We start from the raw sequence: 94273 nt of genomic DNA on the forward strand, positions 1-94273 counted from the left end.
TGTTGATCTGCACCGTACCGCCAACGGCGTAGATGCCGGTGGCATTGCCGTACGCGGTCGCGCTGACGGGGCCGCCGTTGTTCACGGTGACGCTGCTGCCAGAGAGGTCGAGTCCAATCGCACCCGCATACGCCGACTGCGCGCCGATCGAGCCCGTATTCGTCAGGGTGACCGCGCCGTTGGACACCGCGAGGATCGCTTCGGCGGGGCCGTCGGTGCTTTGCGCGTGGACGTCGCCACTGCTCGTGATGTCGATCGGACCGCCAGCCTGCGCCAGCAGCCCAACCGCGCTGCCGTAGGTGCTGGTAGCGGCAATGCTGCCGCCGTTGTCGACGGTGATGCCGCCCGTCGACGCGCGGGTGCGCACGCCGAAGACGTTGTAATCGCCCGTTCCGTCGATGGCGCCTGTGTTGTCGACCTGGATATCGCCATGCGTCGAGGTCAGGAACACAGCTTCGGCGCTGACACCGGTGCCGTTGCCGACCGAAGCGATGTCCCCGCTGTTGGTCAGCGCGATATCGCCGTACGTCGACGTGCCGAAGACGCCGACCGACGGAAGGCCATAAGCCTTCGTGTAGATCGTGCCCGCGTTGTCGACGGCGATGTCGCCCTGCACCGTCGCGCCCTTGACGCCCACCGCGAGCACACCGTAGACGACGTCCGCACCGTAGGCGGTGTTTGTCACACTGACATCGCCCACGGCGGAGCTGCCGACGATGCCGTACGCGATGTAAGCCTGGGCGACCGCCAGCCCGTCATTCGAGACCGTCGCGCCGTACTGGCCACTGGCATCGATTGCGTGAGCCGAGTAACCCGCCACCGCGATGACGCGACCCGCGTTGTCGATGTTCGCGGTGCCGCCCGACGACGACGCCACCAGGCCGGATGCCTGGTAACTGCCACCCGCGGAGTACGAAATGGCGTACACGTCGCCAACGTTCTGCACATCCGCAAGGCCAACGGCGGAGGTCGCGACGACGCCGTCGATATCGCCGTTGCCATAGGCGCCGACGAGGCCCGCATTGACGACCCGTGTCGTCAGGTCGCCCGATGCGACGATGCCCGTCGTCGTGAAACCGGCCATCTGCGTGTTGACGATCACCGACGCGCCGTTGATCACGTCAACCGTGCTGCCAGCACCGGTGGCGATCGCTTCGATGCCCGTGCCGATGTAGGCCGCGCCGACCGCGATGTCGCCCACGTTGGTGACGTCGATGTTGCCGGCGTCATACGTCGTCGACACATGGATGCCGGTCGCGACCGCGGCGCCGTAGGGATCGCCGATCGTGAGCGCGCCGTAGTTGATGACGCTCGCCGCATCTGCGGTGCGAACGTCGATGCCGTTCGCATAGTAGCCCGTGGCCGTGATGTCGCCGCGGTTGTCGACCAGCGCGCTGCCGGTCGAGGCCGCTACGCTGATGCCGGCGGACGAACCATACGGGCCGCCCGCTGCGACGTTCAGATCGCCGGTGTTCGTGACGATCGCCCTGCCGTCACCCGCCGTCGCATAGATGCCGAACGCGAGACCGTACGCCTGCGAGAACACGTCGCCGCTGTTCTCGACCTCCACGCCGTGCAGCGCTTGGGCCTCGATGCCGGCCGCCCACGTGCCGCCGGACGCATAGATCGTGCCGGTATTCGCGACGCCGACGTCGCCGCCGTTCGCGAAAATGCCATCGGCAGTGGCGCTGAAGCCGTCCGCCTGCAGCCGGCCATCATTGTTGACCGTGACCGATCCGTCGGTCGACACGTAGATCGCCGTCGCGTCACCCAAGGCGGAGGTCGCATCGATGTCGCGCGAGTTGCTGACGTCGATCGAGCCTGTATTCGAACGCGCGGTGATGCCGAGCGCGCTATACGCGCTGTCGGCACCGATCGATGCGCCGTTCGCGATGTGGATGTCGCCCGTGGCGGTGTACGCGGTGATGCCATGCGCGAATGTCGCGCCGTAGGCCGTCAGAGCGCCGGTGTTCGTGATGTCGACCGGCCCGCCCGCACTGGAAACGACAATCGCGTCGGCGGGGCCATAGACGGCGCCGAGATAGCCGGATACATCGATCGCGCCGCTGTTGGTGACGATCGCGGCGCCGGACGTCGTGGCCTGGATCCCGACTGCACGACCCGTCGAACGTCCCGTGATCGCGCCGCTGTTGTAGACGCCCGCGGCATCGCCCGCGGCGTAGATGCCGATGGCGTTGTAGCCGGCTTGCGTGGTGCCGAGGCTGATCGCGCTGTCGTTGGTGATCGCGACACCGCCATCGATCGCCGTTCCGGCGATGCCCACCGTCGACGCGCCGCCGACCGACGCGGCGTCGAGCGTGATGCTCGCCGTGTTGTTGATGTGCAGGTTGACGCCATTGGCGTAGCCGGTAACGCCGACGTCGGACCCGGTCCCCGATGCATCCACGATCGGCGTGCTGTTGTCGACGATGACGTCGCCGGGCTGCGGCGGCGGCACCGCGCCGCTCGTTGCGGGCGTCTGCGACGGAGCGACGCGGGTCAGGTCATGGACGGGGTAGCGAGGGGCGCTGGCCACCGAGGTCCGGTACGCGGCTGGCACGTGCGCCGGGGCTGCCATCACCATGCCCGGGCCTGCGAGCGCGACCGCAGCAACCGATGCAGCGAGCGCATGGCGGATCGCCGAGGCAACGGGCGCGACCTTCAGAACGCGGGCAGCACGGGACCCGGCCGAACCGGCCAGCTTGGTGGATTGCATCGAATTTCCCCTGTCGACGAACGACCGCGCCGCCCAACGCTACGCGGTTACCTTTTTGTGACGTCGATCATAAGGGGGTCGAAACGTAAAAACAAAGTGACTCCGGACATCTGCGGTCACTTTTCGGCAACATGACTGTCTCAGCTAGCCGTGATCCGCGACGTGCGGGGTGCTGGCCTCGAGCGCTTCGAGCTCCTGGCCCACCGCCTCCGGCGACTTCGTGTACTTCGCCAGCAGCACGTAGAAGGCCGGGACCACGAACAGCGAGAGAAGCGTCGAGAACGACACGCCGAAGATCACCACGACGCCGATCGCGGCGCGGCTGGCCGAACCCGGGCCGCCCGCGAGCACCAGCGGCACGGCGCCGACGACGGTCGCGATCGAGGTCATCAGGATCGGCCGCAGACGAACGCCCGCGCTCTCGACGATCGCCTGATGGATCGTCCGGCCCTCGTCACGCAGCTGGTTCGCGAACTCGACGATCAGGATGCCGTTCTTCGCGGCGAGGCCGACCAGCATGACGATGCCGATCTGGCTGAAGAGGTTGAGCGTGCCGTGCGTGATCCAGATGCCGAGCAGCGCGCCGAGCACGCCCAGCGGCACGGTGAGCATGATCACCAGCGGATGGATGAAGCTCTCGAACTGCGCGGCGAGCACGAGGAACACGACGAGCAGCGCGAGCGCGAACGTCAGCACGACGGCGCCGCCGGCCTGCTGGTATTCGCGCGACTCGCCCTTCCAGTCGATCTGCGCTTCCGGCGGCAGTTCGTCCTTGACGGCCTGCTCGAGGAACTTGATCGCATCGCCCATGCGATAGCCGGGCGCGAGGCCTGCGCTCAACGTGATCGCACGCAGGCGGTTGAAGCGATTGAGGCTGCCGGGCTCCGCGACTTCGCGCAGCGTCACCAGGTTCGACAGCGGCACCAGCGAGCCATCGCGCGCGCGCACCTGGATCTGCTCAAGATCGGTCGGCGATGCGCGCGTGACGCGATCGGCCTGGACGATGACGTCGTACTCCTCGCCGTTCTGCACGAACGTGGTGACGCGGCTGCTGCCCATCATCGTTTCGAGCGCGTGACCGATATCGGTGACGCTGACGCCGAGGTCGGCGGCGCGGCTGCGATCGATCTCGACATGCATCTGCGGGCGCGTTTCCTTGTAGTCGGAATCGACGCCGGTCAGTCCCGGGTTCTGCTCCATGCGCGCCTGCACGGCATCGCGCCACTTCACCAACTGCGCGTAGTCCGGCCCGCCCAGCACGATGTTCACCGGCTGGCCGCGCGTACGCACCAAGCCACCGCTCACCTGCGTCGACACGCGCACGCCCGGCAACTTCGCGAAATCCTTCTTCAACCCATCCGCAATGTCCGCGGTGCTCGCCTTGCGCTTGTCCCAGTCCTGCAGGAATACCGCGATGCGGCCGGTGTGCATTTCCTCGCTGCCGCCGAAACCGCCCGGCACGCGCGGGTTGTAGCGCGCGATGTCCTTCCCGTCGCCGGTACGCGCCGCGATGATCTTCTCGACCTGCTGCACCTGTCCAACCGTGTAGTCGTAGCCGGCGCCTTCCGGTCCGGTGATCATCACCTGGAAGAAGCCGCGATCTTCTGCGGGCGCGAGTTCGGACGGCACGACCTTGAACAGCACGAAGCTCGCCGCCAGCGCCGCGATCATCACCACGCCGAACATCCATGGACGCTCGACGCTGCGATCCAGGAAACGCCGGTAGCGCGCACTGACCGACTCGAGACGCGTATTGACCCAGCGCGTCGCCGGATTCGACTTCTCCTCGCTATGCGGACGCACGAGCTTCGACGACATCATCGGCGTGAGCGTCAGCGCGACGAACGCCGACAGCGCGACCGCGCCGGCGAGTGCCACCGACAGCTCGCGGAACAGGCGGCCCGTGTTGCCCTGCATGAAGCCAATCGGCAGGAACACGGACACGAGTACCGCCGTCGTGGCGATAACGGCGAACGCGACCTGCTTGGTGCCGCGTGCAGCCGCAACGAGCCTCGGCTCGCCGAGATCCGCGCGACGCTGGATGTTCTCGAGCACCACGATCGCGTCGTCGACCACCAGGCCGATACACAACACCAGCGCGAGCAGCGTCAGCAGGTTGATCGAGTAGCCGAACGCATACAGCGGAATGAACGCGGCGATGAGGCAGACCGGCACGGTCACCGCCGGAATCAGCGCGGCGCGGAAGCTGCCGAGGAACAGCCAGATCACCACGAGCACGAGGATGATCGCCTCGGCCAGCGTGTGGTAGACCCGATCAACCGCCGCGTCGATGAACGTCGTCGTGTCGAACGCGACGAAGATGTCCGTGCCCGGCGGCAGCGACGGCCGGATTTCGTCAGCGGCGGCGCGTGCGGCACGCGCGACGTCGAGACTGTTCGCGGTGGACGTCTTGATGATGCCGAGGCCGATGTTGTTCTCGCCGTTGCTGCGGTAGTACGCACGGCGTTCGGCGGAGGTGAGTTCGACGCGTGCAACGTCGGCGAGCCGCACGACGTAGCCGTCGTCGCCCTTCTTCAGCGGGATCTGCGCGAAATCCTCGGGCTTCTGGTAGTTGCGTGCGACGCGCAGGGTGAAGTCACGCGTCTGCGATTCGATGCGCCCCGCCGGCAACTCGACGTTCTCGGCGCGCAGCGCGCTCTCGATGTCGGTGACGGTGATGCTGCGCGCCGCCATGGCGTCGCGATTGAGCCAGATGCGCATGGCATAGCGCTGCTCGCCGCCGATGCGCACCTGCGCCACGCCTTCCAGCGCGGCGAGACGATCGACGATGTAGCGGTCGGCATAGTCCGACAGCTGCAGCGTGTTCATCGTCTTGCTGCTCATGTTGAGCCAGATGATCGGGTCGGCGTCGCTTTCGACCTTCGCGATCTGCGGCGCGTCGGCCTCGTCGGGTAGACGGTCGATCACGCGGCTGACGGCGTCGCGCACGTCGTTCGCCGCCGCTTCCATGTCGCGCGAGAGCTTGAACTCGATCGAGATCGACGAGCGTCCGTTGATGCTTCGCGAGTCGATCGACTCGACGCCTTCGATGCCGGAGAGCGCGTCTTCCAGCACCTGCGTGATGCGCGTTTCGACGACGCTCGCCGATGCGCCCTCGTAGCTCACGTCGACCGAGACCACCGGCGGGTCGATCGCCGGCAGCTCGCGCAACGTGAGGCGACTGAACGCCATCACGCCCAGCGTGATGAGCAGCAGGCTCATCACGGTCGCGAAGACGGGGCGGCGGATCGAAAGATCGGACAGGTTCATCGCGAAAGCTCAGGTTCGGCGCGCGAACGCGCAGGCGAACAAAACGGAAAGCGCGCGATCCGTGCGCGAACGAAGGCGGCCGTGACGCGCGCGATGCGCGGCGTCATGCGGCCTTGCGCGGCGCCTTCGAGACGTCGTTGATCTTTGCGCCCGGCTTCAGCTTGCCGGTGCCGTCCACCACGATCGTGTCGCCGGCCGCGAGGCCCGACAGCACTTCGACGAGACCGTTGCTGCGTGTGCCGAGCTTCACGTCGGCGCGCTCCGCGGTGCCTGCCTTGACGCGAAAGACGTACGACGCGTCGCCGACCTGCACGACCGCGATCTCCGGAATCATCAGCGCCGGGCGCTCGGCGCGCGCGACGTCGACCTGCAGCAGCATGCCGGGCTTGAGCGCGCGATCGGCATTCGGGAACTGGCCGCGCACGGTGACGGCGCGCGTCGCGGGATCGATGCGCGCATCGATCGTCGCCACCGTGCCGTCGAACGTACGGCCCGTGTATGCGGCGGCATGACCGCTGATCGATTCGCCCGGCGCGATCTGCGCGAGCTGCGTTTCCGGTACCGGGAAATCGACGTAGACGGTCGACAGATCGTCGAGCGTGGTGATCACGGTACCGGGGATCACGAGCGACCCCGGGCTGACCTGACGCAGGCCGAGCACGCCGCTGAAGGGCGCGCGGATCACGCGGTCGGCGATCTGTGCGCGCATCTGGCCGACGCGTGCGACTGCGGCATCACGCGTCGCCCGCTGCGTGTCGAGCTGCGAACGCGCGACGAGTTGCTGGGCGGCGAGCGACGCCTGGCGGTTGTAGAGGTCGGACGCTTCCTTCGCCGCGGCCTCCGCAGCACGCAGCTGGGCCTGCTCGGCCTGTGCGACCAGCGTCACCAGCGGAGCACCGGCGCGCACCACGTCGCCGCTGTCGAAATGCACGGCCTGCACCTTCTGCGACACGCTGGCGGTCACCGTCACCGACTCGCGCGCACGCACGGTGCCCAGCGCCTGCAAGGTGTCCGCGAACGGCCGGGTGCGGACGACTTCCGTCGTCACTGTCACCGGGCGGTCGCCGCCCTTCTTGCTGCCGTCCTTGGCGGCGTTCGCCCGGTCGCCGCAGCCCGTCAGGACCAGGGCCGCCACGAGGGCCGGGAACACCAGAATCGATCGCATGCGCATCCGGACTACGGGGGGACCCGGAATTCTAGCCAGCGCCTGTGTTACGGCCCGTGTCATCGGTACTGGGTCGCGTGACGCGGTTGGAACGACGGTGTTGCACCGGCGAGGTCAACGCGACCGACACGGCCGCCCGAAACGAAGACGCCGGCACGGGGCCGGCGTCTGCGAATCGCTTGGCGCGATGGATCAGGCCGCGGCCTGCCACTGGCCGAGCGCGGCGAGGCCGTTGTCGCGGGCCCGCTCGAACACGGTCTGCTGGGCCTTCGCGTAGTTGCCCTGCATATCCTGCGACCACAGCTTCAGCGCGGCCTGCTGCATGGCGCGGCCGTACGAGAACGACAGCGGCCACGGGTGCGGGCCGGCCGCGTTCATCGCGTTCAGGTGCGCGGTCGCGTCGGCATCGGACTGGCCGCCCGACAGGAAGACAATGCCCGGCAGCGTGGCCGGCACGGTCGACTTGAGGCAGCGCAGCGTGGCCGCGGCGACTTCCTCGATCGACGCCTTTTCCGCCGAATCGGTGCCGTGGATGACCATCGACGCCTTCAGGATCGTGCCCTCGAGCATCACGTTCTGCTCGTACAGCGCGCCGAACAGCGAGCGCAGGACGACCTCGGTGACCTCGTAGCAGGTCTCGATGTCGTGGCCGCCGTCCATGATCACTTCGGGTTCCACCATCGGAACCAGGCCCTGCTCTTGGCACAGCGCGGCGTAGCGCGCCAGCGCGTGGCTGTTCGCCTCGATGCAGGTGCCGGTCGGGATGTCGTCGCCGATGTTGATGACCGCGCGCCACTTCGCGAAGCGCGCGCCGAGCTTGTAGTACTCCTCGAGGCGGCCGCGCAGGCCGTCGAGGCCTTCCGTGACGACCTCGCCCGGGAAGCCCGCGAGCGGCACCGGGCCCTTGTCGACCTTGATGCCCGGGATGATCCCGTTCTGCATCATGATCTGGGTGAACGGCACGCCGTCCTTAGTGGACTGGCGGATCGTCTCGTCGAACAGGATCGCGCCCGACAGGTACTGGCTGATGTTCGGGGCCGTGAGCAGCAGCTCGCGATACGCGCGACGGTTTTCCTCGGTGTTCTCGATGCCCACGCCCGCGAAGCGCTTGGCGCAGGTGGCGTTGGATTCGTCGATCGCGATGATGCCCTTGCCCGGGGCAACCATCGCCTGGGCGGTCTCGGCAAGCTGTTCGATGCTCATGGGTCCGTGCGCGCTGAAATCAGGGGCCGGCATTATACCGACCGGACTGACTACGATTTCAGTGCCGGTCTCGCGTTGGCCGCCGACGGCGGCTCGCGGCGCGCCGGGCCTCAGCGGATGAACTGGCTGGGCTGCTGGTCACGCTGCCCTTGCGTCCAGAAGCGGGCCTTGGCCTCGTATAGATTGCGCAGGACGTCCTCGAACCGCTTGCCGTCACGCAGCGCCTTCGCCAGATTCCCATTGGTGCACGCGGCTGGCGAACTGGCGGCGTTCCCGTCGAACTGGATGGTGGTCGCGGTGAGGGTCGGCTTCGGCTCAGCCGCCGGCTTGAATTGCCACTGCGCGACCGCGCCCGCGGCGGCCTGCGCGAAGCGTTCGATGACCTGGCGGCGCGCGATCGGCGAACGCGCGCTCGCATCAGCGTCGAGGGTATGGAAGTCCGAGGTCCGGCCGTCGACACCGATCGTATAGGCGAGCGTGACGCACCCGGTGGTGCCGCGCGCTGCCAGATCGGAGGGATACGTCGCCGGCATCAGTGGTGCCGCTGGCAGCCAGTACGCGGTGAGCTGGTCCGGCGCCACAACCGACGGCGTCCCCGCGCCTGCGGGCAATTGAGCGTGCGCGCCCGAAAAAGCAGCAAGCGCTGCGACGGCTGCCAGCAGGTACTTCCGCATCGTCTCTCCCTCTTTCAACAAGCCTTGATCGACACCGCAGCGAGCATCCCCATCCGCCCATTCCACCGCTACCCGACCGCCCCCAAATGAGGAACGGTAGGCGCGATTTGCAGTGTCGGACGCGTTCCCCGGACCGCGGCTCGCAACGCGCAGTGGATCAATGGCCTGATGTAGCGACCTGCGGCGCGCTCAGGATGATCTGCGTGGTGCCGTCCCACGGTGAATCCATGGCGCGTACGACGTTGCCACCATTCTCGCTGGGCGTATAAGCAAACGAACGCCGTGTCGCCAGGCTTCCCAGCAACCCTTCCCAGTCCCTCTTCTCTTCAAGCCGACGGGCCATGAGGGTGCCTTCGCAACCGGCCGATGTCGCCGGCTCACCGAAATGCAGGGTCGTGGCGGTGAGGGTCGAACGCGCTTCGCCCGTCGGGGTAAAGCGCATCGCAGACACTGCCGCCGAAGCGGCGCCGGCGAACTGCTCGATGGCCAATTGCTCGGCGATCGGCGATCGGGGGCTGGCGCGGCCGTCCAGCATCTGCACCTGAGACACGCGACCGTCGGCTTCGATGACATAAGACAGCGTCACGCAGCCGCTGACACCGCGTTGCGCGAGGCGCGTCGGATATACGGGCGTCACCGTTTCCACTGGCGTCCACGACGAGGCGATGGAATCGGGACCGAGCACCTGCAGGCCGACATCGCCGTCGGCCGCATGGGCCGAAGTCGCAACCACTAATACGCCGAGCAGAACGAGCATCCGATTCACGGTCTTCTCCGGTGGGTGGGCTCCGCCGAATCTACCGCGACGTGCGCGGCGACCGTGTGACCTTTCGTCGGCCCCTTACAGCTCCCCCAGCCCCTCGGCCTTGCCATTCGGGCCCACCTGCAGGAGGCGCAGGGTATTGGTCGCGCCGTGCTGGTGCATGATCTCGCCGCTCGTGAACACTAGGCGGTCGCCGTCTTCGAGCAGGCCGCGGTCGAACAGCATCTTCGCGGCGGCGCGGGCGGCGATGCCGGCGGTCATGCCGGTGCTGTCGAAGCCCAGCGCGGTGACGTCGCGCATCAGGCACATCTTCCGACGCGCGGCGTCCTGCGTGGACAGCGCGATGATCGGCGCCGGCGAGCGGAAGCGCGACAGGAAGCGCGCGGTGCCGCCCGACTCGGTCATCGCGACGATCGCGCGCACGCCGATGTGTTCGGACAGGAACATCGCGGCCATCGCGATGGCCTGGTCGGAGCGGTCGAGGCCGCGGCGTGCGCTTTCGAAGTTGGTGTCGTGATCGAACTGGCGCTCCGCGCCCATGCAGATGCGATCCATCGCCTGCACCGCCTTGATCGGGTACTTACCGGCGGCCGACTCCTGCGACAGCATCACCGCATCCGTGCCATCGATCACCGAGTTCGCCACGTCGAGGACTTCCGCACGCGTCGGGATCGGGCTGTCGACCATCGACTGCAGCATCTGCGTCGCGGTGATGACGATGCGATCGGCCGACAGCGCCTCGCGGATGATCTTCTTCTGCAGGCCCGGAAGTTCCGCGTCGCCGATTTCGACGCCGAGGTCGCCACGCGCCACCATCACGACGTCGCTGGCCTCGACGATTTCGCGCAGGTTCTCGATCGCCTCGGCACGTTCGATCTTGGATACGAGCGCCGCGTCGCTGCCGGCCTCGCGTGCGATGCGCCGCGCGTCGTGCATGTCCTGCGCGTTGCGGCAGAACGACACCGCGATGAAGTCGACGCCGATGCCTGCCGCGACCTTGATGAGCTCTTCGTCCTTCGGCGTCAACGCGCCAAGGGATAAGCCACCACCCTGCTTGTTGAGGCCTTTCCGATTCGACAGCACGCCGTCGTTGAGCACCGTATTGATGATGCGCTCGCCTTCGACGCGTTCGACCTGCAGCTGCATCATGCCGTCGTCGAGCAGCAGCACGTCGCCCGGCACGACGTCACCCGGCAGTCCCAGATAGCTGACGCCGACTTCGCGTTCGTTGCCGAGCGGCGCGTCGTCGCGCGCCACGAGGTCGAAGCGATCACCGGCCTTCAGCTCGACGCGATCGTTCTCGAACTTCTCGATGCGGATCTTGGGGCCTGGGAGGTCGGCGAGGATGCCGATCTCGCGGCCGGCCCGCGCCGCCGCTTCGCGCACCGCCTGCGCACGCACCACCTGCCCGGACGGATCGCCGTGCGAGAAGTTCAAGCGGACGCAGTCGACGCCCGCTTCGAGCAGACGGTCGAGAACGCCCGGTGCATCGGTTGCAGGGCCGAGGGTGGCGAGGATCTTGGTGCGGCGCGTCGTATGGCTCATGCGGCGGCAGGTAACGGATGGATCGCCGAAACCTAGCACGCCCTCGCGGCCGCTCGCGCGGCAATCGATTTCAGGCCAGCAGCCGTACGAGCCCGGATGGATCGTCGACGATCTCCGTCGCGCCCGCGTGGCGCAGCTCGGGCTCGTCGCCGAAGCCCCACAACACGCCGACGCCGCGCATCTCGTGATGCACCGCGCCTTCCATGTCCATGCGACGGTCGCCGATCATCGTGCAGTCGTCGGGCGATGCATCGAGGCGTTCGAGCGCTTCGGCGATCAGTTCGGGCTTGTGGCTCAGTCGGCCATCGAGCGTGGCGCCGATGACGTCGACGAAACGATGGCCGAACGGCAGGCTGGCGATGATCTTGCGCGCATGCGGCTCGTTCTTCGCGGTCACGACCGCCAGGCGATGACCCGCCGAGTGCAGGGCGTCGATCGCGTCGGGGATGCCGTCGTAGATCGTGTGCTCGGCCCAGCCGTGCGTCTCGTAGCGTTCGCGGTAATGCTCGACGGCCTGCTCGACGCGCGCATCGTCATTCAATAGCGGCGCGAAGCTCACGCGCAGCGGCGGGCCGATCCAGCTGCGCAGCGTCGCGTCGTCGGGCACGGGCGCGCCGATCGACTCGAATGCGTACGCCGCGCAACGCGTGATGCCGACGGCCGAATCGATCAGCGTGCCGTCGAGGTCGAACAGCAGCGTCGCCATCAGCCGCGCGCTTCGAGCGCGGCGACCGCCGGCAGCGTCTTGCCTTCGAGGAACTCGAGGAAGGCGCCACCGCCGGTCGAGATGTAGCTGACGTTGTCGGCGATGCCGTACTTGTCGACGGCCGCGAGCGTGTCGCCACCGCCCGCGATCGAGAACGCCTTGCTCGACGCGATCGCGCGCGCCAACGCTTCGGTGCCCTTGCCGAACGCGTCGAACTCGAACACGCCGACCGGGCCGTTCCACACCACGGTGCCCGCATTGCGGATGAGTTCCGCGTAATGCGCCGCCGTCTTCGGGCCGATGTCGAGGATCATGTCGTCATCGCCGACCGCGTCGACCGCCTTCACCGTCGCTAGCGCGTTCGCGTTGAACTCGGGCGCGACGACGACGTCGACCGGCATCGGAATCTCCGCGCCGCGCGCCTTCGCCTGCGCCATGATCGACTTTGCGGTGTCGACGAGATCGCGCTCGACCAGCGACTTGCCGACGCCGTGTCCCATCGCGGCGATGAACGTATTCGCGATGCCACCGCCGACGATGAGCTGGTCGACGCGCGAGACGAGATTGCCGAGCAGTTCGAGCTTCGTCGACACCTTCGAGCCCGCGACGATCGCGAGCAGCGGACGCGCCGGTTCCTGCAGCGCCTTCGCCAGTGCGTCGAGTTCGGCCATCAGCAGCGGGCCGCCGCACGCCACCTTCGCCTGCCGGATCACGCCGTGCGTCGACGCCTGCGCGCGATGCGCGGTGCCGAACGCGTCCATGACGAAGACGTCGCACAGGTCGGCGTACGCCTTCGACAGCGCCTCGTCGTCCTTGCCCTCGCCGACGTTCATGCGGCAGTTCTCGAGCATCACGATCTGGCCCGGCTTCACGTCGACGCCGCCGACCCAGTCGCGCACCAGCGGCACGTCGACACCGAGCAGTTCGGATACGCGCTTGGCGACCGGCGCGAGCGAATCCTCCTCGCTGAACACACCTTCCTTCGGCCGACCGAGATGGGACATCACCATCACCGCAGCACCCTTCTCCAGCGCCAGGCGCAGCGTCGGGAGCGCGGCGGAAATGCGTTGCTCGGACGTGATGCGGCCGTCGGCGATCGGCACGTTCAGATCCTCGCGGATCAGCACGCGCTTGCCGGCGAGGTCGAGGTCGGACATGCGGAGGATGGACATGGGCGGGCTCTTCGAAGAAGGGGACGATGCGACGGCGACGCGGCATCGCCGTCGTCGCAGCCGCGTATTGTCGTCGCTCCGAGCCCGATACGTCAGTCCGCGGTGCGCGGCGGCTCCCGCAGCACGTGGAGCGCGAAGCCGCCCACGGCCAGCACGCCCAGGCCCAGCACGGCCCACAGGCCCCACGTCTTCCAGTCACGGGCCGGGGCGAGTGCGGCGTTGCTCGAGCGGGCGGTCGCGGCGGCGAGGCGGGCCGTCGCGACGCCATTGGACATCCCGCCGATCGCCGCCTGCACGGGTCGCTGCTCGCGCACCGCGCGCAGGCTGCCCGCGACGAGGGTGTACGGCGGGCGCCCACCAGCGATGAACACCGCGCGCTCGGGCAGGTAGCCGACCTTCAGCGACGGCGCGTCGCCCCCGCTTTGCGGCACGAGGCGCCAGTAGCGATCGCGCACCGGCACGTCGAACACGAGCGCCGAAGAGCGCCCGGACCCGACGCGATACGCGACCCAGTACGACGATCGATCGTTCCAGTGCGCCTGCAGCGTGTCGCGGCTCTGCAAACGCCAGGCGCGCGCGTCGTTGCCCGCGGTGTCGAGATCGATCCACCGCACCGGATAGCGGCCGCCGACGTCGAATTCGAACGCGCCGTCGGCGTCCGTCTTCGGCGTGAGGCGGCGCCAGACCGGCGCGCGTTGAGTCGTCGAGGTCCACACGGCATCGACCCCGGTGATGTCGGGCAATGCGCCCGACGCATCGTCCGGCACGAGTCGAAGGAATCGCGGCCCCGCCGTGCTCGTCGCGATCTCCAGCCGATGCATCTGCAGGCGACGCGCGTCCTCGTGCACATCGACCAGGCGACCGCGGCCGACGTCGTACCAGCGGTCGAGATCGTTGCTGCCTTCGATGCGATAGCCGGCGTCGAACGATGCACCCGGTCGCCATGCGAGTTCGAGCGCGCTCGGCGATGTCCGCAAGGACGTCGCGTCGATGAGCAGCGTGGTCGCGGACGGCGATGCCGCGGCATCCGTCGACCGCGTCACCCGCAGGCGGCCATCCGTGTCGACATCGACCATGACGCGCCAATCCCGGTCGGTCGTCGTGCCGCCGGGCGCCGGCATGCGGTACCACGGCAACGCGACGCGACGCGTCGTCTGCATGTTCTGCGCAGCTTGCGCAACGAGATCGACCGGCACCGGACGGCCCGATGCATCGAGCACGTCGAGGTCGCGGAGATCGGCGCGCTGGACGGTTGCGTAGACCTCGGGCGTCAGTTCGACGGCATACGCATCGGCGGGCGTCGCGTGCAGCACGACGGGCCATTGACGCGCGTAGTCGGTGCCCGCGGCGATCGCGAGCGACGCGGTGCAGGTGAGCAGCAGTGCGATGACGCGCTTCATGCCGTGGCCTCAGTGTCGCGCGGCGGTACGGGCGCGAGATAGCCGACCGCCGTGCAGAGCAGGCCGAAGGCGATGAACGAGCCGATGCCGAGCAGGTTGCCGAGGTACTGGCGGTCGACCAGCACGAGCTTGACGAGCACGACGCCCATCAGCACCGCGCCGACCTGCCAGAGCGAACGTCGCTGCCTGCGCGATCCCATCACCCAGGCGGCCATGCCGATCACGCTCCACAGCACGGTCAGCGCGGTCTGCACGAGTCCGGCCGAGAACATCGACGGGGACCATGGCATGCCACCCCAGTGATGCGTGGCGCGGAGCACGATGGAGGTCGCGAGCACGAACGCCGCGCCGGCGAGCAGCGGTCGCGCGATCGCGACATCGCCCGCCGCGCGAAGCGCGAGCAGTAGACCGGCGATCTGCACGAGCTCGACGGGGTCGAGCAGGGGCACGTACGGCAGTGGCGACATCGCGCCTTCCCACACGAGGCCGACCACGAAGAAGCCTGCGAGTACGGTGGCGAGCGCGGCCTGCAGGTTGCCGCTCCAGGCGTCGAAATCGTCGCCGAAGGGCGCCGCGATGCGGTGCGGGCGGAGCAGTGCGACCGCGGCAAGCACGACCCACGGCAACGCTGCCGCAGCGAAGCGCCAGGCGTCGCCCACGTTCGCATGCCGCATGACGTGCAGCGCGGCGAACGACGACACCAACGCGAGCGACATCAACCAGCCGATATGCGTGAGGCCGCGGATACGCGACGTGTTGTCGCGCAGGCACGTCAGCACGCGCCACGCGACGATGAGGTCCACCGCCCATGCGACGCTGCCGAGCCCGGCGAACGGCTGGCCGCGGTTCTGGAACTGCCATGCGGCGAACACGATCGGCATCAGCAGGGAGCCCGCCATCGTCATGTGCAGAGCGCCCGCCGCACGGCGTCGCGCCACTTCGGCCGCGAGCAGACCGGTGCCCAGGACGAACAGCATCACGACATCGACCGCGTGGCGCGGTTCGACGCTGCGATCGATCTCCCACAGACCGGCGCCGAGCCACCATGCGAGGCCCCAGAGATACGCGCCCGTCGCGAGTGCATCGCTGCGATACAGGCGTGCCGCGAACGCCGTCGCGAAGCCGCCGATCGCCACGAGCACCGCCGTCATCACCACGCCATTCAACACCGGCGGTCCGCCGATGTCGGGGCGGAACGCGTACGCAAAGGCGAGCGCCGCCGCGGCCTGCAGACCGACGCCCGCGAGTTGCGGCAGCGCACGCGACTGGCGCAGGCCGAGCCAGACCAGGCCCGCGCCTTCGAGCGCGAACACTGCCGCGGTCGCACGCGCGGACAGTGCGAGCGGCACGGCGAGTGTCGAGAAGCCCACGGCGAGCACCGCGTACGGCGCGACGAGTTCGGCGAAGGTGTCGCGACGTCGCAGCAGTCCGGCGAGCGCCGCGTACAACAGGCCAAGGCCCAACGCGCAGAACGCGAGCAGCATGCGGTCGTCGTGCAGCATCGCGGCCTGCAGCGTGAACGCGACCAGCGGCGTGCCGAAGATCAGGCTGCCATCGAATACCCGGCGCTGCGGCGGCGTCTTCGCGGCGGCGTACAGGATCGGGATCGCGATGTACATCGCGCAGAACAGCAGCAGGAACGGCTCGGTCGACGCGAAGTCTTCGGGTCGGTACTTGAGCGCGCCCCACAGGCTGCCGACGCCGAACGTGAACGCGAAGCCGAGCAGATTCAGCAGTCGCCACGGACGACGCCATGCCATCGCGACGATGCCGCCGTTGAGCACGGCGTAATAGCCGAACAGCGCGACATGGTTGCCCTGCCCCGTCGACAGCCAGATCGGCGCGAGGAATCCCGCAAGCACGCCGAGCACGGCGAGCGCGAGCGATTCCTGTCGCACCGCGAGCACGCAGAGCCCCGCCACCAGCGCGACGCTGATGCCGAATGCCGCACCCGGCGAAATGAAGTGATAGAGCTTGAACGCGGCGAACGTCACCAGCAGCAGCACGCCGATCGCGCCGCCCTGCAGCGCGAGGCCGAACGGACGGCGCGCATCGCGCTGGCGCCAGCCGAACAGGAGCCCGCCGATCGCCGCGAGCGCCACGCCGGCGAGACGAAGTTCGATAGGCACCTGCAACCTGCCCTGGTCGACCGCGTACTTGAGCAGTGCGGCCACGCCCGCGAACAGGACGAGCACGCCGACCTTGACCGGCACGTTCCCTTCGGTGAACCAGCGGCGCACGGTGTCGAACAGGCCGTCGCCGCGCGTGGGTCGCGCATACGCCGAGCGCGGACGCGGGGCCGCGGCGGGTGCAGGCCCGGACGTCGATGTCGATGAGGGCGCCGCCGCGCGGGCGGGCGCGGGTGTCGGTGCCGGGGACGCGGGCGGCAGCGGTGGCGGAACCGCGGCGGCCGATGGGGTCGCGGGCCGTGCCTGCACGGGCGACGATGCGACGGGCTCCGACGCTTCCGGCTGCGGCGACGACGGTGCCGCGGAGGTCGACGGCCGCGCGGCAGACGACTGCCGCAGCAACTCCGACAGCGTCGGCTCGGACGCATCGGTCGCATCGGTGCGTGGTGCTCGCGGCGCGGACGCCGCTTCCGCTGCATGGTGCCGAAGCCAGCTCACCTGCGTTTCGAGGTCCGCGACGCGCCGGCGCAACGCACCGACCGAAACCAGCAGCACGATCAGGAGCACCGGCACGGCGAGGATCGCCAGCGCGGCCACGACCAACAGACTCTCCATCGTCCCTCCGTGCGGCCCCCTGCCGCGCCGGAACGGTACCACGCGGATTTGACGCCCCAGAACGAAGAAGCCCCGCACGGGGCGGGGCTTCGAAACACGCTTGTTCAGGCTTACTCGCGGTAACCGTCTTCGGTCGCGTCGTATTCGATCTTGATCAGCAGTGCCTTGGCATCGAAGTCGGACTGGTTGGTGAACACCAGCCGGCCCAGCCCCTTATAGGCGCACTCGGTGCGCACCTTGTCGCCACCGAAGTGGAACGGGATGAACGACTTCCCGGTGAAGTACTGACCGCACTCCGCGTCGTCCTGGACCTTCGCGCCGATCACGTCCTGGACCTGCTTCTGCGACATGCCGATCTCGAGCTTGTTGAACGGGCTGCCCGGAATCTCGTTCCCGACGATCTCACCCTCGACGTCGTGACGACCCGTCACTTCGCGGCTCGGCGGTTCGTCGGTGTCCTTCTTCTTGGCCTGGGCCGTGGCGACGGCGGAAAGCGCCATCAGCGCCACCATCGCGGCGGCGAACGTCTTGCGTGACATGCAATCTCCTTGTTGATCCCCATGGCGCGAATGCGCCCGCGAAGTATCGCAAGCGCGCCGACGTCGCACCACGGGATTTCGGTGCGTCCGCATGTCGGAAAAGTCCGAGCCCGAAACGACGAACCCCGCTTTCGCGGGGTCCGTTCAATGCGATGGCGTGACGGCTCAGCCGCGTGCGACGACGCGCACCATCTCGAGGCACTTGTTCGAGTAGCCCCACTCGTTGTCGTACCACGCGACGAGCTTGACGAAGGTCGGATCGAGCGCGATGCCGGCTTCGGCGTCGAAGATCGAGGTGCGCGCGTCGCCGCGGAAGTCGGTCGCGACGACCTTGTCCTCGGTGTAACCCAGCACGCCCTTGAGCGCGCCTTCCGACTGCGCCTTCATCTCCGCGCAGATCTCCGCGTAGGTCGCGTTCTTCTCGAGTTCGACCGTGAGGTCGACGACCGACACGTCGGACGTCGGCACACGGAAGCTCATACCGGTGAGCTTCTTGTTGAGCTCGGGAATCACGACGCCCACGGCCTTGGCCGCGCCCGTGCTCGACGGAATGATGTTCTCGAGGATGCCGCGGCCGCCGCGCCAGTCCTTGTTCGACGGGCCATCGACCGTCTTCTGCGTCGCCGTCGCGGCGTGCACGGTGGTCATCAGGCCGCGCTTGATGCCCCACTTGTCGTTCAGCACCTTGGCGAGCGGCGCCAGACAATTCGTCGTGCACGACGCGTTCGAGATGATCGCCTCGCCTGCGTAACGGCGCTCGTTGACGCCGTAGACGAACATGGGCGTGTCGTCCTTCGACGGCGCCGACAGGATGACCTTCTTCGCGCCCGCGTCGAGATGCTTCTGCGCGGTGGCCTTGTCGAGAAAGAGACCCGTGGATTCGATGACGACGTCGGCGCCGATCTCGTTCCACTTGAGGTTGGCCGGATCGCGCTCCTGCGTCAGGCGGATCTTCTTACCGTTGACGACCAGCGCGCCGTCCTCGACCGAGACGTCGCCCTTGAAGCGGCCGTGCACGGAGTCGTAGCGCAGCATGTAGGCGAGGTAGTCCGGCTCGAGCAGGTCGTTGATGCCGACGATCTGGATGTCGTCGCCGAAGTTCTGCACGGCTGCACGCAGCACGTTGCGACCGATGCGGCCGAAGCCGTTGATGCCTACCTTGATCGTCATGGAGAGCTCCTGCGGGGCCCGAAACGGCCGGGAAACAGTCGCGCATTCTAGCAGGGCGGCTGAACGGGCCCGCTGACGACGCCTGCCCGCGCCGGTGTTGTCACGTACCATTTGGCCGATGATTCGACGCCTCCTCGCCTCTGCCCTGCTCCTCGCCGTCGCGTCCCCCGCGTTCGCCTGGGGCGCGATGGGCCACCGCCTCGTCGCCGACCTCGCTGCGGACGAACTCACCCCCGCCGCGCGCGCGGAAGTCGACGTGCTGCTCAAGGGCGAAACGGAGCCGACGCTCGCCGGCATCGCCAGCTGGGCCGACGCGCTCCGCGCCAACGATCCGGACCTCGGCAAGCGCAGTTCGAAGTGGCACTACGCCGACATCGCCGAGAACGGCTGCGGCGACTATGAGCCCCCGCGCGACTGCCCGAACGGCGACTGCGTGATCGAGGCGATCCGCGCGCAGACCAAGATCCTCGCCGACCATTCGCAATCGCTCGACGCACGCCGACAGGCGCTGAAGTTCGTCGTGCATTTCATCGGCGACGCCCACCAGCCGCTGCACGCGGGTTTCGCCCGGGACAAGGGCGGCAACACCGTGCAGGTGCGCGTGCCGACCAAGGACGGCGGCGACAAGGGCAGTAACCTGCATTCGCTCTGGGACAGCGGGATGATCGAGGCCACCGGTCTCGACGAGTCCGCCTACCTCGCCAAGCTGCGTGCGTTGCCGCTCGTGGTCGACATCCCGACGCACATCCTGCCGCCGGATTCGCCGGCATGGTCGCAGCAGGCCTGCCGAATCGCCACGCGTCCCGGCGTGTATCCGTCGAGTCCGCAGATCGATGCGACCTACCTCGCGACGTTCACCCCGCTGATCGACGAACAGCTCCGCCGCGCCGGCACGCACCTCGCACAGGTGCTCAACGCCGCCCTGGCACCCTGAGCCTGACGCGCCGCGGCCGGAGCTGACGCTACCGGTCGCGACCGCACCGCCTTCGGCCATTCAGGCCGAACCCCGACCTTCGAACACTTGTAAGCCGCTCGCGGCGGTTTACTCTTGGGAATGCGGCGTCCCGAGGGGAGCGTCGGCCCGGGGGCGCATGCAGATCGAAGAGCGCGAGATCGAAGCGGACCAGGTACGGCTCGGCATGTTCGTATGCCGGCTCGATCGCCCGTGGACCGACACGCCGTTTCCGTTGCAGGGCTTCTACGTCAGCGATCTGTCGCAGATCCAGACCCTGCGCAATTTCTGTCGCCGCGTCTGGATCGACGTCGAACTGAGCCAGAGCGGTTATTCGCGCGCGCTCAACGGACTCGGTGCGCTGTCGAGCGCGGCCACGCAGACGATGACGACGCGCGACTCCACGCCCGCCGCGCGCCCGGCCGCCGCGCTGCCGCGCGATCCGCGCATCGGCACCGTGCGCTATCACGACACCGTCGACTTCGACCACGAGATTCCGAGCGCGCGGGAAGCGCTCGAAGTCACCGCATCCACCGTCAGCGGCCTCGTCGACCAGGCACAGGCGGGGCAGTCGATCGAACCGGAGGTCGCGCACGCCGCAGCCCGCCCCGTCGTCGCCAGTGTGCTGCGCAATGCCGACGCCATGTTCTGGCTCAACGCGCTGCGCCGCCGCGATGGATACGCGTATTCGCACGCACTCAACGGCGCGATGTTCGCCGCGGCGTTCGGCCGCCATCTCGGACTTCCCGAGGACTACCTGATCGAACTCGCGACCGGCGCGATGCTCATGGACATCGGCAAGACGCAGGTGCCCGCCCCGCTGCTCGATCGCGACGGCCCGTTGGATGCGATGTCGATGGCGCGCGTCCGCCGCCACGTCGAGCTCGGCGCGCAGATGCTGCAGGCCGATCGTTTCAGCCGCACGGTAATAGAGATGGTGAACGGCCATCACGAACGTGCCGACGGCAGCGGCTATCCGGCGCGTCGCTCGGGTGCCGAGATTCCGTTGCATGCGCGCATCGCCGCCATCGTCGACAGCTTCGACGCGATGACCAGCGATCGACCGCACGCCGCCGCTATGCCGCGACACGTCGCGCTGCAGGAGCTCTATCGCGATCGCGTGACGCGCTACTACCCGGAGCTCGTCGAGCAGTTCATCAGCTGCCTCGGCGTGTATCCCACCGGTTCCCTGGCGGAACTCAACACGGGCGAGATCGTCGCGATCATGTCGCAGAACTCCGCGCGTCGCCTGCGTCCGCGGGTGCTCGTGCTGACCGATCCCGACGGCACGATGCTGCGCGGATTCCGCACGCTCGACCTGCTGTCGACCGACACCTCCATCGAGATCCGTCGTCCGTTGCCGGATCGACACGCGGGCATCGACGTCACGGAGCTCTATCTTTGAACCGCGCGGAGCTGTCGCGACGCCTCAATGCACGTATCGAAGCGGGCGCCTCGTCGCTCGGCGTGATGCTGGTGCGCGTCCAGCGCCTGCAGGAGTTCCGGCTCGTGCACGGCTACGAGGCCAGCGACGCGGTCGGTCGCGCTGCCCACGAACGAATCCGGGAACTGCTGCGTCCGCAGGACGAACTCGAACAGGTCGCGGAGAACGAGTTCATCGTGCTGCTGCCGGGCCTGATGAATCCGGGCCACGCCATGCTGGCAGCGACGCGCGCCGTCCGTGCGTTCGAGACGCCACTGCTGTTCGCGGAACATGCGGTGATGACGCCGGTGGCCGTCGGCGTGAGCCTGTTTCCGGAACACGGCGACGACGCGACCACGCTGCTGCGTCGCGCCGAGATCGCGCTGCGCGACGCCAAGCGCCTGAGCGAACGCTGCGCGCTGTACAGCCCCGGCACCGAACGCATGATGGTGCCGTACGAGTGGCTGCACGATGCGCTGCGGACCAACCGTCTCGAAGCCCACTTCGAACCGATCCTCGATCTCCGTCGCAACGCGGTCTGCGGGTACGAGTCGCTGGCGCGATGGCACGATCCCGATGGTGGCCCCATCCGGCCCGACGTGTTCATCCGCCTCGCGGAAGACACTGGCCTGATCGCCGAGCTGACGCGCTGGAGCCTCAACGCGACGTTCCGGCATGCGGCGGCGATCCGCGCGCAGGACCCGCGCCTGCGTTTCTCGGTGAACGTGTCGCCGCGTGTGTTCGGCCAACGCGATCTCGTGCAGCAGATCACCGGTGCGCTGTCGGTGTGGGACATGCCGTCGGACGCGGTGACGCTCGAAGTCACCGAAAGCGCGCTGATGGAAGATCCGCTGACCAGCATCTCGATGCTGCACACGCTGCGCGAAGCCGGGCTCGGAATCGCGATCGACGACTTCGGTGCGGGCTATTCGTCGCTCGCCTACCTCAAGCAGTTCCCCGCGACGGAACTCAAGATCGACCGCAGCTTCGTCGCCGACATGCGTCACGACCTTCGTTCGGCGCGGGTTGTTCGGGCCATCATCGATCTCGGCCATCAGCTCGACCTGCAGGTCGTCGCGGAAGGCATCGAGGACGCGGAAACGCTCGAGGTGCTGCGCGCACTCGGCTGCGACCGTGCGCAGGGCTATCACATCGGGCGGTCGACACCGGCTTCGTTCCTGCTCGATCGCGTTGCGACGGGCTGACGCGGCATCACACGCGACAAAAGAAAACGGCGCCTCCCAGGCGCCGTTTTCGTTCGTCGAGCCGGTGATCAGCACCGGCTCGATGTACCTCGCTCAACGCAGCGCGCGCGCCGCCTCGACCACGGCGTCCACCGTGAACCCGAAGTGCGGGAACAGCTTCTCCGCCGGCGCGCTCGCGCCGAAACCGTGCATGCCGATCACCGCGCCGTCGAGGCCGACGTACTTGCGCCAGTAGTCCGCGGTAGCGGCTTCGATCGCGACGCGACGGCGTACGTTGTTCGGCAACACCGCCTCGCGGTATTCCGGCGACTGGCGATCGAAGATCTCCGTGCACGGCATCGACACCACACGCACCTTGTCGCCGAGCTGCGCGGCGGCCTGCATGGCGAGACCGACTTCCGAGCCCGTCGCGATCAGGATCAGCTCCGGCGTGCCGACGGAATCCTTGAGCACGTAACCGCCGCGCTCGATGTCGGCGACTTGCTGCGCCGTGCGCTGCTGGTGCGGCAGGTTCTGGCGCGAGAACACGAGGCAGGTCGGGCCGTCGTTGCGGACGATGGCGTGCTTCCACGCTGCAGCCGATTCCACTGCATCGCAGGGGCGCCAGACGTCGTTGTGCGGGATGTAGCGTAGCGATGCGAGGTGCTCGATGGGCTGGTGCGTCGGGCCGTCCTCGCCGAGGCCGATGGAGTCGTGCGTGTAGACGTGGATGACGTGCGCGCCCATCAACGCCGACATGCGCACGGCATTGCGCGCGTAGTCGCTGAAGACGAGGAACGTGGCGTCGTATGGAATGAAACCGCTGTGCAGCTCCAGGCCGTTGCAGATCGCCGACATCGCGAACTCGCGCACGCCGAAGTAGATGTAGTTGGCGTTCGGGTCGTCGGTCGCGACGGACTTCGAGCCCTTCCACAGCGTGAGGTTCGAGTGCGCGAGGTCCGCCGAGCCGCCGACGAGTTCGGGCAGCAGCGGCGCGAACGTTTCGATCGCCATCTGCGACGCCTTGCGCGATGCGACCACCGGTCCTTCGGCCTGCAGCTTTGCGATGTACGCATCGGCATCGGCGACGAAGTTCGCCGGCAGCTCGGACTTGATGCGACGCGAAAGCTCCGCGGCTTCGGCCGGGAAGGCGGCGGCGTAGGCGTCGAACGCCTGCTGCCACTGCGCCTCGCGCGCCTGGCCCTTGTCGTTCGCGCGCCACGCGTCCGCGATCGCCTGCGGCACTTCGAAATCGCCGGCGGTCCAGCCGAGCGCGGCGCGCGTCGCGATGATCTCGTCCTTGCCCAGCGGCGCGCCGTGGCTCGATTCCTTGCCTGCCTTCGCCGGCGAACCGAAACCGATCGTGGTGCGGCAGCAGATCAGCGTGGGCTTGTCGCCGGACTTAAGCGCCTGCTCGATCGCGTTCTTGATCGACGCCGCGTCCTGACCATCGACGCCGCGCACGACGTTCCAGCCGTAGGCCTCGAAACGCTTCGGCGTGTCGTCGGTGAACCAGCCGTCGGTGTTGCCGTCGATGGAGATCTTGTTGTCATCCCAGAACGCGACGAGCTTGTTGAGACCCCACGTGCCGGCGAGCGACGCGGCTTCGTGCGAGATGCCTTCCATCAGGCAGCCGTCGCCCATGAACACCCAGGTGCGGTGGTCGACGATCTGATGCCCGTCGCGATTGAAGCGCTGCGCGAGCAGCTTCTCGGCCAGCGCGAGGCCCACCGCGTTCGCGAAGCCTTGGCCGAGCGGACCGGTCGTGGTCTCGACGCCCGGCGTCATGAAGTTCTCGGGGTGACCCGGCGTCTTCGACTCGAGCTGACGGAAGTTGCGCAGGTCGTCGATCGACAGGTCGTAGCCGGTCAGGTGCAGCAGCGCGTACTGCAGCATCGAGCCGTGGCCGTTCGAGAGGATGAAGCGGTCGCGGTTGAACCAGCCCGGGTTCTCCGGGTTATGGCTCAGGTAGTCGTTCCAGAGCACTTCCGCGATGTCGGCCATGCCCATGGGCATGCCGGGATGGCCGGAATTGGCGGCCTGGACCGCGTCGATGGCGAGGAAACGGACGGCGTTGGCGAGGTCGCGGCGGGTCGGCGTGGTCATCGGGCGGGAATTTCCGGGGTCACCGGAGCGGGCGGCGGAGCCCGCTATTGTCCCATCCCCCGCCCGCCTCTGCCCGGCCGCTCGCTCAGTGGCCGAGGCCGCCTTCGGTCGGCAGCGTGTCCGGCACCTCGGCGTGGCCGCTGCGCTCGGAGACGACGACTGCGGTGGCGAGGTCGCCGGTGACGTTGAGCGCCGTGCGGCACATGTCGAGGAAGGTGTTGACGCCGAGAATGATGCCGATGCCCTCCGCCGGCAGGCCGACGATGCCGCAGATCATCGCGATCACCGGCAGCGAGCCCGACGGAATGCCCGCCGTGCCGATGCCGCCGAGGATGCACAGCACCAGCACCATGAGCTGATGCCCGACGCCGAGGTGCAGGCCGTAGACCTGCGCGAGGAACAGCACGGTGATGCCTTCGAACAACGCGGTGCCGTGATGGTTGGCGGACGCGCCGACCGTCAGCACGAAGCGCGACACCTTGCGCGGCAGGCGCAGGTTCTCTTCGGCGACGCGCAGGGTGACCGGCAGGGTGGCCGTCGACGACGCGGTGGCGAACGCGGTGAGCGTGGCTTCCTGCGAGCCGCGGAAGAACGCGATCGGCGACATGCGCCCCATGAAGCGCACCCACAGCGGCAGCACGACGAAGCCGTGGATCGCGATCGCCAGCAGCACGGTGACGACGAACCAGCCCAGGCTCAGCAGCACGTCGATGCCGAGGCGCGCGCACAGCTTGAACATGAAGCAGAACACCGCGTACGGCGCGAGCTTGATGAACATGCCGATGAGGTGCATCGAGATTTCGAACAGCCCGTGCAGCGCGTTCTTGAACGCTTCGGTGCCCGGCGTCGGCCGCATGACGAGGCCGATGCCGAACATCAGCGCGAAGAACACGATGCCGAGCTTCTGCTTGTCATCGCCCATCGCACTCACGATGTTGTGCGGCACGATGTTGACCAGCAGGTCCATGATATTGAGCTGGTTGCCTTGCGTGGCGATCTCGCTCGCCTTCGCGAGGTTGCTGCTCATCGCCTTCTGGATCAGCTCGGGCGACATGTGCGTGCCGGGCTGCAGCAGGTTGACGCAGACCAGGCCGATCAGCACCGCGGCGCCCGTTACCACGCCCGTATAGATCAGCGTGCGCCAGCCAAGCCGGCCGAGGCTCGCGATGTCACCGAGTTCCGCGACGCCGAGCACCAGCGCCGAGAACATCAGCGGGACGACGAGCATGAACAGCAGGTTGAGGAAGATCTGGCCGAACGGCCCGAGCACATAGTCGATGAGATGCGTCACCCACGGCGCGTCGGGCGACGTCGCGTGCACCGCGAGGCCGATGACCGTGCCCAGCACGAAGCCCAGCATCACCTTGATGTGCAGGGGAAGGCCGCGGCGTGCGGTGGAAGTCGTTGCGTGCATGGGCATCTCCATCGAAGCCCGGCGAGCTTAACAAAGCGCCGCTTCCGCGCACGGCGGTCGACCCGATCAGTCGGGATAGAGCGGAGGCAGCGGATCGCGCGCAACCGGTGTCGCCGTGCGCCAGCGCGGCCCGGATGAGAATGCGGTGCGCAGGCGCGCACGCGCGTCGGCCGGATCGCCACCGCCCCAGCGGGCGCGACGCAGGCGATGGACCGCATCCCGCTGTGCATCGTCGTCGAGACGCGCAGCGACGGCGTCGAGATCGGCGACGCCGGGACCTGCAAGCTGACGCAGCGTGGCGTCGATGTCGGCGAGATCGCCGAGCTCGAGAATGCGCGCGAGGCTGGGTCCCGGCGACGCGCTTTCTGTTTTGTGGCTGTTTGCGGCGGACGCCGTCGCCCCCGGCCGGACACCGTACTGCGACGTCGTCGTCGACTCTGACGGCGAAAGCTCGCTGGCCGACGACGCCGCACCCGCTGGCGTTGCGACCGCGCCACGCGACGCGCGTGACCGCCACATCAGGCCGAGCGCGAGCAGCGCAATCGCGACGGCGGCAATCGCACCGAACACCACGCGCCGGTCCAGCGCGCGCGCCGACGGAACGCCTGATTGCGCCGCACCTCGATCCGCCGACGCCGCGTCACGCGTCACCGCGCCCGGCGCAACCGTCAACGTGATCGGCGGCAATCGCGTTGAACGCGCTTCACCGGCGCGGGCATCCCACCAGTCGATGCGCGGGCCCGGAATGACAACGGTTCCGGCGCGCGTCGGCACGACGGAGAAGCGCCGCTGCTCGCGCACATGCGGGCGGCCGTCGACCATCGATTCGTCGGTCTGCGGACGCTCCGGAAACACCTGCGCAGCGTCCGTGCTGGCGATCGCGACGTCGGGCAATTGCGCAGCGCCCGCGCCGTCCGCTTCCACTTCGACGACGATGGTCGCCGCCGCGCCGGCACGCGCCTGCGTCGGCTGCTCCGCGTAGCGCATCGTCAACGCACGCAGCGGAAGCCACGGCGTCGGTGCGTTCGGGGGAATCGCGCGGACGTTGAGGATGCGCGGGCGCGCGACCGCGCGCAGTTGGGATTGGCCGTCGCCGAACAGTTGGTCGAACGCGTTGCCCGTGCCGCGACCTTCGAAGCGCGCAGGCGGCACGACGAGTTCGCCGCTGCGCTCGGGCACCAGCATGAAGCGGCGTTCCGTGACGACGTAGGAGCGCCCATTGACGTTGCGCCGGTACTGCACGTCGTCGCCGACACGCTGCAGGCTCGCGCCATTCGGTTCGGGCTGGTCGAGTTGTCCCGCGATCAAGGGGATCGCCGAATAGAGGCGTACCACCCAGCCCACCGACTGCTGCACGTAGGGATCCTGCGCGTCCGCCTCGCTCTGGATGAAGACGTCGGCGTCGCCGGATACAGCGGGCGCTGTTGGCGCGGTGGTCACCAGCAAGGTCAACGGCGCGGTGTTCTGTCCGCCCACGCGCAACGTCGGAATGTTGAGCAGACCGTCGCGTCGCGGCCGCAACGCGACGGCATAAAGGCTGCGGCGACTGAGCTGTCCGTTCACCCATTGCAGCTGCTGCTGGCTCGCCTGCCCGCTGAGGTCGAAATCGCGCAGCAGTGGTGCGTAGTCGGGCGCGGCGTTGGCGTCGGTTTCGACATTGAGCGTCGTCGTTTCGCCGAGCGCGATACGGTCCCGATCGAGCCATGCGCGTGTCTCGGCGACCGCGTTCGCGGCGAATGCGAGCAGCATCACCGCAAGCAGCGCGCGCAGCACACGGCTCATCGCCCGCCTCCGAGCTGACGGCGTTCGTATTCGAGGCGGAACTTCTCGCGCAGCAGGGTCCCCGGCTCGTCCGGCACGCGCATGAGCGCGGCTTCGTCGGACATGCGCCGCTCGCGCTGCTGCGGTGTCATCGGCTGCGTGGGCGCCTTCTGTTGTTGCGCCTGCGCCTGCTGCAACGCACGCTGCATGCGCTCGCGTTGCGCGGCGTCTGCCTTCGCCTGCTGCTTAGCATCGGCGGGTTTGGGCGGGGACGACGCGTTCTGCTTCGGTGCGTTGCCCTTCGCGTTTTGCTGATTGTTCGACTGACGATTGCAGCTGCTGTCGCCGGGCGCGCAATTGCGGCCCTGCTGCGCGTGCGACGACGCCCCGCCCTGCTGACCGGGCTGCTGCTGTTGCCCGCCCTTCGGCGGCGGCTTCTTCATCGCACGCAGCACGGCCGCGCGGTTGGCGATCGCGTCGGCCATACCGGGCTGCCGGCGCAGTGCTTCGTCGTACGCCGCGACCGCGTCTTCGAGATGGCCGGCCTTCGCCAGCGCATTGCCGCGGTTGTAGTGCGCGTCGGCGGTGTCGGCCTTCGCGAAGTCCTGCGCCGCCTGGTCGAACTTGCCGCGACGGTAGGCGTCGACGCCGCGGTCCACGCTGCGCCACCCACGCTGGTCGGCGCGGAGGAAGACATCGGCGGCGAGCGACGGCCGCGGCAGCAGTGCGACCACGAGCAACAGCGCGGCAGCACGCGGTCGGCGCGCGAGCGCGATCAACGCGAACAGCATGACGAACGGCACCAGGCGGAAGCCTTCGTCGGCCCAGGTGCGGCCGCCGCCGAGACCGCGCCGTGCGGCCGCGCCCTCGCCGGTCGCGAACACCGCATCGTCGCTGCCGTCGAGCGCGAGGGGCGCATAGTCGCCACCGCCGTTGCTTGCGAGCCCGCGCATCGAGCCCTCATCGAGTTGCACGTGAACGGATTGGCCGCCGAGCGTGCGCAGCTCGGCGCCGGCCGGCGTTCCGACGCCCAGCGCCGAAACGGTGATGCCGGCGTCGCGTGCATCGCGTGCGGCACGTTGTGCGGTGCCGTCCGCGTGATCGGTCACGAGCACGATGCGGCCGCGCGGAAACCCGGCGCGTTCGATCAACTCGCGCGACTGCGCGATCGCGCGCGCGGGCGACTGGCCATCGACCGGCATCACGGCGGGCTCCAGCGCATCGACGAACAGCGCGACGTTTGCGGCGTCGTCGGTCAGCGGCGCAACCGTGAATGCGTCGTCAGCGAACGCGACGAGGGCAATCGGACCGCTGTGCTTGGCCTGCAGCAGTCGCGTCAGGCGCGCGCGCAACTGCGCGAGACGCGTGGGCGGCACATCGGTCGCCAGCACTGCACTGGACAGATCGACCGCGACGACCAGCGGCTCCCGCGCCTCCCAGGTCGGTGCATCCACCTGTCGCCACGCGGGGCCGGCAAGCGCGACGACGGCGAGCGTGTACGCAAGCGTCGCGGCGATGGCAGCGAGCCGGTGCGTCGATGCGTTGCCTCGGACCAGTAGATGCGGCAACAGGTGGGGATCCACGGCACGACGCCATGTCGCGCTTTCCGCACGGCGCCGCCGCAGCCACCACCACAGCAGCGGCAGTGCGAGCAGCGCGTACAGCCACTCGGGGCGCAGGAAATTGAGCGGACCGAGCGCGATCATGCGCTGCGCCTCCACTGCACCGCTGCGAGCAGGGCGAGCACGAATGCGCCCGCAAGCGGCCACAGATAGCGCTCGATGTGCGGGCGCACGGCGCGACCGGGGCGCGCGATCGGTTCGAGGCGATCGATCTCGGAATAGATGCCCGCGAGTTCGCGGGCGTCGCGCGCACGGAAAAAGTGCCCACCTGTCGTGCCGGCGATCTCGCGCAACGCGGCTTCGTCGATTTCGTCGTCGCCGCCCGGCGCCGGGATGCGGAAGCCGAACAGCGACATGCCGCCCTCGCCGCCGAACGCGACGGTGTGAATGCGGACACCCGCGTCGGCCGCGATGCGCGCGGCCTTGCGCGGATCGAGTACGCCCGCGGTGTTGACGCCGTCCGTGAGCAACACCAGCACGCGCTCGCCGGTCGGCTGGTCGCGCAGGCGACGCACCGCCAGCCCGATGGCGTCGCCGATCGCGGTTTCCTGCCCTGCGAGCCCGACCACGCTGTCCGCGAGCTGGTCGCGCACGGTTTCGCGATCGAGCGTGAACGGCGTGAGCACGTGCGCCTGACGACCGAAGACGAGAAGGCTGATGCGATCGCCGGCGCGTCGATCGATGAAGTCCGACAGCACGGCCTTCGCCGCAGTGAGTCGGTCGACGACATTGCCGCCGAGTTCCATGTCCGGCTCATTCATGCTGCCCGACAGGTCGAGCGCGAGCATGAGGTCGCGCCCCTTCGCCGGCGGTTGCACGGGCGGGCCGAGCTGCTGCGGTCGCGCCGCGGCGATGCACAGCAGAACCCACGCCAGCCCGGCGAGCACACCGACACCGCGACGCGCGGCGCGCGACGTCGTCACGCCGACGATCTCGCGCAAGCGCTCCGGTGCCGGCATGCGCAACGCGGCGCCTTCGCTGCGCGGTGGCGGCACCAGATACGCGATCAGCCACGGCAGCGGAATGGCGAGCAGCCACATCGGCCACTGCAGAAGCTCGAACGCGTCGCGCAGGCTCATCGCGCGCGACCCGTCATCAGTTGCACGAACCGCTCGCGCGCCAGATGCACCGCGGCGTCCGCGGCGCGCGCATCGACGGCGGGCCGGAAGGCGCCGTCGAGCATGAGGCGGCCGGGGCCTTCGACGAAACGCAACGTCGGCGTGTCGAGCAGTCGAAGCCAGTCGTCGCCGTCGAGGCGGTCGGCGTCGATGCGTCGGCGACGCGCGGCGCGACGCAACAACTCCGAGCTGCGTGCAAGGCGCGCAGTCGGCGTATCGGCATGCGCGAGTTCCGCATCGAACAGTGCGAGCGCGTTCGCGCGTCTACCCGCGCAACGGCGTCGATAGGCGAGGACCAGCACGACGACGAGCACGAAGACCGCGGCAAGGACCCACCAGCCGGGCGCGGGCGGCCAGAGCGATGGCGCCGGCGGGCGATGCACGTCGCGAAGCAGCAGCGCGTCGGCCATCAAGCCACCTGGGCGACGCGCCCGCGCAACAGCGCGAGACAGGCTTCGGACGGATCGGTGGTCGACAGCGCCATGACGCGGATGCCGCGGCCCGGCAACGCCTCGGTCGCACGCTGCAGCGGCGCGGCGAAGCGTGCGAGCCAACGTTCGCGAACGGCGCGGTCGTCGAGCGCGACGTCGACGCGGGCGTCACCCGTCGCGAACGGCAGGCGCATCTGCGGCGGCGACGTCTCGATCGGGTCATGCAGCAGCACGATGGCCGCATCGTGATGTCGTGCGAGCGCACTCCAGCGATGCAGCGGCACGGCTTCGAGGCTCGAGGGATCGGCGAGCACGACGACACGCGCGCCCGGCCGCAACAAACGCTGTGCACGTTCTAGCGCGGCGGGAAGCCCGAGGTCGTCCTCGGGCCGGCGCGCATACCACCGCGACAGCGCATCGATCGCACGCAACGCACCGCGCGGGCCACCCGCGGGCGACACCGGCGCCTCGCGAGGGCTCGCGCGCACGACCGCGATGCGATCGCCCTCGCCGACGGCATGCCACGCGATGACCGCGCCCGCGCGCGCCGCCTGCACCGATTTGAAGCGCACGCGCGTACCGAAATAAAGTGCGGGATTCGTGTCGGCGACGAGCAAGGTGAGGCGCTCGCGCTCGGCGTGGAAGACCTTGGTGTGCGCGCGGCCCGTGCGCGCGGTGAGGCGCCAGTCGACGTGACGCGCATCGTCGCCCACCGTGTATTCGCGCGATTCCGCGTATTCCATGCCGCGTCCGCGCATCGGGGAATTGGCCAGCCCCGCGTGCGTCGTGCGCACGCGGCGAAGATGACGCGGGCTCGCCGCGACGCCGCGCAGCGCGACGAGCTCGGCGATCGTCGGGATCACGCCATCGGCGTTCGGAACAGTGTCGTCGGTGCGCATGGCGACGCGATCAGGGCAACGGCACCCGCGCGAGCAGCTCGCCGACGAGGCGGCCGCCGTCCCAGCCTTCCGCGGTCGCTTCGAAGCTCGGCAGCACGCGATGACGCAGCACGTCCGGCGCGACGCTGCGCACGTCGTCGGGCGTCACGTAGTCACGGCCGGCGAGCCACGCGTGGGCACGCGCGCAACGTTCGAGCGCGATCGATCCGCGCGGGCTCGCGCCCCACGCGATGCGACGCGCGAGCGCGGCGTCGTAGCGCTGCGCGTCACGCGACGCCAGCACGATCTCGACGAGATACCGCTCGACCGCAGGCGCGACGTGCAGCGACAGCACGTGGCGTCGAGCGGCGAACACGTCGTCGACCGACAGGCGCTCGATCGCGCCGGTCGCCATTTCCGTCGCGCCCTCCAGCACGCTGCGCGCACGCTCGCGGGCGAGGCGCAGGATTTCGGTCTCGACGTCCGCATCCGGATACCCGATCCGGACGTGCATGAGGAAGCGATCGAGCTGCGCTTCGGGCAACGGGAACGTGCCCTCCTGCTCGATCGGGTTCTGTGTCGCCATCACCAGGAACAACGGCGGCAGCGAATACGTCGCTCGGCCGACTGTCACCTGGCGCTCGCCCATCGCCTCCAGCAGCGCCGACTGGACCTTCGCGGGCGCGCGATTGATTTCGTCCGCCAGCAGCAGGTGATGGAAGATCGGGCCAGGCTGGAACTCGAAGCGCCCGTCCTGCGGACGCCAGACCTCCGTCCCGGTGAGGTCGGCCGGGAGCAGGTCTGGCGTGAACTGCACGCGGGCGAAATCGGCATGCAGACGCGCCGCTAGCGCACGGATCGCGCTCGTCTTGGCGAGGCCGGGTGCGCCTTCGACCAGAAGATGCCCGTCGGCGAGTAGTGCGACCAGCAGGCGCTCGACCAGCGTCGACTGCCCGACGATTTCGCCTTGCAGCGCATCGCGCAGGTCAATGAAGAGACGGTGGAGGCGCTCGGCGTCGGGGGCCGGATCCATGGGGCGTTCCTGCGCGTTCATCGCTGCATTCTGACCGGTCCGCGCCGCCGGAGTTCCGACGACGTCTTCACGTCGTTCCGCCGCCTGAAAAACGAAACGGGGCCGCGAGGGCCCCGTTCGTCGTTCATATCGCTCGCAGATCAGCGCTGCGCGACGTGCAGCACCTTCGGCGTCACGAAGATCAGCAACTCGGCCTTGTCCTTGGTGCGACCGTTCTTCTTGAACAGGTTGCCCAGCCACGGGATGTCGGCGAGGAACGGCACTTTGGTGACGTCCTTACGATCCTGGAACTCGTAGACACCGCCGATCACGACCGTCTGGCCGTCTTCGACGAGCACCGCCGTGTTGACCTCACGCTTGGAGATCTGCGGCACCTGACCGATCGACGTATCGATGAAGCCTTCGACCTCGTCCTTCTTGACGGCCATGTTCAGGAACACGCGGCCGTCGTTCGTGATCGTCGGCGTGACGCGCATCTGAAGCACGACATCCTTGAACTGGACGTTCGGCGTGGCCGGGCTGCCAGCGACGGCAGGCTGGATCGTCACATAACCGACTTCACGACCCTGCGTGATCACGGCTTCGCGCTGGTTGCTCGTCACGACGCGCGGGTTCGAGATCACTTCACCGCGGCCTTCGGTCTGAAGTGCGGAGAGCTCGGCGTCGAGCGCGTAGCCCGCGTTGAGAATCGAAAGCGCGACCGAGCCCGCCGGGTTCGTCACTGCCAGATTACTCATCAGGCCCTTGGTGATGGTGCCCAGCTTGAGCGGGTTCGGCGGCGGATTCGCGCTGTTCGCGTTGGCTGCCTCGATCAACGAATTCTGCGTCTTGGTGTTGTTGTCGATCGAACTGTTGAAGCCCACATTGCCGTTGTGAGTGGTGCCGGAGACACCGAAACGGGCTCCGAGCTCGCGCGAGAACGTATCGGTTGCGATGACCACGCGCGCTTCGATGACCACCTGATCGACCGGGCGGTCGATCACGCGGATCAGCTCCTTCATCGCCGCGACCTTCTTCGGGATGTCGCTGATCATGAGCGTGTTGGTGCGCTCGTCGGCGACGAGGCGACCACGCGCAGACAGGAAGCCCGTATCGCCCGTTTGCGAACTACCCGCACCGCCGCTACTGCCGCCGCCAATACCCTTGGCCTCAGTCAGCGCCTTAAAGATCGCCTCGGCGTTGTGGTAATTGATCTGCACGTACTCGGTCACAAGGTCCGTGCGATTGTCGATCGCAATGCGCGCGTCCTCCTTGTCCTGCTCGTACTTGGAGATCTCCGCCTGCGGCGCGATCCACACCACGTTGCCGCTGCGGCGCTTGTCGAGGCCCTTGGCCTGCAGGACGATGTCCAGCGCCTGGTCCCACGGCACGTTGATCAGGCGGAGCGTGACGTTGCCCTGCACCGTGTCGGACGCGACGATATTGAGACCCGAGTCCTCGGCGATCAGCTGCAGGACGGTGCGCACCGGCACGTCCTGGAAGTTGAAGGTCACCGGCCTGCCGGCGTAGCGCGTGGTCGCGTTCGCGGCGGTGATCTGCGCGGCTGCGGCCTTGACGTCGGCCGTGCCGCCGATGGCGCGCGAGCTCGTCGCGGACTTCGGCGAAATCTCGACGATGTAGTCGCGACCCGTCTGGTACGCCATCGAGTCGAACGAACCGCTGGTGTCGAGCACGAGCTGCGTGCCGGCACCGCTGTTGCGCGGATCGATGCGCGTCACGGGCGTGGCGAAGTCGCTGACGTCCAGCGTCTTGCGCAGGTTCGCCGGAAGCTGCGCATTGCCGATGTCGACCACGACGTTCGACCCGGTCTTGCGCAGATCGGGCATCGCGCCTTCGCCGCTGAAGTGCACGACCAGGCGGCCTGCGCCGTCCTCGCTGCGCTTGAAGTCGATGTCGGCGACCGACACGGTGCCCGGCAGCTGCTTGGCCGGGTCGAGGCTCGGTGCCGGCGCGACAGGAGCCGCGGGTGCAGGCGGTGCAGCCTGGACGCTGCCGAGTGCGGCGAGCATGCCGAGGGCGAGTCCCGCGAGCCGGGCCCCGATCAGGGGACGGGCCGTCCTTGCGGATTGGGCATTGTTCGAAGTCATGATCCTCATCCCCTCAACATCACTTGTTGTCGTCGAGTGCCAGCGTGGCCGGCCGTTCGAGCCAGCCACCCGCCCCGTCGGGCACCAGTTCCACCAGCTCGATGCGGTCCTCGAACACGCCGGTGACGCGGCCGTCGGACTGCCCCATGTAGTCGCCCGCACGCACGCGATAGGTCACCTTGTCCGGCGCCATCACGAGTGCGGTCAGGCCCGCGCCCTTGCCGAGCGAGCCGACCATGTCGAGGCTGTCGAGCGGGAAGGCTTCGAGCGGCTGCTTGCGTCGCGCCGAATCAGGACGCGGGCCGTTGCCGCTGCCGTCATCGGTGAAGGCGCGGTTGAACGGATCGCGCAGCGACTGCGCGGCGTACTCGAACGTTTCGAACTGCTGCATCACCGGAAGCGGATCGAGCGGCGGCGCGGGACGCGCCCTCACCTCGGCCACCCACTTCTCGAGATTCGGCGCGTCGCCCGGCGTGCTGGTCACGCCGCGTGCGCAACCCGCGAGGGCGGCGACGAGCACGACGCTACGGACGATCGTGGATCGCATCGTCTTCATGTCAGCCTCCCTTCGCGCCGTCAGCCGGCTGACCGTTCGCCGGGGCCTGGCCGTTCGCGGCCGCGCCCTGCTTCGCCACTTCCTCTTCGTCGAGGTAGCGGTAGGTCTTGACCGTGCCCGAGAGTTCCAGGAGCCCACCGCTGCCGGCCTCGCCATTGCCCGGCTGCGCGTTCTTCGGCTTCAGCGAGATGTCGTGCATGGTCATGATGACCACGCGTGGCAGCGACGCGACGCCACTCATGAACGCGCCGAACTGGTGGTACGTGCCGACCATCCGGAGCGCGATCGGCTTCTCGGCGTAGAAATCCTTGGGCTGCTCGTCACCCGGCTGGAACAGCTCGTTGGTGATGCCGGTCGCGAGCGCTGTCTGCGAGATGTCGACGATGAGGTCGGGCATCTCGTTCTTGCTCGGCAGCTGACGGAGCATCTGCTGGAGCTGCGCTTCCATCTGAACGAGCTGTTGCTTGAGCGCGCCCAGATTCGCGGCCTCGCCCTGCTTCTTCTCGAAGGTCTGGCGAAGGTCGGCTTCGGTGCGCTCGAGGCCTTCGAGTTCCGTCCGCTTGTCGCTGATGAACAGGAACCAGAACAGCCCGATGATCAGGAGGCCCAGGATCGCGCAGAACACGGCCTTGGCCTCGCGCGGCCACGAGCCGATGTTGTTGAAGTCGAGGCTCTTGAGATCCATTTTCCGGCTCACGACTTGGCTCCCGGAGTGGTGGACGCGGCGGGCGCCGGCGCGGCGGGTGCGGCCGGCTGCGTCGCCGGAGCCGCGCCGTTTGCAGCAGGTGCAGGTGTCGGTGCAGGCGTGGTCGTTGCCGGGGCCGCTGCAGGCGCGGTGGTCGCGGCTGCAGGTGCCACCGGCGCCGCATCCGGCACGCCGTCGCCGTCCGTGTCACGCGGTGCGTTCGGATCGGCGAGCTTGACGCTCAGGCTGAACTGGTACGGCAGGCCCTTGTCTTCGCCCTTGGCCTCGATGACCGACAGCTGCGGGTCGGTCATCCAGCCGGAGCCCTCGAGGTTGCGCAGGTAGGTCGAAACGCGTGCGTTCGACTGCGAGCGGCCTTCGAGGGTCAGCGACTGGTCGTCCTGCTTGATGGATGTCAGCACGACGCCATCGGGAATGGTGCGGACCAGCGAGTCGAACAGATGGACCATCTGCGAGCGGCTGGCCTGCAGCTTCTCGATGACTTCCTTGCGGGCGAGCAGTCGCGCCTTGGTCTTGTTGAGTTCCGCGATTTCCGCGATCTCTTTGTCGACCGTGTCGATCTGCTGCTGGACGTACGCGTTGCGCTCGGTCTGGCCGTCGATCTGCGCCCCGTAATACATGTTGATGCCCATGGCGAGCACCAGCGCACCGACGGCGGTGACGCCCAGCATCACGCCGAAGTCCTTCTGGCGCTGCTTGCGGCGCTCGGCGCGCCACGGGAGGAGGTTGATGCGTGCCATCAGTCGAAGCTCCTCAGCGCGAGACCGCAAGCGATCATCAGCGACGGCGCGTCCTGCGCGAGGGCATGCGGCTGCACGCGCGGCCCCAGCGTCATGTTCGCGAGCGGATTGGCGACCATCGTCGGCACGCCGAGCTGGTCCTCAAGCATCCGGTCGATACCGGTGATCGAGGCGCCGCCGCCGGCGATCACGAGCTGGTCGACGCGGTTGAACTCGGAGCCCGCATAGAAGAACTGCAGAAGGCGGCTGATCTGCTGGACCATCGCCTCCTTGAACGGCTCCAGCACTTCGGTCTGGTAGCCCTCGGGCAGGCCGCCCTGGCGCTTGGCCTGGCCGGCTTCCTCGTAGGACAGGCCGTAGCGGCGCATCACCTCGTCGGTGAGCTGCTTGCCGCCGAAGACCTGCTCGCGGCTGTAGATCGTGCGGCCGTTGCGGAGGACGTAGAGCGTCGTCATCGTCGCGCCCGAGTCGACCAGCGCGACGAGCCCGTCGCGCGGCGTCTTGAGCTGCTCGGACAGCAGCGCGAACGCGTTTTCGATCGCGAAGCTCTCGACGTCCATGACCCGGGCGGTCAGGCCGCCCAGCTCCAGCGCGGAGGCGCGGATCTCGACGTTCTCCGAGCGCGACGCCGCGAGCAGCACCTGCACGGTGTCCGGCGTGTTTGGCATCGGGCCGAGGACTTCGAAGTCGAGGTTCACTTCGTCGATCGGATACGGCACGTAGTTCGCCGCTTCCAGCTCGACCTGCGCCTCGAGTTCGTCACCGTCGATGTCCGACGGCATCGGAATGACCTTGGTGATGACCGCCGAACCGGCGACCGCGGCAGCGGCGCCCTTGGCCCGCGTGCCCGATCGGGCGACGGCGCGCTTGATGGCTTCGCCCACCGCCTCGACCTCGACGATGTTCTTTTCCACCACGGCGTTGGGCGGCAGCGGTTCCACCGCATAGTGCTCGACGCGGTAGCGGTTGCCGGCTCGGGTGAGCTGCAACAGCTTGACGGCGGTCGAGCTGATATCCACGCCAACCAGGGCCGGCTGGCTCTTCGTGATCACGCCCACTATCGAATCTCCCCTGCCACTGGCGTTGGGACGCACTTCTCGCGGCACTGCCTAGATAACGGACTTTTCACTGCATGGCAACCGGGCCATCACGAATCGTGATGCCGCCGACAAAAACCCGTCGCGGGTTGGATGAACGGTTGAGACTGGGGGTTGCCGGAAATCCGACGTCGTGCCGGGCACGACCTCGCAGGGCGTCCCCTATACTCGCTTATCGATTTCTTTACGTGACGTCCCCCGATGCCCCGTATCCGACGCCTCCTCCGCTGGGCGCTTTTCGCGACTGCCGGCCTGCTCGTCCTCGGCCTGATCGCCGCCGGCGCGCTCTACGCCGTGATCGCCCCCAAGCTGCCCGACGTGGAGACCCTGCGCGACGTGCAGTTGCAGGAGCCGATGTACGTCTACGCCAAGGACGGGCGCCTGATGGCGCTGTTCGGCGAGACCCGGCGTTATCCGGTCGACATCGAAAAGGTGCCGGACCTGCAGAAGAAGGCGTTCATCGCCATCGAGGACTCGCGCTTCTACCAGCACCACGGCGTCGACTTCACCGGCGTCGCGCGCGCGATCTGGCTGCTCGCCACGACGAACGACAAGCGCGTCCCCGGCGGCTCGACCATCACCCAGCAGGTCGCCCGCCAGTTCTTCCTGAGCAACGAGTACAGCTACACCCGCAAGCTCGCGGAGATGCTGCTCGCCATGCGCATGGAGCGCGAGCTGAGCAAGGACGAGATCTTCGAGCTGTACCTCAACGTCAGCTTCTTCGGTAATCGCGCCTACGGCGTCGCCGCGGCCGCCGAGTACTACTACGGCAAGCCGCTCGACAAGCTGTCGCTCGACGAGATGGCGTCGCTCGCCGGCATCCCGAAGTTCCCGTCCGCCGCGAATCCGATCAGCAACACGGCACGCGCCAAGGTCCGTCGCGACTACATCCTCGATCGCATGGCCGAGCTGAAGTTCATCAGCCGCGCGCAGGCTGACGCGTCCAAAGCGGTGCCGATGCACGCCACGCCGCACGAGCGCCCGGTCGAGGTGTATGCGCCGTACGTCGCCGAGATGGTCCGCCAGGAAATGCTCACGCGCTACGGCCCCGAGGCGCTGACGAAGGGCTACCACGTCTACACGACGATCGACCCGACGCTGCAGGCCGCGGCCGATGCCGCTGTGCGCGAAGGTCTGCACACCTACGACCGCCGCCATGGCTGGCGCGGCGCGGAGCGTCATTTCGACCTCACCGACGCGGACGACGCCGCGACGGCGGGTCGTCGCCTCGCGCCCTACCCCGCGCAGGGCGAGCTGCTTCCGGCGGTCGTGCTGTCCGCGCGTGCGGGAAGCGCCGACGTCGCGCTCGCCGACGGCCGCACGATCACGCTCGATGCCGCGCACACGTGGGAAGGCGCGAGCTACACGACGCTCAAGCGCGGCGACATGGTGCGCGTGCGTCGCGTGCAGCCCGCCGCAGCGAAGGACGGTGCGAAGCCGGCACCTGCCGATACTGCCGTCGCCTACCGTCTTGACCAGCTGCCGAAGGCGCAGGCATCGCTCGTCTCGATCGACGCCATGAACGGCGCATTGCGTGCGCTCACGGGCGGCTACAGCTTTGCCGGCAACAAGTTCAACCGCGCCGTGCAGGCCAAGCGCCAGCCGGGTTCGAGCTTCAAGCCGTTCGTGTATTCGGCGGCGTTCGAGCGCGGCTTCAATCCGGCGTCGATCGTTCTCGACGCGCCGGTCGTGTTCAAGGATCGCGTCGGCCACCTGTGGCGTCCGCAGAACGACACCGGCAACTTCGCGGGCCCGATGCGGCTTCGCGAAGCGATGGTGCAGTCGCGCAACCTCGTATCGGTGCGCCTGCTCGACGCGATCGGTGTCGACTACGCGCGCAAGTACATCAGCCACTTCGGTTTCGAAGAGAAGGATCTTCCGCCGAACCTGTCGATGTCGCTCGGCACCGCATCGCTGACGCCGCTGTCGGTCGCGCGTGGCTACGCCGCGTTCTACAACGGCGGCTACCGCATCACGCCGTGGTTCATCGACACGGTCAAGGACCGCAACGGCGCCGTGATCTTCAAGGAAAAGCCCGTGACGGGCTGCCACGGCTGCGCGGTCGTCGCGAACGCTGCGGGCGCACCCGTCGCGACGGCGACGAACGTCGTCGACGGCTTCGACCTGAGCTCGACGCCGTCCACCCCGGCGACGTCGACCACCAAGTCGAACGCGGCAGGCGCCGCCGATGCATCGAAGTCAAAGAAGGTCGACACCACGGGCATGGCGCTCGCGCCGCGCGCGATCGACGAACGCATCGGTTACCAGATCGTGTCGATCCTGCGCGACGTCGTGTTGCGCGGTACCGGCACGCCGGCGCGCGTGCTCAACCGCGAGGACGTCGGCGGCAAGACCGGTTCGACGAACGATCACCGCGACGCGTGGTTCTCCGGCTTCGGGGGTCCGTACATCACGACGGTCTGGGTCGGCCGCGACGACTTCAAGTCGCTCGGCTATCGCGAGTACGGCGGTCGCGCAGCGCTGCCGATCTGGATCGACTACATGCGCACGGCATTGAAGGATCAGCCCGTCCAGCCGAACGATCCGCCCGATGGCATGGTCAAGGTGGCGGTGGGACCGGGCGGTCGCCTGCTGCCGGGCGCGACGGGCGGCATCACCGAATGGGTGAAGGCCGAGGACCTCGAGCGCATGCAGAGCGACATCGACTACGGCCCGTCGACGCAGCAACAGGACACGGGCACCGAAGAGTCGTTCGACATCTTCTGATCCGCTGAACGGATGTCGACGCCGCGACAACGCGCGTCGACATCGGCGTGCTAGCGTGCAATGGCCGGCGCGTGCCGGCGGCGGATCGTCCGCCTCGCCTGCCACGGAGCCTCGCCATGCGCCCTGCCCGTCAGCACGCCCACCAGCACGCGCAGTCCCGACTTCGCGAACGCCGTGAGCGACTCGCCGGCGAGGCCGCCCGGCTCATGGCCGAGAGCGGCATCGCCGACTACCACCAGGCCAAGCTCAAAGCCGCCGAGCGTCTCGGCATCCACGACGACGCGTCGCTGCCGCGCAATACGGAAATCGAGGCCGCCCTTCGGCAGTACCAGCGCCTGTTCGGCCGCGACAATGCGGGCGAGCTGCGCCGTCGACGCGAAGCCGCGATCGAAGCGCTCGGTTTCTTCCGCGCATTCGATCCGCGGCTCGTCGGCCCGGTGCTCGAAGGCACGTCGGATGCGCGTTCGCCGGTAATGCTGCATTTGCACGCCGACGACGCCGAGTCCGTGCATCGCTTTCTGGTCGAACACGACGTGCCGGCGCAGTCGCGCAATCGGCGCCTGCGCCTCGATCGTCATCGCGACGGCGATTTCCCGGTGTGGGTGTTCAGCGCCGACGGCCTCGCCTTCGATGTCACGGTGCTGCCGCACGATGTTCTGCGCCAGGCGCCGCTGTCACCGGTCGACGAAAAGCCGATGCGTCGCGCGAACGTCTCGCAGCTGCGGCAGCTCGTAGCCGAGGCGGAGATCGAGGACTTCGAGCGCGGACTGGGCTGATCGACGGCGTCGCCGCCGACAAGGCTCATCGAAGCGGAACGCGATCGCGCTTCATCGGCGACGGTCAGCATTGCGCGTGACCGCGGCAGCACTGCCTCTGAAACGACGAAGCCGCGGACAGGCCGCGGCTTCGTTGTAATTCGAATGTCCGGGAAGCGTCAGCGCTTCGACGCCTCGACGTAATCGCGCTGCGCCGAACCGGTGTAGATCTGACGCGGACGACCGATCTTGTTCTCCGGATCTTCCTGCTGCTCCAGCCAGTGGCTGACCCAGCCCGCGGTGCGCGCGATCGCGAACATCACGGTGAACATCTCGACCGGAATGCCCAGCGCCTTGTAGATGATGCCCGAGTAGAAATCGACGTTCGGGTAGAGCTTGCGCTGCACGAAGTACTCGTCCTTCAGCGCCGCTTCCTCGAGCTTCATCGCGACCTCGAGCAGCGGGTCGTTGATGCCGAGCTGGCCGAGCACGTCGTGCGTCATCTTGCGCACGAGCGCGGCGCGCGGATCGTAGTTCTTGTAGACGCGGTGACCGAAGCCCATCAGGCGGAAGCCCGAATTCTTGTCCTTCGCCTTGTCGACCGCGCTGCTCACGTTCTCGGGACGACCGATCTCGGCGAGCATCTTCAGCACCGCCTCGTTCGCACCACCGTGCGCCGGTCCCCACAGCGCGGCGACGCCGGAAGCGACGCAGACGTACGGGTTCGCACCGGTCGAACCGACCAGGCGGACGGTCGACGTCGACGCGTTCTGCTCGTGGTCGGCGTGCAGGATGAAGAGCAGATCCAGCGCCTTCGCGGCGACCGGATTGAGCTCGAGTGGCTCGGCCGGCACTTCCTTCATCATGTGCAGGAAGCGCGTCGTGTACTCGAGCGAATTCTTCGGATAACGGATCGGCCAGCCGATCGAATAACGATGGCAGGCCGCGGCGATCGTCGGCACCTTCGCGATCAGGCGGATCGCGGCGAGGCGGCGCTGCGCCGGATCCTCGAGGTCGAGATCGTTGTGATAGAAGCTCGCCATCGAGCCGAGCATGCCGACCAGCATCGCCATCGGATGCGCGTCGTGGCGGAAGCCATAGAGGAACGTGCGGAAGGCCTCGTGCATCATCGTGTGATGCGTGACCTCGTGTTCGAACTTGTCGAACTCCTGCGCGTTCGGCAGCTCACCGTTCATGAGCAGGTACGCGACCTCGAGGAAGTTCGACTTCTCGGCGAGCTGCTCGATCGGGTAGCCGCGGTAAAGCAGAACGCCCGCGTCGCCGTCGATGTACGTAATCGCCGACTTGCAGCTCGCGGTGGCGGTGAAGCCGGGGTCGTAGGTGAAGCAGCCGGTTTCCTTCGGCAGCTTGGCGATGTCGATGCACGGCGCGCCCAGGACGGGGTGCTGCACGGGCAGGGTCACGGTGGCATCGCCGGCGGTCACGCTGACCTGCTGCAGGCCGGATTTGTTCTCGGACACGGAGCGCTCCTAGGAGGCATGCGGCGCTGTCGCCGCGCGGAGGAGAAGGTTCTTTAGCGATCGATTCGCAAGCCGCGGATTATCGCACATACGCCTGCGTCGGCTGGCTGTGCCGTTGGTCCAATGGCGTGAGGCGGAGACCGCCAAAGTCCACCATGAAACCCCCGACGCCGGAAACGCGAACGGCCGCCCGGAGGCGGCCGTCGTGCGACATCGGCGCGGGGCGGGCCCGCGACGCGATTACTTCTGGGCGTAGCGCTTGCGGAACTTGTCCACGCGACCGCTGGTATCCACGATCTTGTGCTTGCCCGTGTAGAACGGGTGCGAGGCCGACGAGATATCGACCTTGATCAGCGGGTACTCGTTACCGTCTTCCCACTTGATCGATTCCTTGGTCGGCATCGTCGAGCGGGTGAGGAACGAAAAGTCCGTGGTGACGTCCTGGAAGACGACTTCGCGGTAGTCCGGATGGATGCCGGTCTTCATGGCATGCACCATTAAGGGATTCGGGGAGCCCGGCAGTATAGAGACCTCGGCGGGGCCGTGCAAGCCATATGACGGCCCAGCCGCCTGAACGCCCGTCAGGCGCCCAGCGCCTCTCGCATCCGCTGCTCGAACCGGGCCTGGTCGTAGCGCATCAGGATCCGGCAGTTGTCGCGGGCGCCATCCTGGCGGTTCCAGTCCACGACCGTGGCGCCGCGGGTGTGGCGCCCTTCCAGTTCGACCGCGACCGGGCGCTCGACCTGTTCGGTCGCCGCGTCGGGTTCGAGTGCATAGGCCATCGCGAGGGCATCGGCGGCATGCCAGTGGTCGCCGCGGCGGTCGCTGGACCAGAGCCGCGTCTGCCTGGAGATCGAATCGTAGAACCGCGCCTTCGGGTGATCCGCCTGGAGCCAGCGTTCGATCTCGTCGTGCGCGAAGCCATGGGCGATCGTCGCCTCCCAGTCGGCGAGGTCGATGTGCGGGAACGCCTCGAAGACGATGTGCGCGGCTTCCGGATCGAAGGCGATGTTGAATTCGGCCGCGGGCGTGATGTTGCCGTGGGCAGTCACCGAACCGCCCATGACCACGAAGCGCGCGACGCGCGCCGGCAGCGTCGGGTCGAGCTTAAGCGCGAGCGCGATGTTGGTCAGCGGCCCGAGCGCGACGAGAAGCAGGCGTCCCGCGTGTTCGTGCGAGAGCCGCAGGATCGCGAGCGCGGCGTGTTCGGTCTCGGCCTGCTTCGAAGCCTTCGCATAGCCCGTGTCGCCAAAACCGTCGCGGCCGTGCACGTACGCGGCATCGCGTGCCGGATGCAGCAGCGGCGACGCACAGCCGGCGAATACCGGCACGTCGACATTCGCCACTTCGCACAGCTTGAGCGCGTTGGCGACGGTGTGCTCGAGGCCCACGTTGCCGGCGGCGATGGTCAGGCCGACGACGCGATGACGCGGATCGTTGAAGGCCATCAGCAGGGCCAGCGCGTCGTCCACGCCGGGATCGGTATCGATGAGAAGCGGAATTGGATCGTTCATCGACCGATTATGCAGAAGGCGGCCCCGCTGTCACGCCGACGCGTAGCGCACCGCACCGCCGACCCAGCGCGCGACGATGCGGCCCGCAAGTTCCGGCGCACGTTCTGCGATGCGCTCACCCAGCGCCTGCACGCGCGGCAGCAGGTCGGCATCGCGCTGCAGATCGGCGACGCGAAACTCGGCGACACCAGTCTGTCGCGTGCCCAGCAGCTCGCCTGGGCCGCGCAATTCGAGATCGCGCTCCGCAATGACGAAGCCATCGTTGGTCTCGCGCATCGTCGACAGGCGTTCGCGCGCCATCTGCGACAGCGGTGGCTGGTAGAGCAGCACGCAGCTCGACTGCGCGCTGCCCCGCCCCACGCGTCCACGCAACTGATGGAGCTGCGACAGGCCAAGACGTTCCGCGTTCTCGATGATCATCAGCGACGCATTCGGCACGTCGACGCCGACTTCGATGACGGTCGTCGCGACGAGCAGATCCGTCTCGCCGTTCTTGAACGCCAGCATCGCCGCCTGCTTCTCGGCGGGTCGCATGCGGCCGTGCACGAGGCCGAGGCGCAGTTCCGGCAGCTGCGCCGTCAGTTCCTCGAACGTCGTCTGCGCCGCCTTCGCGACGACCTCGTCGCTCTCGTCGATCAGCGTGCACACCCAATATGCCTGGCGGCCTTCCGCGCAGGCGCGACGGATGCGTTCGACGAGTTCCGGTCGGCGATCCGATCCGAGGACGACCGTCGTCACCGGCGTGCGGCCGGGCGGCAGTTCGTCGATCGTCGACACGTCGAGATCGGCGTACGCCGCCATGGCGAGCGTCCGCGGGATCGGCGTTGCGGTCATGACGAGCTGGTGCGGCACCGTGCCGTGCGCGAGCGAGCCCTTGTCGACGAGCGCGAGACGCTGGTGCACGCCGAAGCGATGCTGCTCGTCGACGATGGCGAGCGCGAGGTCGTGGAACGCGACGCCCTCCTGCATCAGCGCATGCGTGCCGACGACGACCTGCGCCGCGCCCGAAGCCACCTCCGCGAGCACGTTCGCGCGCGCCTTGCCGGTGACCTTGCCGGCAAGCCACGTGACGCGCACGCCCAGTGGCTCCAGCCATCCACGCAGATTGCCGAGATGCTGCTCGGCGAGCAGTTCCGTCGGTGCCATCAATGCCGCCTGCTTGCCACTGCCGACTGCGAGCAACGCGGCCATCGCTGCGACCACGGTCTTGCCGGATCCGACGTCGCCCTGCACGAGCCGCAGCATCGGCACCGGCTGCGCGAGATCGACGGCGACTTCGTCGAACACGCGCGACTGTGCATTGGTCAACGCGAACGGCAGCGCGTTGCGCAGACGCAACGCCTCGCGCACGTCGTCGAGTGCAGGCGCGATGCGCGCGCGATGTGCGCGTCGCTGCCCGCGCAGGCTCAGGTGATGCGCGAGAAGTTCTTCGAGTGCGAGCCGCCGTTGCGCCGGATGGCGACCCGACAGCAACGCAGCGATGTCGTCGTCGGCGGACGGCCGATGCACCGTGACCAATGCTTCGCGCAGTGACGGCAGGCCGAGGTCGGACCACCACGACACCGGCAGAAGTTCCAGCGCATCGTCGGACGGCAGGCGTTCGATCGCGAGGCCGATCAGGCGTCGCAGCGTCGCCGGCGCGACGCCTTCGATCTGCGGATACACGGGATCCAGCGCACTGCCGAGCACTTCGTCAGGTTCGACGACGCGATAGCTGGGATGCACGATCTCCAGCCCCTGCGGCCCGAGCCGTGGTGTGCCGTAGCAGCGCAGGCGCGTGCCCGGTTGAAATTGCGCGACCTGCGCGGCGCGGAAGTGGAAGAAGCGCAGCACCAGCGTGGCGTGCGATTCATCCGAAATCGCGACACGCAGCATCGGTCGATAACGGAAGCCTTTCTCGACCGCCTCGACGACGCCCTCGACCTGCGCGGCGGTGCCCGCCTGCAGGTCGCGGATCGGCACGATCTTGGTGCGGTCTTCGTAGCCGCGAGGCAGCTGTAGCCAAAGGTCCTGCAGCGTCGAAAGCCCGCGCGAGGCGAGCTTCTCCACAAGCGCGGGCCCGCAGCCGCGCAGCGACGTCAGCGGCGCGTCGCCGGCCGGCGCGAGGGCAGGCGTCGGTCGCGCCGCGCGGGGCATCGATCAGCCGAGGACGAGGATCGCGTCGACCTCGAAGTGCGCGCCTTTCGGCAGGCCCGAGACCTGGATCGTCGAACGCGCCGGATACGGCGCCTGGAAGTAGTCGGCCATCACCGCGTTCACCGCCGCGAAGTCGCCGAGATCGGTGAGGTAGAGCCCGAGGCGCACGACGCCGTCGAGCGAGCCGCCCGCGGCTTCGCAGACCGCGCGCAGGTTGTCGAACGCGCGGCGCGCCTGCGTGGCGATGTCGCCGGTCACGAGGTCACCCGTCGAGGGATCGAGCGGGATCTGGCCCGACAGGAACACCGTATCGCCGGCGCGCACGGCCTGCGAATACGGGCCGATGGCGGCGGGGGCACGGTCGGTATGGATCGGCTGGCGCATGGCGGTCGTGGAAAGGGGATGTGCGCGGAATGGTACGCGGTGACGTGGCGTCGATTGTCGCCGTTGCTGTCGCACCGCGCGCGATGGCGCTTCGACGTCAGATGTAGCGCCGCACCACCCAGGGCGCCGCGGCGATCGCGATGCCCGCCAGCACGAGCGCCGCGGCGCTCGCCACGACGTACGGCAGGACCATGAGCACGATGCCGCAGACCAGGGCGATGGGCTCGCGCTGGCGACGGCCGTACACGGCGTAGCCGAGCCCTACGGAGCCGAGCAGCACACCGAGAAGCAGCGTCGACATCACGCGCGTTTCCTCACTTCACCGCGCCGGCCTGCACACCGATGCAATGGCCGGCGCTACGCATCAGGACCGCGCACGCACCGTATCCATGAGCGTGACGAACGACGGTGAGACGCTCGCCCAGACGTCGCGATCGTCGCCGAACAATCGCGCAAGCATCGCGAGTGACGCAGCGGCATGACCCGGCGGAAGTTTCGCGGCCTGCACCAGCCGATCGGCCAGCTGTTCGAGTTCGTCCGGCTCCAGGCCGACCAGCGTTGCCGACGACGCCCGCTGCCGCACTTCCATCGCCGCCTGCATGAGCAGTTGCGCGATGTCGGCCACGTCAGATGCGCTGCACGCCGAGCGCGACGCTGAGCTTGCGCACCTTGCGCATCACGTCCGCGAGATGCTTGCGGTCCGTGACTTCGATGCCGAACCGCAGTACGGCGACGTTCGCGTCGCGTTCGATGTACTCGACGCGGTCGATGTTCGCCTTCGCATCGGCAATCGCGGCCGCGATCTGCGCGAGCGCGCCGGGGCGGTTGTCGACCTCGATCTTGAGCGCGGCATGGAAATCGCCCCGCACTTCGCGGTCCCAGCCGATCGGCACCCAGCGGTCGGGCGACTTGCGGTACTCGGCCACGTTCGGGCAGTCGAGGCGATGCACGACGATGCCGCGCCCGGCCGTGTGATAGCCCATGATCTCGTCGCCCGGCACCGGTAGGCAGCAGCTCGCGAACGAGATGACGCCCTTCTCGTTGCCGGTGATCAGGATCTTGTCCTGCACGCCGTCGATCAGGTCCTCGGCGCGCGGCTTGAGGTTGGCGCCGCGCTCGCGCACCAGCGCCAGCGCGACCTGCGACGGCATGCGATTGCCAAGCGCGATGTCGGCCAGCAACGCTTCGAGGCGCGGATAGCGGTTCTCGGCGAGATACGCGTTGAGCCGATTGGCCGGCACGCGTTCGAGCGACGTTTCCAGCGCCTCGAGCGCGCGATCGAGCATGCGATGCCCGATCTGCACCGCGTCCTCGTGTTCGAGCTGCTTGAGCTGCTGGCGGATCGCCGTACGCGCCTTGCCGGTGACGACGAACTCCAGCCATTGCGGCTTCGGCGTCGCCGAACGCGCGGTGATGATGTCGACGCGCTGGCCGCTCGCGAGTTTCGTACGCAGCGGCACCAGCTTGCCGTCGACGCGCGCGGCGACCGACGTGTTGCCGATATCGGTGTGCACGGCGTACGCGAAGTCGAGTGCGGTCGAATTGCGCGGCAGCGAGAGGATGTCGCCCTTCGGCGTGAAGACGTAGACCTCGTCCGGGAACAGGTCGACCTTGACGTTCTCGAGGAATTCCAGCGACGAGCCGGCCGAACGCTGCGATTCGACGAGATTCGTGATCCAGTGATGCGCGCGGTTCTGCGCGCTGTTGAATCCATCACCGCCGAACTTGTACGACCAGTGCGCCGCGATGCCGCGCTCGGCGACGAGGTCCATCTCCTCGGTGCGAATCTGCACTTCGACCGGCGAGCCGTACGGCCCGAACAGCACCGTGTGCAGCGACTGGTAGCCGTTGGCCTTCGGAATCGCGATGAAGTCGCGGAAGCGCGAATCCAGCGGCTTGTAGGTCGCGTGCGCGACGCCCAACGCGCGGTACGAGTCGCCGACGTTGCGCACCACCACGCGGAAGCCGAAGACATCCATCACTTGGCGGAAGCTCTTATGTTCCGTCCGCATCTTCGTGTAGATGCTCCACGGCGACTTGACCCGGCTCACGAGCCGGTGGATGAGCTTTTCCTTCGCAAGTTTCTGCGCGAGCTGCGCCTCGATCTGCGCGAGCAGTTCGCGACGCATCACCGGCTGCGTGCGAATGCGCTTGGAAATGACCGCATGTCGCCACGGATGCAACGCGCGGAAGCCGTGGTCCTGCAATTCCGCCTTGAACAGATTCATGCCGAGGCGCTGCGCGATCGGCGCGTAGATCTCAAGCGTCTCGCGGGCGATGCGCTTGCGCGACTCGGGGTTCTGCGCGCCGAGCGTGCGCATGTTGTGGAGACGATCGGCGAGCTTGATCAGGATGACGCGCAGGTCGCGCGACATCGCGAGAAGCATCTTGCGGAAGCTCTCGGCCGCGGCTTCCTGGCGATCCCGGAACTGCAGCTTGTCGAGCTTGGTGACGCCGTCGACGAGCTCCGCGACCGTGCTGCCGAACTCCTCCGTCAGCTGTTCGTGGCTGAGCTCGGTGTCTTCCAGCGTGTCGTGCAGGATCGCGGCGATCAGCGTTTCGACATCGAGCCCCTGCTCCGCCAGCACCTTGGCCACGGCGACGGGATGCGTGATGTACGGCTCACCCGATTTGCGCGTCTGCCCCGCATGCGCGGCGGCGCCGAGGCGCCAGGCCTTGCGCAGCTGCGCGCGCTGTTCGTCGGTGAGATAGGAGGCGGCGCGCTCGAGTTCGAGGACGTACTCCGGCACCTCGTCGGTGGATACCGGCGGAGGCGCGACGGTCTTCGGGCTGGCGACGCGATCGAACGAACTCATTACGACCGACTATACGTCCGCGTTCCCACCACGCAACGCTTTAAGCGGGCACGTCCGGCCGCCGGTTTCGTCGCCGGCCATGAAAGCGTGACCGGGCGCAGAAACGACGAACCCCGCCGAAGCGGGGCCCGTTCATCTTCATGCGAGTGACGACGATCAGTCGTCGCCCTTCGACATGTCTTCGTCGGCGACCACTTCGGCAGCGGCCCACTCCAGCGCCTCGCGCTCCTTGCGCTCGCGCTCGGCCTTCTCGACGGCGTCGATGTATTCGTTGTCGATGCGGCGCGCGGCGATCTCGCGCAGCGCCAGCACGGTCGGCTTGTCGTTGGCTTCGTTGTCGAGCTGGGCGTCGACGCCGTTGGCCAGCTGGCGGGCGCGCTTGGAGGCCATCATGACGAGCTCGAAGCGGTTGTCGACGACCTTCAGGCAGTCTTCTACGGTGATGCGGGCCATGGGGCTCCCGGCGGCCGGACGGCACGCCACGTGATGCGAAGGGGGTGGCAGTGTAGGGCCGACCCGTCGCCGAGGCAAGCCTTTCCTTTGGAATCAGTCAGTTAGCCGGCAATTGGCGGCTCAGGACGGATCGTCGACCAGCAGCGCGGTGATCAGGCGCTGGTGCCGGGCGATCTGCGGATCACGCCGCAGGCGGCTGGCCGTGAAGATCGCGCACATCTCGGCGACCGCCGTCTCGAAATCCTCGTTGACGATGAGGAAGTCGAACTCGCCGTAGTGGCTCATCTCCTCTCGCGCGGCAGCCAGGCGCTGGGCGATGACGTCCTCGCTGTCCTGCCCGCGCTTGCGCATGCGCTCCTCGAGCGCGGCGCGCGAGGGCGGGAGGATGAAGACGGAAATCGCGTCCGGCACCTGGGCGCGGACCTGGCGGGCGCCTTGCCAGTCGATCTCGAGCAGGACGTCGCGGCCGGAATTGAGTTGCGGCTCGACCGACTGACGCGCCGTGCCCTTCCAGTCGCCATGCACCAGCGCGTGCTCGAAGAAGTCACCGGCGGCGACCATGTCCTCGAACTCCTGCTTGCCGACGAAGTGGTAGTGCTCGGCATGCCGCTCACCCGGTCGCGGCGCGCGCGAGGTGAACGAGATCGAGAGCGAGATGTTCGGATCGCGGGCGAGCACCGCGTTGACGATGCTGGATTTGCCCGCGCCCGAAGGCGCCGCGACGATGAAAAGGGTTCCGCGCATGGGCCTGTTCTGGTCTGCGGGTGTCGGCGGGGCCGGGCTGCCGAATCCTAACCGCTCCGGCGGAGCGGCGGTCCGGGCCGGCGACGGTCATTCGATGTTCTGAACCTGCTCGCGGATCTGGTCGATCAGCACCTTGAGGTCGATCGCGGCCGACGACGTGCGGCTGTCGACCGACTTGCTGCCGAGCGTGTTGGCCTCGCGATTGAATTCCTGAAGGAGGAAATCGAGGCGACGGCCGACGGCTTCCTTGAGCTTCAGCACCCGGCGCGCCTCGGAGAGATGCGCATCGAGACGATCGAGCTCTTCGTCGACATCGAGCTTCTGCAGCGCGAGCACGAGCTCCTGTTCGAGACGACCAGGATCCACCGGCACCGGCAAGTCGGCCAGGCGCGCCTCCAGCCGCGTGCGCTGCCCGTCGCGGATCGCGGGAATGCACTCGCGCACGGTTTCGCGAATGGTCGCGATGCCGTCGAGGCGGTCGGTGATGGCCTGCGCCAGCTTCGCGCCTTCCCGCTCGCGCGAGGCGACGAATTCGTCGAGCGTGCGATCGAGCAGCGCCAGCGCATCGGCGTGCAACGCGGCGGTGTCGACGCCCTCGCCTTTCACGACGCCCGGGATCTGCAGCAGCTGCGAGAAATCGGTGCGCAGGCCCGGGAAGTCGGTTTCGAGTTCGCGCGACAGGCGTGCGAGCTCAGCCAAGCGCTCGCGATTGACCTGCAACGCGCCGACGCCTTCGGCCGCACGCAGACGCATCGTCACGTCGACCTTGCCGCGGCTGATGCGGGCGCCGATGCGCTCGCGCAGGGCGGGCTCGAGCGCGCGCAGCTCGTCGGGCAGGCGCGTCGAAATTTCGAGGAACCGGTGGTTCACCGAGCGCAGCTCGCAGGCGAGCGTGCCCCACGGGGTGGTCGATTCGCCGCTGGCAAAGGCGGTCATGCTGCGGATGGACATGGCGTCGTGTGCCGAGGGCCGCGGGGCGTGGATGGTAATCTCACGCGCCGTCGCCCGGATATCCGCCGCCATGAGCGCGAGCGCTCCTTTCGTCCGCCCGTCCGGCCGCGCGCCCGACCAGCTGCGCCCCGTCCGCATCACCCGCGGCTTCACCAAGCACGCCGAAGGCTCGGTCCTGATCGAGTTCGGCGAGACGCGCGTGCTCTGCACCGCTAGCGTCGAAGCCAAGGTGCCGGGCTTCCTGCGCGGCAAGGGCGAAGGCTGGGTCACTGCCGAGTACGGGATGCTTCCGCGCTCGACCAACACCCGCAACGACCGCGAGGCCTCGCGCGGCAAGCAGGGCGGTCGCACGCTCGAAATCCAGCGCCTGATCGGCCGTTCGCTGCGCGCCTGCGTCGACCGCCGCGCGCTCGGCGAACGCACGATCACCCTCGACTGCGACGTCCTGCAGGCGGACGGCGGCACCCGCACCGCTGCGATCACCGGTGCGTACGTCGCCCTGGCCGACGCCGCCAAGTGGCTGCTCGACCGCGGGGAGATCAAGCGCGATCCGCTCGTCGGCGCGGTGGCAGCGGTGTCGGTCGGCGTCTATCGCGGCGTGCCCGTGCTCGACCTCGACTACGCCGAGGACAGCGACTGCGATACCGATATGAATGTCGTCATGAACGATGGCGGCGGCTTCATCGAACTGCAGGGCACGGCCGAAGGCCATGCGTTCCGCCGCGAGGAACTGACCGCGCTGACCGACCTGGCGGAAGCCGGAATCGCGCAGCTCGTCGCATTCCAGCGCGAGGCGCTGGGTCGCTGATCCACCCGGCGTACACCCGCCGGGCGTCACGATGACGCGCATGAAACTGGTCGTCGCCAGCGGCAATCCGGGCAAGCTTGCCGAGTTCGAGCGCCTGCTCGCGCCGCTGGGATTCGAGTGCGTGCCCCAGTCCGCGTTCGGCGTCCAGGACGTCGAGGAAACCGGGCTGACGTTCGTCGAAAACGCGCTGCTCAAGGCTCGCCACGCGGCGCATGCGACCCACCTGCCTGCGCTTGCCGACGACTCGGGTCTATGCGTCGACGCACTCGGCGGCGCGCCCGGGCTGTACTCGGCCCGCTATGCGGGTTCGCCGGCGAACCCGACAGCCAACATCGAGAAGCTGCTCGGCGAATTGAAGGGACGCCCCGATGCAGAACGCGGCGCGTATTTCCATGCGGTGATCGTGCTGCTGCGCCACGAGGCGGATCCGCGACCGCTGATCGCGCAGGGCAGCTGGCACGGGCGCATCCTCGAGGCGCCGCGCGGCGCCGGCGGTTTCGGCTACGACCCGGTGTTCCTCGACACCGAGCGCGGCGTCTCCGCGGCCGAACTCGATCCCGACATCAAGGCGCGCATCAGCCATCGCGGCCGTGCGGTCGACGCACTGCGCGCACAACTCGCGGAGGAGACCTCGACATGAGCACGCTGCGCGAAGAGCTGATGGTGGGCTGGCAGTCGCGGGTCGGCGCGATCGTGGCGGCGACGGTCGCGACGGTCGTCATCGCACTGGCCGCAGGCGCACTGGCCGGGCCGATGATCGCGATCACCGTCGGGCTGGCGTGCGCACTCACGGTGGGGTCGCGCATGCAATGGGCGGCGCTCGACGGGCCGCTGATGCACGTGCGCGATGCGACCACGCGTTACGGCTTCCGCGCACTCGCGGCCCGACACGTGACGCACGTGCGCTATCGCCGGACGCTGCTGCCGTGGTGCCGGATGTCGCTGCAACGCGATCGTGCCGGGCTCGCGCTGGTGTTGTCCGGCCCGTCGCCCGCGCATCCGACGCTCCGCGCGATCGCGCTCTGGCTCATCGTGCACGGCCGACGCCGCGCACGCATCGACGCGCCGTTGCTCGACGCGCTGGCCGGCATGCCCGAACATGGACCGACACGGCAGCCGCACGACGCCTCACCCGCATGAGCCTCACCACTCCGCCTCTCTCGCTCTACGTGCATGTGCCGTGGTGCGTGAGGAAGTGCCCGTACTGCGACTTCAATTCGCACCAGGGGCGCGGTGAGCTTCCGCTCGCGCAGTACGTCGACGCGTTGATCGCGGATCTCGATCTCGACCTTCCGCTGGTGTGGGGCCGCACCATCCGCACCGTGTTCTTCGGTGGCGGCACACCGAGCCTGATGCCCGCGGAGCTCGTCGACCGATTCCTGCAGACAGCGAGTTCGCGCCTGCGCTTCGCGCCCGATTGCGAGATCACGCTCGAGACGAATCCCGGCACGTCGGAGTACGGCAAGCTCGCCGACTACCGCGCCGCCGGCGTCAACCGCCTGAGCTTCGGCGTGCAGAGCTTCGACGACGGCTGTCTCGAACGCCTCGGCCGCATCCACGACGCCGACCAGGCTGCCAATGCGATCCGGCAGGCACAGGACGCCGGCTTCGGCGAGGTCAACCTCGACCTGATGTACGCCCTGCCCGGCCAGGACCTTGCGATGGCCGAGCGCGATGTCGAACGCGCGATCGAACTCGCGCCGACGCACGTCTCCCACTACCAGCTCACGCTCGAACCGAACACGGTGTTCGCCGCGCGTCCGCCCAAGAACATTCCCGACGACGACCTCGCCTGGGATATGCAGGAGCGCTGCCAGGCGATGCTCGCGGCCGCGGGCTATGGGCATTACGAGACCAGCGCCTACGCGCGGCCCGGCCATCGCTGCGAGCACAACCTCAACTACTGGCGATTCGGCGACTACCTCGGCATCGGCGCCGGAGCGCACGGCAAGATCACGCTGGGTGCCGAGCAGACCCTCCTGCGTCGCTGGAAGCACAAGCACCCGACCAAGTATCTCGAGACGGCGGGCACCGCTGCGGCGATTGGTGGCGACGAGCGCATCGCGCCGTCACGTCGCCCGTTCGAGTTCATGCTCAACGCCCTGCGCCTGCACGAAGGTTTCGCCTGGTCGCAGTTCGAGGCACGCACGGGCCTGCCGCGCGAGGCCATCGACACGCCGATCCGCGAAGCGCTCGCGCAGGGCTGGCTTTCTCACGACGCTGAGCGCGTATGGCCCACCGACCTGGGCCGGCGGTTCACGAATGACGTGCTCGAATTGTTCCTCGACGTCCACGCCGAGGCTGACATCGGCGCGTGAGCGTGTTTATATCGTCTCAATCGGCGGGGAGAAGCTAGGTGTCGGTCCCATTTCCACCCCATCGGCGGATTCCGTCCGCGGACGCGATCGCGTCTGCGGCGCTGCCGCGTCGGGTGCGGGACGCCCTGGAGGCCGTGCACGCGGCCGTCTATGAGCTGGTGGTCGATCCGCTCGATCGCACGCTCACCCATGTCGGCATGCGACTGGCCAACCCGCGCGACACCGGCACGATCTTCGCGATCGGCAGCGTGCACGCGGAGCAGTCGCAACTCTTGCTGCGTCGCCAGCGCGACCTCGTCAGCGCGTTCGCGCGTGCGATCGACAGCGAACTGGCTAACCTGCGCAACACCGCGCGCCAGCCGCGCAACACGTCGGGCCCGACGTTCGCGATGCCGACCTTCGACGAGCTGAGGCTGGTCGACGACGACGAACAGGACATCGAAACCGAGTTCAAGACGATCACGCTGCGCGTCGAGTCGCGGGCGCCGCTGCCGATCCACCTGCTCTGCCAGCGTTTCGGCGTGCTCGCGGAAGGCCCGGCGTTCGAACCCTCCACGTTGCCGGTGGGGCCGCGCCGCCTCTGCGAGATGCTGGTCGAGGTCGCCGAATCGTGCGGCTTCAACCTGCAGATGCGCGTCATGCTGCTGCGCGAGTTCGACCGCGCGGTGCTCGTCGACTATCCCGTCGCCGCCGATGCGATCAACGACGCTCTGGCGCGCCAACGCATCATGCCCGGCCTGTCGTTCGTACCGATCCGTCCCCGCGCGCGCGCCGCGCTGCCCAGCGATGCCGCTGTCGCCGCCGAGCGCGAACGCCCGTACACCGGATGGACGGGTGCGGCGCCGACGGAAAGCGATGCGCCGACGTTCCAGCTGTTGCAGGAGATGTTGGCCTCTCGACGCTCGATGGCGGATCGCTTTCGTAGCGGTTTCGGGCCATCGCGGAGTGGAGCGGGTGGCGGAGGTGCAGGCGCAGGTGCAGGTGCTGCATCGGCCGGTGGGAGCGGTGGTAGCGATGCCACTGCAGATGGCGCCGCCACTGTCGCCCCGACTCCAGCACCCGGCATCCCGGCGCGTCCCGAGCTTCCGACCGCCGTCGCACTGGAGCTGCTCGCGTCGGCAGGAACGGATGTCGACGGCCTGGACGTCGACGGCATCCGCCAGTGGCTGCTGCTGCACGCGCGGCAACGCCAAGGCGAAGCCGTCACGCTGTCGCGCGAAGACACCGACATCTTCGAATTGCTCGCGCTGATGTACGGGCAGCTGGAGCGCGAGATTCGCCAGGAGTCGCCGGCGAAGACCATGCTCGACCGCCTGCGCCTTCCGCTGCTGCGGCTGGCGCTCGCCGACCCCGGCTTCTTCCTGCGCGCCGCACATCCTGCGCGCGAGGTCCTCAACGCCGTCGCCGAATCCGGCGCGCGCTGGTATGCGGCCGACGACATCGACCCGCAACTGCTGTTGCAGCTCGAACGCATCGTCGATTCGATCGCACGCACGCCGGACGATGTCGCCGGTGCATTCCGCAACGGCGTCGCCACGCTCGAACAGCAGCTGCAGGCGGTCGCGCGGCGCTCGGAAATCGCCGAGCGTCGCAACGTCGAATCGGCACGGGGCAAGGACAAGCTCGCGGTCGCGCGTCGCCGTGCCAGCGACCTGATCGATGCCGCGCTGCAGTCGGTCCGGGCCCCCGCGTTCCATCGCGGCATGCTGCGGCATGCGTGGGCCGACGCACTGACGCTCGCGCACCTGCGCCACGGCGAGGACAGCGCCGAGTGGGCGTCACTCGCCGAGGCCACGAACGAACTCGCGGCCACGGCGGCCGGCAATGCCACCGCGAATCCCGATCTCGTGTTGCTTGTCGACCAATGGCTGACGACGGTCGGCTATCACGCCGACGACGCGGCGCGCATCGCACGCATCCTCACCGGCACCGCCGATGACAGCGGCGACGACGCGGCGACGCGCACCGAACTCGCGATGCGACTGAAGTCGCGCGCGCGGCTCGGCGAAGAATCGGGTGTCGACGGCGACAGCGGCGAACCGCTCGATGCCGACGGCGAAGCGCAAGCGCGGCGCGTCCGCGAGCTGCCGCCGGGCACATGGTTCGATCTCCCGGGCGAACGCGGCCACACGATGCGGCGCCGTCTCTCTTGGCTGAGCCCGATCACGGGGCAAACGTTGTTCGTCAATCCACGCGGGCAACGCGTCGCGGACGGCACGCTCGTCGCGTTGGCTCGCGATCTGGCGAGCGGTCGCGCGCAGGTGGTCACCGCAGGCGAAGGCCGACTGGTCGAGCGCGCATGGCGTAACGCCCTGCAATCGCTCGGCGCCGGGCCGTCGCGCCGTCCGGAGCGCACCGCATGAACACGCTCGCCGACGAAGCCCGCCGCAGCCGCCGCCGGCGCGTCGATGATCGCGTCGAAGTCATCGACCAGATGACCGAACGCAGCGTCGGCCAGCTCGGCAACATCTCGGAAAGCGGCCTGCTCCTGCTCGCGAGCGCGCCGCTCCACGAGGACTGCCTCTACCAGCTCTACTTCGTGCTCTCCGATCGCGCAGGCAATCGCCATGCGTTCGAGATCGGCGCGCACCTGCTGTGGCAGAACGCCGCGTCCGCTCCGGGCCAGGCGTGGACGGGCTTCCGGTTCCTTTCCCTCGACGACGGCCAGATCGAGCGCCTTCGCGATTGGATCGACGCGCCGGGCGCGACCTACGTCTGATCGGGCTGATGCAGCTGCGCCGGCTCGGGCCGGTGCAAGGCAAACCCTTGCGCATGGTCGACGCCGAGATCCGTGAGCGCGCGAATGATCGCGTCGCTGTCGACCCATTCGGCCACCACCTGCATGCCGCGCTGATGACCGATGTCGGTCACTGCGCGCACGATGGCGTGACTCATCGGATCGCTGGTCAGATCCTGCACGAAACTGCCGTCGATCTTGATCATGTCGACCGGCAGGTTCTTGAGATAGCCGAACGACGACATGCCGACGCCGAAATCGTCGAGCGAGATGCGGCAGCCCGCCTTGCGCAACTGACCCATGAAGCGCGACACCTGCGCGAGGTTGCGCACCGCGAGCGTTTCGGTGATCTCGAAACACAGCCTACGCGGATCGATCTGGTACTCGGCGATGAGTTCGAGAATGCGCGCGACGAAGGATTCGTCCTCGATGGTCGCGCCGGATAGATTGATCGCGACCAGCGACAGCCCGCGCCCCTGCGGATGCAGCCGATCGATGTTGGCAAGCGCGGTTTCGACGACCCAGCGATCGATGGACGGCATCAGGCCGTAACGCTCGGCGGCGGGAATGAACGCGCCGGGCGGCACGATGCGATCGTCCTCGTCGAGCAGGCGCAGCAACAGTTCGATGCGCGGGCCACCGGAGAGCGTCGTCAGCGGATGCACTTCCTGGAAGTAGAGCCGGAACCGCTCGGATTCCAACGCCCAACGCAGACGATGCGCCCACTCCATTTCGGTCCGGCGCTGCGCGAGCGCGTTGTCGCCGGTCGAGAAGAAGTGCACGCGATTGCGGCCCGCTTCCTTGGCCATGTAGCAGGCGCTGTCGGCCTGCGCGAACAGCTCCTTAAGCGAACTCGACGGGTCGAGCAGCACGCCGCCGATGCTGGCGGTGATGCCATAGCTCGACTGCTCCCATACGAAGGTGTAGCCGTCGATGTGCTGACGCAGGCGCTCGGCGACGAGGCGCGCGGCGGCTTCGTCCTGCACGTCGCAGGCGAGGACGCCGAATTCGTCGCCGCCCAGGCGCGCGAGCACGTCGCCGGAGCGCAACTGCTCGCGCATCACCTGCGCAAGCTGCGACAGCAGCTGATCGCCCGCCGCGTGCCCGGACGTATCGTTGATGAGCTTGAACTGGTCGAGGTCGACGTACAGCAGCGCGTAGCGCGTCGTGCTGGCGCCCGAGTGCGCCAGCGTGCGTTCGACGTGGCGTTCGAACTCGCGGCGATTGAACAGCTCGGTCAGCGCGTCGTGCGATGCCTGATAGCTCAGCAATTCGGTGAGCTGGCGCTGCTGCGAAATATCGGAGGCCACGACGAGCCGCTTCCATCGCCCGCTGATGCGCACGCGCGACATCGACACGCTCGCCCAGAAGCGATCGCCGTTCGTGCTGCGCAGCATGGCCTCGACGCTCTCCCAGCCGGGGTTTTCCACCTGCAGCACCTCGGCGCGGCGGTGCGCATCTTCGAACAGCGCTTCCAGCGGCGTCCCGTCGACGTTTTCGCCGAGCCGGATACGCGCGGCCTGGTTCGCGTACATCACCCGGCCATCCTCTTCGCGAGCGAGCAGCACCAAGGCGGGCAGCATCTCGTTCACGACGCGGAAGCGCTCTTCGCTCTCGCGATAACGACGACTCATGGCCTCGCCGACCTGCAGCGCGCGATGGCGCGCACCAGCGAGCGCCGCGATCCACAGCGCGAACAGCACGCTGCCGACGACGCCGGCGATCAGCAACGGCAGGCTCTCGCGCCAGTCGGGGCGACCGTCGCGGGCGTCGTGCATTTCGACGCGCCAGCGTCGTCCCGCAAAGGCGATCGTGTGCGCCTTCTGCCAGGTGTCCGAGCGCGGCATGTCGCCGGGGCTGGAGTCGAACACGAGGGCGTTCGGCTGGGCGTCGATATCGACGACACGCAGATGAAGTGCGTCGCGCCATTCGGGCCGGAAGGCGTCGTGCGACAGGCGCGAGATGCGGAACGACATGGCGAGCGAACCGATGAAGCGCTTGCGACGCGCTTCGACAGTGGTCGGGATCTCTCCCGGGCTGTACGCGGGCAGGCGCAGCAGCAGGCCGTCGGGCGCGTGACCGGGCGGGTCCTGCACGAGGCGGAACGGCGCCGACATCACCGGGCGATTGCTGTCGCGCGATTGCTCGAGCGCGACACGGTTCGCGGGCTGGGTGCGGACATCCAGCCCGAGCACGCGCTCGTTGCCGGCGCGCGGCGCGACATAGAGCGTCGGGTAATGCATGCCGTCCGGTCCCGGGCGCGGCACGGAATACACGACGGCCTGCAGGCCCGGCAGCCGATGCTGGAGATCGAGCGCGCGGTAGAGGCGGTCGAAGCCGGTGAAGTCGACGTCCCGCGCAAGAAAGCCCGTCTGCAGTGCACGCAGCGCGAGGTCGTAGGACTGCAGCTGCTCCTGCAGCGCGCCGATCTCGCCGTTCGCGAGCGCATCGAGCTGCTGCGCCCGCTGCAGGCGCGCGCGATGCAATTGCGCGCCGACGAGTGCGGCCGTCAGCGCAAGCCCCGCGCCAAACGCCAGAAGGCTCGCCGCCCACGCCCGTTGCGGCCGTCGCGTCGCGCCGCTCGACGGCGCCTGACGGTCGGATGGGTCAGAATCCACGTCGTCGCCCCCCGATCCTGTCGACATGACCGATCCCTCGCTCCCGTCCCTGTACGCACGTCACATCGAAGTCCTGCAGGCTCGCACCGCCATCGCGCTCGAGCGCGGCGGGTTCGACCATCTGGTCGTCCCCAGCGGCACCCTGCATTACCAGGCGTTCGACGACCGTGACTACCCCTACGCGGTCAACCCGCAGTTCAAGGCGTGGCTGCCACTGGTCCGCAACCCCGGGAGCTGGCTGGTCGCTACCCCAGGTCAACGGCCGAAATTGATTTATCTGCAGCCTCGCGACTACTGGCATGTGGTTCCGCAGGCGCCGCGCGGTTGGTGGGTCGATCATTTCGACATCGTGGTGATCCGTACCGCGGACGAAGCCGCCTCCCACCTGCCCCCTCCCGGCAGGTGCGCGATCGTCGGCGAACCACAGAGCGCGCTGGGCGAGTATGCCCCGAACAATCCGCCCGCGGTCGTCGCCTACCTTGAATACCATCGCGCATTCAAGACGCCGTACGAGATCGCGATGATGCGCGAGGCTTCGCGCATCGGCGTCCGCGCGCATCGCGCCGCCGAAGCCGCGTTCCGCGAGGGGCGTTCGGAATTCGACATTCATCTTGCTTACTGCGCCGCCGCGCGGCAGGACGCGAACGACCTCCCCTACGGCAACATCGTCGCGCTCAACGAGCATGGCGCCGTCCTGCATTACACGGAGCTCGATCGCGAGGCGCCGTCGGATGTCCGCAGTTTCCTGATCGACGCCGGCGCCTCGCATGGCGGGTACGCCTGCGACATCACGCGGACCTATGCGAGTGACCGCGACGGCGAGTTCCAGGCGCTGATCAACGACGTCGACGCCGCGCAGCAGCGCATGTGCGCGCAGGTGCGCTCCGGCTTCGACTATCGCCAGCTGCATCTCGACGCCCACCTTGCGTTGTCGCGCGTGCTGCGCGACCACGGCGTGTTGCGCGTCTCGCCCGAGGCCGCGGTGGAAACCGGCGTCAGCGGGACGTTCTTCCCCCACGGCATCGGCCATGGCATCGGCCTGCAGGTGCACGACGTCGCGGGTTTCGCGTCGGACGACGCCGGCGGCCCGACGCTCCCCAAGCCCGAAGGTCATCCCTACCTGCGCCTGACACGCACCCTGGCGCCCGGCATGGTGGTCACCATCGAACCCGGCGTGTACTTCATCGACATGCTCCTGGACGACCTGCGCGCGGGCCCGCATGCCGACAGCGTGGACTGGGCGCGCGTCGACGCGTTCCGCCCGTACGGCGGCATCCGCATCGAGGACGACGTGGCCTGCACCGACGGCGAACCGCTGAACCTCACACGCGATGCGTTCGCCGCGGCCTGATCAACGCGCCAGCACGACCGCCTTCATGCCGATCCACACGGCGGCGAGGCCCAGCACGATGCTCGCGACCACGTAGCCCGTCGCGAGCATCGAATCGCCCCGGCGCAGCATCAGCATCGTTTCGAGGCCGAACGCCGAGAAGGTGGTGTAGCCGCCGAGCACGCCGGTCACGAGCAACAACCGTGCAGGGCCATTGAGCGCGGGCATCTGCTCGGCGAAGGCGGCGAACAGCCCGATCAGCAGGCAGCCCGACACGTTGACCGCGAGCGTGCCGACGGGGAACCGCCACGCGTTCGACGTCGCCAGAAGCGCGAGCCCCGCAACGTGGCGCGCCATCGCACCGATCGCGCCGCCGAGGCCGACCAGAAGCAGGTCCCGCATGCTCAGCCCGTCGGCTCCGGTTCGAAATCCAGCGCGGCCGAATTGATGCAGTAGCGCAGACCCGTCGGCGGCGGGCCGTCGGGGAAGACGTGGCCGAGGTGCGATTCGCAGTGCGCGCACTTCACTTCGACGCGGCGCATGCCGTGGCTCTCGTCCACGTGCTCGGTCACCGCATCCGGTTTGGCCGGCCGGACGAAGCTCGGCCATCCGCTTCCCGAGTCGTACTTGTCGACCGAAAGGAAAAGGTGCGCACCGCAGGCCACGCAGGTGTAGGTGCCCGCGGCCTTGTGGTTCCAGAACTTGCCGGTGAATGCGCGCTCCGTGGCGGAGCACCTGCACACGGCGTACTGCTCCGGTGTGAGCTTGGCGCGCCATTCCTCGTCGCTGCGCGCCGGTGCGTTTGCGCTCTGCGTGTCGTCCGAACTCATGTCGCCTCCACTCGGAAACCCCGATCCTGCCGCGTTGCCGCCCCGTCGGGGATACGGCAAGCTACCCGCCCGATGGCCGGAACGCCATTCATCTAGACGGAATGCCCCGCGTGCGACCTACTCTCCGCCTGCTCCCGTTATCGCTGTGCATCGCGATCGCGCTTCCCGCGATGGCCGCCGAGGAGAAGGAGGACTGGAGCCTGTGCCCGTTGCGCGACGCCGTCCCGGCGTTCGAGGGCGTCGCGACGCCGGCGTCCGGCGACACCGCGACGCGCGTGACCCAGCCGACCGACATCGAAGGCGACACGCTGCAGGGCTCGGAGTCGACCGACACGCTGGTGCAGGGCAATGTGCAGCTGCGTCGCGGCGACCAGTTCCTCGGCACCGATCGGCTCGTCTACAACCAGACCTCGGGCGACTACCGCGCCGAAGGCAGCGTGAAGTACCAGGATTCCGGGATGCGCATCGTCGCCAAGAGCGCCGAGGGCAACCAGGAAGCGGACACGCACACGATCAACGATCTGCAGTACCAGCTCATGCGCCGCCGCGGCAATGGCGGCGCCGAGAAGATCGAACTCAAGGACCAGAACGGCGCGCTGTACGGCAGCACCTATTCGACCTGCGACCCCGGCCAGCGCGCGTGGGAGCTGCGTGCGAAGGAGATCGACATCGATCTCGCGAAGGGCCGCGGCGTCGCACACAACGCCACGCTGCGCGTCGGCAAGGTGCCGGTGCTGTACGTCCCGTGGTTCGCCTTCCCGACCGACGATCGCCGCCAGACCGGCCTGTTGTATCCGTCCATCTCCAGCTCGAGCCGCAACGGTTTCGACTGGCGCCAGCCGATCTACCTCAACCTCGCGCCGAATTACGACGCGACGCTTTATCCGCGCTACATGAGCAAGCGCGGACTGCACCTTGGTGCGGAGTTCCGGTGGTTGTACGAGCAGGGGCAAGGCACGGTCTACGGCGCCTGGATGCCGAAGGACGATCTGCCGGGTCGTCGTCCGGAGCGCTATCTGCAGGATCTCAACGGCAATCCGATTCCCGGCGCCACGCTGCCTGACAGCAACCGCGGCCAGTTCGGGCTGCAGGCGGTCCACAACTTCGATTCGACGTGGTACGCGAGCGCGAACCTGGGCTGGGTCAGCGATACGCACTACCTTGAGGACTTCAGCAACAGCCTGTACGGCGTCTCGAGCTACTTCGTGCACAGCGAGACGGGCGTCTTCGGGCGCGGGCGCTACTGGAACGTCGGCGCAGCCGCGGATCACTACCAGCTCGCCGACTACACGCTGAGCGATGCGAACCTGCCGTACGACCGCCTCCCCCGCCTGTTCGGGCACTGGGGGCAGCCGTTCGGGCGCTGGCTCGAAACCGGCGTGGACGGCGAACTTGTGCGCTTCCAGCACGTCGGTTACGACAACCAGAACAGCCAGTTCGACGGCTCGCGCCTCGATCTGAAGCCGTACGTGGCTGCCAACCTCGATGGCGCGAGCTGGTTCATCCATCCCAAGCTCGCGTGGCGTTACACGAGCTGGCAGCTCGACAACGACTGGCAGACGCGAGCCGCTACGCCGCTGACCGATCTGTCGCCGACGCGCAGCCTGCCGATCACCTCGCTCGACGCGGGCATGTATTTCGACCGCAGCACCAGCATCTTCGGTACGCGTTACCTACAGACGTTCGAGCCGCGACTCTTCTATCTGAACGTCCCATACCGTAATCAGGACGGCATCCCGCTGTTCGACACCACGCCGATGACGTTCAGCTGGGGCCAGTTGTTCCGCGACAACCGCTACACGGGTCCCGACCGCCAGACGGACGCGAACCAGCTCACCATTGCGGCCACCACCCGCTTCATCAGCGAGAACGATGGTCGTGAGCGCCTGGCATTGAGCCTGGGTCAGATCCGTTACTTCGAGGACAGCCGCGTCATCATTTCGGATGCGGAGTCGCCGGTGTCGCAGGGCAAGTCCGCGTGGGTCGCTGAGGCGAGCTTCGCCCCCAGCGATCGCTGGCTGATCAACGGCGCGTACCAATGGGATCCGAAGATCCGCGGCCAGGATCTCGCGTCGCTGCGGGCGCGATACCTCGTCGGCGACCGCGGCATCGTCAACCTCGGCTACCGATACCGCCGGAACACCGCCTACAACCCGGCGGTTCTTGGCAGCGAGCCCGACCTCGTCCGTCAGGCCGACTTCTCGTTCCTGTATCCGATCACCGACAACTGGTCCGTGGTCGGCCGCTACTACTACTCGCTGCTCGATCACAAGCCGCTGGAGGAGATCGCCGGCGTCCAGTGGGAGAGCTGCTGCCTCGCGGTCCGTGCCGTCGCTCGCCGCTACCTGCGCGACCGCACCGGCGACCTGAACAACTCTCTCCAACTGGAAGTTGAACTGAAGGGTCTGGGCTCGGCTGGACAGAAGTCTGAGCGCGTATTACGCCGTGCTATTCTCGGTTACGACCGCGACGACCTGTATCTCGTCCCGCCGCAGACGGTGAGTTCGCCCGTCAACAACGGCACCTCCACGACTCCAGACCCCACTCCATGAAGACATCCTCCCGCCCGGTGAAGACGCTCCTCGCGTGCCTGCTGTCCGCCCTGGTCGTCGCACCGACGGTTGCGCCGCTCCCCGTCTACGCGCAGTCGCAGGAGCTGGATCGCATCGCGGCGGTGGTGAACGAGGACGTCGTGCTCCGTAGCGAGCTCGATCGCGCCGTCGCGAACATCCGCTCGCAGTACGCAGGCAAGGAAAACCAGCTGCCGCCGCAGGACGTGCTGGAGCGCCAGGTGCTCGAGCGCCTGATCCTGACGAAGCTGCAGGTCGCACGCGCCGAGGAGACCGGCATCCGCGTCAACGACGAGGAAGTCGACCAGGCCATCGCAGCGGTGGCACAGCAGAACGGCGTGGGCGTCGATCAGCTGCGCCAGCGTGTGACCTCGGACGGCACGAGCTACGCAGACTTCCGCGCCTCGATCCGCGAGGAACTGCTGATGCAGCGTCTGCGCCAGCGCTTCGCGCAGAGTCGCGTCAACGTCAGCGAAGCCGAGATCGAATCCGCGCTCGCCGCGACCGCGAAGTCCGGCAGGCAGTACCACCTCGCCCATATCCTGGTGTCGCTGCCGGACGGCGCGACGCCCGAGCAGATCGAAACGGCGCAGAAGAAGATCGAAGGCATCAAGGGGCTGCTCGCGCGCGGCGAGATGGACTTCAAGGCGGCGGCGGTGCGCTATTCCGACAGCCCGAACGCGCTGGAAGGCGGCGATCTCGGCTGGCGCAGCGCAGACGAAATTCCGAGCGCGTTCGCCCAGCTGGTGAACAACCTGCAGGCGGGCCAAGTGACCGATCCCATCCGCGGCCCCAGCGGTTTCCAGCTGCTGCAGCTCGTCGAGGTCCGCGATGCTTCGTCCGCGCCGGCGCAGATGGTCACGCAATACCACGGCCGCCACATCCTGATCCGCGTGGGCGACGCCAAGACCGACGACCAGGCGCATGCCGAGGCCGATACGCTGGCCGCGCGGCTCGCCGGTGGCGCCGACTTCGCCGAACTCGCGAAGGCGAACTCGCAGGACCAGAACTCCGCCGGCAAGGGCGGCGACCTCGGTTGGTTCACCGCCGACGAGTTCGGCCCGGAGTTCCGCGCCCAGGTCACGCTGTTGAGCGACAACCAGGTCTCGAAGCCGTTCCGTACGCAGGCCGGCTGGCACGTGCTGCAGCGGCTCGGTACGCGCGAGTCGAACGTCGGCGACCAGAACCGCCGTGCGCAGGTCGCCGAGATGCTGGGTCGTCGCAAGCTCGAAGACCAGTGGAATCTCTACCTGCGCGAGCTGCGCGGCGAGGCTTACGTCGACGTGCGTGTCGGCGCTCAGAGCGCGCCCGCTCCTGCCACGCCGGCCACCGCGCCGGCCCCGCAGCCCGCTCCCGCTTCCGGCGGCTGAGTGACGCCGCTGCGGCTCGCGCTGGTCCCGGGTGAGCCGGCCGGCGTCGGGCCGGAACTCTGCGTCGCGCTGGCCCAGCGGCCGCGCGACGCTTCGCTTATCGCCTATGCCGATCCCGACGTGCTGGCCACTGCCGCGCGTCGCGCAGGCATGCCGCTTCGACTGGTCGATCCCGACAGCACCGACGCCGCGTCACCCGGCGCGCTCGGCATCGTGCCGATCCGTGCGCCTCGACCGGTCACGCCCGGGCAACTGGACGTCGCCAACGCGCCGTCCGTCATCGACGCGCTGACGGGTGCCGCACGCGCCTGCCTAGACGGCCGACTCGACGGACTGGTCACCGGTCCGGTGCATAAGGCCGTGGTCAACGACGCCGGCATCGCCTATTCCGGCACCACCGAACTGCTCGCCACGCAGGCCAACTGCGAGGTGGTGATGATGCTTGGCCACGAGTCGCTGCGTGTCGCGCTGGCCACCACGCACCTGCCCCTGCGCGCGGTGCCCGACGCGATCACCCGCGACCGCCTCGAACGCACGTTGCGGATCGTCGATGCCGCGATGCGTCGCGAGTTCGGCATCGCCGAGCCGACCATCGCGGTGCTCGGGCTCAACCCGCACGCGGGCGAGGACGGCCATCTCGGTCGCGAGGAAATCGACGTCATCGCGCCCGTCATCGCGCAGCTCCGCGACGCCGGCCTGCGCCTCGTCGGCCCGGTGCCCGCCGACACCGCGTTCCTGCCGCAGAAGCTCGAAGGCTTCGATGCGGTCGTCGCGATGTACCACGACCAGGGCCTGCCCGTGCTCAAGTTCAGCGGGTTCGAACGTGCGGTCAACATCACGCTCGGGCTGCCGTATCCGCGCGTCGCCGTCGATCACGGCACCGCGCTCGACCTCGCGGGAACGGGCCGCGCCGATCCGTCCAGCCTGTTCGCCGCGGCGGACCTGTGCGCGCAGCTCGCGCGTCGGCATCGCATGGCGGCCGCCTGACGCCGCGTCAGCAACTCAAGACCTCGCGTTCGACGCCCGAACGACCCGCCCGCCACCGGCACGCGGGATAATCCCCGGATGACGACGAGCCCCTTCACCGAGCCGCCGAAGAAGCGCCTCGGCCAGCACTTCCTGCACGAGCGCGGGATCATTTCGAAGATCGTGCAGGCGGTCGATCCGCAACCGGGCGATCGGCTCGTCGAGATCGGGCCGGGCCAAGGGGCGATCACGTTTCCGCTGCTCGAGCGCCACCACGAGCTGACGGTCATCGAGTTCGACCGCGATCTGATCGCGCCGCTCACCGAAGCCGCACAGAGTCGCGGCACGCTGCACGTCATCCATTCCGACGTGCTGCAGGTCGACTTCACCGCGCTGGCCGATGGGGGCACGATCCGCCTCGTCGGCAACCTGCCCTACAACCTGTCGTCGCCGATCCTCTTCCATGCGCTCGACCACGCCGCCGTCGTGCGCGACATGCACTTCATGCTGCAGAAGGAAGTGGTCGACCGGATGGCTGCCGGACCCGGCAGCAAGGTGTACGGGCGCCTCGGCGTCATGCTGCAGGCGTATTGCCGGGTGACGCCGCTCTTCAACGTGCCGCCCGGCGCGTTCAACCCGCCGCCGAAGGTCGATTCCGCCGTCGTACGGCTCGTGCCGCGCCCGGACGCGGAAATCACGGTCATCGATCGCGCGCTGTTCGCACGCGTGGTCCGCGATGCCTTCGGCCAGCGCCGCAAGACGCTGCGCAACGCGCTGTCGAACGTCTGCGACGCCGACGCGATCGCCGCGGCCGGGCTCGATCCGTCGCATCGCGCCGAGCAGGTGCCGGTGGACGGGTTCATCGCGCTGGCCAATTCGCTCGCACGCGCGGGTGCGTGAAGCCCGCGCGGTTTCGCGCGCATGGCCGGGCACGTAAACTCGGGTACATGAACGAAAATTCCCACGCGATCGGCGTCGAGGTGCAGGCGCACTACGTCGAAAGCGAATCGGCGCCGGATCAGGATCGCTACGTCTTCGCCTACACGGTGCGCGTGCACAACCGCGGCACCGTCGCGGCCAAGCTGCTCGGCCGGCACTGGATCATCACCGATGCGCACGGCCAGGTGCGCGAGGTCGACGGCGAAGGCGTGGTGGGCCATCAGCCGCATCTCGAACCGGGCCAGGCCTTCGAATACACGTCCGGCGCGGTGCTGGAGACGGATCTCGGCACCATGCACGGCACGTATCGCATGGAGGCCGACGACGGCACGCACTTCGAGGCGCCGATCCCGGCGTTCACCCTGACCGTGCCGCGCACGCTGCACTGAGCGCGCGATGACGGTCTGGGCCATCGGCGATCTTCAGGGCTGCTACGACGCGACGCAGCGCCTGCTCGAACGCATCGCCTTCGATCCCGCAAAGGATCGGCTGTGGTTCTGCGGCGACCTCGTCAATCGTGGCGGGCAATCGCTGGAGACGCTGCGCCTCGTGCATTCGCTGCGCGAGCAGAGCGTCGTCGTGCTCGGCAACCACGATCTGTCGCTGCTCGCGATCGGCGAGCGTCGCGAAGAAGAACAACGCAAGGTCAATCCGGATCTGCAGCGCATCGTCACCGCGCCGGATCGCGACGAACTGCTCGGCTGGCTGCGAACGCAGAAGCTCATGCACGTCGACCGCCAGCTCGGCTGGGCGATGCTGCATGCGGGCATCGCGCCGAAGTGGACGATCTCGATGGCGGAGCGCCATGCGCGCGAAGTCGAGAAGGTGCTGCACGGCGACCAGTACACGCGCCTGCTCAAGCACATCTATGGTGATGCGCCGGCCTGGAATCCGCGACTCGCCGGCATCGATCGCTGGCGCGCGATCATCAACATCTTCACCCGCATGCGCTTCTGCAGCCCCCGCGGTCGCATCAGCTTCGAGGACAAGGGCGCGCCGGGCACACAACCGGTCGGCCTGTACCCGTGGTACGAAGTGCCGGGCCAGGCGCAGCGCGATACGAAGATCGTCTGCGGTCACTGGTCGACGCTCGGTCTCTTCGTCGGCCACGGCGTGCATGCCATCGACACCGGCGCGGTATGGGGCGGCAAGCTCACCGCACTGCGATTGGACACCGACGAGTTGCAGCTCGCGCAGGTCGCGGGCCGCGACGTGCCGGCGCAACCGCCGAAGCCGCGCCAGAAGGGTCGCGATGGGCGGCCGCGGCACGGCGGCGACAGGAACCGCGATCGCGATCGCGGGCAGCGTCCGCGCAACGACGGCGGATCCGGCGGCGACTGACCTTCGCTGCCGTGCGATGTTGGTCGCGGCGGGAATTGAACGCGATGCGCCCGCTAACCGGCGCGACGCTCGAGATCGACGAAATCGAACGCGAACGCGTGCTTCGCGTCCGTCGCATGATGCTCGCGTACGACTTCCGTCCACGCGGTGATGTCGAAATCCGGAAAGAACGCATCCGCACGCGGCACGGCGGTGTCGACGAGCGTGAGATGCAACGTCGTCGCGATCGGCAGCGTCGCGGCGAATACGCCACTCCCACCGATCACGGCGAGTTCGGACGCTGCATCCGCGCGTGCGAGGTCGAGTGCCGCGTCGATCGACGCCACCGCATCCATCCCCGCGAACGGTGCGCGACCGCTGCGCGTCAGCACGATGTTGCGACGACCCGGCAGCGCGCGGCCGAGGGATTCCGCGGTCAGGCGCCCCATCAGGATCGGCTTGCCCAGCGTCAGCGCCTTGAAGCGCTTGAGGTCGTCGGGCAGATGCCAGGGCAGTGCGTTGTCGACGCCGATCGCGCGATTGCGGTCGTAGGCGACGACGAGCGAGACGCGCATCAGACGGCGACCGGCGCCTTGATCGCCGGATGCGGGTCGTAACCTTCGATGGCGATGTCGTCGAAGGTGAACGCGAAGAGATCTTTGACGTCCGGATTCAGCACGAGCTTCGGCAGCGCGCGCGGCGTGCGCGTGAGCTGCTCGCGCGCCTGCTCGACGTGGTTCGAATACAGGTGCGCATCGCCGAGCGTGTGGACGAAGTCGCCGACGCCGAGCCCGCACACCTGCGCGACCATGTGCGTCAGCAGCGCATAGCTCGCGATGTTGAACGGCACGCCGAGGAAGATGTCGCCGCTACGCTGGTAGAGCTGGCAGCTGAGCTTTCCGTCGGCGACGTAGAACTGGAACATCGTATGGCACGGCATCAGCGCCATCTTCGGCAGGTCGGCCACGTTCCATGCGCTGACGATCAGGCGGCGCGAATCGGGGTTGCGCCTGATCTCGTCGACGACCCACTTGATCTGGTCGATCTCGCTGCCGTCGCTGCCGGTCCAGCGGCGCCACTGCTTGCCGTACACAGGCCCGAGTTCGCCTTCGGCGTCGGCCCACTCGTCCCAGATGCTGACCTTGTTGTCGCGCAGGTAGGCGATGTTGGTTTCGCCCTTCAGGAACCACAGCAGCTCGTGGATGATCGAGCGCAGGTGCAGCTTCTTCGTCGTGACGAGCGGAAAGCCCTGCGCGAGATCGAAGCGCATTTGCCAGCCGAACACGCTGCGCGTGCCGGTGCCGGTGCGATCGGTCTTGATCGCGCCGTGGTCGAGGACATGCTGCAGCAGGTCGAGGTACTGCTGCATCTCAGCTCGCCTGCGGTGCGGGCTGCAACGTCGGCTGGCGGCGCGACAACCAGAGCCAGAACACGCCGAGCACGATCAGCGGAACGCTCAGCAGCTGGCCTTCGGTGAGCCAACCCCAGGCGATATAGCCGATCTGCTCGTCGGGCATGCGCACGAATTCGACGAGGAAGCGGAACAAGCCGTAGAGCAGCGCGAACATTCCGCCAACGGCATAACGCGGGCGCGGCCGGCTCGAGTACCACCACAGGACCGACGCCATGACCACGCCTTCGAGCATCGCCTGGTACAGCTGCGACGGGTGACGCGCGAACACGTCGAGCGCGCCCTTCGCGTGCAGTTCGCGCAGTTGCTGCATCGGCATGTGCAGGTACGGGTCCGGCAGGCTACGCGGGAAGATCACGCCCCAGCTGCCGCCCGTGGGCTTGCCCCACAGCTCGCCGCCGATCCAGTTGCCGATGCGACCGAAGCCCAGGCCCAGAGGCACGAGCGGCGCGACGAAATCCATCGCATCCATGAAATGCACGCGTCGGCGGCGGCACCAGAACCACACGCCCGCCATGACGCCGAGCAGCCCGCCGTGGAAGCTCATGCCGCCTTCCCAGATCCGCACCAGCATCAGCGGATTCTTGAGGAAGTCGCCGAAGGCGTAGAACAGGATGTAGCCGATGCGCCCGCCGAGCACGACGCCGAGCATCGCGTAGAACAGCAGGTCGCCGAATGCCTGCTCGTCGATGCCGGGCAGGCGACCCGCGCGGATGCGGCGGCGGCCGAGCATCCAGGCGGCGATGAACCCGAGCATGTACATCACCCCGTACCAGTGCACCTGCACCGGACCGAGGTGGAGGGCGATCGGGTCGATGTCGTGCAGATACGTCATCAGGTCGGGCCGACGGCGGAAGTGGCCGCCATTGTCGCCGCTGCACGGCCCCGCGTCATGGCCCGATCGACCGGGTCGGCCGGCTCAGAGCAGATGCGGACGATCCGGGAGCTCGTTGCTGTCGACGTAGCCGGCGGGACGGGCGAAATGCCGTTCCAGCAGCGACGAGATCGCCTCGATCGCACGCATCACGCCGCCTTCGGTCTCGCCCGCGCGCATCGCGGTTTCGAGTTCGCGGCAGATCGCCGCCCACTCGTCGTCGGTGACGCGACCGGCGAAGCCGCGATCGGCAACGATCTCGATCGCGCGGTCGGCCAGCAGCATGTAGACCAGCACGCCGTTGTTGGCCTCGGTGTCCCAGACGCGCAGGCGCGTGAACACCTCGACCGCCCGCTCCCGCGGCGCATGGTCGACCAGCGCGAGGCGCAAAGGCAGCGCGGCCTCCACGGCGAAGCAGATCTCGCCCGTGTGGCGCGCTTCGCTCGCGGCGATGGCATTGGCGATGCGTTCGAGCGCGTCGGGCGGAAACACCCGCGCCGAGGACGGTGCGAACAGATGCCGAAGCGCGCGCATCACCAGCTCCCCGAGGCGCCGCCGCCTCCGCTCATGCCGCCGCCCCCACCCCAGCCGCCTCCGCCGCCGAAGCCACCGCCTCCGAAGCCGCCCCCACCGAAACCACCGCCGCCCCACCAGCCGCCGAATCCGGCATCGCGGGCGTAACGCACGCGGCGACCGCCCGACAGGCCCATGAAGAAGCCGATCAGGGCGCCGATGCCGCCGATGAACACGCTCGCGAGCAGCCAGGCGATCGCGCCGGCCGCCAGACCGCCGGCGATTCCGCGGAAAAATGCCGGCGTGCCGCCAAACAGGCCGCGCACCATCTGCGCGACGATGAAGGCGGCGAACAGCGCGAAGATCGGATTACCGTGCGAGGCGACGCGGCTGCCGGTGGTGTCCTGCGCCGCCATCGGCGGCGGCAGTGCTTCACCGTCGATGATCTGCGTCAGCACCTTGGTCGCGTCGACCAGGCCGCCGGCGTAATCGTTCTGCTTGAAGTGCGGCGCCATGTATTCGTTGATGACGCGGCTGGCGATGGCATCCGGAATCGCGCCTTCGAGCCCGTAGCCGACCTCGATGCGCGCGCGATGGTCGTCCTTCGCGACGATGACGAGCACGCCGTCGTCGGTCTTCTGACGGCCGAGCTTGTACTGGTCGAACGCACGCGTCGCGTACTGCGCGATGTCTTCCGGCTGCGTGGTCGGAATCATCAGGATCTGCAGCTGCGCGCCCTTGCGCTTCTGCAGATCCAGCGCCTGCTGCTCGAGCTGCTGGCGCGTGGTGACGTCGATCGTGCCGGTGGTGTCGAGCACCGGCGAGGTCAGCGGCGGGATCGGCGCGAGCTGCTGCGCGAGTGCGGCGAACGCCGTCGCGAAGAGGACGATCGCGACGGCGAGGAGCGAACGCGCACGCATCGGCGGTCGATCAGCCCTGCGTCTGCGGACCGGGGCTCGTGGCCGGCGCCGGCGTCGGGTTCGGCTGCGTCGACGGCTGCGGGTTCGCCGGCGGCAGGGCCTGCGGCGCGGGCGCGGCAGGCGTCGTCGCGGGTGCGGCCGGTGCGGTGTTCACCGGCGGCGGCGTCGAGAAATCGACGCTCGGGGCGTTCGAGATCTGCGCTTCGTTCTCGACCGTGAAGTTCGGCTTGGGCTTGTAGCCGAACATCTTCGCGGTGATGTTGGTCGGGAACTGGCGAATGTAGGTGTTGTAGTCCTGCACCGTCTGGATGTAGCGCTGACGCTCGACCGTGATGCGGTTCTCGGTGCCTTCCAGCTGCGCCTGCAGCTGCAGGAAGTTCTGGTCGGCCTTGAGCTGCGGGTAGTTCTCGCTGACCACCAGCAGGCGGCCGATCGCGCTCTGCAGCTGCGCCTGCGCGGCCTGGAACTGGGCGAGCGAGTTCGGGTCGTTCGCATTGACGTTGATGCTGCCGACGCGCGAACGCGCTTCGGTCACTTCGGTCAGCACGCGCTCCTCGTGGCTCGCGTAACCCTTCACCGTCGCGACGAGGTTGGGCACGAGATCCGCGCGACGCTTGTAGACGTTCAGCACCTGCGACCAGGCGGCGTTCACCGCTTCGTCCTTCTGCTGGATCGTGTTGTAGCCGCAACCGCTGAGCAGCACGGTCAGCGTGAGCAGCAGGAATGCGGAGAGCAGCTTGCGCATGGGGGAGCCTCGTCGTGGGATCGGCGCTACCGGCGGCACGTTACCGGCAGCGGCAATAAATACGACGTGACGGCCGCCCGCGCTAGGGCTGGAGCTGTCGCGCCGCCGCGCGCCGACGCATGGTCAGGTTCAGGCCTTCGACCACGGCCGAGAACGCCATCGCGCCGTAGATGTAGCCCTTGTGGATGTGCAGGCCGAAGCCTTCGACGATCAGGTACGCGCCGACCAGCACGATGAAGGCGAGTGCCAGCATCTTGATCGACGGGTTCGCGTCGATGAAGCGCCCGAACGGCTTCGACGCCAGCAGCATCACCGCGACCGCCAGCAGGATCGCGCTGACCATGACGATGCGCTGGTTGGCCATGCCGACGGCCGCGATCACCGAGTCGAGCGAGAACACGATGTCGATCACCGCGATCTGCGCGATGACGAGCCCGAACGACGCGGCCGGCTTGGTGCGCACGTCCTCTTCCTCGGCCTCGCCGACGATGAGGTCCTTGATCTCGCCCGTGCCCTTCACGAGAAGGAACAGGCCGCCGACGATCAGCACGAGGTCGCGGATCGAAATGCCGTGGCCGAAGAGCTGGAACAATGGATCGGTCAGGCCGGCCAGCCATGCCAGCGTGAGCAGCAACGCGATGCGGGTGATGCAGGCGACGGCGATGCCGAAGCGACGTGCGCGATCCCGCGAGGTCGACGGCAGGCGGCTCACTGCGATCGAGATGAAGACCAGGTTGTCGATGCCCAATACGATCTCGATGGTGCTCAGCGTCACCAGCGTGATCCAGGTCTGGGGATCGAGCAGCATCTCCATCATCGGCGTCCGTCCTTCATCGGGCCGCGCAGTTTACGCGGCGTGGGCGGACAGACGTGGCAGCAGGATGGCGCCCCACGTCACGAGCACGTTGAGCATCATCACGAAGACCGCGGCGGAGCCCATGTCCTTGGCGCGGCCGGCCAGTTCGTGGTGCTCGGCGCCGTAACGCTCGATCACGGCCTCGATCGCGGAATTCAGCAGTTCCACCGCCATCACCGCGAGCATCGAGCCGATCAGCAGCGCGCGCTCGACGCCCGTCTGGCCGAGGTACCAGGCCAGCGGCGCGAGGACGGCGAACAGCCATACCTCGAGGCGGAACGAGGATTCGTGGGTCCACGCGGCGCGCAGGCCTTGCAGGGACCACTGCGTGGCCTTGATGATGCGCAGCGGATGCCGCGGCAGGTGTCCGACGGTGTCGGCCATGGCGTTGCTCTCGTGACGACGGCCGGTCCGGGGCACCGCCCGTCCCTGCGGCTGCACGATGCGGCGCGGATCCCCGGTCGCGCCGGGGCCGATTGTGGCACGGGCCGTCGCAGCGGACCCGTGCCGGGGCGGCGGCCGCTCAGTTCTCGTGAATCGCGACGCCGCGACTGCCGTCCGGGCGGATCCAGCCGCGGAACATGCTGCCGCTGTTGAACGGCATGGCGATGTTGCCGTCGCGGTCGAGCGCGATCGCCCCGCCGTCGCCGCCCATCGCGGGAATGATCTTGTTGATGACCTCGTCCGCCGCCTGCGCCAGCGGCACGTTCGTGTACTCGACGCGCGCGCAGATGTCGCGGGCCGCGTTCGCGCGGATGTAGAACTCGCCCCAGCCCGTGCCCGACACGCCGCAGCGATCATCCGCCCATGTGCCGGCGCCGATGATCGGGGAATCGCCGACGCGGCCCCAGCGCTTGTTCGTCATGCCGCCCGTGCTCGTGCCGGCCGCGATGTGGCCGGCCTTGTCGAGCGCGACCGCCCCGACCGTGCCGAGGTAGCGACGCACGTTGCCGTCGTCACCTTCGATCACCGCGGCTTTCTGCGCGGCTTCCTTCTTCTGCGCCTCTTCGAGCTGCTGCCTGCGCATGGGCGTGTCGAACCAGTTGTTCGGAACGCGCTCGATGTCCTTCTGCGTGTCCGCGAACGCTTCTGCACCGGCGCCCGCGAGCATCACGTGCGGGCTGCGCTCCATCACTGCACGCGCGAGCTTGATCGGGTTACGCACGGTGGTGACGCCCGCCACTGCGCCTGCACGACGTGTGTGGCCTTCCATGATCGACGCGTCGAGTTCATGCCCACCCTTGGCGTTGAACACCGCGCCCTTACCCGCGTTGAAGCGCGGCGACTCCTCGAGCACGAGGATCGACGCCTGCACCGCATCGACCGCAGTACCGCCCTTCTGCAGCACGGCGTTGCCCGCGTCGAGCGCGCGATTGAGCGTGTCGCGGATCTCCTTCTGGTCCGCATCGCTCAGCGTTTCCTTGGGCACGAATCCGGCGCCGCCGTGGATGACGAGCGCGGTGCGCGCGGCGGGTGCGGCGGTCTGTGCGTGGGCGGTCATGGCAAGGGCGAGCAGGAGAAGAGGCGCATAGCGACGCATGGTCAGGCTCCGATCGGATCGGTCGAGCATAACGGCCGCTCGATGGCCGATGCGAGCGCCGATTCGCGCGTTGCAACGCAACACAGATCTTGACCGGAGCATCACGACACTGAAGGAATGCCACGGCCGCAACGCCCGCCCAATACCGTTTAAAACGCCTGATTTTCAGCACCGTCTCAACAGAACACCGGGGTGGTCGAGCACGCTTAAACGAGTTTCTTCAGTTTCGGCGGACAGCGACGGTTGACAGCGTTCAAGCCGCGTTCGGATTGTCGACGCCGCGTCGGACCTGCCCCCGGCGCTGTGGCGCGCGTCACGGTGATGCGCGTCTTCCCCCACTTCTGATGGAGCAGCAATGAACAGCAAGTCCGTACTCGCGTTCGCCATTTCCCTGGCCCTCACCGCCACCGCCGCGAACGCCGGCACTCTCGTCCGTGCAGCCAAGGGACGCATCGACAACCAGTACATCGTCGTGCTCAACACATCGCGCCTGCCGGTGCAGGCCGGGCTCGCACGCGAAGCGGGCCTCGCCAAGGCCGCCGAGAACGCGACGGTCGATCTCGCCTCGAAGTTCGGTGGCGATGTCGGGATGGTCTATCGCAATGCCGTCCAGGGCTTCGTGGTGCGTGCGCCGGAAGCGACGATCGCGCGCATGCTCAAGGATCCGCGCGTTGCTTTCATCGAAGAAGACGCCGTGGTCACCGCCGATGGCACGCAGAGCGGCGCCACGTGGGGCATCGATCGCATCGACCAGCGCTCGCTGCCGCTCAACGGCACGTACGTCTATGACTACACCGGTTCGGGCGTGCGTGCGTACGTCATCGACACCGGCATCCTGTCGTCGCATTCGCAGTTCGGCGGCCGCGTCGCCGCGGGCTACAGCGCGATCAGCGACGGTCGCGGCACCACCGACTGCAACGGCCACGGCACGCACGTGTCCGGCACGATCGGCGGCTCGACCTACGGCGTCGCGAAGTCGGTGACGCTCGTTCCGGTGCGCGTGCTCGACTGCAGCGGCTCGGGCACCAACTCGGGCGTGATCGCGGGCATCGACTGGGTGCGCACACACGCGGTGAAGCCGGCCGTGGCGAACATGTCGCTGGGCGGCGGTGCGTCGTCGGCCGTCGACACGGCGGTCAACAACCTGTCGAACTCGGGCGTGGCCGTCGTGGTCGCCGCGGGCAACGACGCGTCGAACGCGTGCAACTACTCGCCGGCGCGTGCCGCGGGCGCCATCACGATCGGCGCGACCACGTCGAGCGATGCGCGTGCGTCGTACTCGAACTACGGCGGCTGCCTCGACCTGTTCGCACCGGGCAGCTCGATCACCTCGGCGTGGTACACGAGCACGACCGCGACCAACACGATCAGCGGCACGTCGATGGCCTCGCCGCACGTCGCGGGCGCCGCGGCGCTCTACCTGCAGCGCGTGCCGTCGGCGACGCCGTCGCAGGTGCGCAGCTGGCTGACGACGAACGGGACGACGGGCAAGGTCACCAGCCCGGGCAGCGGTTCGCCGAACATCCTGCTGTACTCGCGTTGAACCTCGTCGCGTGACGGGAAGGCGGCCTTCGGGCCGCCTTCCTTTTTGCGTCACTGCGAACGCAACGCTTCGATCGGATCGAGCCGCGACGCCTTGCGCGCCGGGTAAAAGCCGAAGAACAGGCCGGTCGCGATCGAGAACCCCGCGGCGAGCAGGATGACGCTGCTGTCGAGCTTGACCGGCAGCGAACCGAACTTGCCGACGGCGAGCGCCCCCATCACGCCGATCGCGATGCCGAGTGCGCCACCGATCAGCGAGATCAGCATGGCTTCCGCAAGGAACTGGCGCTGGATGTCGCGCGGCCCCGCACCCACCGCCATTCGCAAACCGATCTCGCGAATGCGCTCGGTGACCGACACCAGCATGATGTTCATAATGCCGATGCCGCCGACGATGAGCGAAATGCTCGCGACCGCGCCGAGCAGCAGCGACATCAGCTTGGTCGTCTGGGTGCGCGTCGCCACGACTTCGGCGATGTTGCGGACGTTGAAGTCGTCCTCGTCGCCCGGCTGGATCTTGTGCCGCTGGCGCAGCAGGCCTTCGATCTCGCTCTGCGCGTAGTCGAGATCCTTCGCATCACCAACGCCGACAGCGATCTGCATCACCGCGCCCGCCGGCAAACCCATCGCGCCCATCAGGCGACGACGCGCGGTTTCCAGCGGCACCACGACGAGATCGTCCTGGTCCTGGCCGAACCCGCCCTGCCCCTTCGCCTTCAGGACGCCCGCGACGGTGAACGGCACGCGGCCGAGGCGGATCGTCTGGCCGACCGCTTCTTCGTCGCCGAACAGCTCGCGTCGCACCGTCTCGCCGATGATCACCGACTTGCCGCCGGCGTAATCGTTCTGCTGGAAGCCCTCGCCGCTAGCGAGCACCCAGTCGTTGATGGAAAACCAATCGGCTTCGACGCCCTGCCACGACGTCGACGCATTGTTCTCCGCGAACACCACCTGCGTGTTGCCGCGCAGCGAACCGGAGACGTACTGCACTTCCGGAATCTCGTGGCGGATCGCGGTGACATCGCCATCGTTGAGCGTGAAGAACGAACTCGACGACATGCGAATGCCGCCGAAGCCGCGACCCTGTCCCGGCATCACGTCGAGACGATTCGAGCCGAGGCCGGAGACGAGCTTGTCGATTTCGGCCTGCGTGCCCTGCCCGACCGACACCATCACGATCACCGCGGCGATGCCGATGATCACGCCCAGCGACGTCAGCGCACTGCGCAGCCAGTTGCCACGCAGCGAGAACGTCGCGGTACGGAGCGTTTCAGCGAGTCTCATGTCGCGCCCTCCGTCCACGGGCCGGCGTGCGTCGGCGGCGCGATGTCCGGCACCCGCGTTTCGTCGGTCTGCGGATGCAGCTCGCCGTCGCGCATGACGAACACGCGATCGGCGTGCGCGGCGACTTCCGGGTCGTGGGTGATCAGCACGACGGTGTGCCCGTCGTCGCGCAGCGTCTTGAACAGCGCGAGGATCTCCTCGCCGGTCTTGGTGTCGAGCGCGCCGGTGGGTTCGTCGGCCAGCAGCACCGGCGGACGATTGATCAGCGCACGCGCGATCGCGACGCGCTGCTGCTGGCCGCCCGACAACTCGCTCGGCCGATGGTGCACGCGCGCGCCGAGGCCGACCGCTTCGAGCGCCTCCTGCGCGCGCTGCAGGCGTTCGGCCTTGGCGATGTCGGCATAGCCGAGCGGCATCGCGACGTTCTCGAGCGCGTCGAGCCGCGTCAGCAGGTTGAAGCCCTGGAACACGAAACCGATCGTGCGAAGGCGCAGCTGCGCGCGCTGTTCGGCGTCGAGCGTCGAGACGTCGACGCCGTCGCACAGGTAGACGCCTTCGCTCGGCGTGTCGAGGCAACCGAGCAGGTTCATGAGCGTCGACTTGCCCGAACCCGACGGCCCCATGATCGCGACGAACTCGCCGCGGCCGATCACCAGGTCCACGCCACGCAGCGCGACCACTTCGGCCTCGCTGCCCGGGGAGTAGACCTTGCCGAGTCCGCGCGTCTCGATGACGGCGTCGGTCATTTTGCCTTGCGCTCCGCGCCGGTGATGACGGTGTCGCCTTCCTTGATGCCGCCGCCGGACACTTCCGTGTACGAGCCGTCGCTCGCACCGAGGCGCGCCATCGTCATCTTCGGCTTGCCGTTGACGAGCAGGTACAGCGGTGCGCGACGCGCCGCGAGCAACTGGTCGATACCTCGATCCCAGCGCTGCTGCTGGTCGGCGTTGAGCGTGGCGCGGAACGACGCGAACTGCTGCGTCATGCGTTCGGCCATGCGCTGACGCATCGCACCGCTGTCGCCGCCGCCCTGGCCGCCGCCGGGTGCGCCACCGCCGCGACCGCCACCCGGGCCGCCGCCGAACAGCGCGCTGCCGCCGCCCTGCTGCTGCGCCTGCGCCATGCGCGCCTGCTGGCGCTGGCGCATCTGCTCGACCTGCGCGTCGAACGCCGCCTTCTGTTCGGCGGAGAGACCGAGCGACGTCGCGAGCTTCTGCAGGTCGTCGGTCATGCCCATGCGACCGCCGCCGCCCTGCTGCGGGCCGCCTTGGGCGTTCGCCTGCATCGCCGCGGTCTCTTCGTCGGTCGGCTTGTAGCGCAGCGCCGCGTTCGGCACGCGAAGCACGTTGTCGCGGCTGCTGACTTCGATCTCGGCATTCGCCGTCATGCCCGGCAGCAGCTTGCCGTCGCGGTTGTCGACCTCGATGACGACGGGATACGTCACCACGTTGTTGGTCGTCGTCGCCGACAGCCGCACCTGCGACACCTGGCCGACGAACTTGCGGTCCGGATAGGCATCGACGGTGAACGTCGCACGCAGGCCGGGCGTCACCTGGCCGATGTCGGCTTCGTCGACGACGAGTTCGATCTTCATCTTCGACAGGTCTTCCGCGAGCTTGAACAGCTCCGGCGCCTGCAGGCTCGCGGCGACCGTCTGGCCCGGCTCGATACTGCGCGTCAGCACCACGCCATCGACCGGCGAGCGGATCTCGGTACGACCGAGATTCACGCGCGCGGTGCGCGTGCCTGCCTGCTGCTGCGCGATCTGCGCGCGATTGGCCGCGAGCGACGCGCGCGCGCGTTCGAGCGTGCTGCGCGCGAGGTCGACGTCGGACTGCGCGACGAGCTTGTCCTTGCCGAGCTGCGCCTTGCGCGCATAGTCGATCTCCGCATTGCGCAGCGCCGCCGCGGCTTCCGTCGCGTTCGCCTGCGCCGCGGCGATCTGTGCGCTGCCCTGCGCGATCTGCGCCTCGTACGTGCTGGGATCGATGCGCGCGAGCACTTGGCCCTTCTGCACGTGATCGTTGTAGTCGACGTAGACGTCCGTCACCTTGCCCGAGACTTCCGAGCCGACGACGACCGTGGAGATCGCACTGAGCTGGCCGGTCGACGAGATGACGACGCGGATGTCGCCGCGATCGACCTTCGCCGTGCGGTAGCCGCTGTCGGCCGTGCTGGCCGAGGCCTTGTGGTGCTTCCACGCCCATCCGCCGGCGACGGCCAGCACGACGAGCGCGATCAGGATCAACGGGCCGCGGCGGCGCGCGGGGCGGGGAACGGCGGAACCGGGTCGACTCATGCGGGGACTGTCGGTGACGGAGTGCAAGGGGGCGTCAACGACCGCTAACGCACGAGTGCGCCCGCCGTTGACAGCGACTTACCAGGGATTAACGACGAAGCCGGATGGTCGCGATCGTCCCTTCGCCCGGCGCGCTCTCGAGCTCGACGGTCCACCCGAAGCGCTCACCGAGGCGGCGAACGATCGACAGGCCGATGCCCATTCCGTCGGCGGCATCGCGGTCGTGGCGGTAGAACGCATCGAACGCCTTGGCGAGCGTCTCGTGGCTCATGCCGACGCCGGTATCGCGCACTTCGATGCGGTCCGGCGCGAGCACGACTTCCACGCGCCCAGCCTCGGTGAAGCGGACCGCATTGCTCAACAGGTTGCCGACCATCAGCGACAGCACGCGGCGCGGCGCATCGATGAATCCGCCGCCCTCGTCGCGGACCACGAGTTCGACCGGCTTGTTGCCGATCTGCGCACGCGCGACTTCGACCTCGTCGTCGACCACCTCGTGCACGTCGAAGCGTTCGCTTTCGGCTTCGATCTCGGCGTCGCGCGCGAGGATGAAGAACGCGTCGATGACCGACTGCATGTCCTGCCCGGCGCGCTGGATGCGGCCGACCGCGCGTCGCGAACGCTCCGGCAATTCGCTGTCGCCGGCCATGATGTCGGACGCGACGCGGATGACGGTGAGCGGCGTGCGCAATTCATGGCTCGCATCGCGCGTGAACTGGCGCTCGCGATCGACGAACTCCGCGACGCGCCCGGCCATGCCGCGCAGCGCGTGCGCGAGGCGTCGTACTTCCATGCCCGAATCGATCGGCAGGTTCTGCGGCGACAGCAGGCCGGGACTCGGCGCGATCGGATCCCAGCGCGACACGATGTGCGCCAGCCAACTCACCGGCGCGACCATCCGCTTCGAGGTCCGATACGTCAGCCACGCCGACACGTAGGTCACCAGCAACGCGAGCAGCAGGCTGAGGCCGCCCGTCCAGAACACCGCGCGATCGCTGTATTCGGGGTCGAAGTTGACGTAGACGCGGCCGGTCGGGCGCTCCTGCACGAGCACGGCCGGCGGGCCCCACATGGGGATGTGGTAGCCCGGACGCAGGCCGCGCAGGTTGGCCGGAACGTCGTGGCCATCGCCGCCGCGCGGCACGTAGTACGTCGCCATCCGCGCGTTGTGCGGAAGGTCCGCTGGCGCAGTTGCGATTTGCGACCACGCGTTCGCGGCTTCGTCGGCGAGCCGGCTTCGCAACAGCAGATGCCGCACGCCGAATTCGGCACACGCGATGCCGAACGCCATCACCAGGCTCGCGACGAGAGCCTGGACGATGAACGCGACCTTGATCTTGCGGGGAAGGCCGTGCGGCATGCGGTCGCCGGATTACTCCGGCGGCTGCGAGATGTCGGCGATCCGGTAGCCGGCCGACTGCACGGTGTGCAGCAGCTGCTTGTCGAACGGCTTGTCGATCGTCTTGCGCAGGTTGTAGAGGTGGCTGCGCAGCGTGTCGGAATCCGGCAGGCCGTTGCCCCAGATCTCGCGCTCGATCTCCTGGCGGCTCACCACGCGGGGCGATTCGCGCATCAGGATCGTCAGCAGGCGCAGGCCGATCGGCGAGAGCTGCAGTTCAACGCCCCCGCGGGTCACGCGGAGCGAGGCCGGGTCGAGCACGAGGTCGGCGACCTTCAGCACCTCGCCACCGACCTGGCGGCGCTCGCGACGGATCAGGGCGCGCAGGCGGGCCTCGAGCTCCTGGATGGCGAACGGCTTGGTCAGGTAGTCGTCGGCGCCGGCGGACAGGCCGGTGAGCTTCTCGTCGAGGGTGTCGCGCGAGGTCAGCATCAGCACCGGGGTCGACTTGCGCGCTTCCTCACGCAGCCGCTTGCACACTTCGACGCCGTCCAGACGCGGCAGCATCAGGTCGAGCACGAGCACGTCGTAGCTGTTCTCGGCGGCCAGCCGGTAGCCGTCGAGGCCGTCCGCTGCGTAATCCACCTCGAAGCCACGGCTTTCAAGGTATTCGCCCATCATCTCGGAGATGTTGCGGTTGTCCTCGATGATGAGGACGAGGCCGCCGTCGCGATTGGTCTGCATGGTGAGGAGCCCTCCTTCAGTTTTGTGAAAGGTGCCCGCCGCCAAGTCTAGACGCTGTGAAGACCCGTGATTTCACTCAACTACCCCTGACCTCGATGAACGCACGCATCCTCAGCCCCCTCCTGCTGCTCGGCTCCAACATCTTCATGACGTTCGCCTGGTATGGGCACCTCAAGTTCAAGAGCGCGCCGCTCAAGTGGGTGATCCTCGCCAGCTGGGGCATCGCGTTGTTCGAGTACTGCCTGCAGGTGCCGGCCAACCGCATCGGCAGCAACGTCTACAGCGCGCCGCAACTCAAGGGCATGCAGGAGATCATCACGCTCGTGGTCTTCGCGGTCTTCTCGATCTGGTATCTCGGCCAGCCGCTGCGCTGGAACCACATCGTCGGCTTCGTGTTGATCGTCGTCGCGGGCTGGCTGATCTTTCTCGAATGACGGTGCAGGCGCATGATCGACGGCGGATCCGGAGGTCCGCCATGCGCCGCTTCGCCAGCTTCCGCGAGTTCTATCCGTTCTACCTCACCGAACACGCGAACCCGGTCAGCCGACGCCTGCATTTCGTCGGTAGTCTCGGCGTGCTGCTGTTCGTCGTCGCAGCGATCGTCACGCGGGATGCGCGCTGGCTGATCGGCGCGCCGTTGTGCGGTTATGGCTTCGCGTGGGTCGGGCACTTCATGTTCGAGAAGAACCGACCGGCCACGTTCAAGCATCCGCTCTATTCGCTGATAGGCGACTGGGTGATGTTCAAGGACATCCTCACCGGCCGCGTCAAGCTCTGACGCGCCGCCGAACGGCGCTACGACGCGCGGCGTGCGGCCTAGTGCGTCAGCCGCCGCGTTCGGCGGCCTTCGCGCGGTTCCAGTAGGCGTCCTGCGCATCGAGGTCGAGCGATGCGAGGTCGACGCCGTCCTCCGCCGCCATCGTTTCCATCGCACGGAAGCGGCGCTCGAACTTCGCGTTCGCGCGTCGCAGCGCCACGCCCGGATCGACCTTCGCATGCCGCGCGAGATTCGCGGCGACAAACAGCAGGTCGCCGATCTCGTCTTCCAGGCGATCGTGCGCGGCGTTGTCGCCGCTCGCGAGTGCAGCGAATTCGACGCGCACTTCGTCAATCTCTTCGTGCAGCTTGTCGATGACGGGCGCCGGTCCGGGCCAGTCGAATCCGATCGTCGCCGCGCGCTTCTGCAGCTTCACCGCGCGCTGCCATTCCGGCAAGCCGCGCGCGATGCCGGCGAGCACCGACGCATCGCCCTCGCCTTTCGACGCGCGCTCCTCGCGCTTGATCGCTTCCCAGTTCGCGGTCTGCGCCTCGGCATCCGCGAATGACGCATCGCCGAACACGTGCGGATGACGCCGCACCATCTTGTCGTTGATCGATTCGACGACATCGCCGAACGCGAACGCGCCCTGCTCCTCCGCCATGCGCGCATGGAAGACGACCTGCAGCAGCAGGTCACCGAGCTCGCCCTGCAGGTCGTGCAGGTCGCCGCGCTCGATCGCGTCGGCGACTTCGTAGGCTTCCTCGATCGTGTACGGCGCAATGGTCGCGAAGGTCTGCTGCACGTCCCACGGGCAGCCGCCGTCGGGACTGCGCAGCTTGGCCATGATCGAGAGCAGCGTCGCGACGTCGCGCGGATCGCCCGGCATCGTCATCGCGTCGTCGCCTGTTGCGCGGCCGCAGTCCAATCGCGCCACGGCAGCCGCGGATCGCCGACCGCGATGAAGTCGCCATTGAGCAGCGTGTCGCGGACGTTGTAGCGCAGCGGGCGACCGTGCGGATCGACCACCTGCCCGCCCGCGCCTTCGAGAATCGCCTGCCCGGCGGCCGTATCCCATTCGCAGGTCGGGCCGAAGCGTGGATACAGATCGAGGCCGCCTTCGGCGATGCGACAGAACTTGAGCGACGAGCCCAGATTGAGTTGTTCGACGTCACCACGCGCACGCATCGCGGCGATGAAGGCTTCGCTGCGGCCGTCCTTGTGCGATCGACTGGCCGCGACCCGCATCGGTGTACCGGCGGGCGACTGGATGCGCATCGCATGATCATCGCCATCGACACGCTCGCGCCGGAACGCGCCATGCGCCGCACCGCCGTGCCAGATGACGCCCGTCACCGGCGCCTGGATCACGCCCCACGTCGCGACGCCGTCCTCGACCAGTGCGATGTTCACCGTGAACTCGCCGTTGCGCTTCACGAACTCGCGCGTGCCGTCGAGCGGGTCGACGATCCAAAGGCGCGACCACGCGCGACGCACCTCCGGCGCCACCTTGTGCTCCGCCTCTTCCGATAGCACAGGAATGTCCGGCGTCAAGCGCGCCAACCCATCGGCAATCACACGATGCGACGCGAGATCCGCTTCCGTCAGCGGCGAATGATCCTTCTTGCTCTCGACGTCGAAGTCCGCTTCGTACACGCGCAGGATCGCGTGCGCGGCCTCGACCGCCAGCGCGATCACCGACTCGCGCAGGGATGCATCAACCATGGTTCGACCTCAGCCACTCGCGGGCGATGAACAGCGCCGCGATGGAGCGGCCTTCGGAAAAATCGTCGCGCAGGATCAGCTCGTGCAAGGCATCGAGCTTCCACGGCACGAGGTCGAGCGGTTCGGGTTCATCACCCGGCAGGCGCTCTTCGTAGAGATCGCGCGCGATGACGAGCTGCGCGCTGTGGCTCATGTACGTCGGCGCCAGCGACAGCTCGCGCAGCCGCAACAGCGAGCGCGCGCCGTAGCCGGCCTCCTCCTTGAGCTCGCGATCGGCCGCCTGTTCGGGCGTTTCGCCCGCGTCGATGCGGCCCTTCACCAGCCCGAGTTCGTAGCGATGGAAGCCGGCCGCGTATTCGCGCACCAGCAGCACGGTATCGGCGTCCAGCATCGGCACGACGATTACCGCGCCATGGCCGCGTCCGTGCAGGCGCTCGAACTGGCGTCGCTCGCCGTTGCTGAACTCGAGATCGAGCCGCTCCATGCGGTACGGCCCCGCGTCGTGCTCGGTGACCCTGTGGATGGTCGGCAGCGTCTTCATACGGGCCTCGGCAGCGGGCCGGCGCGACGCGGGATAATGGCGGGATGAACAGGCTCGATCACGACACGATCCTAGCAGGGGCCGGCGAAAGCCCGGCCGACGCCTGGCGCCGCCGCGACCTCGACGTCGTCTGGCATCCGTGCACGCAGATGCGCGAGCACCCGCACCAGCTCCCGCTGCTGCCGATCGCGCGCGGCGAGCGCGAATGGCTGGTCGGGATGGACGGACGTCGCTATCTCGACGCGGTGTCGAGCTGGTGGACATGCATCCACGGCCACGCCGAGCCGCGCATCGCCGAGGCCATTGCGCGGCAGGCGCGCACGCTCGAACACGTGATCCTCGCGGGCTGCACGCACGAGCCGGCAGTCGAGCTGGCGGAGCGCCTGATCGCCATCGCGCCGAGGCAGGCGGACCGTGCGCCGCTCGCCAAGGTGTTCTTCGCCGACAACGGCTCCGCGGGCGTCGAAGTCGCGCTGAAGATGGCGTTCCACTGGTTCCGCAACGCGGGCGAGACGCGGCGCACCCGGTTCGTCGCGCTCGAAGGCAGCTATCACGGGGAGACGCTCGGTGCGCTCGCGGTCGGCGACATCCCGCTGTATCGCCGCGTGTATGCACCGCTGCTCGCCGAAGCGCTGTTCGCGCCGTCGCCCGATGCGTTCCTTGCCGTGGACGGCGAAAGCGCCGAGCAACGCGCACACCGCGCCGCCGATGCGCTGGCGGCGATGCTCGCCGAACACGGCGACACCATCTGTGCACTGATCCTCGAGCCGCTGATCCAGTGCGCGGGCGGAATGCGCATGCATCATCCCGCGTATCTGCAGCGCGCGCGCCAGCTCTGCGACGCGCACGGCATCTTCCTCATCGCCGACGAGATCGCGGTCGGCTTCGGGCGCACGGGCACGATGTTCGCGTGCGAGCAGGCCGGCATCGCACCGGATCTGCTGTGCCTGTCGAAGGGCCTGACGGGCGGCTCGTTGCCGCTCGCGGCGGTGCTCACCACGCAGCGCATCTACGACGGCTTCCTCGACGACAGCCGCGAACGCGCGTTCCTGCATTCGCACAGCTACACCGGCAATCCGCTCGGCTGCGCAGCGGCGCTGGCGTCGCTCAACATCTTTGACAGCGACGACGTGATCGCACGCAACGTCGGCACCGCGCGCAAGCTCGCCGAGCGCGCCGACGCTTTCCGCAGCCACCCTCGCGTGGTCGACGTGCGCCAGACCGGCATGGTGGTCGCGATCGAGATGACGACCGATGCCGACGCGCACGACGGCACCGCCGTCGAGATCGCCGGCAACCGCGGCCTGCGCGCGTATCGCGAAGCCGTCGCGCGTGGCGTTCTGCTGCGCCCGCTCGGCGACGTTCTCTACTGGTTCCCGCCCTACTGCATCGGCGACGACGCGCTCGACCTGCTCGCCGACACGACGCGCCGTGCCATCGACGCCGCGTTCGGAGGCCCGACATGCGCCTGACCCGCGTGCACGTGCCGCAACCGCTGTCGCCCGGCGCGGAAATCACCCTGCCGGACGGCCCCGCCGCACACCTGACCCGCGTGCTGCGACTCGGCGCCGGCGACGCCTGCATCGTCTTCAACGGCGACGGCCACGACTACGCGGCCACGCTGGTGGCGGTCGGCAAGCGCGACGCGCGCCTGCGCATCGGCGACGCCACGCGCATCGATCGCGAATCGCCGCTCCGCATCACGCTGCTGCAGGGTGTGGCGAAGGGCGAAAAGATGGACCTCATCCTGCAGAAGGCGACGGAACTCGGCGTCGGTTCCATCCTGCCGGTGTGGTCGCAGCGCAGCGACGTGAAGCTCGACGGCGATCGCGCAGCGAAGCGTCTCGACCATTGGCGCAGCGTGGTCGCGTCGGCGTGCGAGCAGTGCGGACGCGCCGTAGTACCGGAGGTCGCAGCGCCGGTCTCGCTCGCCGCCGCGTTGACGTCGCTCGCGCCGCACGCGTTGCGTCTGTTGCTCGATCCCGAAGGCACCCACTCGCTGCGTACGATGTCGCTCGACGCTGCGGCGTCCATCTGTGTCGCCGTCGGGCCCGAGGGCGGTTGGTCACCTTTGGATCGCGAGCAGCTGCGCGCTGCGGGTTTCGACGGCCTGCGTCTCGGGCCGCGCATCCTGCGCACGGAGACCGCGGGTCTCGCGGCGATCGCGGCGTTGCAGGCACGCTTCGGCGATCTCGTCTGAGGGCGAGCTGCAGACGCAAAAAGGCCGCCCCGAAGGCGGCCTTTCGCGATCGGGATGCGATCGGCGGTTACGCGGCTTCGCGCGCTTCACGCAGTCGCTGTTCGATCTGCAGGAGATCCGGCAGCAGCGCCGGCTCGTCGTTGAGGCGCACGTAGGCCTGCACGCCCGACGGCATGTCGCCGTCCTGCGATTCGATGCTGAGCGCGGTGCGCGACACGGTGACGAGGCGCGGGAAGCCCTGCGTCACGATGGCGAAGAACGGGATGCGGCGATCGCTGCCCAGCGCCTTCAGCACGATGACCTTGGTGCCGAGACCCGGCTTGTCCTCGCCGATGCCCGCCATGCGCGAGAACGCGATCAGCGGAATCTGCCAACCGCGCCAGCGGAAGCGTCCGAGCAGCCAGTCGACGCCGCTGCCATCGCTTTCCGGCTCTGCGTACGACAGCACCTCGGCGATCGTCGCGTTCGGCAGCAACAGGCGGCCGCCGGCCACCTGGATGAGCACGCCTCGGATGTCGCCGGTTTCCTGCTGCATCCACGTCGGCGTCGAGTTCGATGGTGCGGCGGATGCGGCCGGTGCCGGCATCGCCTCGCCCGCATCGGGCTCGATCGCGCCGAGCGCCGAAGCCTGCGAGAGCACGACATCGACGACCGATTCGGCTTCCGCATCCGGCGTGTCGATGTCCTCAACGTCCTCCGCGCCATCGAGCTCGTCGCTCGAATCCACAGCCTGCTGCTGTGCGTGCGGGGCGACGGCAACCTGCCCCTGCGGCGGGTTCGGTCGACGGTGACGGTTCTTCTTCTTGGACACGACGGGACCTCTCAGCGGCTCCAACGGCCGGCGAGTTCTGCAGCAAGTTCGGAAGGCGATGCCGTGACGGCACCGCGTGCAGCGACGGCGGAAGCCGCGGTCGCGTCGTAACAGCCATCGGCGGATTGGGCGCCGACGAAGGCGCCACGCGTCGCGAGGTCGGCGAGGCTGTCGGTCACGTCGGCATCCGCGCCGCTGAGGACGAGCACGGCGCTCTTTTCGGCGGGGATGCGGGCAACCAGTGCATCGAGGCCGCCGGCGGCGAACGCGGTGGCGTCCTCGGAGACGGCCACGTCGTCGCCCAGCACATAGATCTGGCCGCCCTGGATCGCATCGCCGGCCTGCGCGAGCGCGACCGGCAGCGACGCCGCGCGCTGCAGCTGGCCGACGAGCTTGTCGTAGCGCGCACCGTCGAGGCGCTGGCGGATCAGGACCGGCTTGCTGAAGCGCGCCGGCAGCGCGCCGAGCAACTGGCGCACCGCGTCCGGGCCGCCGATACCGGCGAGCACCAGCACGACGCCGTTGGACGTCGGCTTCGTATCGTCGACCAGCTCCAGCGATGCAATACGACGTTCGAGATCGCCGATGTCGTGCGCGCGCGTCGCACCCGTCGGCGCATGCGCGACCGGCGCGGTGTCGTCTGCGAGGCTCAGCTCACCGAAGCTCGTCGACGGCAGCGGCGGCGGAACGGCCGGCGCAGGCGCAACGTCATCGAGCGAAACTTCTTCGACCGACACGAAACCATCGACCAGCCCGCCTTGCCATTCGGCCTCCGGCAGCGTCGACGTTTCCGGCAGCGACAGATCGGGCAGCTCGGCGTCGAGTTCGGCGAGCAGCGGATCGAAGTCGCTCGCACTGAAATCGGGACCAGTCACCGGCGGCAGCGCATCGATGCTGGACGCATCGAAGTCGCCCGGGCCTTGGAGTTCGAGACCCATCGATTCCGGGGGCGGCAGATCGGCCGCGCTCGGCTCGAGTTCGAGGCCGTGCACTGAAAGCACGTATTCCTCGACATCCAGTTCGTCCGCTTCGGCGAGCGCCGGGTCGAACACCGAGAAGTCCTCGCCACCGGTGGCGTCGACCGGCAACGTCACCTGCGCTGCCGGCGGGAAGTCGGCGTCGTCGGTGGAGATCATTTCTTCGAGCTGCACCGACAGCGGATCGATGGCCGGCACCACCTCGGCGCCATGCACCGGCGGCAGCACGTCCTGGCGGTGATGCAGCTTCGCGGCAAGATGGCGACGCCAGCGCGCCGCTTCCCAGCCTTCGCGCGCCGCGGCGATGTCGGCTTCCTCGAACATCACTTCGATGGCCGGGTCGCCGAGCATGCTGTCGAAACGATCCAGCGCGGCTTCGCTGACCGGATCGAGCACGATCATCAGCACTTCGGGCGACGCGCCGCGGATCGCGTCGGGCGACGATGCGCCCGGATCCTCTTCCGCGACGATGTCCGCGCCGATTTCCAGCAGCGCGCCGCGCACGCTGTCGCGCGCCGCGCCGGGACGCGCCAGGAGGGCGACGCGTCGGCTGGTGTCACTCATGCGCATGCACCTGCTCGAGCAACTCGTTGACGTTGCGCATCAGCTCGGGCTCCTGGTACGGCTTGCCGAGGTAGCGGTTGACGCCGAGTTCGAACGCGCGCTGGCGGTGCTTCTCGCCGGTACGCGACGTGATCATGATGATCGGCACGTCGCGCAGTCGCGAATCGCTCTTCATCGCGCCGGCCAACTCGTAACCGTCCATGCGCGGCATTTCGATGTCGAGCAGCATCAGGTCCGGCACGCGTTCAGCCATGCGTTCGAGCGCGTCGATGCCGTCCTTCGCGGTCGTGACTTCGTAGCCGTGACGTTCAAGCACGCGACCGGTGACCTTGCGCATCGTGACCGAGTCGTCGACCACCATGACCAGCGGCACCGCGCGCTTTTCCACCGGCACGAACACCGGCTGGAAGTCGCGCGGCAGCGTGGCCTGGCGACGCACCAGCGGCGCGATGTCGAGGATCACGACGACGCGGCCGTCGCCCATGATCGTCGCGCCGAAGATGCCCGGCACCGAGGCGACCTGCGGGCCGACCGGCTTCACCACGATTTCGCGGTTGCCGATGACCTGGTCGACGGTGACGGCGGCGCGCAGTTCACCGGCGCGGATCAGCAGCAGCGGCACCTGCAGCAGGCCTTCGGCCTTCGCCGAGGTCTGGCCGAGCAGGCGACCGAGGTCGTGGACCGCGTAGTCCTCGCCGCCGTAGCGGTAGGTGCCACCGTCCTCGCTGGCCATCGCCTTGGCCAGTTCGTCGCGCGAGATACGGCCGACGCCGCGCACCGAGGCGATCGGCACCGCGAACGCGGTTTCGCCGATGCGCACGAAGACCGCCTGCGTGACCGCGAGCGTCTGCGGCAGGCGCAGCGTGAACGTCGTGCCCGACCCCTTGGTGGTGCGGATGTCGATCGTGCCGCCGAGCTGGCGCACTTCCGACGCGACCACGTCCATGCCGACGCCGCGACCCGCGAGGCGGCTGACTTCGTCGGCGGTCGAGAAGCCCGGCTCGAAGATCAGCATGTCGAGGTCGGACTCGGCCATCACCGCATCGCTGCGGATCAGGCCGCGCTCGACGCCGCGACGGCGGATCGCTTCGCGATCGAGGCCGCGGCCGTCGTCGCCGACTTCCAGCACGACTTCCGAACCTTCGCGGCGCACCGCGATGCGGATCGTGCCTTCTTCCGCCTTGCCGGCGGCGGCGCGCTTGTCCGGCGATTCCAGGCCGTGCGCAACCGCGTTGCGGAGCATGTGCTCCAGCGGCGCGGTCATGCGCTCCAGCACGTTGCGATCGAGTTCGCCCTGCGTGCCTTCCAGCTTGAGCAGCACGTGCTTGCCCGTTTCGCCCGACGCCTGACGGACGACGCGACGCAGGCGCGGCAGCAGGCCGTCGAACGGCACCCTGCGCGTGCGCATGAGGCCTTCCTGCAGTTCGGACGACACGCGCGACTGCTGCAGCAGCAGCGTTTCGTACTGACGCGTCAGATCGTCGAACGTCGCCTGCAGCGAGGTCTGGTCGGCCGCGGACTCGGAGAGCGCGCGGGTCAGCTGCTGCAGCGTGGAGAAGCGGTCGAGCTCCAGCGGGTCGAACGAGGCTTCGACGTCCTCGCGCTGGTAGCGCGCGACGATCTGCGCTTCCGTCTCGATTTCGAGACGACGCAGCTGGTCGCGCATACGCGTGTTCGTCGCTTCCATTTCGCCGATGGCGGAACGGAACGCACCGAGCTGCTGTTCGAGGCGGGCGCGATAGATCGCGACCTCACCGGCGTAATTGACGAGGCGATCGAGCAGGTCGGCGCGGATGCGCACCTGCTCCTGCGGCGCGCGGACGGCGATGTCGTCGTCGTCCGTGAGTGCAGGCTGCTCGCCGATCGGCGCCGACAGCGGCTTGAGGTCGGTGACCGGCTGCGGGGCGACCGGCGTAGGCGCCGCAGGCTGCTGCGCGACGGATGCCGGCATCGCGATGCGTTCGCCGCGCGCACGCGCTTCGAACTGCGCGATGAGCGCGAACGGCATGCCGATCGCGCGGCGTTCGCCGACGCGCGTGACCATCGCATGCAGGCGATCGAAACCCTGCTCCAGCAGCGGAATGCCGTCGCGACCGAGTTCGCCGCGGTGTTCGACGACCGATTCGAGCAGCGATTCCATGACGTGGCCGAGTTCGCCCACCGCCATGATGCCGGCCATGCGTGCACCGCCCTTGAGCGTGTGCAGGTCGCGCTGCAGGCCGACCAGCGTTTCGCGCTCGTCCGGCTGCTGGCGTAGCTGCGCGAGCAGGCCGTCGGAATGGTCGAGAAGATCCGCGCCTTCCTCGACGAAGATGTCGACGAGTTCCGGATCCAGACCGGTGAGGTCGAGCGACGCGTCCGGGTCGGCTTCGTCGGTGACGCTGTCCGGCATCGCCGCGCCGGACTGCGCTGCGGCGGCCGCGGCGGCGATCGCCGCACGCACCTGCTCCGCCATGCGGTGTTCGGCCGCCACGCGTTCGAGACGCTCGGCCTCGGCACGCTGCGCTTCCTGACGCGCGGCCTCGCGCTCCGCGGCTTCGGCACGTTCGCGTTCGACGCGCTCGGCTTCCGCACGCTCGGCTTCGACGCGTTCGCGCTCCGCGCGCTCCGCGGCGAGACGTTCCTCTTCGACGCGGCGCGCTTCGGCCTGTTCGGCTGCGACACGCTCGGCTTCCGCACGCGCGGCTTC

General features: G+C 68.2%; 83 protein-coding genes. 23 read left to right on the plus strand and 60 right to left on the minus strand.

Annotated features, from left to right (window positions below):
* From EVS83_RS08605 to gap, 13 genes are all read right to left on the minus strand, one after another.
* A partial coding sequence (locus EVS83_RS08605; protein ID WP_133500639.1) for a beta strand repeat-containing protein occupies nucleotides 1-2716 on the minus strand: 2716 nt, incomplete at its 3' end.
* Nucleotides 2717-2860: 144 nt separating this feature from the next.
* Entirely contained in the window at nucleotides 2861-5986 is a 3126-nt protein-coding gene (locus EVS83_RS08610) for an efflux RND transporter permease subunit (protein ID WP_133500640.1), read from the minus strand.
* Nucleotides 5987-6089: 103 nt separating this feature from the next.
* On the minus strand, nucleotides 6090-7142 hold the full coding sequence (locus EVS83_RS08615) for an efflux RND transporter periplasmic adaptor subunit (protein ID WP_425456087.1): 1053 nt from the start codon (nucleotides 7140-7142) through the stop codon (nucleotides 6090-6092).
* A gap of 201 nt (nucleotides 7143-7343) precedes the next feature.
* Nucleotides 7344-8354 (minus strand): class I fructose-bisphosphate aldolase, encoded by a 1011-nt coding sequence (locus tag EVS83_RS08620; RefSeq protein WP_133500642.1) that lies wholly within the window; start codon nucleotides 8352-8354, stop codon nucleotides 7344-7346.
* 110 nt (nucleotides 8355-8464) lie between these two features.
* On the minus strand, nucleotides 8465-9028 hold the full coding sequence (locus tag EVS83_RS08625; protein ID WP_133500643.1) for an energy transducer TonB: 564 nt from the start codon (nucleotides 9026-9028) through the stop codon (nucleotides 8465-8467).
* A 157-nt stretch (nucleotides 9029-9185) separates the two neighbouring features.
* Nucleotides 9186-9785 (minus strand): energy transducer TonB, encoded by a 600-nt coding sequence (locus EVS83_RS08630; protein ID WP_281275110.1) that lies wholly within the window; start codon nucleotides 9783-9785, stop codon nucleotides 9186-9188.
* Nucleotides 9786-9869: 84 nt separating this feature from the next.
* Entirely contained in the window at nucleotides 9870-11336 is a 1467-nt protein-coding gene (pyk, locus tag EVS83_RS08635) for a pyruvate kinase (protein WP_133500645.1), read from the minus strand.
* Nucleotides 11337-11406: 70 nt separating this feature from the next.
* Nucleotides 11407-12042 (minus strand): HAD hydrolase-like protein, encoded by a 636-nt coding sequence (locus EVS83_RS08640; protein WP_133500646.1) that lies wholly within the window; start codon nucleotides 12040-12042, stop codon nucleotides 11407-11409.
* Nucleotides 12042-13214, minus strand: coding sequence for a phosphoglycerate kinase (locus tag EVS83_RS08645; RefSeq protein ID WP_133500647.1), 1173 nt, complete (start codon nucleotides 13212-13214; stop codon nucleotides 12042-12044). The genes EVS83_RS08640 and EVS83_RS08645 overlap by 1 nt, the downstream gene beginning before the upstream one ends.
* 92 nt (nucleotides 13215-13306) lie before the next feature.
* A complete protein-coding gene (locus tag EVS83_RS08650; protein WP_133500648.1) occupies nucleotides 13307-14614 on the minus strand; it encodes a DUF3999 family protein in 1308 nt (435 codons plus the stop codon).
* The gene (locus EVS83_RS08655) at nucleotides 14611-17358 is read right to left on the minus strand and encodes a DUF2339 domain-containing protein (protein WP_133500649.1); all 2748 of its coding nucleotides are present in this window, start codon (nucleotides 17356-17358) and stop codon (nucleotides 14611-14613) included. The genes EVS83_RS08650 and EVS83_RS08655 overlap by 4 nt, the downstream gene beginning before the upstream one ends.
* A 110-nt stretch (nucleotides 17359-17468) precedes the next feature.
* On the minus strand, nucleotides 17469-17897 hold the full coding sequence (locus EVS83_RS08660) for a hypothetical protein (RefSeq protein ID WP_246022827.1): 429 nt from the start codon (nucleotides 17895-17897) through the stop codon (nucleotides 17469-17471).
* A 165-nt stretch (nucleotides 17898-18062) separates the two neighbouring features.
* Entirely contained in the window at nucleotides 18063-19067 is a 1005-nt protein-coding gene (gene gap, locus EVS83_RS08665) for a type I glyceraldehyde-3-phosphate dehydrogenase (protein WP_133500650.1), read from the minus strand.
* A 118-nt stretch (nucleotides 19068-19185) separates the two neighbouring features.
* Here gap and EVS83_RS08670 point away from each other — a divergent pair, with 118 nt between their 5' ends.
* From EVS83_RS08670 to EVS83_RS08680, 3 genes are all read left to right on the plus strand, one after another.
* Entirely contained in the window at nucleotides 19186-20001 is an 816-nt protein-coding gene (locus tag EVS83_RS08670; protein WP_133500651.1) for a S1/P1 nuclease, read from the plus strand.
* 157 nt (nucleotides 20002-20158) lie between these two features.
* On the plus strand, nucleotides 20159-21424 hold the full coding sequence (locus EVS83_RS08675; protein ID WP_133500652.1) for a cyclic di-GMP phosphodiesterase: 1266 nt from the start codon (nucleotides 20159-20161) through the stop codon (nucleotides 21422-21424).
* The gene (locus tag EVS83_RS08680) at nucleotides 21421-22647 is read left to right on the plus strand and encodes a putative bifunctional diguanylate cyclase/phosphodiesterase (RefSeq protein ID WP_166636849.1); all 1227 of its coding nucleotides are present in this window, start codon (nucleotides 21421-21423) and stop codon (nucleotides 22645-22647) included. Before EVS83_RS08675 ends, EVS83_RS08680 begins: the two co-directional genes overlap by 4 nt.
* A gap of 93 nt (nucleotides 22648-22740) precedes the next feature.
* Here EVS83_RS08680 and tkt read toward each other — a convergent pair whose 3' ends face one another.
* From tkt to EVS83_RS08745, 13 genes are all read right to left on the minus strand, one after another.
* Nucleotides 22741-24732, minus strand: a complete 1992-nt coding sequence (gene tkt / locus EVS83_RS08685; protein ID WP_133500653.1) for a transketolase — start codon at nucleotides 24730-24732, stop codon at nucleotides 22741-22743.
* An 85-nt stretch (nucleotides 24733-24817) separates the two neighbouring features.
* Nucleotides 24818-26146: a dicarboxylate/amino acid:cation symporter gene (locus EVS83_RS08690; RefSeq protein ID WP_133500654.1), complete on the minus strand. Its 1329-nt coding sequence runs from the start codon at nucleotides 26144-26146 to the stop codon at nucleotides 24818-24820.
* A gap of 66 nt (nucleotides 26147-26212) precedes the next feature.
* A complete protein-coding gene (locus EVS83_RS08695; RefSeq protein ID WP_133500655.1) occupies nucleotides 26213-27928 on the minus strand; it encodes a BatD family protein in 1716 nt (571 codons plus the stop codon).
* Complete coding sequence (locus tag EVS83_RS08700; protein WP_133500656.1) at nucleotides 27925-29613, minus strand: tetratricopeptide repeat protein; 1689 nt, start codon at nucleotides 29611-29613, stop codon at nucleotides 27925-27927. The genes EVS83_RS08695 and EVS83_RS08700 overlap by 4 nt, the downstream gene beginning before the upstream one ends.
* Nucleotides 29610-30608: a VWA domain-containing protein gene (locus EVS83_RS08705; protein WP_133500657.1), complete on the minus strand. Its 999-nt coding sequence runs from the start codon at nucleotides 30606-30608 to the stop codon at nucleotides 29610-29612. Before EVS83_RS08705 ends, EVS83_RS08700 begins: the two co-directional genes overlap by 4 nt.
* On the minus strand, nucleotides 30605-31057 hold the full coding sequence (locus EVS83_RS08710) for a DUF4381 family protein (RefSeq protein WP_425456083.1): 453 nt from the start codon (nucleotides 31055-31057) through the stop codon (nucleotides 30605-30607). The genes EVS83_RS08705 and EVS83_RS08710 overlap by 4 nt, the downstream gene beginning before the upstream one ends.
* Nucleotides 31057-31977 (minus strand): DUF58 domain-containing protein, encoded by a 921-nt coding sequence (locus EVS83_RS08715; protein WP_133500659.1) that lies wholly within the window; start codon nucleotides 31975-31977, stop codon nucleotides 31057-31059. Before EVS83_RS08715 ends, EVS83_RS08710 begins: the two co-directional genes overlap by 1 nt.
* A gap of 10 nt (nucleotides 31978-31987) precedes the next feature.
* The gene (locus EVS83_RS08720) at nucleotides 31988-32989 is read right to left on the minus strand and encodes an AAA family ATPase (protein WP_425456084.1); all 1002 of its coding nucleotides are present in this window, start codon (nucleotides 32987-32989) and stop codon (nucleotides 31988-31990) included.
* 140 nt (nucleotides 32990-33129) lie between these two features.
* Nucleotides 33130-35076, minus strand: coding sequence for a type IV pilus secretin PilQ (locus EVS83_RS08725; RefSeq protein ID WP_246022828.1), 1947 nt, complete (start codon nucleotides 35074-35076; stop codon nucleotides 33130-33132).
* Between the two features lie 19 nt (nucleotides 35077-35095).
* Entirely contained in the window at nucleotides 35096-35632 is a 537-nt protein-coding gene (locus EVS83_RS08730; RefSeq protein ID WP_133500661.1) for a pilus assembly protein PilP, read from the minus strand.
* 1 nt (nucleotide 35633) lies between these two features.
* Complete coding sequence (locus tag EVS83_RS08735; protein WP_133500662.1) at nucleotides 35634-36329, minus strand: type IV pilus inner membrane component PilO; 696 nt, start codon at nucleotides 36327-36329, stop codon at nucleotides 35634-35636.
* Nucleotides 36326-37078 (minus strand): PilN domain-containing protein, encoded by a 753-nt coding sequence (locus EVS83_RS08740; RefSeq protein ID WP_133500663.1) that lies wholly within the window; start codon nucleotides 37076-37078, stop codon nucleotides 36326-36328. The genes EVS83_RS08735 and EVS83_RS08740 overlap by 4 nt, the downstream gene beginning before the upstream one ends.
* Nucleotides 37078-38136: a pilus assembly protein PilM gene (locus EVS83_RS08745; RefSeq protein WP_133500664.1), complete on the minus strand. Its 1059-nt coding sequence runs from the start codon at nucleotides 38134-38136 to the stop codon at nucleotides 37078-37080. Before EVS83_RS08745 ends, EVS83_RS08740 begins: the two co-directional genes overlap by 1 nt.
* A gap of 240 nt (nucleotides 38137-38376) precedes the next feature.
* Between EVS83_RS08745 and EVS83_RS08750 the strand changes: the two genes are divergently transcribed.
* Both EVS83_RS08750 and EVS83_RS08755 read left to right on the plus strand, forming a co-directional pair.
* Entirely contained in the window at nucleotides 38377-40902 is a 2526-nt protein-coding gene (locus EVS83_RS08750; protein ID WP_133500665.1) for a penicillin-binding protein 1A, read from the plus strand.
* A gap of 116 nt (nucleotides 40903-41018) precedes the next feature.
* Nucleotides 41019-41678: a hypothetical protein gene (locus EVS83_RS08755; protein WP_133500666.1), complete on the plus strand. Its 660-nt coding sequence runs from the start codon at nucleotides 41019-41021 to the stop codon at nucleotides 41676-41678.
* Nucleotides 41679-41836: 158 nt separating this feature from the next.
* On the opposite strand, the gene EVS83_RS08760 is transcribed toward EVS83_RS08755, so the two are convergent.
* From EVS83_RS08760 to EVS83_RS08810, 11 genes are all read right to left on the minus strand, one after another.
* The gene (locus EVS83_RS08760) at nucleotides 41837-43138 is read right to left on the minus strand and encodes a citrate synthase (protein ID WP_133500667.1); all 1302 of its coding nucleotides are present in this window, start codon (nucleotides 43136-43138) and stop codon (nucleotides 41837-41839) included.
* A 240-nt stretch (nucleotides 43139-43378) separates the two neighbouring features.
* Nucleotides 43379-43624, minus strand: a complete 246-nt coding sequence (locus EVS83_RS08765) for a type B 50S ribosomal protein L31 (protein ID WP_115647980.1) — start codon at nucleotides 43622-43624, stop codon at nucleotides 43379-43381.
* Between the two features lie 95 nt (nucleotides 43625-43719).
* Complete coding sequence (locus EVS83_RS08770; protein WP_133500668.1) at nucleotides 43720-44652, minus strand: nucleoside hydrolase; 933 nt, start codon at nucleotides 44650-44652, stop codon at nucleotides 43720-43722.
* Nucleotides 44653-44682: 30 nt separating this feature from the next.
* Nucleotides 44683-46788 carry an ATP-dependent DNA helicase RecG gene (gene recG / locus EVS83_RS08775; protein ID WP_133500669.1) on the minus strand — a complete coding sequence of 702 codons (2106 nt, stop codon included), beginning with the start codon at nucleotides 46786-46788 and terminating at the stop codon, nucleotides 44683-44685.
* Nucleotides 46789-46791: 3 nt separating this feature from the next.
* The gene (locus EVS83_RS08780) at nucleotides 46792-47172 is read right to left on the minus strand and encodes a RidA family protein (RefSeq protein WP_133500670.1); all 381 of its coding nucleotides are present in this window, start codon (nucleotides 47170-47172) and stop codon (nucleotides 46792-46794) included.
* Between the two features lie 97 nt (nucleotides 47173-47269).
* Nucleotides 47270-47473, minus strand: a complete 204-nt coding sequence (locus EVS83_RS08785; protein WP_133500671.1) for a hypothetical protein — start codon at nucleotides 47471-47473, stop codon at nucleotides 47270-47272.
* Nucleotides 47474-47536: 63 nt separating this feature from the next.
* Nucleotides 47537-47797, minus strand: a complete 261-nt coding sequence (locus EVS83_RS08790; RefSeq protein WP_133500672.1) for a hypothetical protein — start codon at nucleotides 47795-47797, stop codon at nucleotides 47537-47539.
* 1 nt (nucleotide 47798) lies between these two features.
* The gene (locus EVS83_RS08795; RefSeq protein ID WP_133500673.1) at nucleotides 47799-49988 is read right to left on the minus strand and encodes a RelA/SpoT family protein; all 2190 of its coding nucleotides are present in this window, start codon (nucleotides 49986-49988) and stop codon (nucleotides 47799-47801) included.
* Between the two features lie 156 nt (nucleotides 49989-50144).
* Entirely contained in the window at nucleotides 50145-50441 is a 297-nt protein-coding gene (gene rpoZ / locus EVS83_RS08800; protein ID WP_133500674.1) for a DNA-directed RNA polymerase subunit omega, read from the minus strand.
* A 120-nt stretch (nucleotides 50442-50561) separates the two neighbouring features.
* Nucleotides 50562-51185, minus strand: coding sequence for a guanylate kinase (gene gmk, locus EVS83_RS08805; protein WP_133500675.1), 624 nt, complete (start codon nucleotides 51183-51185; stop codon nucleotides 50562-50564).
* An 87-nt stretch (nucleotides 51186-51272) separates the two neighbouring features.
* Nucleotides 51273-52121, minus strand: a complete 849-nt coding sequence (locus EVS83_RS08810) for a YicC/YloC family endoribonuclease (RefSeq protein ID WP_133500716.1) — start codon at nucleotides 52119-52121, stop codon at nucleotides 51273-51275.
* 85 nt (nucleotides 52122-52206) lie between these two features.
* On the opposite strand from EVS83_RS08810, the gene rph reads away from it, so the two are divergent.
* The 6 genes from rph (at nucleotide 52207) to EVS83_RS08840 (ending at nucleotide 57981) form a co-directional block, all read left to right on the plus strand.
* The gene (gene rph / locus EVS83_RS08815) at nucleotides 52207-52944 is read left to right on the plus strand and encodes a ribonuclease PH (protein ID WP_133500676.1); all 738 of its coding nucleotides are present in this window, start codon (nucleotides 52207-52209) and stop codon (nucleotides 52942-52944) included.
* A gap of 40 nt (nucleotides 52945-52984) precedes the next feature.
* Nucleotides 52985-53584, plus strand: coding sequence for an RdgB/HAM1 family non-canonical purine NTP pyrophosphatase (gene rdgB / locus EVS83_RS08820; protein WP_133500677.1), 600 nt, complete (start codon nucleotides 52985-52987; stop codon nucleotides 53582-53584).
* Nucleotides 53581-54084: a hypothetical protein gene (locus EVS83_RS08825; RefSeq protein ID WP_133500678.1), complete on the plus strand. Its 504-nt coding sequence runs from the start codon at nucleotides 53581-53583 to the stop codon at nucleotides 54082-54084. Before rdgB ends, EVS83_RS08825 begins: the two co-directional genes overlap by 4 nt.
* On the plus strand, nucleotides 54081-55262 hold the full coding sequence (gene hemW / locus EVS83_RS08830) for a radical SAM family heme chaperone HemW (RefSeq protein ID WP_133500679.1): 1182 nt from the start codon (nucleotides 54081-54083) through the stop codon (nucleotides 55260-55262). The genes EVS83_RS08825 and hemW overlap by 4 nt, the downstream gene beginning before the upstream one ends.
* Before the next feature lie 113 nt (nucleotides 55263-55375).
* Nucleotides 55376-57625: a DUF1631 family protein gene (locus EVS83_RS08835; RefSeq protein WP_281275109.1), complete on the plus strand. Its 2250-nt coding sequence runs from the start codon at nucleotides 55376-55378 to the stop codon at nucleotides 57623-57625.
* Nucleotides 57622-57981, plus strand: coding sequence for a PilZ domain-containing protein (locus tag EVS83_RS08840; RefSeq protein ID WP_133500681.1), 360 nt, complete (start codon nucleotides 57622-57624; stop codon nucleotides 57979-57981). The genes EVS83_RS08835 and EVS83_RS08840 overlap by 4 nt, the downstream gene beginning before the upstream one ends.
* On the opposite strand, the gene EVS83_RS08845 is transcribed toward EVS83_RS08840, so the two are convergent.
* Entirely contained in the window at nucleotides 57972-60617 is a 2646-nt protein-coding gene (locus EVS83_RS08845; protein WP_166636851.1) for a bifunctional diguanylate cyclase/phosphodiesterase, read from the minus strand. The two genes, EVS83_RS08840 and EVS83_RS08845, sit on opposite strands and share 10 nt — an antisense overlap.
* A gap of 25 nt (nucleotides 60618-60642) precedes the next feature.
* Between EVS83_RS08845 and pepQ the strand changes: the two genes are divergently transcribed.
* Nucleotides 60643-61968 carry a Xaa-Pro dipeptidase gene (gene pepQ, locus EVS83_RS08850; RefSeq protein ID WP_133500683.1) on the plus strand — a complete coding sequence of 442 codons (1326 nt, stop codon included), beginning with the start codon at nucleotides 60643-60645 and terminating at the stop codon, nucleotides 61966-61968.
* On the opposite strand, the gene crcB is transcribed toward pepQ, so the two are convergent.
* Both crcB and msrB read right to left on the minus strand, forming a co-directional pair.
* On the minus strand, nucleotides 61969-62349 hold the full coding sequence (crcB, locus tag EVS83_RS08855) for a fluoride efflux transporter CrcB (protein ID WP_133500684.1): 381 nt from the start codon (nucleotides 62347-62349) through the stop codon (nucleotides 61969-61971).
* A gap of 2 nt (nucleotides 62350-62351) precedes the next feature.
* Nucleotides 62352-62777 carry a peptide-methionine (R)-S-oxide reductase MsrB gene (gene msrB / locus EVS83_RS08860; RefSeq protein ID WP_133500685.1) on the minus strand — a complete coding sequence of 142 codons (426 nt, stop codon included), beginning with the start codon at nucleotides 62775-62777 and terminating at the stop codon, nucleotides 62352-62354.
* A 110-nt stretch (nucleotides 62778-62887) separates the two neighbouring features.
* On the opposite strand from msrB, the gene lptD reads away from it, so the two are divergent.
* From lptD to EVS83_RS08890, 6 genes are all read left to right on the plus strand, one after another.
* The gene (gene lptD / locus EVS83_RS08865) at nucleotides 62888-65329 is read left to right on the plus strand and encodes an LPS assembly protein LptD (protein WP_425456085.1); all 2442 of its coding nucleotides are present in this window, start codon (nucleotides 62888-62890) and stop codon (nucleotides 65327-65329) included.
* Entirely contained in the window at nucleotides 65326-66717 is a 1392-nt protein-coding gene (locus EVS83_RS08870) for a peptidylprolyl isomerase (RefSeq protein WP_133500687.1), read from the plus strand. The genes lptD and EVS83_RS08870 overlap by 4 nt, the downstream gene beginning before the upstream one ends.
* The gene (gene pdxA, locus EVS83_RS08875) at nucleotides 66718-67704 is read left to right on the plus strand and encodes a 4-hydroxythreonine-4-phosphate dehydrogenase PdxA (RefSeq protein ID WP_133500688.1); all 987 of its coding nucleotides are present in this window, start codon (nucleotides 66718-66720) and stop codon (nucleotides 67702-67704) included. It begins immediately after the preceding gene.
* Nucleotides 67705-67782: 78 nt separating this feature from the next.
* On the plus strand, nucleotides 67783-68583 hold the full coding sequence (gene rsmA / locus EVS83_RS08880) for a 16S rRNA (adenine(1518)-N(6)/adenine(1519)-N(6))-dimethyltransferase RsmA (RefSeq protein WP_133500689.1): 801 nt from the start codon (nucleotides 67783-67785) through the stop codon (nucleotides 68581-68583).
* 47 nt (nucleotides 68584-68630) lie between these two features.
* The gene (gene apaG / locus EVS83_RS08885) at nucleotides 68631-69011 is read left to right on the plus strand and encodes a Co2+/Mg2+ efflux protein ApaG (RefSeq protein WP_133500690.1); all 381 of its coding nucleotides are present in this window, start codon (nucleotides 68631-68633) and stop codon (nucleotides 69009-69011) included.
* A gap of 7 nt (nucleotides 69012-69018) precedes the next feature.
* Nucleotides 69019-69963 carry a symmetrical bis(5'-nucleosyl)-tetraphosphatase gene (locus EVS83_RS08890; protein WP_133500691.1) on the plus strand — a complete coding sequence of 315 codons (945 nt, stop codon included), beginning with the start codon at nucleotides 69019-69021 and terminating at the stop codon, nucleotides 69961-69963.
* A 53-nt stretch (nucleotides 69964-70016) separates the two neighbouring features.
* Here EVS83_RS08890 and EVS83_RS08895 read toward each other — a convergent pair whose 3' ends face one another.
* The 9 genes from EVS83_RS08895 to EVS83_RS08935 all read right to left on the minus strand — a co-directional run bounded on the left by EVS83_RS08895 (nucleotide 70017) and on the right by EVS83_RS08935 (nucleotide 76831).
* Nucleotides 70017-70517 carry a dihydrofolate reductase gene (locus EVS83_RS08895; protein WP_133500692.1) on the minus strand — a complete coding sequence of 167 codons (501 nt, stop codon included), beginning with the start codon at nucleotides 70515-70517 and terminating at the stop codon, nucleotides 70017-70019.
* Nucleotides 70517-71311: a thymidylate synthase gene (locus tag EVS83_RS08900; protein ID WP_133500693.1), complete on the minus strand. Its 795-nt coding sequence runs from the start codon at nucleotides 71309-71311 to the stop codon at nucleotides 70517-70519. Before EVS83_RS08900 ends, EVS83_RS08895 begins: the two co-directional genes overlap by 1 nt.
* Nucleotide 71312: 1 nt before the next feature.
* Nucleotides 71313-72188 (minus strand): prolipoprotein diacylglyceryl transferase, encoded by an 876-nt coding sequence (lgt, locus tag EVS83_RS08905; RefSeq protein WP_133500694.1) that lies wholly within the window; start codon nucleotides 72186-72188, stop codon nucleotides 71313-71315.
* An 84-nt stretch (nucleotides 72189-72272) separates the two neighbouring features.
* Nucleotides 72273-72761, minus strand: a complete 489-nt coding sequence (locus EVS83_RS08910; RefSeq protein ID WP_133500695.1) for a TPM domain-containing protein — start codon at nucleotides 72759-72761, stop codon at nucleotides 72273-72275.
* Nucleotides 72761-73660, minus strand: a complete 900-nt coding sequence (locus EVS83_RS08915; RefSeq protein ID WP_133500696.1) for a TPM domain-containing protein — start codon at nucleotides 73658-73660, stop codon at nucleotides 72761-72763. The genes EVS83_RS08910 and EVS83_RS08915 overlap by 1 nt, the downstream gene beginning before the upstream one ends.
* Before the next feature lie 10 nt (nucleotides 73661-73670).
* A complete protein-coding gene (locus EVS83_RS08920) occupies nucleotides 73671-74405 on the minus strand; it encodes a LemA family protein (RefSeq protein WP_133500697.1) in 735 nt (244 codons plus the stop codon).
* Between the two features lie 82 nt (nucleotides 74406-74487).
* On the minus strand, nucleotides 74488-75219 hold the full coding sequence (locus tag EVS83_RS08925; RefSeq protein WP_246022831.1) for a TerC family protein: 732 nt from the start codon (nucleotides 75217-75219) through the stop codon (nucleotides 74488-74490).
* A 33-nt stretch (nucleotides 75220-75252) separates the two neighbouring features.
* Nucleotides 75253-75645: a diacylglycerol kinase gene (locus tag EVS83_RS08930; RefSeq protein ID WP_133500699.1), complete on the minus strand. Its 393-nt coding sequence runs from the start codon at nucleotides 75643-75645 to the stop codon at nucleotides 75253-75255.
* 139 nt (nucleotides 75646-75784) lie between these two features.
* On the minus strand, nucleotides 75785-76831 hold the full coding sequence (locus EVS83_RS08935) for an isoaspartyl peptidase/L-asparaginase family protein (RefSeq protein WP_425456086.1): 1047 nt from the start codon (nucleotides 76829-76831) through the stop codon (nucleotides 75785-75787).
* A 325-nt stretch (nucleotides 76832-77156) separates the two neighbouring features.
* On the opposite strand from EVS83_RS08935, the gene EVS83_RS08940 reads away from it, so the two are divergent.
* On the plus strand, nucleotides 77157-78344 hold the full coding sequence (locus EVS83_RS08940; protein WP_133500701.1) for a S8 family peptidase: 1188 nt from the start codon (nucleotides 77157-77159) through the stop codon (nucleotides 78342-78344).
* Between the two features lie 50 nt (nucleotides 78345-78394).
* Here the strand turns inward: EVS83_RS08940 and EVS83_RS08945 are convergent, their stop codons facing one another.
* The 5 genes from EVS83_RS08945 to EVS83_RS08965 form a co-directional block, all read right to left on the minus strand.
* Nucleotides 78395-79627 carry an ABC transporter permease gene (locus EVS83_RS08945; protein WP_133500702.1) on the minus strand — a complete coding sequence of 411 codons (1233 nt, stop codon included), beginning with the start codon at nucleotides 79625-79627 and terminating at the stop codon, nucleotides 78395-78397.
* Complete coding sequence (locus EVS83_RS08950) at nucleotides 79624-80373, minus strand: ABC transporter ATP-binding protein (protein WP_133500703.1); 750 nt, start codon at nucleotides 80371-80373, stop codon at nucleotides 79624-79626. The genes EVS83_RS08945 and EVS83_RS08950 overlap by 4 nt, the downstream gene beginning before the upstream one ends.
* The gene (locus EVS83_RS08955; RefSeq protein ID WP_246022829.1) at nucleotides 80370-81926 is read right to left on the minus strand and encodes an efflux RND transporter periplasmic adaptor subunit; all 1557 of its coding nucleotides are present in this window, start codon (nucleotides 81924-81926) and stop codon (nucleotides 80370-80372) included. The genes EVS83_RS08950 and EVS83_RS08955 overlap by 4 nt, the downstream gene beginning before the upstream one ends.
* An 88-nt stretch (nucleotides 81927-82014) precedes the next feature.
* Complete coding sequence (locus tag EVS83_RS08960) at nucleotides 82015-83286, minus strand: sensor histidine kinase (protein ID WP_133500704.1); 1272 nt, start codon at nucleotides 83284-83286, stop codon at nucleotides 82015-82017.
* Between the two features lie 12 nt (nucleotides 83287-83298).
* Nucleotides 83299-84009: a response regulator transcription factor gene (locus EVS83_RS08965; protein ID WP_027081995.1), complete on the minus strand. Its 711-nt coding sequence runs from the start codon at nucleotides 84007-84009 to the stop codon at nucleotides 83299-83301.
* A gap of 95 nt (nucleotides 84010-84104) precedes the next feature.
* Between EVS83_RS08965 and EVS83_RS08970 the strand changes: the two genes are divergently transcribed.
* Together EVS83_RS08970 and EVS83_RS08975 are read left to right on the plus strand one after the other, a co-directional pair.
* On the plus strand, nucleotides 84105-84443 hold the full coding sequence (locus tag EVS83_RS08970; protein ID WP_133500705.1) for a DMT family protein: 339 nt from the start codon (nucleotides 84105-84107) through the stop codon (nucleotides 84441-84443).
* A 41-nt stretch (nucleotides 84444-84484) separates the two neighbouring features.
* Entirely contained in the window at nucleotides 84485-84787 is a 303-nt protein-coding gene (locus EVS83_RS08975) for an Mpo1-like protein (RefSeq protein ID WP_133500706.1), read from the plus strand.
* 46 nt (nucleotides 84788-84833) lie between these two features.
* Here the strand turns inward: EVS83_RS08975 and mazG are convergent, their stop codons facing one another.
* The 3 genes from mazG to nudE are packed head-to-tail and all read right to left on the minus strand — an operon-like array spanning nucleotide 84834 to nucleotide 87032.
* On the minus strand, nucleotides 84834-85655 hold the full coding sequence (gene mazG / locus EVS83_RS08980) for a nucleoside triphosphate pyrophosphohydrolase (RefSeq protein ID WP_133500718.1): 822 nt from the start codon (nucleotides 85653-85655) through the stop codon (nucleotides 84834-84836).
* 2 nt (nucleotides 85656-85657) lie between these two features.
* The gene (gene cysQ, locus EVS83_RS08985) at nucleotides 85658-86491 is read right to left on the minus strand and encodes a 3'(2'),5'-bisphosphate nucleotidase CysQ (protein ID WP_133500707.1); all 834 of its coding nucleotides are present in this window, start codon (nucleotides 86489-86491) and stop codon (nucleotides 85658-85660) included.
* Nucleotides 86484-87032 (minus strand): ADP compounds hydrolase NudE, encoded by a 549-nt coding sequence (nudE, locus tag EVS83_RS08990; protein WP_133500708.1) that lies wholly within the window; start codon nucleotides 87030-87032, stop codon nucleotides 86484-86486. The genes cysQ and nudE overlap by 8 nt, the downstream gene beginning before the upstream one ends.
* Before the next feature lie 44 nt (nucleotides 87033-87076).
* Here nudE and bioA point away from each other — a divergent pair, with 44 nt between their 5' ends.
* Both bioA and EVS83_RS09000 read left to right on the plus strand, forming a co-directional pair.
* Nucleotides 87077-88504 carry an adenosylmethionine--8-amino-7-oxononanoate transaminase gene (bioA, locus tag EVS83_RS08995; RefSeq protein ID WP_133500709.1) on the plus strand — a complete coding sequence of 476 codons (1428 nt, stop codon included), beginning with the start codon at nucleotides 87077-87079 and terminating at the stop codon, nucleotides 88502-88504.
* Nucleotides 88495-89232, plus strand: a complete 738-nt coding sequence (locus tag EVS83_RS09000; protein ID WP_133500710.1) for a 16S rRNA (uracil(1498)-N(3))-methyltransferase — start codon at nucleotides 88495-88497, stop codon at nucleotides 89230-89232. The genes bioA and EVS83_RS09000 overlap by 10 nt, the downstream gene beginning before the upstream one ends.
* Before the next feature lie 67 nt (nucleotides 89233-89299).
* On the opposite strand, the gene EVS83_RS16060 is transcribed toward EVS83_RS09000, so the two are convergent.
* From EVS83_RS16060 to EVS83_RS09015, 3 genes are all read right to left on the minus strand, one after another.
* The gene (locus EVS83_RS16060) at nucleotides 89300-90043 is read right to left on the minus strand and encodes a chemotaxis protein CheW (protein WP_246022830.1); all 744 of its coding nucleotides are present in this window, start codon (nucleotides 90041-90043) and stop codon (nucleotides 89300-89302) included.
* Nucleotides 90044-90054: 11 nt separating this feature from the next.
* Nucleotides 90055-91584: a chemotaxis protein CheB gene (locus tag EVS83_RS09010; protein ID WP_133500711.1), complete on the minus strand. Its 1530-nt coding sequence runs from the start codon at nucleotides 91582-91584 to the stop codon at nucleotides 90055-90057.
* Nucleotides 91577-94273, minus strand: a 2697-nt coding sequence (locus tag EVS83_RS09015; protein WP_133500712.1) for a hybrid sensor histidine kinase/response regulator, incomplete at its 5' end; no start/stop codon positions are given. The genes EVS83_RS09015 and EVS83_RS09010, both read right to left, overlap by 8 nt.

Source organism: Cognatilysobacter terrigena (assembly GCF_004361065.1).
Classification (GTDB): Bacteria; Pseudomonadota; Gammaproteobacteria; order Xanthomonadales; family Xanthomonadaceae; genus Cognatilysobacter; species Cognatilysobacter terrigena.

Excerpts from the sequence above, each read along its gene's own strand:
- EVS83_RS08700 (WP_133500656.1), bottom strand. The coding sequence starts at position 29,613 with ATGATCGCGCTCGGTCCGCTCAATTTCCTGCGCCCCGAGTGGCTGTAC.
- EVS83_RS08675 (WP_133500652.1), top strand. The coding sequence starts at position 20,159 with ATGCAGATCGAAGAGCGCGAGATCGAAGCGGACCAGGTACGGCTCGGC.
- EVS83_RS08715 (WP_133500659.1), bottom strand. The coding sequence starts at position 31,977 with ATGCGCACCGACGACACTGTTCCGAACGCCGATGGCGTGATCCCGACG.
- EVS83_RS08720 (WP_425456084.1), bottom strand. The coding sequence starts at position 32,989 with ATGGATCCGGCCCCCGACGCCGAGCGCCTCCACCGTCTCTTCATTGAC.
- EVS83_RS08740 (WP_133500663.1), bottom strand. The coding sequence starts at position 37,078 with ATGGCACGCATCAACCTCCTCCCGTGGCGCGCCGAGCGCCGCAAGCAG.
- EVS83_RS08890 (WP_133500691.1), top strand. The coding sequence starts at position 69,019 with ATGACGGTCTGGGCCATCGGCGATCTTCAGGGCTGCTACGACGCGACG.
- EVS83_RS08625 (WP_133500643.1), bottom strand. The coding sequence starts at position 9,028 with ATGCGGAAGTACCTGCTGGCAGCCGTCGCAGCGCTTGCTGCTTTTTCG.
- EVS83_RS08920 (WP_133500697.1), bottom strand. The coding sequence starts at position 74,405 with ATGCGCAAGCTGCTCTCCGCATTCCTGCTGCTCACGCTGACCGTGCTG.
- EVS83_RS08725 (WP_246022828.1), bottom strand. The coding sequence starts at position 35,076 with ATGACTTCGAACAATGCCCAATCCGCAAGGACGGCCCGTCCCCTGATC.
- EVS83_RS08655 (WP_133500649.1), bottom strand. The coding sequence starts at position 17,358 with ATGGAGAGTCTGTTGGTCGTGGCCGCGCTGGCGATCCTCGCCGTGCCG.
- EVS83_RS08955 (WP_246022829.1), bottom strand. The coding sequence starts at position 81,926 with ATGAGTCGACCCGGTTCCGCCGTTCCCCGCCCCGCGCGCCGCCGCGGC.
- nudE (WP_133500708.1), bottom strand. The coding sequence starts at position 87,032 with ATGAAGACGCTGCCGACCATCCACAGGGTCACCGAGCACGACGCGGGG.
- EVS83_RS08650 (WP_133500648.1), bottom strand. The coding sequence starts at position 14,614 with ATGAAGCGCGTCATCGCACTGCTGCTCACCTGCACCGCGTCGCTCGCG.
- mazG (WP_133500718.1), bottom strand. The coding sequence starts at position 85,655 with ATGCCGGGCGATCCGCGCGACGTCGCGACGCTGCTCTCGATCATGGCC.
- hemW (WP_133500679.1), top strand. The coding sequence starts at position 54,081 with ATGAGCCTCACCACTCCGCCTCTCTCGCTCTACGTGCATGTGCCGTGG.
- cysQ (WP_133500707.1), bottom strand. The coding sequence starts at position 86,491 with ATGGTTGATGCATCCCTGCGCGAGTCGGTGATCGCGCTGGCGGTCGAG.
- EVS83_RS08730 (WP_133500661.1), bottom strand. The coding sequence starts at position 35,632 with ATGAAGACGATGCGATCCACGATCGTCCGTAGCGTCGTGCTCGTCGCC.
- EVS83_RS08630 (WP_281275110.1), bottom strand. The coding sequence starts at position 9,785 with ATGCTCGTTCTGCTCGGCGTATTAGTGGTTGCGACTTCGGCCCATGCG.
- EVS83_RS08945 (WP_133500702.1), bottom strand. The coding sequence starts at position 79,627 with ATGAGACTCGCTGAAACGCTCCGTACCGCGACGTTCTCGCTGCGTGGC.
- EVS83_RS08910 (WP_133500695.1), bottom strand. The coding sequence starts at position 72,761 with ATGCGCGCGCTTCGGCATCTGTTCGCACCGTCCTCGGCGCGGGTGTTT.
- EVS83_RS08895 (WP_133500692.1), bottom strand. The coding sequence starts at position 70,517 with ATGCGCGTCTCGCTCGTCGTCGCCTACGACCGCAATCGCGCGATCGGC.
- EVS83_RS08670 (WP_133500651.1), top strand. The coding sequence starts at position 19,186 with ATGATTCGACGCCTCCTCGCCTCTGCCCTGCTCCTCGCCGTCGCGTCC.
- lgt (WP_133500694.1), bottom strand. The coding sequence starts at position 72,188 with ATGACGTATCTGCACGACATCGACCCGATCGCCCTCCACCTCGGTCCG.
- EVS83_RS08690 (WP_133500654.1), bottom strand. The coding sequence starts at position 26,146 with ATGCACGCAACGACTTCCACCGCACGCCGCGGCCTTCCCCTGCACATC.
- gap (WP_133500650.1), bottom strand. The coding sequence starts at position 19,067 with ATGACGATCAAGGTAGGCATCAACGGCTTCGGCCGCATCGGTCGCAAC.
- EVS83_RS08705 (WP_133500657.1), bottom strand. The coding sequence starts at position 30,608 with ATGAGCCTGCGCGACGCGTTCGAGCTTCTGCAGTGGCCGATGTGGCTG.
- EVS83_RS08960 (WP_133500704.1), bottom strand. The coding sequence starts at position 83,286 with ATGCCGCACGGCCTTCCCCGCAAGATCAAGGTCGCGTTCATCGTCCAG.
- recG (WP_133500669.1), bottom strand. The coding sequence starts at position 46,788 with ATGCCCCGCGCGGCGCGACCGACGCCTGCCCTCGCGCCGGCCGGCGAC.
- EVS83_RS08645 (WP_133500647.1), bottom strand. The coding sequence starts at position 13,214 with ATGTCCATCCTCCGCATGTCCGACCTCGACCTCGCCGGCAAGCGCGTG.
- pyk (WP_133500645.1), bottom strand. The coding sequence starts at position 11,336 with ATGAGCCATACGACGCGCCGCACCAAGATCCTCGCCACCCTCGGCCCT.
- apaG (WP_133500690.1), top strand. The coding sequence starts at position 68,631 with ATGAACGAAAATTCCCACGCGATCGGCGTCGAGGTGCAGGCGCACTAC.
- EVS83_RS08840 (WP_133500681.1), top strand. The coding sequence starts at position 57,622 with ATGAACACGCTCGCCGACGAAGCCCGCCGCAGCCGCCGCCGGCGCGTC.
- bioA (WP_133500709.1), top strand. The coding sequence starts at position 87,077 with ATGAACAGGCTCGATCACGACACGATCCTAGCAGGGGCCGGCGAAAGC.
- rsmA (WP_133500689.1), top strand. The coding sequence starts at position 67,783 with ATGACGACGAGCCCCTTCACCGAGCCGCCGAAGAAGCGCCTCGGCCAG.
- msrB (WP_133500685.1), bottom strand. The coding sequence starts at position 62,777 with ATGAGTTCGGACGACACGCAGAGCGCAAACGCACCGGCGCGCAGCGAC.
- EVS83_RS09010 (WP_133500711.1), bottom strand. The coding sequence starts at position 91,584 with ATGAGTGACACCAGCCGACGCGTCGCCCTCCTGGCGCGTCCCGGCGCG.
- EVS83_RS08785 (WP_133500671.1), bottom strand. The coding sequence starts at position 47,473 with ATGTCGACGCTGCTTCTCGGTGTGCTGCTCGGCTCCGTAGGGCTCGGC.
- rpoZ (WP_133500674.1), bottom strand. The coding sequence starts at position 50,441 with ATGGCCCGCATCACCGTAGAAGACTGCCTGAAGGTCGTCGACAACCGC.
- rph (WP_133500676.1), top strand. The coding sequence starts at position 52,207 with ATGAGCGCGAGCGCTCCTTTCGTCCGCCCGTCCGGCCGCGCGCCCGAC.
- pepQ (WP_133500683.1), top strand. The coding sequence starts at position 60,643 with ATGACCGATCCCTCGCTCCCGTCCCTGTACGCACGTCACATCGAAGTC.
- EVS83_RS08930 (WP_133500699.1), bottom strand. The coding sequence starts at position 75,645 with ATGGCCGACACCGTCGGACACCTGCCGCGGCATCCGCTGCGCATCATC.
- EVS83_RS08640 (WP_133500646.1), bottom strand. The coding sequence starts at position 12,042 with ATGGCGACGCTGCTGTTCGACCTCGACGGCACGCTGATCGATTCGGCC.
- EVS83_RS09000 (WP_133500710.1), top strand. The coding sequence starts at position 88,495 with ATGCGCCTGACCCGCGTGCACGTGCCGCAACCGCTGTCGCCCGGCGCG.
- EVS83_RS08750 (WP_133500665.1), top strand. The coding sequence starts at position 38,377 with ATGCCCCGTATCCGACGCCTCCTCCGCTGGGCGCTTTTCGCGACTGCC.
- EVS83_RS08695 (WP_133500655.1), bottom strand. The coding sequence starts at position 27,928 with ATGAGCCGTGTGCTGCGCGCGCTGCTTGCGGTGATGCTGCTCGCATTC.
- EVS83_RS08610 (WP_133500640.1), bottom strand. The coding sequence starts at position 5,986 with ATGAACCTGTCCGATCTTTCGATCCGCCGCCCCGTCTTCGCGACCGTG.
- EVS83_RS08900 (WP_133500693.1), bottom strand. The coding sequence starts at position 71,311 with ATGCAGCAGTACCTCGACCTGCTGCAGCATGTCCTCGACCACGGCGCG.
- EVS83_RS08940 (WP_133500701.1), top strand. The coding sequence starts at position 77,157 with ATGAACAGCAAGTCCGTACTCGCGTTCGCCATTTCCCTGGCCCTCACC.
- EVS83_RS08970 (WP_133500705.1), top strand. The coding sequence starts at position 84,105 with ATGAACGCACGCATCCTCAGCCCCCTCCTGCTGCTCGGCTCCAACATC.
- EVS83_RS08755 (WP_133500666.1), top strand. The coding sequence starts at position 41,019 with ATGCGCCCTGCCCGTCAGCACGCCCACCAGCACGCGCAGTCCCGACTT.
- EVS83_RS08780 (WP_133500670.1), bottom strand. The coding sequence starts at position 47,172 with ATGCGCCAGCCGATCCATACCGACCGTGCCCCCGCCGCCATCGGCCCG.
- EVS83_RS08870 (WP_133500687.1), top strand. The coding sequence starts at position 65,326 with ATGAAGACATCCTCCCGCCCGGTGAAGACGCTCCTCGCGTGCCTGCTG.
- EVS83_RS08765 (WP_115647980.1), bottom strand. The coding sequence starts at position 43,624 with ATGAAGACCGGCATCCATCCGGACTACCGCGAAGTCGTCTTCCAGGAC.
- crcB (WP_133500684.1), bottom strand. The coding sequence starts at position 62,349 with ATGCGGGACCTGCTTCTGGTCGGCCTCGGCGGCGCGATCGGTGCGATG.
- EVS83_RS08975 (WP_133500706.1), top strand. The coding sequence starts at position 84,485 with ATGCGCCGCTTCGCCAGCTTCCGCGAGTTCTATCCGTTCTACCTCACC.
- EVS83_RS08965 (WP_027081995.1), bottom strand. The coding sequence starts at position 84,009 with ATGCAGACCAATCGCGACGGCGGCCTCGTCCTCATCATCGAGGACAAC.
- EVS83_RS08810 (WP_133500716.1), bottom strand. The coding sequence starts at position 52,121 with ATGACCGCCTTTGCCAGCGGCGAATCGACCACCCCGTGGGGCACGCTC.
- gmk (WP_133500675.1), bottom strand. The coding sequence starts at position 51,185 with ATGCGCGGAACCCTTTTCATCGTCGCGGCGCCTTCGGGCGCGGGCAAA.
- EVS83_RS08620 (WP_133500642.1), bottom strand. The coding sequence starts at position 8,354 with ATGAGCATCGAACAGCTTGCCGAGACCGCCCAGGCGATGGTTGCCCCG.
- EVS83_RS08795 (WP_133500673.1), bottom strand. The coding sequence starts at position 49,988 with ATGAGTTCGTTCGATCGCGTCGCCAGCCCGAAGACCGTCGCGCCTCCG.
- EVS83_RS08950 (WP_133500703.1), bottom strand. The coding sequence starts at position 80,373 with ATGACCGACGCCGTCATCGAGACGCGCGGACTCGGCAAGGTCTACTCC.
- tkt (WP_133500653.1), bottom strand. The coding sequence starts at position 24,732 with ATGACCACGCCGACCCGCCGCGACCTCGCCAACGCCGTCCGTTTCCTC.
- rdgB (WP_133500677.1), top strand. The coding sequence starts at position 52,985 with ATGAAACTGGTCGTCGCCAGCGGCAATCCGGGCAAGCTTGCCGAGTTC.
- EVS83_RS08915 (WP_133500696.1), bottom strand. The coding sequence starts at position 73,660 with ATGCGTGCGCGTTCGCTCCTCGCCGTCGCGATCGTCCTCTTCGCGACG.
- EVS83_RS08660 (WP_246022827.1), bottom strand. The coding sequence starts at position 17,897 with ATGTCACGCAAGACGTTCGCCGCCGCGATGGTGGCGCTGATGGCGCTT.
- EVS83_RS08825 (WP_133500678.1), top strand. The coding sequence starts at position 53,581 with ATGAGCACGCTGCGCGAAGAGCTGATGGTGGGCTGGCAGTCGCGGGTC.
- EVS83_RS08770 (WP_133500668.1), bottom strand. The coding sequence starts at position 44,652 with ATGAACGATCCAATTCCGCTTCTCATCGATACCGATCCCGGCGTGGAC.
- EVS83_RS08925 (WP_246022831.1), bottom strand. The coding sequence starts at position 75,219 with ATGGAGATGCTGCTCGATCCCCAGACCTGGATCACGCTGGTGACGCTG.
- EVS83_RS08935 (WP_425456086.1), bottom strand. The coding sequence starts at position 76,831 with ATGCTCGACCGATCCGATCGGAGCCTGACCATGCGTCGCTATGCGCCT.
- EVS83_RS08710 (WP_425456083.1), bottom strand. The coding sequence starts at position 31,057 with ATGGCCGACGCGCTGCTGCTTCGCGACGTGCATCGCCCGCCGGCGCCA.